Raw genomic sequence first — 92,790 nt, 5'->3', positions numbered from 1 at the left:
AAGTGGTGCATTTGGGCGGTATGTTATTTCCCCCGATATATTTGTATCGTTTAGATTGCCGGACACAGTTATACCAAATAGGCGTATATTTTCCGGATAGATAAGGTCGTAACGGGTTTGGTCGAGAAGCTCAAGTCCATCGACTATGCTGACGTACTCTGGCGCGATATTTCCCGCTAACATACACAAGCTTGAGAACCGTCCTCCCCCGCGCTGGCTGCAACCAAAAGGTGCTCCTGGATTCAATGACATAAAAGGTACCTTACTATGATAATTTATATAGTAGAGACCGAATTCTGTATTATTCATCGTTTCAGAAATATAGCGCAGGGCGAGCCCAAATTGACCGCTATCACGAGCATTAGATTCTTTGCCGTAACGGGCTGCAGCTACAATGCCGTCTTCGCCATTTACACCTGGCACTAAATTGATCGGAATTCCAAGAGATTCAAGTTCACCTCTCAAGTCGACAATTGCGCCCCGGGTTCCCTTACCCAAAACATCAGTATCGTTAAGAAATCCTCCAGTAGGAATCAACTGATTGGCTTTCCACTCTAATCCATAGAATCCTTCTACGCTAACGCTGTCAGTTACCCCCACCTGGAAAGCCACCATATTCGTTGGTAAAAGCGATTCCTTCAGGCTGGCAGATGGCAGGACGATACGCCCCACATCGGCAGGATTTATGACATTCAGACCATCACTGTAATAAATACCTTCCCCCCAATTTAAGACTTGTCGCCCCAACCTCACATTAACAGGCATATCGTAGATTACGCGATTACTGTAAATGTAGGAATCCAACAATCTGGTACCGTGCCCAAGCCTGTTGCGCAAATCAGACGGGTATTTATTAGCAGTCTCTGTATTATGTGTGGCGAACTCTCCTCCACTCGGAGGCCTGTCCATCAACTGAGTGTCATACCAAGCGCTACCGCGTAAAAAGAGGCCATCGTCACCATACTTAACACTTAATTCAGACGTCAGTTTGAATTCACTGGCAACCAGTCCTCGAGCGTAGTATTCACTGCCATCATTGCTATTATCAAAAACATTTCTACCGTCACGTACGATACGTTGAGTTTTAGCTGTTCGAAACATAGCTGAATAGTCGAGAGTACTATCTAGTGACGCCTCCACCCCATCTGCCGGTATATCAATAGGAAACGCAGACCCCGCTAAGGGAACCCCGAGAGCACCAAGTGAGAAAAAGCATGTAAGAATTTTATTCATTATTATTCACTCAATTCAAGAAAAACTCCTGCGAACAAATAACAACATTGAAAGCTCTACAGTACTAGTAGAGTACCGGACAAATTACAGATAGTTTCGGACATCAGTGATTTCAGCAGACCTGATCATCCTGGCTGTCCGCCATACTGGTTTCACGAGTACGGAGCACTGCGTCATGGTCAAGGAAACACAACAATTAAATGATAGCCTCAATAATAGCCCCATCCCCAAAAAGCGAGCTATTTGCAATCCAGAAAAAAGAGCATCAAAAACAATCCATGACAGGATCTTGGGGCTACTCTGCAGTACGTCGATACAGTGTTATCACCGCAGCCTCAACATCACATCAAATAACACACTTATATGCATCAACAAGCGACTCCATCCTTATCAGGAACCGTTCGACCATATCATTACACGCCTGAATACCCTTACTACTCACTTCGCGGCTTAACGCATCGCAACCATCGACCAGACTATACTCCTGCAATGCCAATAACGCTCCTTTAAGTCGATGGATACGAGCTAGAAACCACTTGGTGTCGTTCATACGGAAAGCCATTAGCAGATCACTCTGTTCTTTCTTCCATCCAGCGACAAACAGTTCTTGCATTTCTTTATCAATGCAACCTTCTTCAGACGTGCCTTCAGAGACATGCTCATTCAAAAGGGTAGTTTTTAGTACATCATCAATTGCTGCTTTCAATTGATCCAACGTAATCGGTTTATACAGGATCTCATAAAAACCCAAGAACTTGGCCTGCGACATTGCCACAGTCTCAGCGGTAGTCACGACAACCGGGACATCAATATTACGTTGACGCAACTCTGCCAAGAGTGTTTGCCCATCCATGATCGGCATTCCCAGATCCGTAATTACAACGTCATAAACACCGGCTATACAAAGATCTAGCGCGGCTTTTCCATCAGGGACGATATCAACCTGCCAATAACCAAGCACCGCTAATTGATGCTTAATTAATGTTCGGTTTACAGGATCATCTTCAGCAACTAATAATTTCACATCCCCCCTATCGCGTCGTCTTCTCACAACAGTCGGTAAAGAAAAACCGATTTGCGTATCGACTTGGCCACATAATTCGAGCGCACGTTTTATGCTTGAAGCTGATAGCGACGTCAGATATAAAGAGTTACTCCGACGCTCCGGGGCAAGGGGACCATCACTCAGCAGTACCAGGCGATCCAAATAGGTGTGTTGGGCTTCAGCCCATGCGCCTGGTACGTCGTGGAGAGAAGTGGAGAAGACAATGACTGTTTTATTGTCACTCGCACTTACAGGATTCTCCGCCTCACCACTTATTAGATCTACTTCCGGCAGCCAGCAACGGATTAACTCCATAAGATTCGACCGCCAAGGCTGCGAGTCGCAAATGACGACAACTTTACTAAACGCAGGTCTAACAATCGAAGGGTCGGTTTGAGTGCCCTGCGCATAACGAGTGAGCGGTACAACAATATTAAATACCGATCCTTTACCCTCCTCGCTTTCCACCCATATATCTCCCCCCATCAGCGAAACTACTTTTTTACACAGTGCCAACCCTAATCCGGTGCCCCCATATTTACTGGCGATAGTATTATTAGCCTGGACAAATGGGTCAAATATTCTATTAAGCTGCAACGCCGGAATACCAATACCCGTATCACTCACTGAAAAAAGCACGCGAGGGTCAAGATCTGAAGATTTAAAAAGAGAGGCTTGTAAAGTGATGGACCCTTTATCCGTGAATTTACGAGCATTATTCAGCAAATTCATCAATAGCTGATTGATCCGATGTCCGTCGCCTAACCAAACGCCTCCAAGTCGAGGATCCACCAAGCAAAAGAAACGCAAATTACGTTCTAGCAGAAGAGGCATGAATGTTTGTGCACAGTGTTCAACCAATTCATCAACGCGGAAAGGTGTTTCATTCAAACATAATTCACCTGCCTCGATTTTTGATAAATCGAGTATGTCATTTATTAACAGCAGCAGCGTGTCAAACGCTCTCCGAATAGTTGAGACCCGCTCTTGTTGCCGACCTGTCAGGTGATCAATGGCTAGCAGTTCCAGATTTCCCAAAGCACCATGCAGAGGGGTGCGAATCTCATGGCTCATTGTTGCAAGAAACATTGACTTCGATTGGTTAGCCTGGTCTGCCATCTCACGAGCGTGTTCCAACAGTCGTAGTGTTGCCTTTTGATCGCTTATATCTATTAGACCAAGTACAACGACCTCACGCTGTTGATACCTGGCGCGAGCATATGCAATCGACACCTCACGCTTAACCCCGCTGGTTGTTGTCAATAATGTCTCGGCCCGCTTAACAACACCTATTTCATTCGGAGAGTCAAGAAAGCTTTCCTCAGCAATCAGGAATATATTCTTATCCAGATAACCGAATTCTCTGCTTGTTTCATCCATCGAACCAAGAAGTTCTCGAGCGACGTCATTCTGCATGACTATCACATTTGAACCAGACTCATAAACTATGAGCCCGACGGGGGCAGTCGCTAAAATAACACGATTGAAAGCTTCACCCTCATAGACTTGTTTGGATCGTATTTGCAAAGGAACAAGGATTTTATAATCAAATAAAAAAATCAATACCCACAACACACCGATTGAAATAATGCTCAACACCAATATATATATCAACGACTCTCTGACGTCCCAAATCAAAGTACACCAATCAACCACATAAACGGCCAGCCACTCGGGCCCTGCTACTCGTTGATAAACATATAACTCGCCGCCAGCAAAGTGAACATTTACGTGTGGATTTTGAGGAATATCACCGCTCTCCAGGCGTGGCAGCTCATATACAGGCTGAGCCTCCCCATAAGTCCTGATTATTTCAGGCATCATTCTGGCGTAATACCTTTCTTGTTTATCAAGAAGCGGCAAATCGAAAATCTGTCTCAAATCACGCGATAAAACAAAAAAACGGTATATAGGACGTCCATTTTGAAATAGTGCACCAAATCGATCGAAAGGAATTTCAACCACCATGACAGCTATTCGTTTATCCCTTTCATAAATTGGAACAGCAAACTGCGACACCCACTGTCCAGTGATAGGCGAACGAAGCGGATCCAGCCACACCACTCGGCGTTCATATAACTCACTTGACGAAATCTTATCAATTTGACGTTCAATATCAGCAACTGATTGCTCAATATATTTTAGCGCTCCTTCACCGCGAACCAACTGACTTTTTTCCTCTGACAAGGACGGCCAACTGGCTAGAAAACGATGGTCCGTTGAATAGATAAACGCCCCCATTCCATAGTAGTTATTACGCAATTGAAAGCGCAGCGGAGTATTCATAAGAGCAATTGTCATTTGCAATCGATCTGCAAACTTTATATCGTCATCTGCTGAAACTAAAGACGACACTAAAGTCATCAACATCTGCGTAGATCCAGCAAGTGTTGTAAATACTTCACCATTCTCCGAAAGCAGATTTCGATAGCGTGTAGCGCTCATCACATCGTATCTGGGATGTTCTTTGTGCAGTTCATAACTCTTAACGCTAACGATTAGACTTTTATAATATGCATCTCGAAAAACCTTGATTGGCTCTTGCTCGTCATTAAACTCATGCTCTACTTCGCGAGCAGCATCGACTATCTTGATAGTAGCTATTGCCAGCGTCACGCCAAGAATAGCAAGTGTTATTGCAACACCCACCCCCACCAACAAATGACGATGATAAAAGCTCGGAAAGTCTCGATTAGTATCTTTCTTTCGGGATAACCAGCGCCAAGATTTTATTCTCTTCTCGCTCATCGCTCAGTCCTTTTTTCCAGGAACTGCTAAAATATTTCTTTAGATGCGTTTATTAGCCCAACATCGTTAATCACGCCAAGTTTTATCATAGCTTTCTTTTTTTGGGTACTAATGGTCTTGATGCTTCGATTAGTGTGGCGAGCGATCTCAGTTACAGACATACCCCGAGAAAACAAACGTACGACTTCGAGTTCGCGCACCGTCAGCTGCATGCTAGATACAGTAGATGCCGAAAGCTTACTACTCATTACGTGCTTCAGTAGCATTTGAGAAGTGTTTGGGTCTAGATATCTTTCGCCATCCAATACCCGATATACTACTGAGACCAAATTATGCAGTTCACAACTGGCTTTACTTAAAAAGCCGATCACTCCCAATTGCAAGGCTTTCTGCACAATCACCAAATCGTCATGGGCCGTCAAGACAATGATACTCAGATCCGGGTACAATCTTCGGATGCGTTCGAGTAAAAGTATACCGTCCGGCTGATCAGGTGCGTCAAATGAATAATCACAAATCAGGATATTACAGGTTATTTTATCAAGTGTACTGAAAAGCTCACTTACGGACGTTGCACTACCGACAACTTTAAGACCAGAATCTTCTTCTAATATTTTCTTTATACCCAATACTACGACTGGGTGATCATCGGCTACTACGATATTTATCAGAGATGTTTTTTGATTCATAATCGATCACCTGACGGCCCGAAAACCAGTGCTAGTATAGCATTCGATTAGCTTGCAGGATTTCCTCCCGCAAGCCCTTTGAGTTTCAATCGACCAAGTTAGCGAACTCGCTGTGCAACAACCTGCTCTTGTGACCCCATGGGAATACACGGAGCACTAATTCGCTCGAACCGACTTGCATGTACCTTTGTTTGGTCAGGAGCTAACGCATATGTCACCCGACATTGCTGTGCCTGGCTCTCTCCCCATTTGACTAGAAGCACGCCAGTATCTTTGAGCCCCCTGACCATCAAGCGTCCTCCCTGCCCAACAACACCGACCACGGCACCTTCTGAAGATAGTACCTCGGTACCAAACGGTACACTCGCGCCTGTCGAAAATTGCAGATCGATGACCAATGCCCGACCTTTCACTGTTTCAAATTTGGCAGTGACAACAGCTCCGGCTGTAGGTACTACGCTTCGAGTAGTTGAGGTGAATTCGACATCGTCCGGGATTTTACTAGGATCGATGTCCAAGGTATTTCGACGGTAAGGAGTCAGATAAGGGACAACGGCGTACCCCCGTTCATCTACCTTGACCCCCGGCTGCGAAGTGATCGATGCACCCACTGCAGCTGGAGCCTCGATTACTCCAAACGTTTCGCTAACCTGTTGCCCGAAAGTGACCCCTCCGGGGTGAAGCACCACGGAGCCGGAAACGCCCAATGATGCCTGATTGTACCCAGTACCTGAGCCTATGGACGCATTGAGAGTCCCCATGCCGCCTCTATAATTACCATAGGTACTGATAGATTTTTGCTCTTGTTCATTTTTGCTCGAACTGACTCCCCAGTCGTACTCGTTATTATTGCCACCAGAACCGTTAATTCCTCCCTGCAATCCAGTACCCCTTTTATTAAGCGTGACACTAGAGGACGCGCTTGTCCGACCACCTAGGGGAATGTTGAACGTAACAGCCATTTGGTCATCGTGCTCACCGAATTGATCGGTCGAACGCATGGCGGAGATGGAGTAGTTAAAGTATCGCGTACTACCACTATACCCAATCTGATACTGTACAGATTGCCCCTTCTGGTTCCAGTAATCACTTAGTATTCCGTTAAAGTATATTGATCCATTATCGCCAAGCGCTTGACTAAGCGTTGTTTGAAAGGTGCTACGCTGACGAGAAGGTTTATACTCTGAGTAGCGTTCTGGCTGCTCAAAAAAACGCGTTGATAGATCACTGTCAATAATATCAAACTCATTGTATCTGTATTTGTATTTCTCATTCTTGTTATCCAGCACCTGCATTGCATCGGCTAGATTATAAAATCCGCTCGTGGAATAACGATAGGCAGCAATCGACACTGAACTGCCGGTTTCCGGCAAGGTTTTACTAAAGGAAATGCGCGCGCTTTCGCCGTTCGATCGACCCTTTTTCCCTTCCGGGTCGACTTGAGTTTGAGCGTGAGTTACGTCAAGTCCAAAAGCACCCAGGCCGGTATTCATCGCAATACCAACCAACGGAGCGGTATATCCCTCCGCCGCCAATATCCCTGTATATCCTGTAAAAGTGTTGTTTAGTCCACGCTCGTAAGTCAATTGTCCGACCAAACGTTTGCTGCTCGAATCGAAACCATTTCGATATTGTCCCAATGCAGCACTATATCGTTGCGCACCTGGACGTAGCATTCTTACAACTGAGGCATAAGGAACACGAAATTTACGTTCTTGACCATCAGCTTCGGTCACGCTTACTTCTAAATCGCCGCCGTATCCCGATGGATACAAATCATTTATTTCAAAAGGTCCTGGCGCTACCGTAGTTTCATAAACCACATAGCCGTTCTGAGTAATTTTTACTTTGGCGTTGCTGTTTGCTTGCCCTCGAACGACAGGTGCATAACCACTCAATGAATCAGGCAACATACGTTCGTCGCTAGCAATCTGTACGCCACGCATGGAAAACGAATCGAACAAACTACCATTTGTAGAAAAGTCGCCCAACGTCAGTTGCGATTCAAGTTTCTGAACTTCCCGTTGAATATAAGAGTTTCTATTCTGCCAACGACGAGTACTACCATTCCAGTCCAAATTTGATTCCGACCTTAGTCGCCATCCGGCAATATTCAAACCCGCCGTCAATCCCAAGTAATTCTGCAGACCCGCTTTTTGGGTACTGCTGTAGAAACTACCGTAGTTATAGCTAAGCATCCCGGCGTCAACACCACTATTCCATTGCGAGGGATCGACATAACCTTGAACACTCCTTCGAAGAAAAGTCTGAGGAACACTGAGCAGTAATCGTTGGTCGCCGTCTTCATAACGTACAGAAGACGACTCTACTTTACCAACGAGATCAATACATGCTTTCCGATCCTTGATATCTAGCCCTGGAATCTTGAGCAAGTCCAACCCGGCACGATCCAGCAATTCAGCACGCAGACAAGGCTTAGCACTCGATCGCTCTTGGTCTGCGTAAAACTCGACCTCCTCGCGACCGACTGCAGTCTGGTTGACTACAACATCCACCTGATACTTGCCAGGCTCAATATAGTTACCTGAAGAAAATCTATGTAACTCAAGGGCTGAGCCACCACCTTTGAGAAAGCTTGAATCAAACTCGTACTCTTCCGCCGCCCATACAAGGCGCATAGAAGCCGAGCATAACATTAACAACAAAGAGAGAAAAAGCACCCTCACCCTGTTGTGGGCGATGAATAAATACATAAAGCTTTCCATAAAATATCGATGAATATACGAAGGGCGCGTACACTTAAAACGCCGATAAAATGAATACCAGTTAGAACTAAAACTTTAACGTTGAGCGACCGACACGTAACGCACCGTAATCATCAACATTTGTGTATTCAATTTGAGTATTTTCTGAAGGGCGAGTACCGAGAACAACGTCTAGCTGTTGCCCAGGGGCAATCATTCCTTCGCCGACCTTGGTAGCAATACCTTTTTCCACAATGGAAATATCACTCATGGATACGTGATAAGCGCTTGGATTACTACAGTTTAGTATCCAGCCTCGTTTATCTTGCTTAAGAGACCAGATCAACTTTGAAGGCGCTTCGTCTGCGCTTCCGCTTAACCCTTTAGGCCGGAAAAAAACTTTAATTCGAGTGCGGAACGCCAGTTGAATAGAGTTACTATCTTGAGCGGTAGTATTTTTTGGCGGAATTTCTAAAACATTAAGATAGAAAACCGACTCATGCTTATCCGGAAGAGGCTCCCCCGTGTACACCAATCGCAGGGTATGCCCCTGCCCGGACTCGACACGCGTCAATGCTGGCATCAATAAAAATGGAGTCTTGACTAAACTTGGATCCTGATTCACTTCTCCATTATCAATCCAGGATTGAAGGATCACAGGCAAACTGCCGACATTGCTGACTTTTATATTAGCCTCGCGCTCATCAGCGCTATAGACAACACGACTGCTATTTAAAATTACTGAAGCAAACGAAAACTGCGTGAGCAAAAAACAAGAAAAAACCGCTAAAATAATATTGCGAAACACATAAAACACAGCAGCACACTCCTCTGCAAAGCAAGAAGGGAGGCATCGCCTCCCTTTTGAGAGCGATCAAGGATAAGCAAGAGTATAAGTAACGTTACTATTCGCAGCGCCTGCAGTAGCAGTACCGGTAGCGTAGTAACCGACAAGGTAACTTAGAGTGGCCTTACCATCTTTGACATTTGCGCCTTTCACAGTAGAGTTGTCGCCAATTTTGATAACCGTATTGTCAGCGTTTCGCAACTGCAACTGTACATTACCCGCCGAGTTGCCGCCGGATGCCGCAATAAGATTCAATCGACCAGATTCAACGTCCGTTGTGCTACCAACTTCAAATCCAGCCTTGATACCGTTGGCATATTTACTATCGCAACCGGTCACATTAATAGTAAACGATTTGAAGCCACCGCTGCTTCCAGCTGCTGCGAGAGAACTCGTGCTGATTTTGTCCAGGGCAACAGTTGCATTAGAACCCGCACTACTTACAGAGCAAGTATTACTTACAACCTCACCAGTGATATCGACCTTTCCATCATAAGCAAAGGCGGAAAAAGAAAACCCTCCAGCAATAGTAGCGAGCATCAGTGGATACAAACCAAACTTCTTCTTCATATTCATGAATCCAGTCCCGTACACCTGCAACGCAGGTAATTATGTTAACAATCTGCCGACTAGCAGATCTTGCCCCCCTAACTTGGGGACGGGACAATGATGAGATTATCGCTGCGACATTTCTAGAACTGAAATTCTTATTATCAGCAAGCCTGGCATCCTATTTCTTTATAGGATTTATCCTACTTCAGTGCTTTCTGGTGGATTTTGAAGCAGGTGACTACCTTGCCTATTAAGGTCTGATATCAGCCGAAACACAGTAATAACTACAAAATACTCCGGCGCCCCACGAAAATTTTGATCCCGTTCTGGACGCGCCCCTGCCTGCCAGCCCGGATTTTTTCTCAACCCGACGGCCGTACCCTTCCCAGGTGCGAGCAGTTTTTTGTTCAGATACCGCCACGCAGTAGCCGCCGGCATGCATCTCCATCACCCGCCTCAGCTTACCGCTCAGACACCAAAGAGCGCCCTGATCGGTTTCCTGGACTCACTTCTCCCGGGATGGCGGGTGCTCCATCCCATATTTAGATGGCCGAGCCGGACGCCAAAGCGCCAAGCCGGCCGAAACGGGGAGCTGTTTTCTGTTGCATGGTCGACTAGCTGAATCCGGGCCTTTTGGGGATTGCTGATGATTACTGCCAATAGCCTCCCAAGAATCGGAGCCACTGATGAAATACGTGAAAAGATTCAAACAGCCAACATCTACAAAGATCAGAATAACTAAGCTTTTACCTTATCGCAAAGTAAGAAAATTCCTAATGAAAAATAAGACAACAAGCAATAGACCTCACTGTCTAATCTTACGAGACTGGTGCTAATTATTTCATACACGCCTGCAGCCGGCTGCTTACTTTAGATCATGATCACACTATCGATAAAAATACGCACTATAACAATGTCTATTTTGGCGTTGTTGATAGTCGCCCCTCAAATGGCTAATGCGGATGCGTGTAAATGGGCCAACTCTAACCAGGCTGCTCAGACAATAAATTTTTCTCTTCCAGGTCCGAATATCACCATCCCTAGGGATACAGCAGTTGGAACCGTTGTAGCGAGTTCTGGCCCTATGCCCATGCCTGCAAGTGCATCCATTACCTGCATTAATGGAAATTATGGGTTGAGTTATATTTCATCTCAACCAAGCACCTCTGCGCAACCAAGTCCCGTAGGTAATACAGGCCTGGGATTGTTGGTGAAATATAACGACGGAGGAATTCTACTCTACCCATCACCTCTCAACGCCACGGTTGGATTCAATAATAAAACCTTCACATTGCAAGTCATAAAAACAGCTGAAACCATTGCCACCAATGCCGAAATTCCTGCAGGGGTGTTTGCATCAATTAAAGCGGATGGCGTCACCCCTATAACTTTCAGCATACTGAACTCGATAAAAATTATAAATCCAACTTGCACGATCGATGAACTGCAGACGATTTCGATGGGAAAACAAAAAATTGTAGATTTCAAAGGAATAAACAGCCACTCATTAAAAATTCCATTTAATATTTCTCTTCGCAACTGCCCTGCTTCAGCGCATGGAATGTCAATCCAATTTGACCCAACGACTGACACTCAAGATGGCTTCACTGGTTCCTTAAGCAATAGTTCTACTGCCAAGGGTATCGGAGTTCAACTCTTTGCAGGAAACAACGATACACCGTTGAAGTTGAGAACCTCATATCCGATCGCTAGCAAGGTCGAGGCAAACTCCAATCTTACCGTACCGTTTAAAGTTGCATATACCCAAACGCTTCCGGAAATTTCGGCAGGCAATGCCAATACATCGTTCACATTCACAATTAATTATCAGTAGCCCATCAACAACAAACACTAAACTTTTTAAAGCTAAATTCAACGCAGTTCCTCTAACCGACCTTTATGCTGCCTACACCCTAAATAGGAAATACTCGGGGAGTAAAGCAACATCAGTAGCTAATTTTACCTAGAGACGGGATGCTCGACGGTACTCCACTTATCGAGCACCACTGTATATGCACTCATTAAACGTTCTCGTGATATCCGAAAACAGTTACAGCGATGATAAAATCTCCAGCCTATTATCTCATGCACTCCCGAACTGCACTTATCGGGAAGTAGATTCTCAATCTGCCTTGGACTTTATCAATCAAAAGCAGTGGGATTTCATAATCGCACCACTCAAAGCGAATGGTATAACCGGACTACAGGTAATCGATGCTTTGGCCTCTCAGGTCATGACCTGTCTGACTCGAATTCTGCTCACTCATAGCAATGACGCGCATGTGGAAGCAGCAGTCAGGGACTACGCGTGGTTTAAAGGCATCGGCATCCGGCTTACTCCTGGTCCACCTCAGATACTTGATGTCATAGAGCTCTCAAACCTCAAGCACCCACCAACGGCCAAGCACAGAAACAGTTTTATATTTCCAACGCTCAACGAGGAATTGGTCAAATCGTGTTTAGAGCAAATAGCTCCATATTTCCAGCCCCAGCACCGCGTTTCTGATAAGGCACTTTATGGGGCTGAAGTTCTCGCTCGATGGTTGCACCCCGTCCACGGGGTTCTATCCCCCTCTCATTTCCTTGAGAGTTTCAATTCTTCGGAAGCACGTTCCAATCTCTGGAAACGCATGCTTGAGCAAACCTTAGCAGCACTACGCGCACTAAATACATCATCTCTGACGTTTGCATTGAACGTTACGCCAGATGTTGCAAATACTCTTGCCTGGGCAGAGAACCTGGTCCAGAGCGTAGTCAATGCAAACCTCAAACCAAATCAATTGAGCATTGAGGTCACCGAGCAAATCTGTGAACTGGAAGAGCCTGCTCTGGCAGGAGTTATTGGACACCTGCGACTGACCGGTTTCAACTGCGCAATTGATGATTTTGGAACGGGTACGTCCTCACTACAACGCTTGGCGAGAACCCCATTTAGTACTTTAAAAATTGATAAATGCTGTATTCGTTCGGCGCGTACAAGTTTTTTGGCCCAGAAAATATTGCTATACACTATCAATTTGGCTCATGATTTAGGGTTGTCTGTTGTCGCCGAAGGTATAGAGACAGAAGAGGATTTTGATCGAATAGCAAACCTAGGCTGTGATATAGGACAAGGGTATTACTTTGCCCCGCCTATGCCATTCGACCAGTTTTTCACTTACGCGTCTTAAGCTCGATGCATTGGTCTTCCACTCTCTGCTCGTAATTTGGATACGACTGCGGTGCGTATCGCATCTGAGCGTGGAGACGGCGCGGCGGTGGAGAAGCTAATAAAGCGACGGCGGAACCTCGACGCGACGTTGAAGTATGCTTAATCGAAATTCAGATACTTAGCTGATCACGGTACCTTTCGGGCCACTGGCAATCAGCGCCGCCCCACAGGCGGTTTTCATACCGTCCAGCGCGATGGATGTGCCGTCCACGGTGTAAGTGCTGCTGCCCTCGGCAATCGGGAAAATCCCTTTGCACAGGGGGCAGGGTCTTTACTTATAAACCGACCAACGCTTGGGTCGTAATACCGATGCCTGTTGTAATGCAGCCCCGTCTCATGATCGTGATACTGCCCCTGGAACCGTATCGGATTCGTCACACCATGCTGCCGCCCCCATTCTGAACGCTGTTCCGTCACCAGCCCCCACGCCTTGCACTGCGCGGTCCACGCCATGTTGCCGTGCGAGTCCGTCAGTTCCTGCGGCGTTCCCAAGTGATCGCACTGGTACCAGGCCAACGCATCAAACGGTAATACCGTTGCCTTGCGATTCCAAACCGGGTCTTCATCGAGGCTGTATACACCGCTGTAATCCGGTAGCCCAATCAGATTGATCGGCGCATGCCGTACAACCTGCGCAACTGGGACAAAAGTGCCCGGCTCGAAAACATAGTGCACCGTTCGTCCCGGCTCGCCATCGCTTTGCGCCGGGCTGCTTTCCCAAGCGAGGTTGTCGCCATCCCAGCCGCACAAGGTAAAGCCGCAGCCGAATTCGCGCTGCTTGCGGGCGTGTTCGTTTCTGTTCCAGAGGGAACCTGCTTCAGGCCGCTGTTTGTAGTGGGCGCGGGAGTTTTTGTGTAGGCGGCGTCCCAGTGCGTCGTAGGCGAAATCCACGCTCATGCGCGGGTCCTCAAAATGCACCAGTCGATCAAACAGGTCCCTGCGCATATCGGAGCGCTAGTCCTGAGTCCTGCTGATAGGCCACGGGCGCCAGTTTCGGGAGCACCGTCTGGTCATCGCCGAAGGTCAGTTTGTGGCCGCTGGCGGTGTGCTGGAAGTGGTAGTGAATCCCCTCCTCTTCGCACAGGCGCTGGATGAAATCCAGGTCCGATTCGTCGTACTGCACGCAGTAGATGCGCTCGGGGTAAATCGCACTGAGTTGGAAGTGATAATCGCTGGCGAGGATGCCGTGTTCTTCCAGGACCTTGCTGATGATCTGCTGCACGGTCATCTGCTGGAAGATGCGCTGGTTGACCCGATGCGCAAGGTACGCCAGTTGCGGGCGCAGGGAGATCTTGTAGCGGGTCAGGCGCTTGCCCGCCTCGCCCTGGGCGATGCTGTAGACCAGCCCGTGAATGCCAGTGCCGCTCGGCGACAGCTGAAGAAACGCCAGTTTGTGCAGCACGCTTTCGAGGTTGATCGAGGCCTTTTCACTGACCAGTTCCAGCTCGAATTCGAACGGCGTGTTGAAGGCCTCACGACCGGTGAACGACAGCACCTGGAAATCGCTGTCCGCGCCGTCGATGGTCAGTTTGAAATGGGGCTGGATGGCCGGTGAGAACATTCCCTTGTTCCTCGCGCAGTGCTGCGACGCGCGACAGCCCTCAAGAGGCTATTGGCAAAAAATTCTTTGAAAGTGAGTGCGCCCCGACTAGCGAAACCGGCCGGGGCGGTACAACCATCAGCCGTAATTAAACGACTGGAGCACGCCAGTCATCGGAACCCGAAGTACCGGATACTTCATGGGTCTAGGTGATTTTGCGGTAGGTGAACTGCACTTCTTCCAGGTGAGTGAAGTGCGCGTTGCCTGGATCCTGGCAGTTATGCATTTTGTTGTTGATGGCGGCGATGATCGCGTCTTCCAGTTTGGTAGTGTAGTAGTGCTCTTGAGTACCTTGAGCAGAAGTGCGGTACCACTGGATAACGATTTCGCCACAACACATCAACGGTTAAAACTCTGATATAGCCAGACCAAGTCAGCACTTCAGCACGGCCGAAAATCAGAGGCGCTCCCTTTCCGAAATCATGAAAAATCGCAACCCAAGCTTGGCCCGAAGGAGCCATATTTTTTATCTTCCAAGACAGTACGGGACTGCCTGCTTTCCCCTCGCTTATGAGATCTTCAAGATGCGATCTATCCGCTATGCCAAAGGCTTAACGGCGACTCATACTGTAGGTCTTTGACATATCGACCTCACCAACGACTTTTGAAGGAGGCAATCCACATGGGGCTGACGAAAACTAATCAGGATTTGCGCCGTGATCTAAAAAGCGCTGCACTAGCACTCGAAGACGCAGCCCAAGACATGTTCAGAAAGGCCAAACAGTACGGTGAGGCCGAGTTGCTTGCAGCCATGCGGAAAATTGAGGCGCTGCATATCGAGGCGGATCGGTTGACTCAATACGCAGACGAAGTGAAGGCCGGCAAGATTTTGCGTACACCGTCAGAGTAATGCCCAGCAGACAACTGCAGAGATACTCCTCTTTCTCAGAGAGCAGGTATCGATCACTCTCTTCAAATATCCCTCAACAAAAAAGGCCCTCTCGAGCCCTTTTGCGCTTACACCAAAATCACTTCGTCAGCCAGGACTCAACAGTCGCGGAGCCGTGTTCTGCTTTCCAATCCTTCAGCGTTTTATGATTGCCGCCTTTAGTTTCGACGACTTCACCAGTGTGAGGATTCTTGTAAACCTTAACGGCGCGAGGCTTTCGGGTACCTTTTGTCTCTGCGGCTACTGGAGCCCGGCGGCTAGAGGACTGTGGGTCGAGAATCGCAACGATGTTGCGCAAGCTGTAGCCGTATTCACCCAGAAGACCACGGAGCTTTTGCTCAAACTCAATCTCGCGTTTCAGACCATCGTCGTTTTTGAGTGACTCAAGCTCAGCCAACTGAGCTGCAAGCTGTTGTTCAAGGGCGCGAAATTCAGCAAGACGGGACATGTAATACCTCCAGTAAGTAGTGGCGGCATTATAGCGCTGACAAAGGTAAACAGGTAATTGTACTACCTCTCAGTAAAGCGGTTTTACTAAGTCGTCCTAAGCGATGCAGCGATGATACGGCTCGTTGATTTCTAGTCAATAAATCGCCTCAGACGCCATAGATCCTCCCGACCGCTTTGGGCCTAGAGTGTGTAAAAACGCCTCCGCGAACCCTTGCTATGATTTCTGAGGATTTCATCGCAGAGATCGCCCATGAAGCGCTTTATCCAAGGCGAACATCGAGGCCAAGGCACCTTACTTCCCGAGCGCCTCGACGACTACGTCAGCGATACCAATCCGGTGCGCGTAGTCGACGTCTTTGTCGACGAACTCGACCTGGTCAATCTGGGTTTTGAAGGTGCCATTCCAGCTGATACTGGCCGGCCGGCTTACCACCCCGCGATCCTGCTGAAGATCTACATCTACGGCTATCTCAACCGCATCCAGTCGAGCCGACGTTTGGAGCGAGAAGCCCAGCGCAACGTCGAACTGATGTGGTTGACCGGCGTTTGATGCCGGACTTCAAGACCATCGCCAACTTCCGAAAAGACAACAGCAAAGCCATCCGAGGCGTCTGCCGCCAGTTCGTCGTGTTGTGTCAGCAGTTGGGACTGTTCGGAGAACATCTGGTTGCGATCGATGGCAGCAAGTTCAAAGCCGTCAACAACCGCGACCGCAATTTCACCAGCGCCAAACTGAAGCGGCGCATGGAAGAAATTGAATCGAGTATCAACCGTTACCTAGCGGCACTCGATGCTGCCGATCGGCAAGAACCCATAGCTTCCGAGCCCAGTGCCGGGCGGCTGGAAGAGAAAATCGCCAAGCTCAAATGAAGGAGCTTCAAGCGATCGAAATCCAGCTCAATGAATCGCCGGATAAACAGGTCTCACTGATCGATCCAGACGCCCGTTCCATGATGACGCGCGGCACAGGAATCGTCGGCTACAACGTGCAGACAGCGGTCGATACTCAGCACCATTTGATCGTTGCACATGAGGTGACCAACGTCGGTTCCGACCGGGATCAACTCAGCTCAATGGCCAAGCAGGCCCGCGAGGCGATGGCGTCAGATACGTTGTCGGTAGTGGCTGACCGAGGTTACTTCAAAAGCGAACAAATCCTTGGCTTGTCACGATGCCGGTATCACCGCCTATGTGCCCAAACCGATGACCTCTGGAGCCAAGGCTGACGGGCGTTTCAGTAACGATGCCTTCATCTATGACGCGGCAAAAAACGAATACATTTGCCCGGCTGGCGAGGCGCTGGTCTGGCACTACTCCTACGTTGAAAAGGCCTGACGTTGCACCGTTACTGGAGTTCGAAATGCCAGAGCTGCACGTTGAAGTCGCAATGCACCCCGAGCACGGAACGACGAGTTCGACGCTGGGAGCATGAAGCTGTATTGGAGGAAATGCAGCTTAGGCTGAGCAAGGCACCGGAGATGATGCGCGTCCGAAAACGGACTGTTGAGCATCCCTTCGGGACGCTCAAACAATGGATGGGTGCAACGCACTTCCTGACACGAAAGCTGGCTGGGGTGAGCGCGGAGATGAGCTTGAATGTGCTCGCCTACAATTTGAAACGGGTCATGAAAATCATTGGTGCTAACGGTTTAATGAAGGCGCTGTCGGCATGAAAAAGGCTGGTTTTGGCCCATTCCAGAGGCTGTAAAAACAACGTTACGTGTTCCAGGTCGCGACCGGTGCGACTCGAAGCATTGACCGTGTGATCGCTCAGCCAACGAACGTCAATGGCTCAAGACGATCAGGTTATGAGCGTTTTTACACACTCTGGGCCGATTGCAGCCGGTCAAAACGACCGTTCTCGGCACGTCAGCAGGTGCGGATTTTACGTAGAAGCGCGATTCTCAGTCCGGGCTTGAGTACCTGTCGCGCTGAAAAACGTTTTTTTCACAGCCTCGGCCAGAAGCGGACATCGGCAAGCGACCGCTGCCGGCCAAAAAGATATGGTCAGTTCAGTAACCACTGTTGACTAAAAAACGCCAATCCAACGTGTCACGATTCGGTCATGCTGCCATTGTGCTATCCATCAGGCGGCCAGGTTCGCTAGGATTGGCCGTACCAGTACGGATTCCGGCGAGGAATCTGCAGGCCCAATGAGGAGCATCCACTGTCCTCCGGCACTCAGAGCTATTCCAAGGACTATGCGGAATTGATCAACTTTCATACCGAACTCCCCGCAGATAGGGATCTATTCCCCGGCGGCAGCCACGACAAGGTCGCTACAGCGATGCACAGCTACATCATGGCGCCTAGTTCCTCTCAGGTGATAGGCCTGGACGGAGAGTTTGGTTCGGGAAAAAGCTCAATATTGACGATGCTTGGGTCGAAGCTGAAGGCTTCCGATGATAGCTACCGTGTTTGGTTGTTTGACTGCGAGCAAAACTATCAAGGCTCCACCAAAAGCAATTTCATCGAACTGTTTACCGAGCAGTTGCTGAAGGATGTAAAAGCCGGCAGCGTTGAGGCCGAGTCTTTGGCTAACAGCCGAGATGTTGCCCTCGGGCGTGAATTCGAATACACCAAAATCACCACCAGCCATGCAAGTGCTTGGGCTCTTGCACTGCTCGCAAGCTTGTTCTTTTCCACCAGCGCATTCAAGGAAATATTCAAGCTTACAAAGCCTGCTGCCGAGACACTTGCACAACCCGCGGTTGAGGTTTCAAGCACACTGCTGCTGGTTAACTGGGCCGCCTTGTTAAGTCCTGTTTTAGTCCTGTTATTTGCGTGGCTATTCAATCGAAAGAAGAAGGTAGGTAAAACCAACAAAAAATGGAGCCTGCTTAGTCTATTCAAAGGTTCAAGCGAGGATACGATCAATGAAAAGATTGAAACCGCTAAGGAAGTGACGCCGCTTGATTTGAAGCGAACCTTGTCTTATCAGCTCACCCAAGTAACTGCACAGCACTATGTAGTCATCCTGGATAACCTTGACAGGTTGCCTAAAGATAACCTTCGTAGCGTTTGGAGTGACTTGGAAATCTTCACCTCGGTGGCGTCGGCTGAAAACCTGACCGTGGTCGTGCCATTTTGCTCGAATAAAGTTGCGGCCTATCTTGGTGCCGATGCGGATCGCAAATACGATTCGCGAGACTTCATCGCCAAGAAATTCCCAGTTGTTTTCCGCGCACCGCCTGTTATCACTTCCGGATGGAAGGACGGCTTCAAGAAGCTTTGGGGTCACACCTTCCCGGCCGCGGACGCTCAGTTGGCAGAGCAGTGCGCGCAGCTGCTCCATCGGCACAGCCCAATGGCCAATGGCCTGGTCACCCCCAGGCTGCAGAAGAAGTACATAAACGATATTGCTACCACCGCTTTGGTGGTAGGCGAGCAGATAAACTTAGTATGTATTGCGGCACATATTCTACTTTGCAGATACAACGAAGTGCCTATGGAGGAAATTCTCAGGCGAGACGGGATTTCTCCGGCATTCAAAGCTGAAAACAAAGTCGATGATACGACCGCGGCTAAGTATGCTCACACGCAGGCATTGTTAGGAGTCTTGTGCGGTGAGGGGATGGAAGAGGGCTGGCAGATACAGCTGCTTCAGATCCACTTCCTGACAACCAGCAAAATTGCGATTGCCGAACTGATCGATGAACCTATGCTGAATGCCATAGCCTCGGGCGACGAAAACAAGTTGTTCTCACTGACCTCGCTTTTTGGCTTTGCCGACGCTTTTAAGCGTTATTTGGCTACCAACCCGACATTGTCGGTTCTGCTGCCAATCATCAGTGCAGCGCATGCCAAGCATGGCGGAGAATGGGTGGGAAGTCTCATGATGCAGCTCAATGCCGAGCGTTTAGAGGTGCTTCCCAAGCAGAGCAGGGGTAATGCCGTTTTCTATCAGTCCGTTGAGAAGTGTATCGAATTGGGTCTTGATCGCGGATTGATCACCGCGCATGGTAAGAGTCTTTTAGACTCGATCAATGTACGCATCGGCAAGCCATATGAAGAGGCGGAATTTGCTGTGCTTAAGGCAGACCTTGTCGAATACGATTCGTATCTGAACGGGGTTGGTGAGACATTCGACGGAATGGTCTTGGACCGAGTCGAATACGTTATGCACCTACTGCCGGCCATCAATGAGATGAAAATCATTCGGGCCATCGACTTCGCGCCGAGCGAGAAGGCCTATCCGAACGCCAATCTGCAATTGGTGAGTACAGACGAACATGCACTCACTGCTTCGCCGTTGGACAGTGATCAGGTAGGCCCCGCACTCGTTTGGGTTTACAGGCATCGAAAAGTGTCCGAAGGGGTCGTTGGGGGGATCAGCGCGGCGGATGTAGCGGTGATCGCCACGCTTTGTGATGGCGGATCAGAAGACGCAGCGGTGGTGTGCCTCGCACTTGTAGAGACGATCGACTCTACCGTGTTGACTACCTTGGCATCGCTGCTATCCAGCGATCCTACAGAGACTGTCCGCGCAGTAGCAGCTATCGTGTACATGCGCGAGACGGACCCCGCAACACTCGCAACGATTCCGAATCTGGATCAAGTCTTTGGTTCCGAGCTGTTCTGGGCGCTTGGGAATGCGACATTGAAATGCACAGATATCTTGCCGCTGGTAACCAGCGAGGTGGCCGATATCATTGCGCCGTACATTGCCAAACTTATCAAGGAGAGAAGCTTTTCGCGGCTACCCGTACCGTGGATTATGAAAAACTTCACTACATTGACCGACGTGGTCGAACCTGCTGGAGTAAGCGCGGATGAGGTTCTGTCGTGGTTCGAAAGCTGGGATCTGCGTACAGATCAGGGCTTGAAACAGCTCCACGAAGTGGATCTGAACTTCCTCGATTTGGCTTTAGCGACCGGCGACGAAAGCTTCAAGAATTTCAAAACCTTCGCCTTCAGACTGGTTGATTCTCCGAGTCAAACCGAGGAACAGTGGTGTACGGTGATCGGTCAGGCATTGCCTCAAATGACTAAGATCCTTCAGGCGACGGCGGCCCGAGGGATGAAACTTTCCGGAGCCTCCACAATCGCCGACAGCATCGTGGCTTCGCTTAATCACTATGTCGGTGGTGAAGTTGAGTTTGAGTTGGACAGTGCTACGATAGCTCTTCTCCAGGCGATGATCGAGGTCTTGGATACACCGTTGAAACACGTCGTCGGCGCACGCCTTCGTTCGCTCTTCTATTCCGACCCAAAGCAAATCGATCGACTAATTTCTGTGCTTCAAAGCTTTGCTTCGCTTATTCAGGACATTCAACCTACCAATGTCGACGAAGCATCCCGGTTGATCAGGATTTTAGAAAAAGTGGGAAGTACTCCGGCTTCAGCGGATAAAGTGGCGCTGTTCCTGGACAGCAAAGCCGATCAAATTGGAGCGTATCGATACTCCAAGGAACTTCGCGAGGCTATGGTATCGGTGGTAGCCGAGCTGAAAACTCAGTCCCCTCGGCTGTACAAGAAATTTGCATCCAAGAAGTGGTTCGCGTCCTTATTCAAGACCAAGGATAGCGAGGAGACCACAAACGAGAAATGAGGAATAAGGACAGCGGCGACAAAAATTCGTAACAGGGCGGGGGAGCGCGATATGGTTCAGAGCGGCGCCCAGAACCCCAGGACCCTGGATCTTCCCTAGCTTGGCAGACATGTGAAATGACCGCTTTGGCCGGCAGCGGTCGCTTGCCGATGTCCGCTTTTGGCCGAGGCTGTGTAAAAACGTTTTTCAGCGCGACAGGTACTCAAGCCCGGACTGAGAATCGCGCTTCTACGTAAAATCCGCACCTGCTGACGTGCCGAGAAATTTCAGATTCGACGTAACCGCGCACACTCCAATTTTGGCGAATCGTTTTTACACACGCTGGGCCGTTAGCTGCCTCTCCTGGCCGTTTACGACCGTTCAAGCTACCTGTAGTGGTCTAATGAAACCGGACACCCATTTAGGCGAGAATGCTCGCCAGATCGAGGTGTCAGATGACCAAACAACGCCGTTCCTTCTCTGCTGAATTCAAACGCGAGGCTGCCGACCTCGTGCTCAAGCAAAACTACAGCTACATCGAAGCCAGCCGTTCACTCGGCGTCGGCGAGTCGGCCCTGCACCGGTGGGTCGATCAGGTTCAGCAGGAGCGCCAAGGCGTCACTCCGCAGAGCAAAGCGCTGACCCCGGAACAGCAAAAAACCCAGGAGCTTGAAGCCCGGATTGCCCGGCTTGAGCGAGAGAAATCCATACTAAAAAGGCTACCGCGCTCTTCATGTCGGAAGATCACAAGCGTTCGCGCTGATTGACCAGTTGAGCGCCCATGAGCCGGTTGATTGGCTGTGCAATGTGTTTGACGTCACCCGCTCGTGTTACTACGCCCAGCGCCTGCGGCGCCGCACGCCCGATGTAGAACGGCTTCGATTGCGTAGTCGCGTCAGTGAACTGTTCTCGCAAAGCCGCAGCGCTGCTGGCAGTCGCAGAATCTTGTCGTTGATGCGTGAAGACGGTGAGCTACTTGGTCGATTCAAAGTGCGCAGCTTGATGCGCGAGCTTGATTTAGTTAGCAAACAACCTGGCTCTCACGCTTACAAACGGGCAACAGTGGAAAGACTCGATATCCCGAATACGTTGAACCGTGAATTCGATGTACCAGCCCCCAATCAAGTCTGGTGCGGCGATATCACCTACATTTGGGCGCAAGGAAAATGGCATTACCCGGCTGTCATACTGGATTTTTGTGCACGTCGAATTGTGAGTTGGGCACTGTCGGAAAAGCCAGACGCTGAACTGGTGATCAAGGCGCTGGATATGGCCTACGAAAAACGTGGCCGGCCTTCGGGTCTGCTGTTCCACTCGGATCAAGGATCGGAATATGCAAGTCGGTTATTTCGCCAACGTTTGTGGCGATACCGCATACGTCAGAGCATGAGCCGGCGAGGAAACTGCTGGGATAACGCACCGATGGAGCGCGTATTCCGCAGCTTGAAAACAGAATGGATACCGACCGTGGGCTACATGACATCTCAAGAAGCGCACCGCGACATCAGTCATTACCTGATGCATCGGTGCAACTGGATTAGACCGCACCAATTCAACAACTGATTGGCCCCAGCTCAGGCCGAGAAAAAACTCAACGTCGTGTCCGGCATTAGTTGACCACTACACCCCGCCTTTGATGCGCGAACTTTGTCGATTGCAATCGTTGCTATACCAGTTTCGTCGTCACTCATGATTGGCTTGATGCATCCCGTCTATCGTCCTGATTTCATACGCCCGGCTAGTCGTCTTAGCATCATCGACCGATCTGATGGGACTGGTTCCAAGTCCCGTTGGCTTGGTATCGACAATACCACGCAGTGTGGTGGTAGATCACAAGCAGGAGCTTACCTGTCCCGCATCATCCAGCAGGTGCAGGAAAATCACATCCAGCAGCAACGCCCAAGCTATCGTCTCAAGCTATTCACCCAGCATCCTAGCTAGGGTCGATCCTTCAAGTGTCCAGCACTTTCGCCTCAGGATGCTTTTGAGCAATTCGAAGCTGGCTTCGATGTGCGGCGGATAGCGCCGGCGTGGGAGTTCGTTTTCCTTGAGGATTGAGGATCACTACCTCCAAACATTCGCAGCCGTCATGGCCTAAACTCCACATCAGACGAACGCTCAAAGGAGGGGGGTGCCATGGAATGGCGATCGCAGATTGGCACTCACTCACTCGTTCCACGCGTAATACTTGAAAAAAGTTAGATTAGGTAAGTGACTGATTTATGGAAGATAAAATACATTTAACAGTTAGCAAGGCTCCGGAAGGATCGAGTACAGCCATTTGCCCTTGCGGCAGCGGCAATCTGCTGGATGCCTGCTGCGGCCATTATCACGCCGGCCATCCGGCACCGTGCGCCGAAGCCCTGATGCGTTCGCGCTACAGCGCCTATGTGCTGGGCCTGATCGATTATCTGGTGGCCACCACCCTGCCCGCCCAACAGACCGGGCTCGATCGGCAGTCGATCAGCGCCTGGAGTGCTTCGAGCACCTGGCTGGGCCTCGACGTCGAAAGTTCGGAAGTCTTCGGCGGTCAGCCGGAACACGCCTTCGTCACCTTCACCGCACGCTGGCACGACAGTCAGGGCGAGCACAGCCATCGCGAGCGTTCCGCGTTCGTTCAGAACGGCGGGCGCTGGTATTTCATCGACCCGACCGTACAGCTCAAGCTCGGTCGTAACGATGCCTGCCCCTGCGCCAGCGGGCAGAAGTTCAAGAAGTGTTGCGCGGGCTATTTCGGCGCGTGAGGTGAGTGGCGACTAGACTGGGCGCAAAAGGGAGTTCTGCGATGGTCCGTTGGCACACATTCAAGACCCTCACGCTGCTGCTGTTTCTGGGGCTCGGCGGCTGCGCCTCATGGTTCGCCGACGACACCCTCGACCCCGCCGTGCACCTGGTGAAGGTCGAAGTGGTGCGGGCCAAACTGCTGGAGCAGAAATTCATCCTGCACTTTCGCATCGACAACCCTAACGACAGCGAGCTGACCGTGCGCGGCCTGGAATACCGCGTGCACCTGGCCGACATGCTGCTGGCCGAGGGCGAGCATGAGCACTGGATCACCGTCGGCGCCAGGAGCAGTGCCTTCTACAAAGTGCCGATCCGCACCAACCTGTGGCCGAGGGTCAAGGACGTGGTGAAAATGCTGAAGAATCCGCACCAGCAGGTTCCCTACCGCCTGCAGGGCGAGATGGAAACCGGTTTATTCATCGCTCACTACGTGCACCTGGAACGCAATGGCGTGATAATCCCCGCCGATTTGATTACGGAGTGACCCCGATGACCCAGCAACCTCATGTCCATGGCCCTGACTGCAACCACGATCATGACCATCACCATCATGATCACGACCATGGCCATGTCCACGGCCCGCACTGCGGCCACGCCCACCAGGAGCCGGTGCGCAACGCCCTGAAGGACGTCGGCCGCAACGACCCTTGCCCGTGCGGCAACGGCAAGAAATTCAAGAAGTGCCACGGCGCTTGATGGTTCAGGCGAAGAATCTCTTCGCCTGAACCATCGCCTTCGCGAGCAGGCTCGCTCCCACATTGGGATCCGGCTCCTTCAGATGGAATGCCCCCCACCGTGGGAGCCGGCCTGCCAGCGATGGCGATAGCACATTCGGCAAATCCCTATCGGACGCCCCCGAGAACCTCGGCACTGCTGACCACCGTCGCATACTCCCCGTGCAGATTCCCCAGCGACATCCCGTGCACCTCTTCAGCCGAGCGCGGCGTGCCAAAATAATCAGCCTTGTCGAAGGTAAAGCACGCATCCTCCGCCACCCACGCATCAAACCCCAGATTGCCCGCCGTGCGTGCCGTGGACTCCACGGAATTGTTCGTGGCCACGCCGACAATGACCAATTGCCCGATCCCGGCTTCACGCAACTTCACTTCAAGCTTTGTTGCACAAAACGCATCCGGCACCTGTTTCCGGATCAGCCATTCGCCGTCCCGAGGCAAGAACCTTTCCTGAAATTCCACCCCGGACTGCTCGGGCCAGAACACTGAATCCGGCGAGCGCGACAAGTGCTGAACATGGATCACCGGCCGCCCGCTGCGCCGCCAGAAGTTCAGCAAATCGAGGATCCGTTCTTCGGCCAACGGATTATTCCGTCGACCCAGACGCGGCTCCAGAATGCCCTTTTGCTGGTCGATGATGATCAGTGCAGCGTTGGCCTTAAGCTCCATGGCGATTTTTCTCACGCGGGGTCATTGAATTTCCCGTACTTGAACATCACCTCCTGTAACCAAGCAAGCTATCGAACGCACACGGGACAACCTGAAGCCGGCGTTTGCTGTCCGTACCTTTCCTGATTTGGAGCTTTCCATGATCGACCTGTATTACTGGACCACGCCCAACGGCCACAAGATTTCCCTGTTCCTCGAAGAGGCCGGCCTGCGCTACAACGTGCACCCGATCAACATCAGCCAGGGCGAGCAGTTCCAGCCGCACTTCCTGAAGATCGCACCGAACAATCGCATTCCGGCGATCGTCGATCATGAGCCGGCCGATGGCGGCGAGCCGTTGTCGCTGTTCGAGTCCGGGGCGATCCTGTTGTACCTCGCCGAAAAGACCGGGAAGTTCCTGCCCAAGGATCTGCGTGGCCGCCAGGTGGCGCTGCAATGGCTGTTCTGGCAGATGGGCGGGCTGGGGCCGATGGCCGGGCAGAACCATCACTTCAGCCAGTTCGCCCCGGAAAAGATTCCCTATGCGATCAAGCGCTACATCGATGAAACCGCTCGCCTGTACGGTGTGCTGGACAAACAACTGGCCAAAAACGAGTTCGTCGCCGGCAGCGAATACAGCATCGCCGACATGGCGATCTACCCCTGGATCGTCTCCCACAAGTGGCAGAGCCAGAACCTGGAAGACTTCCCGAACGTGCTGCGCTGGTTCAACCACATCAAGGACCGTCCGGCGACCGTGAAAGCCTACGCGTTGGTGCAGAAGATCAATCCGCCGAAGGCTTGAGTGACCTGGCCTGATCGTTCCCGTGCGCGGGAACGATCAACGGGAAGAAATAACCGCTCGTCCCGCTTGCGCGGCCCCCTCCTGCTCACTAACGTAGCGGCTTTATTGCGCCCCCAGCCTCTACCCCCCGCAGGAGCTTTGCCATGGCCTCGCCAGCCCTTTCACATTTTCTTCCCCGGTTCGGCGTTGCCGCAGCAGTGACCGGTGTCCTGAGCCTCTCCGGTTGCCAGACCTGGAACGCTCAGGACACCCTCCCGCCGACCTCCGGTGTACAGCCACTCAAGGGCCTGGCGCAGAACGTTTCGGTACGGCGCAATGCCATGGGCATGCCGCTGATCGAAAGCAACAGCTTCCACGACGCCTTGTTCGCCCTCGGTTATGTGCACGCCAGCGACCGCATCAATCAAATGGTCACCCTGCGCCTGCTGGCCCAGGGTCGACTGGCGGAAATGTCCGGATCGTCAATGCTCGACGCCGACCGCTACATGCGCGCCGTCAACCTGAAAAAAAGCGCCGGCGAGCTGTACAAGGCCTCGTCGCCAAGGCTCAAGCGCTTTTTCGAAGTCTATGCCCGGGGCGTCAACGCCTACCTGTTCCGCTACGCCGACAAGTTGCCGGGGGACCTGGCCTCCAGCGGCTACAAGCCTGAATACTGGAAACCGGAAGATTCGGCGCTGATTTTCTGCCTGCTGAACTTCAGCCAGTCGGCCAACCTGCCGGAGGAAATCGCTTCGCTGGTGCTGGCGCAGACCGTCACCACCGACAAACTGGCGTGGCTGACCCCGTCCGCCCCTGACGAAAACCTGCCGCTGGCTGAAGCCGACAAGCTGCAAGGCATCAAGCTCAACGGGCAGATTCCGGGCCTGAGCGAGCTGAGCAACGCCAGTGAACAACTGGCGGCGATGAACCTGCTCGGCGCCAGCACGTCGAACAACTGGGCGATTGCCCCGCAACGCAGCCGCAGCGGCAAGAGCCTGCTGGCCAGCGACAGCCACGGGCCGCTGGCCGCGCCGTCGCTGTGGAGTTTCGTGCAGATTCACGCACCGAAATACCAGGCCGCCGGCGTGACCGTGGCCGGTCTGCCGATGGTGCTCGGTGGGTTCAACGGCAAAGTGGCGTGGAGCGCGACCAGTGTCTTCGGTGACAACCAGGACCTGTTCCTGGAAAAAATCCGCCGCCAGGGCAGCAGCCTGACCTACGAGGTCAACGGCAAATGGCAACCGCTGGGCGTGCGCAACGAAACCTATTTCGTCAAAGGCCAGCGGCCGATTCGCGAAGCGGTGTACGAAACCCGCCATGGCGCGCTGCTCAACAGTGCTCAGGCTGGCACCCAGGGCGCTGGTTTCGGCCTGGCCTTGCAGACCCCGAGCTTCACCGATGACAAATCCCTCGATGCGTTTTTCGATCTGAGCCGCGCGCAAACCGCTGAACGCGCGTCCGACGCCAGCCGGGAAATCCGCGCCATCGCGCTGAACCTGGTGTTTGCCGACGCCAGCAACATCGGCTGGCAGGTCACCGGGCGTTTCCCGAACCGCCGCGAAGGCGAAGGCCTGCTGCCGTCGCCGGGCTGGGACGGTCGCTACGACTGGGACGGTTACGCCGACCCGATGCTGCACCCGTACGATCAGGATCCGCCGCAGGGCTGGCTCGGCACCGCCAACCAGCGGGTCATTCCTCACGGCTACGGCATGCAGTTGTCCAATTCCTGGGCCGCACCGGAGCGTGGCGAGCGCCTCGCGGAAATGGCCGGCAGCGGCAAACTGGACGGCCGCAGCATGATCGCCATGCAGTACGACCAGACCACCACGTTCGCCGCCAAACTGAAGAAGATGTTCGAAGCTCCAGGCATGGCGCAGCCGCTGAAACAGGCGATCGACGCCCTGCCGGAAGCCGACCGCAGCAAGGCCCGCGAGGCCTACAGCCGCCTGATGGCGTTTGACGGCAAGCTCAGCCCGAGCTCTGCCGATGCGGCGATCTACGAGCTGTTTCTGCAGGAAAGCATGAAGCAGATCTTCCTCGATGAGCTCGGCCCGCAAAACAGCCCCGCCTGGAAAGCGTTTATCGCCAATGGCGATCTGTCCTACTCGGCCCAGGCCGATCATTTGCTGGGCCGTGAGGACAGCCCGTTCTGGGACGACGCCCGCACACCGCAGAAAGAAGACAAACCGGCGATCCTCGCCCGCAGCCTGGCAGCGGCAATCAGCGCCGGCGACAGCCAACTGGGCGGCGATCACAAAGCCTGGCAATGGGGCAAACTGCACCGCTACGAATGGAAGAACGCCAACGGCCAGACCGTTCGCGGTCCTGTCGCGGCTGGCGGCGATCACACGACGCTCAATAGCGCGGCGTTTGCCTGGGGCCAGGACTTCAACACCACCCGGGCGCCGTCGATGCGTTTCATCGTCGATTTCAGCCAGAACGAACCGCTGACGGGCCAGAACGGTACGGGGCAATCGGGTAACCCGGCCAGCCCGAACTACCTCAACGGGGTCGATCCCTGGCTCAAGGGCCAGTACATCGGCTTGCCGATGCAGCCGCAGAACTTTGAGCGGGTGTATGGCAAGACGCGGCTGACGCTGACTCCCGGCAAGTAATCTCCGTTGATCGTTCCCACGTTCTGCGTGGGAACGATCATGCGACCGCTCAAAAAATCAATCGAACTTCTGACTTCGCGCCAACCTCATAGCTGACAAGTCCCTCCATTCCGGTAACGCCATGGACCTTGTTATCGCCCGCCCCGAAGGCCTGTACTGCCCCGCCGGGGACTTCTATATCGATCCGTGGCGCCCGGTCGAGCGCGCGGTGATCACGCATGCCCACGGCGATCACGCCCGCACCGGCAACACGCACTATCTGGCGGCCAGCGCCGGCGAAGGGATTCTGCGGGCGCGCCTGGGCCAGGACATCAATCTGCAAACCGTGGAGTACGGGCAGCGTCTGTCCCACCACGGTGTCACCCTGAGCTTTCACCCCGCCGGGCATGTGCTGGGGTCGGCGCAGATACGCCTGGAATACGGCGGTGAAGTCTGGGTTGCGTCCGGCGACTACAAGATCGAGCCCGACGGCACCTGCGCGCCCTTCGAGCCGGTGCGCTGCCACACCTTCATCACCGAATCGACCTTCGGCCTGCCGATCTACCGCTGGCAGCCGCAGGCGCAGGTGTTCGGCGAGATCAATCAGTGGTGGCAGGCCAATATCGAGGCGGGCAAAACCAGCGTGCTGTTCTGCTATGCATTCGGCAAGGCCCAGCGGATCCTTCACGGAATCGATGAAACCCTTGGCCCGATCCTCAGCCACGGCGCGGTGGAACCGCTGAACCGGGTCTACCGAGAGGCCGGCGTGTATCTGCCGCCGACGATCTACGCCGGCGACGTGAAAAAAAATGATCCGCTGATGCGTCAGGCACTGGTCATCGCTCCGCCATCGGCGGGCGGCAGCAGCTGGATGCGGCGTTTCGGCGACTACAGCGACAGTTTCGCCAGCGGCTGGATGCGCCTGCGCGGCACCCGTCGGCGGCGCGGTGTGGATCGCGGTTTCGTGCTCTCCGATCATGCCGACTGGCCGGGCCTTTTGTGGGCCATCGAACAGACCGGCGCCGAACGGGTGATGGTCACTCACGGCTCCATCGGCGTGCTGGTTCGCCATTTGCGTGAGCAAGGGCTGGATGCCCAAGGCTTCAACACGGAATACGGCGATGACGAACAAGACAATGTCGCCGTCGAACCCACCGTTGCCGAGGTGCAACCATGAAAGACTTCGCCGGTTTGTACGCCGAACTCGACGCCACCACCTCCAGCAACGCCAAGCTCGCGGCCATGCAGGGCTACTTCGCCCAGGCACAACCGCAAGATGCTGCGTGGGCGGTGTACTTCCTGTCCGGCGGACGTCCCCGGCAACTGGTTCCGGTGCGGATCCTGCGCGATCTGGCGGTAGAAGTATCCGGCCTGGCGCCGTGGCTGTTCGAGGAGAGCTATCAAGCGGTCGGCGATCTGGCGGAAACCATCTCGCTGGTGCTCCCGGAAAACCCGCACACGTCCGAGGCGGGCCTTGCCGAATGGATCGAGCACAAACTGCTGCCGCTACGCGGTGAAACCCCGGAATACCTCGCCCGACAGCTCCCGGCACTTTGGGCGCAACTCGACCGGCCAAGCCTGATGCTGTGCATCAAACTGATCACCGGCAGCTTCCGGGTGGGCGTCTCCAAACTGCTGGTGACCCGGGCGCTGGCCTCGATGGCCGGGCTGGACAGCAAACGCGTGGCACAACGGCTGGTGGGCTACACCGACCTGTCCAACCGTCCGGATGCCGCCAGCTACCTGAAGCTGATTGCCCCGGAGTCCAGCGACGAACATGCTCAGCGCGGCGGCCAGCCGTATCCGTTCTTTCTCGCCCACGGTCTGTCGCAACCGGTGGAACAGTTCGACGCCTTGCTCGGCCCGGCCAGCAACTGGCAGGTGGAATGGAAGTGGGACGGCATTCGCGCGCAAGTGGTCAAGCGTGACGGTCGCTTGTGGATCTGGTCCCGGGGCGAGGAACTGGTGACCGAACGCTTTCCCGAACTCGACTCGCTGATTGAGGACTTGCCTGATGGCACGGTGATCGACGGCGAAATCGTGGTCTGGAAAAACACCCGGCCTGAGGCTGAAGCGTTTGATCCAGATTCGACAGCGCCACCGGCGGTGCAACCCTTTGCCCTGCTTCAGCAACGGATCGGTCGCAAGACGCTGGACAAAAAGATCCTCGAAGACGTGCCCGTGGTGGTCCTCGCCTATGACCTTCTGGAGTGGCAGGGCGAAGACTGGCGCAATCGGCCGCAGGTCCAACGGCGTGAACAACTGGAGCGCGTCATCACGCAATGCGACAACCCGGTGCTGCTGTCCTCACCGGTGCTGACCGGCAGCGACTGGCTCGACTTCGCCCGCCAACGGGAAGCCTCCCGGCGGTTGGGGGTCGAGGGCATGATGCTCAAGGCCCGCGACGCGATGTACGGCGTCGGGCGCACCAAGGACATGGGCGTATGGTGGAAATGGAAAGTCGACCCGTTCAGCGTCGATGCGGTGTTGATCTATGCCCAGCGTGGCCATGGCCGGCGCGCCAGTCTGTACAGCGATTACACGTTTGCCGTCTGGGACGGTCCGCCCGAGTCCAGCACCCGCGCCCTGGTGCCATTCGCCAAGGCCTATTCCGGGCTGACGGATGAGGAAATGCGTGAAGTCGACAGCATCGTTCGCAAGACCACCGTGGAAAAATTCGGTCCGGTCAGCAGCGTGACGCCAAGCCTGGTGTTCGAACTGGGCTTTGAAGGCATCGCCCTGTCGCGTCGGCACAAGAGCGGCATCGCCGTGCGTTTTCCGCGCATGCTGCGCTGGCGCCAGGACAAGACCGTGGAAGAAGCCGACAACCTGGCGACGTTGCAGAATCTGCTGGTCTGATCCCTGCCCCGGACAATCCCTTCCTGCGCTGAAAGGGTGCAGCCGATTTTCCGTGCCCGTTTTCGGGCATTCCTCCGTTGCGCCCTCCCTTTCTACACCTTTTAAAACACTTGTTCGGGACTCTGGTTCGGAAATTGCTACTTTCTATAAGTCGTAAGCGTTCCAGTAACAATCATTCTGCGCCACAAGCGCTCATATTGGTTCTTAGGGATTGAATAATGAAAAAAGCATTGCTGACCCTTTCTGCACTGGCGTTGTGCATGGCCGCCGGCTCCGCGCTGGCCAAGGAATACAAAGAGCTGCGTTTTGGCGTCGATCCTTCCTACGCACCGTTCGAGTCGAAAGCGGCCGACGGCAGCCTGGTGGGCTTCGACATCGATCTGGGCAACGCGATCTGCGCTGAGCTGAAGGTCAAGTGCAAATGGGTCGAAAGCGACTTCGATGGCATGATTCCGGGCCTCAACGCCAATAAATTCGACGGTGTGATCTCGTCGATGACGGTAACACCGGCCCGTGAAAAGGCCATCGACTTCTCCAGCGAGCTGTTCTCCGGCCCGACTGCCTATGTATTCAAGAAGGGTTCCGGCCTGACCGATGACGTTGCTTCGCTCAAGGGCAAATCCGTCGGTTACGAGCAAGGCACCATCCAGGAAGCCTACGCCAAGGCCGTGCTGGACAAGGCCGGGGTGAAAATCCAGGCCTACGCCAACCAGGACCAGGTCTACGCCGACCTGAAAAACGGCCGCCTCGACGCTTCGATCCAGGACATGCTGCAAGCCGAACTGGGTTTTTTGAAGTCGCCTGACGGTGCCGCGTACGAAGTCAGCAAGCCGGTTGACAGCGAATTGCTGCCAGCCAAAACCGCTGTCGGTATTAAGAAAGGTAACAAAGAGCTGAAGGCGCTTTTAGATAAAGGTATCAAAGCGTTACACGACGACGGCAAATACGCCGAGATTCAAAAGAAACACTTTGGTGACCTGAATCTGTACAGCGGCAAATAATGCACCGGCGCCCATCCTTCGATGGGCGCCTTTTTCATCCGCTCAGGTTGCTGATTTATGTTCGAAAACCTCTTACAAAATCTGGGGCTCTCCGCCTTCAGCCTCAAGGGCTTCGGCCCGTTGCTGTTGGAAGGCACCTGGATGACCATCAAATTGTCGGCGTTGTCGCTGCTGGTGGCCGTGTTGCTCGGCCTGCTGGGCGCCAGTGCCAAACTGTCGAAATCAAAACTGCTGCGCCTGCCTGCCCAACTCTACACCACGCTGATTCGCGGGGTGCCGGACCTGGTACTGATGCTGCTGATCTTCTACAGCCTGCAAACCTGGCTGACCGCGCTGACCGATGTCATGGAGTGGGATTACATTGAAATCGACTCCTTTACCGCCGGCGTGATCACCCTGGGCTTCATTTATGGCGCGTATTTCACCGAAACCTTCCGCGGCGCAATCCTCGCGGTGCCACGGGGTCAGGTCGAAGCCGCCACGGCTTATGGCCTCAAACGCGGCCAGCGCTTTCGCTTCGTGGTGTTCCCGCAAATGATGCGCTTCGCCCTGCCGGGCATCGGCAACAACTGGATGGTGATGCTCAAGGCCACCGCGCTGGTGTCGATCATTGGCCTGGCCGATCTGGTCAAGGCCGCCCAGGACGCCGGCAAAAGCTCCTATCAACTGTTCTATTTCCTGGTACTCGCCGCCTTGATCTATCTGCTGATCACCAGTGCTTCGAACGTCATCCTGCGCTGGCTCGAACGCCGTTACGCCGCCGGAGCCCGGGAGGCCGTACGATGATCGAACTCCTGCAGGAATACTGGAAACCCTTCCTTTATACCGACGGCAACAACATCACCGGGCTGGCCATGACCCTGTGGTTGCTCAGCGCCTCGATCTTCATCGGTTTCATCGCGTCGATCCCGCTGTCGATTGCCCGGGTTTCCCCGCACTTCTACATTCGCTGGCCGGTGCAGTTCTACACCTACCTGTTCCGGGGCACGCCGCTCTATATCCAGCTGCTGATCTGCTACACCGGGATCTACAGCCTGGCCGCCGTGCGCGCCCAGCCGATGCTCGATGCCTTCTTTCGCGATGCGATGAACTGCACGATCCTCGCCTTCGCGCTGAACACCTGCGCCTACACCACGGAGATCTTCGCCGGGGCGATCCGCAGCATGAACCACGGTGAGGTCGAAGCGGCCAAGGCTTATGGCCTGACCGGCTGGAAGCTCTATGCCTATGTGATCATGCCGTCGGCGCTGCGTCGTTCGCTGCCGTATTACAGCAACGAAGTGATCCTGATGCTGCACTCGACCACCGTGGCCTTCACCGCGACCATCCCCGACATCCTGAAAGTCGCACGGGACGCCAACTCGGCGACTTACCTGACTTTCCAGTCGTTCGGCATCGCCGCGCTGATCTACCTGACCATCACCTTTGCGCTGGTCGGCCTGTTCCGCCTCGCCGAACGTCGATGGCTGGCCTTCCTCGGCCCGACCCACTAGGACCCTTTTGAGATGCGCCACCAGATACATGATCTGCTGGCCCCGCTGCCGGGGACCGCACGACAGATCCACAGTTTTCACTTCGGCCCGGACAAGGCCAAAGGCAAAATCTACATCCAGTCCTCGCTGCATGCCGACGAACTGCCCGGCATGCTGGTGGCCTGGCACCTCAAGCAGCGCCTGACGGAGCTGGAAGCCGCCGGGCGGCTGATCAGCGAAATCGTGCTGGTGCCGGTGGCCAATCCGGTCGGCCTCGAACAAGTGCTGATGGATGTGCCGCTGGGCCGCTACGAACTGGAGAGCGGGCAGAACTTCAACCGCTGGTTCGTCGACCTAAGTGAAGAGATCGGCAACGAAGTCGAGTCGCAACTCGGCGACGACCCGCAGCGCAACCTGGAATTGATCCGCACCAGCCTGCGCAACGCTCTCGACCGCCATACCGCCACCACGCAACTGCAATCCCAGCGCCTGACCCTGCAACGGCTGGCCTGTGATGCGGACATGGTGCTGGACCTGCACTGCGACTTCGAATCCGTCGTCCACCTCTACACCACGCCCGAGGCCTGGCCGCAGGTCGAGCCGCTGGCGCGCTACATCGAATCCCGGGCGAGTCTGCTGGCCACCGACTCCGGCGGCCAGTCATTCGACGAGTGTTTCACCCTGCTGTGGTGGCAATTGAAGGAGCGCTTTGGCGAGCACTTCGAGATTCCCCTCGGCAGTTTTTCGGTCACGGTCGAGCTGCGTGGCCAGGGCGATGTCAGCCATCCGGTGGCCAGCCGTGACTGCCAGGCACTGCTCGACTACCTGACTCACTTCGGCGCCATCGCCGGCGCCTCGAAACCATTGCCGGAGCTACCCTTCCCGGCCACTCCGCTGGCCGGTGTCGAGCCGGTGACCACCCCGGTCGGCGGCCTGCTGGTGTACACCGCCACACCCGGCCAGCACCTGGAAGCCGGGCAGCAGATCGCCGAAATCATCGACCCGATCCACGACCGGGTCACCCCCGTCCATTGCACCGCCTCCGGTCTGCTGTACGCCCGCTCGCTGCGGCGCATGGCAACGGCCGGCATGGTGATCGCCCACGTCGCGGGCGCCGAAGCCTATCGCAGCGGCTACTTACTTTCGCCTTGAGGATGCCTGTCCCATGTACAAACTGACCGTAGAAGGCCTGCACAAAAGCTATGGCGACCATCAGGTGCTCAAAGGCGTTTCGCTCAAAGCCAGAACCGGTGACGTGATCAGTCTGATCGGCGCCAGCGGCTCGGGCAAAAGCACCTTTTTGCGCTGCATCAACTTTCTCGAACAACCCAACGACGGCGCGATGAGCCTCGACGGCCAGGCGATCCGCATGGTCACCGACCGTCACGGCATGCACGTCGCCGATCCCGAGGAACTGCAACGTCTGCGCACGCGCCTGGCCATGGTGTTCCAGCATTTCAACCTGTGGAGCCACATGACCGTACTGGAAAACATCACCATGGCTCCGCGCCGGGTGCTGGGCTGCAGCAAGGCTGAGGCGGACGACCGCGCCCGGCGTTATCTGGACAAGGTCGGCCTGCCGGCGCGGGTGGCCGATCAGTATCCGGCGTTCCTCTCAGGCGGCCAGCAACAGCGCGTAGCCATTGCCCGGGCCCTGGCGATGGAGCCGGAAGTCATGCTGTTCGACGAACCGACGTCCGCGCTGGACCCGGAACTGGTGGGCGAGGTACTCAAGGTGATTCAAGGCCTGGCCGACGAAGGCCGGACCATGATCATGGTGACGCACGAGATGAGTTTTGCGCGCAAGGTGTCGAGCCAGGTGCTGTTCCTGCATCAGGGGCTGGTGGAAGAAGAAGGTGCACCGGAAGACGTGTTGGGCAATCCGAAGAGTGAACGCCTGAAACAGTTCCTCAGCGGCAATCTCAAGTAAAACTAATGCCCGGCCGGCGCGGTCATTGAAGGAACACCTTCAGAGCACACGTCGCCGGCATGGGCACTTCCACCGACTTCGCCAAACTTTGGTTCAGCGCCCGCGACTGGAAGCCGTTCGCCTTTCAGAAAGAAGTGTGGGCGGCGGTCAAACGCGGTGAGTCGGGATTGCTCCACGCCAATACCGGGGCCGGTAAAACTTACGCCGTTTGGTTTGCGGCGCTGGATCGGTTTGCCCGCTCCGGACCTGCCGCAAACACCACCCGCAAACGCCCGCCACCTGCCGAACCGCTGACCGTCCTGTGGATCACCCCCATGCGCGCGCTGGCCGCCGACACCGCGCGCGCCTTGCAAACGCCGCTGGACGATCTGCAAATTCCCTGGAGCGTCGGCCTGCGCACCGGCGACACCGGCAGCAGCGAACGCGCCCGGCAGAACAGACGCCTTCCCACAACGCTGATCACTACGCCGGAAAGTCTCACCCTGATGCTCGCTCGCGCCGACGCACAAACCGCGCTGTCGACACTGCGCATGATCGTGGTCGATGAATGGCACGAACTGCTCGGCAACAAGCGCGGCGTGCAACTGCAGTTGGCCCTCGCCCGCCTGCGCCGCTGGCATCCGGAGCTGATCGTGTGGGGCATATCGGCGACGCTCGGCAATCAGTCCCACGCCGAACAGGTATTGATCCCACAGGGCGGGGGTGTGAGTGTCCAGGGGCAGAATGAAAAAAACCTGCAAGTCGATACGCTGATTCCGCCGCAGATCGAACGTTTTCCCTGGGCCGGCCACATTGGTCTGAAGATGCTGCCGCAGGTGGTCGCCGAACTGGAGCTCTGCGCCAGCACCCTGGTGTTCACCAACACCCGCGCACAGTCGGAAATCTGGTATCAGGCCTTGCTGGAAGCACGGCCTGACTGGGCCGGTCTGATTGCCTTGCATCACAGTTCGCTGTCCCGCGAAACCCGCGACTGGGTCGAGCAGGCCCTGAAGAACGGCCAACTCAAAGCGGTGGTCTGCACTTCAAGTCTTGATCTGGGGGTGGATTTCCTGCCGGTGGAACGGGTGCTGCAAATCGGTTCGGCCAAAGGCGTGGCGCGCCTGATGCAGCGTGCGGGACGCTCGGGCCATGCGCCCGGCAGAACGTCGCGGCTGACCCTGGTGCCGACTCACAGCCTGGAGCTGATCGAAGCCGCCGCCGCCCGCGATGCCGTGGCCCAGCGGCGGATCGAGCCGCGCCAGTCTCCCCGCAAACCGCTGGATGTGTTGGTGCAACACCTGGTGAGCATTGCATTGGGCGGCGGCTTTCTTCCCGATGAGCTGTACGAAGAAGTCCGTGGAGCCTGGGCCTATCGCGACCTGACGCCCGCCGACTGGGCCTGGGCGCTCGCCTTCGTACGTCACGGTGGAATGTCGCTGACGGCATACCCGGATTACCGCCGGGTTGAGCCGGATGAGCACGGGATCTGGCGAGTGCCGGACGCGCGCCTGGCCCGGCGTCATCGCATGAGCATCGGCACCATCGTCAGCGACGCCAGCATTCATCTGAAATTCTGGAGCAAGGGCGGAGGCGGCAAACAACTGGGCAGCGTCGAGGAAGGCTTCATCGCCCGCCTCAGACCCGGCGACGGTTTCCTGTTCGCCGGCCGCTTGCTGGAACTGGTACGCGTGGAAAACATGACCGCCTACGTCAAACGCAGCACGGCGAAAAAAGCTGCCGTGCCACGCTGGAATGGCGGGCGCATGCCGCTGTCCAGCGAGCTCGCCGAAGCAGTGGTCACCCGGTTCAGCGCCGCGGCACACGGTGAATTCGCTGGCCCGGAAATGCAGGCCCTGCGGCCGCTGCTGGAAACGCAGATGCGCTGGTCGGGTCTGCCGACGGCCGACAGCCTGCTGGCCGAGGTGCTGAAATCCCGCGAAGGCTGGCACCTGTTTCTTTATCCGTTCGCCGGGCGCCAGGTGCATCTGGGGTTGGCCAGCCTGCTGGCGTGGCGAGTCAGTCAGCGCCTGCCGGTAACCTTCTCGATTGCGGTCAACGACTACGGACTGGAGTTGCTCAGCGCCACGCCCGTTGATTGGACTTTGCACCTGGATGGCCTTCTGCTCGGCCCCGAGAATTTATTGCACGATGTACTCGCCAGCCTGAACGCGGGCGAACTGGCGCTGCGCCGCTTTCGGGAAATCGCGCGGATTGCCGGACTGGTGTTCGCCGGCTACCCCGGTGCGCCCAAAAGCACCCGTCAGGTGCAGGCCTCCAGCGGATTGTTTTTCGAGGTGTTCAAACAATACGACGCTGACAACCTGCTTCTGGCACAGGCTGGGGAAGAAGTCTTGCGAGAAGAACTGGATATTCGTCGACTGGAACAGACACTGGAGCGAATCAACCGGATGAAACTGGACATGCATCTGATCAAACGTCCTACACCGCTTGGCTTCCCGCTGCTGGTGGAGCGCATGCGTGAAAGCATGAGTTCGGAAAAACTCGCCGACCGCATCCGGCGCATGGTCGGCGATCTGGAAAAAACCGCCGACAAGGGGCTGTCCTGATGAGTGCGGCCTATCCCGTGCGCCTGGCAGGCGAAGACCTCTGGTTGCTGCCGGAAAAGGCGTTGTACTGGCCGGCGCAGCAGGCGCTGCTGATTGCCGATGTGCATTTCGGCAAGGCGGCTGCCTACCGTCGCTTGGGGCAACCGGTTCCGCAGGGCACCACCACAGCGAACATTGCCGTGATCGAGCAATTGCTGGGGCGACTGCCCTGCCGGCAATTGATCTTTCTCGGGGATTTTCTGCACGGCCCCGGCTCGCATGCCTCGGGCACCTTGAGCGCCTTGGCCGAGTGGCGTTCACGCCACGCTGACCTGCCGATCACACTTGTTCGCGGCAATCACGACAAACGTGCCGGTGATCCGCCGCAGACGCTGGATATTCGAGTGGTGCCGGAGCCGTTGCTGCTCGGGCCCTTTGCATTGCAGCACGAACCTGATCCGCACCCTGAACGGCACGTTCTTGCAGGACACGTACACCCGGTCTATCGATTGAACGGCAAGGGACGTCAGCGTTTGCGGCTGGCATGCTTCAGGCTGGGGGCACGCGTCAGCCTGCTGCCGGCCTTCGGAGCGTTCACCGGCGGTTTTCCGGTGGACAAGGAAGACGACTGCCGGATCTTTGTCATAGGTGACAATGAAATATGGCCCGTCGGCTGAGGTCCTTTACAGGATTCAGCCGACGGGCCATCCATTCAGTCACGCGACGGGCGCCGGTGGCGGTTTGTCCGGCAGCGTAGGCTCGCCGGGCTCGGTCGGTTCTTCGTTGGGGGTATCGGGATCAGGCTGGTGAGGAATTCCGCCAGCGAGGGTGACGGGTGGGTGTGCCAGCAACGACCAGGCCAATACGCCAACCTGATTGGGCTCGAGCCTTGCCAGTTCGGCAGTGATTTGCGGATCGATCTTCATGGAGCACTCCTCGGCGAAGGCCCGCTACGCTGTTCGCGAAACGGGCAGTACACCCCATAGAGTGTCTACCCGCCAAAGAATTCCCGCCGACCGCCGGATGGACGGCTCAGGTGCGTGGCAGGGTCACGCCACGTTGGCCCTGGTACTTGCCGGCACGGTCCTTGTAGGAGACTTCGCATTCCTCGTCGGACTCCAGGAACAGCATCTGCGCCACGCCTTCGTTGGCATAGATCTTCGCCGGCAGGTTGGTGGTGTTGGAGAACTCCAGAGTCACCTGACCTTCCCACTCGGGTTCGAGCGGGGTGACGTTGACGATGATGCCGCAACGGGCGTAGGTGCTTTTACCCAGGCAGATGGTCAGCACATTGCGTGGAATACGGAAGTATTCAACGGTCGTGGCCAGGGCGAAGGAGTTCGGAGGAATGATGCACACGTCGCTGTGGACGTCGACGAAGCTGCCGGCGTCGAAATTCTTGGGGTCGACGATGGCCGAATTGATGTTGGTGAACACCTTGAAATGGTTGGTGCAACGCACATCGTAGCCGTAGCTCGACACGCCGTAGGAGATCACACGGCTATCGTCGCTGCCGCGTATCTGGCGCTCGACGAACGGCTCGATCATGCCGTGTTCCTGCGCCATGCGGCGAATCCACTTGTCCGATTTGATGCTCATGGCGGGGTGTCCTGAATAGCGAGGTGGAAAAAACTGTCCGGCATCTTACCGGGCGCGCCGCCGGGTTCAAAGTCCGTGGTGCAAATCTCGCCGAACATGCAGGAATTTCGCGGCCTGGCGACGAACCGTCACACCGCCGATCCTTAAAACGGAGAAACCTTCGCAAGAAGCATTGGCACGTTCCGGAAAAAGGGTTAAGGTGGCGCCACTGTGCTGCTTGTGTCACTGAGAATCTCTCCACGATATGTTGAATTTCGATCCAACCATCTACAAGAATTTTTCCTGCTCTTTGCACTCAGTCTCGGCCAGGGTTCTTCCTGAGTCGCAGTTATCTTTGTTCAAGGAGTTACACCATGTCTAATCGCCAAACCGGTACCGTCAAGTGGTTCAACGATGAAAAAGGCTTCGGCTTCATCACTCCACAATCCGGTGACGACCTGTTCGTTCACTTCAAAGCCATCCAGTCCGACGGCTTCAAAAGCCTGAAAGAAGGCCAGCAGGTTTCTTTCATCGCTACCCGCGGTCAGAAAGGCATGCAAGCTGAAGAAGTACAAGTTATCTAACTTGCAGCTTCTTTGCTGAAAAGCCCCGCCCTCAAAAGCGGGGCTTTTTTATGGACGTCTGTTTTGTACAGGCAAAAAAAATCGCAGCCTGTCGAAAGCTGCGATTTTTTCTGAACGGCGTTACCAGGCCACGCCGAACCCGGCGGTGTAGCGGGTCTTGTTCAGGTCCGCATCCTTGGTGCCGCTGATGATGTCCCGCTCGGCCTTGAGATTGAGCGAGGCCCAGTCCGTCACTTTGTAGCGCAGGCCCACTTCCGAATCCAGGGCATAGTTGGCGACGTCCGACAGTGGCTTGCCGAGCTCGCCGGTGGTGAAGAACTGCACTTTCTTGCCGATCAGGTAGCGGTTGTAGTCCCACTTCATGGCGACGGAATAGAAGTTGTCCTTGCCGCCGTCGCTGTACTCGTAATCCGTCCGGTTGAGCAGCGAGCCGAGCGAGAACGCGCCCAGTTCGTCGTCCCAGAACTGGTAGCCCGGACCGGTACCGACCACCCGCTGACGCGACAGCTCTTCGACGTAATCACGCTTGTAGTTCAACCGCCCCTGCCAGAACCACTTGTCGGTCAGGAAGCGGTCCAGCGCGTACTCTGCACGCCAGTTGTTGGTGGTTACCACCTCATCCTGGACTTCACGGTTGTACTCGCCCTCGGCGGTATGACGCCAGCGTCCATGGCGCGCCGAGGTCTTGAAGCCGACATCGTAGTCATTGGTGTCTTTTTCGGCACGCTGATAATCCAGGGCCAGGTCGACGTTGCCCTTCCACACCAGATCCTCGACCACAGGCTTGGGTTTGAGAATCTGCTGGATACTCGCCAGCTCGACGGTTTTCGGCGCTTCACCGTTGGCCAGGGTGACCTTGCCGTCTTCGGCGGCGGTCAGCGACTTGGCCTTCTCGCCACTGTAGGCGTCCTGCTTGACCAGCAGCTCCTGATCACTCTCAAGTGTCTTGACCTGTTTCCAGTCGATGGTGACCGCGCCGGCATACTGGGTCTGGACCAACAGTTTGCCGCCGTCGAACAGGGTGATTTTGCCGCTCAGCCTGTCACCGTTCTTCAACCAGACGGTATCGGCAAGCAAGGGCGTGGACGCACTGAAGACAGCAAGGCACAGCAGGGTTCTGGACAACATAAGCGAATCGGGGGCTCGGGTTTGCGAAAAAAGGTCGGCATTATCCGTAGGAATAATCCTCTGACAAGGAGTGACCCGGCTATTTCTATTGAGTTCATTTCTCAATTGCCCGATCACCGATTACCCTTTAATCGATGCATCGATCTTGTTCAGGAAAGGCGCCCGTGACAGACCCGATACCCGACTGCGAAAACGACCCGCAAATCCGACGCACGGCACTCTATTCGACCCTTGCCCAAGTGCCCGAAGGGAAGGTCGTCAGCTATGGTCAGTTGGCCGAACTGGCCGGGTTGGGGCGCGCCGCCCGCTGGGTCGGCCGTACGCTCAGTCAGTTGCCCGGCGACACGAAGCTGCCCTGGCACCGTGTACTCGGTGCCGGCGGTCGGATCAGCCTGCCGGCGGGCAGCCCTTCGGGCGATGAGCAACGGGCACGATTGCGTATGGAAGGCGTTACGATCCTGAACAATCGTGTGGATATTCGGCGCCATGGCTGGCGTCCGGTAGAGCACAGCGGTTAGAGTGCGCGCTTTGTTTTCGCAATCTTGAGGCAGACTTCAGCCCATGCCCCGTAAAACCTGGCGCGCCGCGCTCGCCGCCTATGCCAGTCCTTCGACGCTCGTGCTGTTGTTGCTGGGTTTCGCCGCCGGCCTGCCGTACATGCTGGTGTTCTCGACACTTTCGGTCTGGCTGCGTGAAGCCGGTGTAGCCCGCGAGACGATCGGCTATGCCAGCCTGATCGGCCTGGCCTACGCCTTCAAATGGGTCTGGTCGCCCCTGCTCGATCAATGGCGCCTGCCGTTGCTGGGCAAGCTGGGGCGACGCCGTTCGTGGCTGGTGCTCGCGCAGTCGCTGGTGATCCTCGGCCTGGTCGGCATGGGCTTCTGCGACCCACAGAAACATCTGTCCTGGCTGATCGCCATTGCCGTGATCGTCGCCTTCGCCTCCGCCACCCAGGACATCGCCGTCGACGCCTATCGCCTGGAAATCGCCGATGACAGCCGTCAGGCCGCGCTGGCCGCCAGCTATATGTCCGGTTACCGGGTCGCCGCCCTGTTGGCGACGGCCGGTGCATTGTTTTTTGCAGAAGGATTCGGTTCCACCGGGTTCAACTATCAGCATTCCGCGTGGACCGGCACGTACGTGCTGTTCGGCGTATTGATGGTTCCCGCCCTGATCACCACCCTGCTGATGCGCGAGCCACCGGTACCGCTGCGCACCCAGTTGCAGGCCGGACGCTACAGCTTCATGCATCAATTGATGTCGGTGTTCGTGCTGATCATCCTGCTGGTCTCCGTACCGGCCATGTTTACCCAGCTCTACAACACTGACTTTGCCAGTGTGCTGTTCGGCACCATGACCCCGCTTGACCTGCTGCTGGAAGACCGGGCCTTCCTGCGCGCCATCCTCTACACCCTGCTGACCGGCCTGTGCCTGTCGACCATGGGGCGCCGCGGCCTGGCGCCGGTGCTGACGCCGGTCAACGACTTCATCCTGCGCTACCGCTGGCAGGCTCTTCTGCTGCTCGGCCTGATCGCCACCTACCGCATGTCGGACACGGTAATGGGCGTGATGGCTAACGTGTTCTATATCGATCAGGGCTTCACCAAGGATCAGATCGCCAGTGTCAGCAAGCTTTTCGGCCTGATCATGACGCTGGTCGGCGCCGGCATGGGCGGCCTGCTGATCGTGCGTTTCGGCATCCTGCCGATCCTGTTCATCGGCGGCGCCGCTTCGGCAGCCACCAACCTGCTGTTCGTGATGCTGACTGACATGGGCCCGAACCTGCAGATGCTGGTGGTGACCATCTCCCTCGACAACTTCAGTTCGGGCATGGCCACTTCGGCGTTCGTCGCCTACTTGTCGAGCCTGACCAACCTGAAGTTCTCCGCCACCCAGTACGCCCTGCTCAGCTCGATCATGCTGCTGCTGCCACGCCTGATCGGCGGCTACTCCGGCGTCATGGTGGAGAAGTTCGGCTATCACAACTTCTTCATGATCACGGCGGCTCTCGGCGTGCCGACCCTGGTGCTGATCGCCCTGCACTGGTTCCAGGAAAGCCGCCGCGAAGGCCCGACCCCGACCCCGGAACCCGTATCGACGCCGGTTGCCGAAGAATCGTAAGACATCTCGCACCCGGCGGAAGGGTTTGCGCCGGGACCGCACTTCTGTACGTCGGCAGCTCTCGCCGGTACACTGCTCCGTCATTTCCAGTCATAGCAACCGACAACGGCCAACCATGCGCACCAGTCAATTTTTGCTCGCCACACAAAAAGAAACGCCTTCCGACGCGGTCGTCATCAGCCATCAGCTGATGCTGCGCGCCGGCATGATCCGCAAACTCGCCTCGGGCCTGTACACGTGGCTGCCGATGGGCCTGCGGGTAATGCGCAAGGTGGAAGCCATCGTTCGCGAAGAGATGAACGCCGCCGGCTCTCTGGAAGTGTTGATGCCGGGCACCCAGCCGGCCGAGCTGTGGCAGGAGTCGGGGCGCTGGGAAGAATACGGCCCTGAACTGCTGCGCATCAAAGACCGTCACGGTCGCGACTTCTGCGCGGGCCCGACCCACGAAGAAGTGATCACCGATCTGATGCGCAACGAGTTGAGCAGCTACAAGCAGCTGCCGATCAACCTGTACCAGATCCAGACCAAGTTCCGTGACGAAATCCGCCCGCGCTTCGGCCTGATGCGCGGCCGTGAATTCATCATGAAGGACGCCTACTCGTTCCACGCCGACCTCGCGTCGCTGCAGGTCACCTACGACCGCATGCACGAGGCGTACTGCAACGTATTCACCCGCCTGGGCCTGAAGTTCCGCCCGGTCGAAGCCGACAACGGCTCCATCGGCGGTGCCGGCTCCCACGAATTCCACGTGCTGGCCGAATCCGGTGAGGACGATATCGTCTTCAGCAACGGCTCCGACTACGCCGCGAACATCGAAAAGGCCGAAGCCGTACCGCGTGAAACATCCCGCGCCGCGCCGACCGAAGAACTGCGCCTGGTTGACACTCCGGATACCAAGACCATCGCCGCGCTCGTGGAAAAATTCGGTCTGCCGATCGAAAAGACCGTCAAGACCCTGATCGTGCACGCCGAGGAAGAAGGCAAGCTGATCGCCCTGATCATCCGCGGCGACCACGAGCTGAACGAAATCAAGGCAGCCAATCAGCCTGGCGTCGCCAGCCCGCTGGTGATGGCTTCCGATGCCGAACTGCGTGACGCCATCGGCGCCGGCGCCGGTTCCCTCGGTCCGCTGAACCTGCCGCTGCCGATCATCATCGACCGCTCCGTGGCACTGATGAGCGATTTCGGCGTTGGCGCCAACATCGACGACAAGCACTATTTCGGTGTGAACTGGGAGCGTGACCTGCCGGTTCCGACCGTGGCCGACCTGCGCAACGTCGTGGCCGGTGACCCGAGCCCGGACGGCAAGGGCACCCTGGAAATCAAGCGCGGCATCGAAGTCGGGCACATCTTCCAGCTGGGCAACAAGTACAGCAAGGCGATGAAGTGCGAAGTGCTGGGCGAGAACGGCAAGCCGGTTACCCTGGAAATGGGTTGCTACGGCATTGGTGTATCCCGCGTGGTGGCGGCAGCCATCGAGCAGAACAACGACGAGAACGGCATCATCTGGAGCGACGCCCTGGCACCGTTCCAGATCGCGCTCGTACCGCTGCGCTATGAAACCGAGCAGGTACGCGAAGCCACCGACAAGCTGTACGCGGAACTGACCGCGGCCGGCTTCGAAGTGCTGCTGGACGATCGCGACAAGAAAACCAGCCCGGGCATCAAGTTCGCGGACATGGAGCTGATCGGCATTCCACACCGGATCGTGGTCAGCGACCGCGGCCTTGCCGAAGGCAACCTGGAATACAAGAGCCGTACCGAAGGCCAGGCGCAATCGCTGCCGGTTGCCGACGTACTGTCCTTCCTGCAGGCCCGTATCCGCCGCTGAAACCAGATAGAGACCTCATGTTCAAGCGAAACACCCTGGGCCTCGGTGGTGCCGCCTTGTGCGGCACCCTGCTGGTCAGCGGCTGTGCCAATCACATGTCACAGCGCAGCGAGCACGAAGAGCGGGTCGAGCGAAAACTGCTCGACCACAGCCTGCAGATCGATGTCGGTGAGCCCAAGGTGCTTGAGCTGCCGCAGCGCCGCGTGAAGATCAACGAGCAGAAAACCTTCGAAGTCACTGAATACGAAGTGACCCGTCGCTATGACCGTTACACGCCCTACCAGCCCTGGCGGGAAATCTACGAGATCCCGCTCGGCGCGGTGGCCATTGTGGCCGGCGTCGGTGCCAACGTGGTCAACGTGTTCGCCCTCGGCAATCTGCCGGACAGCGTGACCAAGGACTGGCTGAGCTACGGATTCGCCGGAATCAACCCGTTCATGAACGTGCCGTCTCACGGCCGTGCGCAGCAGAACCTGGCCGGCATCGATGAAGTCCAGCGCGACAAGCGCATGGAGTATTCGAGCCTGCCGTGGAGCGAGCGCCCGGTGCAGGTCAAGGCCGGCAAGCAGACCTTCGACATGACCACCGATCGTAATGGCGTGTTGCGCCTGAACCTGCTGGACAGCCCGTTCGCCGACAACGATCTGAATCATGTGGGCAAACTGACGATCAGTGTCGAGGACGCCAAGGATGACGTGCATTCCGACTCGTCCCTGACGATCAGCAGCCATCTGCGCGGCAAACTGCTGGAAGCCCACCGCCTGATCTACGACGATCTGGAAGACGACGAAGTGAGCGAGTGGGTGCATCGGGTCAAGCGTCTGTCGGAACTGGGTCTGGAAGAAGAAGCCAGTGAGCTGGAGCAAAGCCTGATCGAACTGACCCGTAACGATCCGGAGTTGCAGGCCGAGTTTCTGAAGTCATTGACCAAGGATGCCGGCCGGCTGGTGGCGGATCCCGGTCCGAACTGACAACGCTGACTGAAAAAGCCCGAACCTGTTTCGGGCTTTTTTACATGAGTTACCGCTCGAACAACTCCATCTGCTCGAAGCCGCCGCGCAAGTCCTCCAGCCGCACGCCCACCCCGAGCAGCCGCACCGGTTTGCCGCCACGATTGAACGCCTGCGTCAGCATCAATTCATAACTGCCCAGATCCCGCCCGGCGGCGGCCTGTTCCAGCGTGGTCTGAGTGAAATCATGAAATTTCACTTTGACGAACGGTTTACCCGGCCGATAGCTGCTGTCGATCCGCGCCATGCGGGTTTTCAGGGTCTCCAGAAGCTCAGGAAGCTTGTCCAGGCAACTGCGCAGATCCGGCAAATCAACGTCGTAGGTGTTTTCGACACTGATCGACTGACGTCGACTGTCGTTATGCACCTGGCGCTCATCGATCCCACGGGCCAGGCTCCACAGTCGCTCGCCAAAACTGCCGAACTCGCGAACCAGCGCCAGCTTGTCCCACTCGCGCAGTTGCAGACAGTCGCTGATACCGAGCTTGCCCAATTTGTCCGCAGTGACCTTGCCGACACCGTGCAACTTGCTCACCGGCAGTCCACTGACGAAGTCCTCCACCTGATCCGGGGTAATGACAAACAGGCCGTTGGGCTTTTTCCAGTCGCTGGCGATCTTGGCCAGAAACTTGTTCGGCGCTACGCCGGCCGAGACGGTGATATGCAATTGGTTGGAAACCCGGCGCCGGATGTCCTGGGCGATTCGCGTGGCGCTGCCTGCGAAATGCGCGCTGTCCGAGACGTCCAGATAGGCTTCGTCCAGTGAAAGCGGCTCGATCAGATCGGTGTAATCGCGAAAGATCGTATGGATTTCTTTCGAAGCCTCGCGGTAGGCATCCATTCGCGGCTTGACGATGGTCAGGTCCGGGCACAGTTTCAAGGCATGTCCGGAAGACATCGCCGAGCGTACCCCGTAAGCCCTCGCCTCATAGTTGCAGGTGGCGATCACCCCGCGCCGCTCCGCCGAACCACCCACCGCCAGTGGTTTGCCGGCCAGGCGCGGGTCGTCACGCATCTCGATGGCGGCGTAGAAACAGTCACAGTCGATGTGGATGATTTTTCGCTGAGTCATGGCAGAAAGAAAAACATGGCAAACCGGAGGGGCAGTATCTCACTGACACCTGTATATAGCACCAGTGGTATGAAGGTTCTTTTCCAGCTGTAGGAATCGTCTCTGAATTTATTTTCTCAATCGAGGATAACCATCCGATAGAGCTGAAAGCCGCGCCCCACCTGAGCTGCGGCCCCGACGACATACTGGCAAAAGAGCTAACCAATTGAACCAGAACAGATTTTATCCGGATTCAAGGTTGACACACTGGCGATTCTCTGTAGAATGCCGCCTCATCAGACGCGGGATGGAGCAGCCTGGTAGCTCGTCGGGCTCATAACCCGAAGGTCGTCGGTTCAAATCCGGCTCCCGCAACCAGACATCAAAAAAGGCCAATCGAAAGATTGGCCTTTTTTGTGCGCGCTCTTTTTTTTCGGATCCACTTGCGCCCTCCGTAAATCGTTCCGATTCCGAAACTTAGCGCTGCCCCTGCGACCGTTTGCCGCGAATTCAAACTTATTTGACCACTCCCGGGATTATCGGTTGACACCCCGCCGTTCGCCTGTAGAATGCCGCCACACAGACGCGGGATGGAGCAGTCTGGTAGCTCGTCGGGCTCATAACCCGAAGGTCGTCGGTTCAAATCCGGCTCCCGCAACCAAACATCAAAAAAGGCTGCTCGAAAGAGTGGCCTTTTTTGTATCTGTGGAAAAAGTCCTTTCGCAACAATGATCTGTCATCGTGCAGTGAACCGTTCAGGATCGTCAGAGCCGCCGAGTTGCGACTATGCTTGAGTCGCAGGCAAGAGGTCTGCAATCCGAGACCTGCCCTCGCCGATACCCGACGAGAGGCGTAGTATTTTGTGATTATTTTTTTCTACAGGGATTGGTAACTTGGCTGGATACCCCCATCCTGTCGCGCACAATCCAAGAGGTGATTGATGCGCGCCAACTCGTCTGATCCACAAGACACCCTCACCGTGAATCCATCGATCAAGCCCGAGCGTATGCGCCTGCTCGATCGAATCAGCAAGTACCGTCAACCGATCGGCCTGGCGGTCACTTTGCTGCTGTTCGCCATCGCCCTGGTGGCCTGTCGCCACCTGCTCAGCGAACTCGATCTCTACGCCCTGCACGACTCGATCCTCGATGTGCCGAAACCCGCCCTGCTTGGCGCTTTCGCCGCAACCGTGGCTGGTTTCATCATTCTGCTGGGATACGAATGGTCAGCCAGCCGCTATGCGGGCGTGACCATCCCTCCGCGTACGCTGGCGCTCGGCGGTTTCACAGCGTTCGCGATCGGTAATGCCATCGGCCTGTCGATGCTGTCCGGCGGGTCGGTGCGTTACCGCTTATATGCACGTCTTGGTCTGGGCGCGTCGGAAGTCGCCCACATGACCCTGTTCGCCAGCCTGTCGCTGGGCTGTGCACTGCCACCGCTGGCCGCACTGGCCACCCTGAGCAACCTGCCGGCCGCCTCTCAGGCTCTGGGGCTGTCCGAAGGGCTGCTTGCCGCGATTGCCTCTGCCGTCCTGGTGCTGGGCGCGATTCTGGCCGTGGGCATTTACCGTCGGCGCCTGCCGGAACAACCTTACCGCGACAACCTGCTGGTCAAGGTCGGCCGCCGCACCCTGCGCCTGCCAGGTCGCCGCCTGACATTCCTGCAACTGGTGATTACCGCCCTCGACGTCGCCGCTGCCGCCACCGTGCTGTATATGCTGTTGCCGGAAGCGCCACCCTTCGGCGCGTTCCTGTTGGTGTACCTGCTGGCCCTGGCTGCTGGCGTGCTCAGCCACGTACCGGGCGGTGTCGGGGTCTTCGAAGCCATCCTGCTGGCCGCCTTCGCCGACAAGCTCGGTGCGGCGCCACTGGCCGCCGCGCTTCTGCTCTATCGCATGATCTACGTGGTACTGCCCTTGCTGGTGGCCTGCGTACTGCTGCTGATCAACGAAGGGCAGCGTCTGTTCCAGACCCAGACCATGCGTGCCGCTTCCGGCCTCGCGGCACCGATCCTCGCGGTCCTGGTGTTCCTGTCCGGCGTGGTGCTGCTGTTCTCCGGGGCGACACCTGAAATCGACACGCGCCTGGAACACATCGCCTATCTGATTCCCCATCGTCTGGTCGATGCCTCGCACTTCGGCGCGAGCCTGATCGGCGTACTTTGCCTGATGCTTGCCCAAGGCCTGCGCCGGCGGTTGTCGGCCGCGTGGATGCTGACCACCATTCTGTTGCTGGTGGGCGCCCTGCTCTCGTTGCTCAAGGGGTTCGACTGGGAAGAAGCCACGTTGATGACCCTCACCGCCGCGCTGCTGGGGGTATTCCGTCGTTCGTTCTATCGCCCCAGCCGTCTGACCGAAGTGCCGTTCTCGCCACTGTATCTGGTCGCCAGCCTGTGCGTGCTCGGCGCGTCGACCTGGCTGTTGCTCTTCGCCTACCAGGACGTGCCGTACAGCCATCAACTGTGGTGGCAGTTCACGCTCGACGCCGACGCCCCGCGCGGTCTGCGCTCACTGCTCGGCGCTGCGGTGCTGTTGCTGGTGATCGCCCTGACCTGGCTGCTGCGCACCGCCCGCCCGGTGATTCATCTGCCGACCCCGGAAGAGCTGGAGCGCGCCTCGAGAATCCTGATGGCTTCCTCGCAACCCGACGGCGGCCTGGCCCTGACCGGTGACAAGGCGCTGTTGTTCCACCCCAACGATCAAGCCTTCCTGATGTACGCCCGTCGCGGACGCAGCCTGGTGGCACTGTACGACCCGATCGGTCCAGGCCAGCAGCGGGCGGAAATGATCTGGCAGTTCCGCGACCTTTGTGACATCCACCACGCCCGCCCGGTGTTCTACCAGGTACGCGCGGAGAACCTGCCGTACTACATGGACATCGGCCTGACCGCGATCAAGCTCGGCGAAGAAGCCCGGGTCGATCTGCATCGCTTTGACCTGGAGGCCAAGGGCAAGGAGATGAAGGACCTGCGCTACACCTGGAACCGTGGAACCCGCGACGGTCTGTCGCTGGAGATCTTCGAGCCGGGCCAGGCGCCGATGGATGAGCTCAAGGTGATTTCCGATGCCTGGCTGACCGGCAAGAACGTACGCGAAAAAGGCTTCTCCCTCGGCCGTTTCAGCGACGACTACCTGAAGCATTTCCGCATCGCGGTGATTCGCTTCGAAGGCCGCCCGGTGGCGTTCGCCAACCTGCTCGAGACTTACAGCCATGACCTGGCCAGCCTCGACCTGATGCGCTCGCACCCGGACGCCCCCAAGCTGACCATGGAGTTTTTGATGGTCGGTCTGATTCAACACTATAAGAGTCACGGATACGCGCGCTTCAGCCTGGGCATGGTGCCGTTGTCGGGGTTGCAACCCCGTCGCGGTGCACCGCTGACCCAGCGCCTGGGTTCGATGGTTTTCCGCCGTGGTGAGCAGTTGTACAACTTCCAAGGCTTGCGCCGCTTCAAAGACAAGTTCCAGCCTGACTGGGAACCCCGTTACATGGCGGTGCCCGCCGGACTCGATCCGCTGGTGGCACTGGCCGATACTGCTGCCCTGATCGCGGGCGGCTTGACTGGATTGGTGAAACGCTGATGATTCAACGCTCCCTGAAGTACATCCTGGCTGCACTGATCGTGCTGGCCGTGATTGCCGGCGGCGGTTACTGGTACCTCAAACGCCCGGCTCCGGAACCGACTCTTGAACAGCTGAAACCGGCTGACGGCACCGTCATGACCCGGGTCATTCCCGGCACCAAACCCAAGGCCCAGGTGCTGGTGGCGGTCGAGGACGACAAGAAACTCTCCGACAACCAATTGACCACCCTGAGCCGCAGCGCCTCGGCGCAGATCGTTCAAGTGATTCTGCCCAAGGACTGCCTGCTGCAGAGCCGCGCACTGCAAACCGGCCTGCGCGAGCTGAACGGTCCGGCGACCCTGGTCAGCGGCATCGGCCCTGGTGCGGTGCTGGCATGGCGCTGGCTGTCGGAACAGAAGGACGACAAGGCCCAGGCCGTATCGGTCGATCTGGCCCTGGAAAAAGGCGGCTGCACTCACCTGCTGCCGAAATCCGCCGCCCACGGCCACTGGCTGGTGGCCTGGAACGACAACCCGGACGACACCAGCGCCGGTTTCGTGCGCGACCAGCCGAACGCCGAAACCAGCATCAGCGACTACGACATCAACCTGCCGCAAGTGCTGAACAACGAACTGCGCAAGCTCCTCGTCGGCGGCGACAAGGCCGCTGGCGGCCTGCAGATCCCGGTGGTGGAAGTCCCGGCCGGCCAGGCCAAGGACACCGTGACCCTGTTCCTATCCGGTGACGGCGGCTGGCGAGATCTCGACCGCGACGTGGCCGGGGAAATGGCCAAGATCGGCTACCCGGTGGTCGGCATCGACACCCTGCGCTACTACTGGCAGCACAAGAGCCCGGAACAGAGCGCGCTGGACCTGACCGAACTGATGCAGCACTACCGTCAGAAATGGGGCACCAAACGCTTCATCCTGACCGGTTACTCGTTCGGCGCCGACGTCCTGCCGGCAATCTACAACCGCCTGCCAGAGACCGAACAACAACGCGTCGACGCAATCATCCTGCTGGCCTTCGCCCGCACCGGCAGCTTCGAAATCGAAGTCGAAGGCTGGCTCGGCAACGCCGGCAAGGAAGCCGCCACCGGCCCGGAAATGGCCAAACTGCCGCCGGCCAAGGTCGTGTGCATCTACGGCGAAGAAGAGAAGGATGAAAGCGGCTGCACCGACAAAACAGCGGTGGGCGAAGCAGTGAAGCTGCCTGGCGGCCACCACTTCGACGAGAACTACCCGGCATTGGCCAAGCGTTTGGTGGATCTGATCGAGAAGCGGCAGAGCAAGGATCAGCCGGCAGGGTGATCTGAAGCTCTACGACGAAAAGCCCCCGCAACCTTAGGGTTGCGGGGGCTTTTTCGTTCTGGCAGATGCCAGAGATCCTTGTGGGAGCCGGGCTTGCCCGCGATAGCGGTGGGGCAGGCAACTGATTTGTAAACTGATACACCGCATTCGCGGGCAAGCCCGCTCCCACAGGGACCTTCACTGAACTCTGACAAGTGCAGAGAAACGAAAAAGCCCCCGTCAGCCACAAGACTGACGGGGGCTTTTCAATTAAGGCGCAGCTTACATCTCCACCTGCGTCCCCAACTCGATCACCCGGTTCAGCGGCAGATTGAAGAACCGCAGATTGCCGTTGGCATTCTTCAACATGAACGCGAACAGCGCTTCACGCCAGCGGGCCATGCCTTCGAGTTTCGAGGCGATCACCGTTTCGCGGCTGAGGAAGTAGGTGGTGCGCATCGGGCTGAAGTCGAGGTCTTCCAGATGACACAGTTTCAATGCCTGCGGCACGTCCGGCTCGTCGGTGAAGCCGAAGTGCAGGATCACCCGGAAGAAGCCTTCGCCGTGGGCCTCGACTTCAAAACGCCGGGATGGCGGCACACGCGGGATGTCCTCGTAAACCACGGTCAACAGCACAACCTGCTCGTGCAATACCTGGTTGTGCAGCAAGTTGTGCAATAGCGCATGCGGGACGGCGTCGGAACGGGCAGTGAGGAACACCGCGGTGCCCTGTACCCGGTGCGGCGGCTGGACGCGGATACTGCTGATGAAGATCGGCAGCGGCAGCGCGCCTTCGTCCAGGCGCTCGACCAGCAGTTGCTTGCCGCGTTTCCAGGTGGTCATCAGGATGAACAGGGCGATACCGGCGATCACCGGGAACGCACCACCCTGAACGATCTTCGGCACGTTGGCGGCGAAGTACAGACCATCCACCAGCAGGAAGCCGATCAGCACGGGCACGGCCAGCACCGGCGGCCACTTCCACAGCAGCAACATGACCGCCGACACCAGAATCGTGGTCATCAGCATGGTGCCGGTCACGGCCACGCCATAAGCCGCCGCCAGCGCACTGGACGACTCGAAACCCAGCACCAGCAACACGACGCCGACCATCAGCGTCCAGTTCACCGCGCCGATGTAAATCTGCCCCTGCTCATCGCTGGAGGTATGCTGAATGTACATCCGCGGAATGTAACCGAGCTGGATGGCCTGACGGGTCAGGGAGAACGCGCCGGAAATCACCGCCTGCGAGGCGATCACCGTGGCCAGGGTCGACAGACCGACCAAGGGGATCAGCGCCCAGCCCGGTGCCAGCAGATAGAACGGGTTGCGCGCCGCATCCGGGTTGTCCAGCAGCAACGCGCCCTGACCGAAATAGTTGAGCACCAGTGCCGGCAGCACCAGGAGAAACCATGCCCGGGCAATCGGCTTGCGACCGAAATGGCCCATGTCGGCGTACAGCGCTTCGGCACCGGTCAGCGCCAGCACCACGGCGCCCAGGATCGCCAGGCCCATGCCGGCGTGCACCATGAAAAAGCGCACGGCCCAGACCGGGTTCAGCGCCTTGAGCACTTCCGGGGAGTGGCTGATGCCATACACACCAAGGGCACCGAGCACCAGAAACCAGATGACCATGATCGGCCCGAAGAGGATGCCGATCCGTGCCGTGCCGTGTTTCTGGACCAGAAACAGCCCGACCAGCACCACCAGCGACAGCGGTACGACCCAATGGTCGATGCCTTCGAATGCCAGCCCCAGACCTTCGATCGCAGACAACACGGACACCGCCGGAGTGATCATGCTGTCGCCGTAGAACAGCGCCGCACCGATCAGGCCGCAAACCACCAGCAACGACCGCAGTTTCCTGCGCTCCCCCGCCGCCCGTCGCGCCAGCGCGGTGAGCGCCATGATCCCGCCTTCCCCCTGGTTGTCGGCGCGCAACACGAACATCATGTACTTGATCGACACGACCCAGATCAGCGACCAGAAAATCAGCGACAGGATGCCCAGCACTCCGTCGTGATTGACCGGCACGCCGTAACCGCCGGTGAATACTTCTTTGAGGGTGTACAACGGGCTCGTGCCGATGTCGCCGTAAACTACCCCGACTGCCGCGACCAGCATGCTCAGCGGTTTTGCAGCCGAATGCTCGGCGCCCGCCGCCTGACTACTTGCCTGACCCATCCAACACTCCTGATTCTCGAACCGGCTTCTTTGAACGAAGCACTATGCTTTGTGATGCAGCATGCGCTGTTTTACCTGTTGTTACAGACGTTTTGTTGACTGTAAAAAATTGGTAAAGCCCAACGGCGCGAAGCATAGCGCAGCACTCGTCGTATTTCCCTGCATAAAGCTGGTCAAGTGCGTTGCTCATCGCTAGAATTGCGCACTTTTTGATCAGAGGCGCGTTTCAAGCGCCCGTCCGTCGACTTCCAAACAGGCGAGCGACGTCACAAGACACCGAGGTTAGACATGTCCACCACTCCTGCGCCGGCCAATCCAAAGGTTGGCTTCGTATCTCTGGGTTGCCCGAAAGCACTGGTCGACTCCGAGCGCATCCTGACCCAGCTGCGCATGGAAGGCTATGACGTGGTGTCCACCTATCAGGACGCCGACGTGGTCGTGGTCAACACCTGCGGCTTCATCGACTCGGCCAAGGCCGAATCCCTGGAAGTCATCGGCGAAGCGATCAAGGAAAACGGCAAGGTCATCGTCACCGGCTGCATGGGCGTGGAAGAAGGCAATATCCGCGAGGTGCACCCGAGCGTGCTCGCCGTGACCGGTCCACAGCAGTACGAGCAAGTGGTCAGCGCCGTCCATGAAGTCGTGCCGCCGAAACAGGATCACAACCCGCTGATCGACCTGGTGCCACCACAAGGCATCAAGTTGACCCCGCGTCACTACGCGTACCTGAAGATTTCCGAAGGCTGCAACCACAGCTGCAGCTTCTGCATCATCCCGTCGATGCGCGGCAAACTGGTCAGCCGCCCGGTCGGCGATGTGCTCGACGAAGCCCAGCGTCTGGTCAAATCCGGCGTCAAGGAACTGCTGGTGATCTCCCAGGACACCAGCGCCTACGGCGTGGACGTCAAATACCGCACCGGTTTCTGGAACGGCGCGCCGGTGAAGACCCGCATGACCGAACTCTGCGAGGCGCTGAGCACCCTCGGCGTCTGGGTCCGCCTGCACTACGTTTACCCGTACCCGCACGTTGACGAGCTGATTCCGCTGATGGCCGCCGGCAAGATCCTGCCGTACCTGGACATCCCGTTCCAGCACGCCAGCCCGAAGGTCCTGAAGGCGATGAAACGCCCGGCGTTCGAAGACAAGACCTTGGCGCGGATCAAGAACTGGCGCGAAATCTGCCCGGACCTGATCATCCGTTCGACCTTCATCGTCGGCTTCCCCGGCGAAACCGAAGAAGACTTCCAGTACCTGCTGGACTGGCTGACCGAAGCTCAGCTCGACCGCGTCGGCTGCTTCCAGTACTCGCCGGTCGAAGGCGCACCGGCCAATGACCTGAACCTCGAGGTCGTGCCGGACGACGTGAAGCAGGATCGCTGGGAACGCTTCATGGCGCACCAGCAGGAAATCAGTTCGGCACGCCTGCAAATGCGCATCGGCCGCGAGATCGAAGTGCTGGTGGACGAAGTCGACGAGCAAGGCGCGGTCGGCCGCTGCTTCTTCGATGCCCCGGAAATCGACGGCAACGTGTTCATCGACAACGGCAGCAATCTCAAGCCGGGCGACAAGGTCTGGTGCAAGGTGACCGACGCCGACGAATACGACCTCTGGGCCGAACAGATCTAAACGCAAAAAATACGAAAAGCCCCGCTCTCTTTTACGAGATGCGGGGCTTTTTTACGGCTATCGTTTGTGGTGGGAAGGACTCCCTCATCCATGACAGAGAGGCTAACGGGCATGCGTCACCATCCAGTCATCCAGACGCCGAAACTCAGCGATTACCAGGAACTGACTCGGGTCTGGGAAGCCTCGGTCCGCGCGACCCATGATTTTCTGCCCGACAGCTACATCGAGCTGCTGCGCAATCTGGTGCTGACCCGCTACCTCGATGCGGTGATGCTGATCTGCACGAAGGACAGCCACCAGCGCATTACCGGATTTGCCGGGGTGGCGGCGGGCAAGATCGAGATGCTGTTCATCGACCCTGAGCATCGCGGCCAGGGCCTGGGCAAGAAACTGCTGAGATACGCCATGGAGCACCTCAACGCTGACGAGCTGGACGTCAACGAACAGAACCCGCAGGCCCTGGGGTTTTACTTCAAGCAGGGATTCGAGGTGATCGGCCGCTCGGAAGTCGATGGCATGGGCCAGCCTTATCCGTTGCTGCATATGCGTTTGCGCCAGAACCAGCAGCGCTCGATTCATGCCTGATTGAAAATGGAACCGGGCCTAACCGGCGCCAGGCAGGTACAATGCCCACCCTTTTTTTGTTACGGCCCTGTCATGACTGATCCGATTCGCCTCTCCAAACGCCTCATCGAACTGGTCGGTTGCTCCCGCCGGGAGGCCGAACTGTTCATCGAGGGCGGCTGGGTCACCGTGGACGGCGAAGTCATTGACGAGCCGCAGTTCAAGGTCACCGACCAACAGGTCGAACTCGACAAGGACGCCAGGGCCACAGCGCCGGAGCCGGTGACCCTGCTGCTCAACGTCCCGGCCGGCCAGGACATCGACGCCGCCATGCAGTCACTGTCCGCCGACAGCCTCAGCGAAGAGCACCGCTACGGTAAACGTCCGCTGCGCGGGCACTTCCTGCGCCTGACCGCCAGCACCGACCTGCAACCCGGTGCGAGCGGCCTGCTGGTGTTCACTCAGGACTGGAAGGTATTGCGCAAGCTCACCGCCGACGCGGCGAAAATCGAGCAGGAATACGTGGTGGAAGTCGAAGGCGAGATGACCGAACACGGCCTCAACCGCATGCAGCACGGCCTGCGCATCAAGGGCACCGAACTGCCGCCGGTCAAGGCCAGCTGGCAGAGTGAAAACCGTCTGCGCTTCGCCATGAAGAACCCGCAGCCAGGCCTGCTCGCCCGGTTGTGCGAAGCGGTCGGGCTGAAAGTGATCGGCATCCGCCGCATCCGCATCGGCGGTGTTTCCATTGGCAAGGTGCCGGTCGGCCAATGGCGCTACCTGACCGCAAAAGAGAAATTTTAAGGCCCAGGTTGCCACCCTACACTCCGGCATCGCGCCTGCGCGTTGCCCAAAGCGAAAGATCAGGATTACACACATGGTTCACAATGACGTTTTGCGCAGCGTGCGCTACATGCTCGACATCAGCGACAAGAAGGTCGTGGAAGTCATCAAACTCGGTGGCATGGAGGTGACCCTCGCCGATGTGGTGACCTGGCTCGACAAGAAGGAAGAAGACGAAGAAGGTTTCGTGCGCTGTCCGGACGAGGTCCTCGCGCATTTCCTCGACGGCCTGGTCATCCTCAAGCGCGGCAAGGACGACAGCCGTCCGCCACTGCCCATCGAAGTGCCGGTGACCAACAACATCATTCTGAAGAAGCTGCGCGTGGCGTTCGAACTGAAAGAAGACGACATGCACGCGATCCTCTCTGCCGCCGGTTTCCCGGTGTCCAAGCCTGAGCTGAGCGCACTGTTTCGCAAGGTCGGCCACACCAACTACCGTCCGTGCGGCGACCAGTTGCTGCGCAATTTCCTCAAAGGGCTCACGCTGCGTGTGAGAGCGTAAAGCGGTGTCTTTCAGCGTCTCCCCTATCGGTTTTGTCCGCTCCTGCTTCAAGGAGAAGTTCGCCATCCCGCGCCAGCCACAACTGGCTCCCGCCGCCCGTGGCGTGCTGGAACTGGTGGCTCCATTCGATCAGGGCGATGCGGTACAGGGGCTGGAGCAGGTGAGTCACGTCTGGCTGCTGTTTCTGTTCCATCAGGCGCTGGAAGACAAGCCGCGCCTCAAAGTCCGCCCTCCGCGCCTGGGTGGCAACAAGGCCATGGGGGTGTTCGCCACCCGTGCCACCCACAGGCCGAACGGCATCGGTCAGTCCGTGGTGAAGCTGGACAAGGTCGAGGCCGATCGTCTGTTCATTTCAGGCATCGACCTGCTGGACGGCACGCCGATTCTCGATATCAAACCCTACGTGCCTTACGCCGACATCATCGCTGGCGCTTCGAACAGTATCGCCAGTGCCGCGCCACACCTGATCGAGGTGCAATGGACGGACGCGGCGTTGCATCAGGCGCATACCCATGCCCGGCGCCTCAGCGAGCCTTTGGTCGAACTGATCGAGCAATGCCTGGCCCAGGATCCGCGTCCGGCGTACCAGACGCCCGCGCCGGAGCGTGAATACGGCGCGCAGTTCTGGGATCTGGACGTGCGCTGGCATTATCCGGTGCCTGATCGGATCCGGGTCCTGGAAGTCATTCCTGCCGCTGACTGATTCCCGAAAACGAAAAAGCCCGCGCTGCCTTCTCAGGCAGCGCGGGCTTTTCTGTTGGCATCGTCCGGATTACTTCTCGACGAACGCACGCTCGATTAGGTAGTCACCCGGCTCGCGCATACGCGCCGAGATCTTCAGGCCGAAGCTGTCGAGCACTTCGCTGGTCTCGTCGAGCATGCTCGGGCTGCCGCAGATCATCGCGCGGTCGTCCTGCGGGTTGATCGGTGGCAGGCCGATGTCGCTGAACAGCTTGCCGCTGCGCATCAGGTCGGTCAGACGGCCCTGATTCTCGAACGGCTCGCGGGTCACGGTCGGGTAGTAGATGAGCTTTTCACGCAGCGCCTCGCCGAAGAACTCGTTCTGCGGCAGGTGCTCGGTGATGAACTCGCGGTAGGCGACTTCGTTGACGTAACGAACACCGTGAACCAGGATCACTTTCTCGAAGCGCTCGTAGGTTTCAGGGTCCTGAATCACGCTCATGAACGGCGCCAGACCGGTGCCGGTGCTCAGCAGGTACAGATGCTTGCCCGGGTTCAGGTCGTCCAGAACCAGCGTACCGGTAGGCTTCTTCGAGATGATGATCTCGTCGCCTTCCTTCAGGTGCTGCAACTGCGAGGTCAGCGGACCATCAGGCACCTTGATGCTGAAGAACTCAAGATGCTCTTCCCAGTTCGGGCTGGCGATCGAGTAAGCGCGCATAAGCGGGCGGCCGTTGGGCTGTTGCAGGCCGATCATCACGAACTGACCGTTCTCGAAGCGCAGGCCCGGATCGCGGGTGCACTTGAAGCTGAACAGAGTGTCGTTCCAGTGATGAACACTGAGGACACGCTCGTGGTTCATGTTGCTCATGTACGGGGGACTCCTGGAGATTGATCTGCGCTTGCCCGGCTGCTGTTGCAGGATGCCGACGGTGCGCAATTGCATCGCATTCTAATAGCGCCGACAATATCTGTTAACTGGATTATCAAGATAACGGTTATCGGTTATATCGATATGCGATTTACTCTTCGTCAACTGCAAGTCTTCGTCGCCGTCGCCCAGCAGGAAAGCGTTTCCCGTGCTGCGGGTCTGCTGAACCTGTCGCAATCGGCCGCCAGTACTTCGATCACCGAACTGGAGCGTCAGTCCAGTTGCCAGCTGTTCGACCGTGCCGGCAAACGTCTGAGCCTCAACGCCCTCGGCAAGCAATTGCTGCCGCAAGCGGTGGCCATGCTCGACCAGGCCAAGGAAATCGAAGACCTGCTCAACGGCAAATCCGGTTTCGGCTCGCTGTCGGTGGGCGCGACGCTGACCATCGGCAACTACCTGGCCACACTGCTGATCGGCGGCTTCATGCAGCGTCACCCGGAAAGCCAGGTGAAGCTGCACGTGCAGAACACTGCCAATATCGTGCAACAGGTCGCTCATTACGAAATTGATCTGGGTCTAATCGAAGGCGATTGCAGTCACCCGGACATCGAAGTGCAGAGCTGGGTCGAGGATGAACTGGTGGTGTTCTGTGCCCCGCAGCATCCGTTGGCCCAACGCGGCAGCGCGACCATGGAAGAGTTGACCCACGAAGCCTGGATTCTGCGCGAGCAAGGCTCCGGCACTCGCCTGACCTTCGATCAGGCCATGCGTCACCATCGCAGCGCGCTGAACATTCGTCTGGAGCTGGAACACACCGAAGCGATCAAGCGCGCCGTGGAATCAGGTCTGGGGATTGGCTGCATTTCACGTCTGGCGCTGCGTGACGCCTTCCGGCGCGGCAGCCTGGTACCGGTGGAGACGCCGGACCTGGATCTGGCGCGACAGTTTTACTTCATCTGGCACAAACAGAAGTACCAGACCTCTGCCATGCGCGAGTTTCTCGAGCTGTGCCGCGCCTTTACCGCCGGTGTCCAGCGCAGCGACGAAATCGTCCTGCCGGCAATCGCTTAAAGCAGAATCACCGCCCACACCAGGGCAATCATGCTCAGCGCCACGAATTGCGCGGCACTGCCCATGTCCTTGGCATTCTTGGACAACGGATGCAGTTCCAGGGAAATGCGGTCGATGGCCGCTTCCACGGCAGAGTTCAACAGTTCGACGATCAGTGCCAGCAAACACACGGCAATCAGCAACGCCTGCTCGACCCGACTGACGTTCAGGAAAAACGTCAGCGGAATCAGTACCACATTGAGCAGCACCAACTGCCGGAATGCCGCTTCGCCGTTGAAGGCTGCGCGCAGGCCGTCCAGCGAGTAACCGGAAGCGTTGAGGATGCGTTTCAGGCCCGTCTGGCCCTTGAAAGGTGACATAAAGTAAACAACCGACCAAAAAGAAGTGGGGAAGCTAGTTCAACGAAAGTCAAAAAAGCGTGAAGACTCCAGCCTTTACTGGCCTGGAATTGACTCAAGTTGTTGCAAGAGTAAAGCTGCCTGGGTGCGAGTCCGCACATTCAGCTTGCGAAAGATCGCCGTAACGTGGGCCTTGATGGTCGCTTCCGACACGTTCAACTCATAAGCAATCTGCTTGTTGAGCAGGCCTTCACAGACCATGGTCAACACCCGGAACTGCTGCGGCGTGAGGCTTGCCAGACCATCGCTGGCAGCCTTGGCCTCATCGGACACACTGACAGCCTCGAACGCCTGTGGCGGCCAGAACACGTCGCCGTCCAGCACTTTGCGCACCGCTTCCTGAATGGTGCTCAGGTCGCTCGACTTGGGAATGAAACCACTGGCTCCGAACTCCCGCGACTTGACCATCACCGAAGCCTCTTCCTGCGCCGAGACCATCACTACCGGTATCTGCGGATACTGCCCACGCAACATCACCAGTCCGGAAAACCCGAAAGCGCCGGGCATGTTCAGATCCAGCAGCACCAGATCCCAGTCGGCCTTCTCGGTCAGACGGGTTTCCAGCTCGGCGATGCTCGCCACTTCCACCATTCGTACATCCGGACCGAGGCCCATCGTCACCGCTTGATGCAGTGCGCTACGAAAAAGAGGGTGATCATCGGCAATCAGGATGTCGTATGTGGCCATTTTTCAAATGATCCTGTTTTTGATGGCAGACCCGATCATTCGGGGCTCGCCAAGGCAACTCAAGACGCCGGCGCTTGTACGGCAGCATCCACAGGGGCACGTTCAACGCCAATCACAGACAAAAAAAAGCGTTTCAAACCTTGGCCGCACCCCAATCGGCGCCAAGGATGCCCAGCGAAGCCGGGGTGGTCAAGCAACATGGCCACTGCTTTAGCAGTATGGGCCAGGATCAGGCAGGCACCGCTTGCGCACTGGCTATAAAAGGCAGCAATTCTGCATGGGCCGGCGTCGATACATTCACCTCGCGCTGCTGCTTGGCGCCCAGGTAATGCTGGCTGAACACGTCGAAATAGGCGTCCAGCGCCGATGCGGCATCGGTATCGCCCGCCAGTTCCAGGCATAGCGCCGCCACTTCGGCGGTGCACAAATGCTCATTGCGGGTCGAGCGACGCAGGCGGTATCTCGACAGTTTGTCGGGCAACAGACTGAGGATCGGCAGGCGATCAAAGTACGGGCTCTTGCGAAAGATCTTGCGTGCCTCGGTCCAGGTCGCGTCCAGCAGAATGAACAGCGGACGCCTGCTGCTATCGAGATCCACGGTGTTGGTGACCCGCGAAGGCTCGACATACTCGCCGGGAAACACCAGATACGGCTGCCATTGCGGGTCGTTCAGCAATGCCAGCAGTTGCTCGTCGGGTTCGGTCCGCGACCAGATGAACGCATGATTGTCCCGAACGATATCGGCAATCAGCCAACCGGTGTTGCTCGGTTTGAATACTTCCTTGCCGGTCATGATCAGGCAGACACCGGAGCGGGTATCGACCGTCGGACGCCAGGCGCACAGGCAATGACTGATGATTACCCGGCAGTCGCGGCAACGCTCGGAGCGGAAGCCACGGGCCTGAATCGGCTTGATGCCCTCGTCCTCGCGCTGATCGCGCAGGCGGGCCACGGCGTTGGGGGCATGTTTCATTGCGGGCGACGCCGACTGACAGGAAAACTCGACACGAACAGCTCTCGGCAAGACGATAAAGGCCGGCAGTTTATCAGAGCAACGGGCACAAGCCTGTACCCTCCCGACCGGCTCCCCTATAATTCGCCGCCACTGAACGCACAGCCCCGGGGCTGGTCGAACCACCAGTCACTGAATCAGGAGAGTTTCATGCTGCGCCTTATCGTTCCTTCCGCGGCCATCGCTCTGGCGTTGTCCTTCAGCGCACAGGCTGCGTCCCTGAAAGAGCAGAACCTGAACAAAGAGCTGCAAAACGTCGCTGCACAAAGTAGCGTCGGTACACCAAGGGCGATCAACGAAGACATCCTCGATCAGGGTTATACCGTCGAAGGCACTACGCTGATCAACCACCTGAGCGTCCAGGCAAGCCATGCCGAAAAGATGCGTGCCGATCCCAAAGCCGTGTACTTCCAGCTCGGAGCTTCGGTCTGCAACAACCCTTCTTACCGCAAGCTGATGGCCAAAGGTGCCGTCATGCGTTATGACTTCAGCGAAGTGAAGACCAACCGGGCAATCGGTTCGGCCAGCTATCAGGAATCGGACTGCCCGAAAGCAGCCCCGGTGAAGAAGAAGTAATCATCGCGAATTGGCGCGCCGCTGTTCATCCTCGGCGCGCAGTTCGGCCAGCAAGGCCTGCAAATAGCGCGAGCGGCGCTCCCCTCCTGAAAGGCGTCGGCAGCACTCTTCTTCGAGACTCACATGATTGGCCTCGGCCGATGCCTTCAACATTCGATACAGCTGCGTATCGATCTCCAGAATGACTCTGGCCATGTGTCTTGCCTCCTTGCCACCCGCAAATCCTTGAATCCCGCGCACCTTGCGTACGCTCGCTGACGCAAAGTTGTCGTACGGCGCCTTTAACTTAGTAAATCAGAGCATTTTTCCCTTGGTGCGACATCGGACGAGCGGTGAAAGCACTTCGCAAATCGACAATAAGCAATTGCCGCCCAAGACTTTGTGGCGCAATGCTGATGCAGCGAAAAATGCTTCATGGGTCTAGATTCAATGTATTCCCGTTGAACACTTCACGGCAGGAAAGGAGCTGCCGGGCGTTTGTTTTTTCTTGCAGCGCGGCCCTGACGCCGCACGTCAGGGCCGAAGGTTCTGTGCAGAAGGAGAAGTTGCATGCCTTACCAACCGAATGACTTGCTCAGCCGTCATTTTCAGGAAAGCGGCCACGACCTCACCGGCAAGGTCGAAGAATTACTCAACCTGGTTTCGCCCGACAGTCCGAATTCGCCCATCTACCGTGACATGATCCTGACCGTGCTGCGCATGGCTCAGGAAGATCACAACCGCTGGAACGCCAAGATCACCATGCAGACCCTGCGAGAACTGGAACAGGCCTTTCGCACGCTTGAGCAATACAAGGGAAGGCGCAAGGTCACGGTGTTCGGCTCGGCGCGTACACCGGTCGAGCATCCACTGTATGCCCTCGCCCGGGAACTGGGAGCCTCACTGGCCCACTCAAACATGATGGTGATCACCGGTGCCGGTGGCGGGATCATGGCCGCGGCCCATGAAGGCGCCGGTCGCGACAACAGCCTGGGGTTCAATATCACCCTGCCCTTCGAACAGCATGCCAATCCCACCGTCAACGGCACGGGGAATCTGTTGTCCTTCCACTTTTTCTTTACGCGCAAACTGTTCTTCGTGAAGGAGGCCGATGCCCTGGTGCTCTGCCCCGGTGGCTTCGGCACGCTGGATGAAGCGCTGGAAGTGCTGACCCTGATACAGACCGGAAAAAGCCCGCTGGTTCCGGTGGTCTTGCTGGATGTTCCAGGTGGCACATTCTGGCAAGGAGCGCTGGATTTCATCCGCCAGCAACTGGAGGACAACCGCTACATCCTGCCAACCGATCTGAAATTGATGCGACTGGTTCATAGCGTTGAAGAGGCGGTAGAACAGATCAACCAGTTCTATGGCAACTTCCACTCCAGCCGCTGGCTCAAACGGCAATTCGTGATTCGCATGAATCACAGGCTCAGCGACCAAGCACTTGATGACATGCAGGAAACCTTCGCCGATCTGTGCCTGAGCGACCGTTTTCATCAACACGCCTATGCCGGCGAAGAACACGACGAAGCCCGGTTCAGTCATCTGACACGACTGGCTTTCGCCTTCAATGCCAGGGACCATGGACGTCTGCGGGAACTGGTGGACTTCATCAATCTGCCGGAAAACTGGGCCCAATCCAGGCCACAAACAGCGCAACCCTCCCGGGAACCGTCGAAGGTAATCTGAAGACAAAAAAAAGCGGCCCGCTATCGCAATAGCGGGCCGCTTTTTTATTTTTTGTTTGAGGCTGGAACCGATTTAATCGTCCATCCCTCTGCCGCTGAACAAGCGGTTGATCATCTCCATCGAAAATCCCCGATAAGCAAGGAACCGGCCTTGTCTGGCTCGCTCCCTGGCATCGACGGGAAGCTGTCCGGAGAACTTCCTTTGCCACGTTTCCTTCAGCTGTTCCTGCCAGTTGATATCACTCTCGCGCAAAGCGAGTTCGATATCGGCTCTCTGCAGGCCACGCTGGCTCAGTTCTTCGCGGATTCGCATCGGGCCATAACCTGAGCGTGCGCGGTACGAAACAAAGCTTTCCAGGTAACGGGCTTCGGAAAGCAACCCCTCCTCCGTCAAACGGTCAAGGGCTGCTTCGATCAATTCGGGTGGAGCGCCGCGCTGACGCAGTTTACGTGTCAGCTCGACTCGACCATGCTCGCGGCGTGCAAGCAGGTCCATTGCGGTTCGCCGCACAGCGACGGGGGTATCGAGTACGGCGGTAGTCATCGGTGCAATCAGAGATCAGCGTCAGCCAGGTCGTCTTCGGTCTCTTTGACCGCCGAGGCCTTGGATTCAGCAATCACCGATGGCGACAGCAGCTTGTCCCGCAGTTGTTTCTCGAGCTTCGCCGCGACTTCCGGGTTATCTGCCAGGAACTTGGCCGAGTTGGCCTTGCCCTGACCGATCTTGGTGCCTTCATAGGCATACCAGGCACCGGACTTCTCGACGAAACCGTGCAGCACGCCCAGGTCGATCATCTCGCCGTTCAGGTAGATGCCCTTGCCATAGAGAATCTGGAACTCCGCCTGACGGAACGGCGAAGCCACCTTGTTCTTCACGACCTTGACGCGGGTTTCGCTGCCGACCACTTCGTCGCCTTCCTTCACCGCGCCAGTACGGCGGATGTCGAGACGAACCGAAGCGTAGAATTTCAGCGCGTTACCACCGGTGGTGGTTTCCGGACTGCCGAACATCACGCCGATCTTCATGCGGATCTGGTTGATGAAGATCACCAGGCAGTTGGCGTTCTTGATGTTACCGGTGATTTTACGCAGTGCCTGAGACATCAGACGGGCTTGCAGGCCCACATGCATGTCACCCATTTCACCTTCGATTTCCGCCTTCGGCACCAGAGCAGCCACGGAGTCGACGATGATCACGTCAACGGCATTGGAGCGCACCAGCATGTCGGTGATTTCCAGAGCCTGTTCGCCGGTGTCCGGCTGGGAAACCAGCAGGTCATCGACGTTGACGCCCAGCTTGCCGGCGTACTCAGGGTCAAGGGCGTGTTCGGCGTCGACGAATGCGCAGGTCGCGCCGGCCTTCTGGGCCTGGGCGATCACGGACAGCGTCAGAGTGGTTTTACCGGAAGATTCAGGGCCGTAGATCTCGATGATACGGCCTTTTGGCAGGCCGCCGATGCCGAGTGCAATGTCCAGACCCAGAGAGCCGGTGGAAATGGCTGGAATCGCCTGACGATCCTGATCGCCCATACGCATTACGGCACCCTTGCCGAATTGACGTTCGATCTGACCCAGGGCCGCAGCCAAGGCTTTCTTCTTGTTGTCGTCCATTAAAGTCCTCACGTAATCAATAAGGCCTGACGGCCAACACCTGTATAAGTAGCCAGTATTATTCCACAGCCTTTCCGGATCGCCTACCCCTGATTTTCGATTTCTCGTGCCGCCAGTCGCAGCAGCCCCTCTAGCGCGGCCTTCACCGTTTGTCGGCGGACGTCGTCGCGGTTGCCGGGGAAGTGCTGAACCTCGCTGGAAACCATATCGCCGACACCCCAGGCCAGCCATACCGTGCCCACCGGTTTGTTCGGCGAGCCGCCGTCCGGTCCCGCCACGCCGCTGACCGCCACGGCGAATCGCGCCCTGCTTTTATCCTGGGCGCCATGCACCATGGCCTCGACCACCTCGCGACTGACCGCGCCGACGGTGGAAAAAAGATCCGCCGGCACGTTCAATTGCTGGGTTTTCTGTCGATTGGAATACGTCACATAGCCCGCTTCGAACCATGCCGAGCTCCCCGGGATCCGGGTGATCGCTTCGGCGATGCCGCCACCGGTGCAGGACTCCGCCGTGGTGACATGGGCATTGAGCAATTGCAGGCGTCGGCCAAGTTCGGCCGCCAGTTGAGTGATTTCTTTCACGGCGCGCTCCGGATCGGATGGAATGAGTACCACCGTACACGAGCCGGTTGTGCTTTCAATACACAAGCTTATTCAAAATGTGCGGGTGTCAGCGCTCTGATGTAGGCCTGACAGGCCTGCAAGGCAATCAATCCACGGTCACCTTCTCCGGTGATGGCGACAATTCGTTGAGCATGCGCCGGGTCAAGTCGGGCGCGTATGGCTGCATGATCCACGCTGCCGGTGCCGGAGGCGGCCGGCACACCGCAGCCGCGGGCAGCGTCGCCTGCGTCGATGAGGACTGACAGGCGCAGATCAGCAGTGGCAAGGCGATCGCGCAGGCGATCCTGATCACGTTGGGCATCATTCAGTGCTCGATAATGGGTTTGTTCACTGACCGCGAGCCGTTGCTCCAGGGCCAGACGCTTGTCCTGTTCGGCCTGCTGCGCCGAGGCAGCAGCCTGAGTCAGTTGATTGAGGGTTTCGGCATGCTGTCGCGCCTGCTCGGCCAGTTGGCGGCCATAACGCCAGTCCTGGAATTGCCATGCCAGTGCAGCAGCCCCCAGAACCAGCAATACAACACCGGTTACACGCCAGGAGATGGACATAGCACCGCCCTCGCCCGCGCCCAGATATCCAGGCGATCCTGCAAGCCGTTCAACCCGCCGTTGATTCGACGGGTGATGGTGTTGAACTGATCACGGTCCGCCAGTTCGTTCAGACCGTTCAGCTCCCAGAACCACGCGGCGGACTCCGCCGCCCATTGCGGTTGCTCGAGCAATTCAGGCAACGACAACAGACGCTCATCGCCAAACAGCCCGAGACTGCACTGGCGATAGTTGGTGCGGCCGGTGATCTGGATCAGCCCGCGACCGCGATACTTCTGTCCGTCACCATCGGCTTCCGGCGTGTTGCCCAGACGCAGGGCCAGAGTGCCGGTGTCGTATTTGCTCAGATACTGGTTGTTGCCCAGTTCGCGTACGTAGCGCAGTTGCCCGGACTCATGGCCGACCTGGGCGAGAAATGCAGCGACACGCTTGGGCGTATCGATGCGATGACGCGCCATGGCGTCGTTGAGCGGTGAAACAAAAACGCCCGCTTGGGAGCGGGCGTCGGGCATGATGTCGATCAGATTGTTTTCAGTGATTTGCATAATGCTTGATCCTCCCTGGATGTGCCGCGATTGAAGCATGACTGGAGACCAAGGCCTGCCAGCCATTTCTTTCCGGAATTTTCCGCGCCACCATCCTTGTGAAATACAGCAGACTCAAAGTGTCGAGGCCAACCAGCGCGGCGCCACCGGACGATGCTCGCTGAACGGGAAAAACGAAGCCTGTGGCCAGTCCCGCAACGCCCGCCGAAACGCTTGCAGTTCGGCATATTGCTCGGTGGTCAGCGTGGTGCCGCCGCCGTCCTCCAGTTCATCGCGGTCGCGGGCCACCAGGCCGTCGGTGGCTGCCAATTGTGCGGTTCGCCAGCGGCGTTCGATGTCAGCGGCTTCGTCTGCCGTCGGCGGTGGTGGATCAACCAGGATCGGAAAACCGTTATCGGCCCGCACGCCAATCACTTTTGCAGAGACCGACAGTTGCTTCAGGAGCGAGGCCCAGTAGGCTTGGGGAATCTCGATGACGTCGTCAGGAATATCCGACGAGTTTATACCCGGTACATAAACACCCCGAGTGCTGGCGCTGAACAAGACATTGAAAGCGTTCATTCAATACCCCTTCGCAAAATAGTTCACGCTCCAGCCAGCAGAAGACTGGCCCAAGTAATTCCGTACTCTCAAGCGACAACCTTGTTTGGTGGCACTCCCCCCGTACAGGAGCACCATCGCTCCGTCACCACCGACATGTGTCGCCACCAGTGACGAAAATGCCACCGGAAACGAAATCGGAAACGTCACATAGACATCCCCATTGGCATCCGTTGATCCATAACCCCACTGCTCGATATTGCCGCTCGCGAACCGCTGATAGCCGGCATCGCCGAAGGCACCGGAGTGAGCCGACGCATATCGGTCACTGACGGATCCACCATAAAGTCGCCAGTCAGTGCCAACCCGGATCAGTTGCGCCGAGTCGCCAATACCGAGCAGCAGCGACCCCACCGTGTTGTTGCTGCTGATGATGCGCTCGTTCGCTGCCGGGTTGATCGTCAGCGCGCCGGTGCCTAGATTGATGACGTGCAGCGTACTTGCATTACCGGCGACGCCGAGAACGGGCATGGTGGCGGTGACCGGTGCCGCGCTGTAGAAACTGACCATTCCGCCCACATGGGCCGCAGTCAGAACCGTACTGGTCGCAAAGGACGTGAGCCCCGAAAACTGCACGCCGCTACGGGCGACAAAACCTGTAGTGGCGACGGTCTGGCTGTTGTCGAACTGCGACGCCGTGGCGAACAACCGGCTACCGCGTAATGCTGTCAGCAATTGATCAACCTTGGCCTCCGACGCCGTGAGGCCGGCGGCCTGAATGACATTGATCAATTCCTGCGTGACACCGTTGCCCCAACTGGCCGGGATCAACGATCCCGGCTTGCCCGTTATCAGGTCTTCATCGACAAACCGACCGTTGACCAGGCCGGCACTGGGAACACTATTGGGATAGTCCAAGGCTTATCTCCTTATCTGAAAATATGGGTAGCGTGACGGCTTCAGCCAATCGGGCCGGCCAGCCACTGCGGCGCTGATGGCCGAGAAACGGATGACGGGAATGCGCCGGAATCGGGCCAGTCGCGCAATGCTTGGCGGTACTCGAGCAGCTCCAGGTATTGCTGGGCCTTGAGCGTTGTCCCACGCCCCAGTTCCTGCTCGTCGCGATGGCGGGTGACCCGCCATTCGGTGGCCGAAAGAGCCGACTGACGCCACGTGCGCTCTGCTGCCGGAGGCTCGTTGTCCTCGACCATGGGGGGCTTGTCGACAACGGGACTTTGCGGTTCGTACGCAGGCTCGATAGCGGGAGCTATCTCATCCATCGACGTGCCGATTTCGACGTTCACGCCATCGGGCACCTGCACCATCGCCGCAACGAACGCCGGCGCAAACAGTTGCTCGATCGCGTAGTCACCGGTGTCGATCACTTCGGCCACGACACCGTTTTCAATACGTGCATAACGGGCCATTACTCGTACTCCCAGATTTCACAGAAGGCATTGCCACCCACTCCACCCGGATACGCGACGGATGCGCTATTGGAGCAAGCTCCGCCGCCACCCGAACCGCGAAAGCCGGAATTCGCATTAATGTTCGCGCCCGTGAATGGAGCACCTCCGTCGAACTGACTCGCACCACCGGTGCCCGCCAGCAGTCCCCAGTTGGCGTTGCTCATGGCATAACCACCCGGCTGACCACGCGCAGCAGTGAGATTCCCGCCAGAAACCGATTGCCCACCCGCACCACCCTGGACGCAACCGGACGAAGTTCCCGTCAGCACGATCGACAGGGTTTGCCCGCCGGCACCTCCTGCAACGCTCATGTAACTGCCGAAGGAAGCGCCGCCTCCCGAAGCCCCCATCGTGGTGCGTGCGGCACCGCCGGCGCCCAGTGAAACAGGAACACCAGCTTGCATTTCCGCCGTCACATCAAACAGGCTTTCGCCATAGGCTCCTGCTCCACCACCGCCTCCGAAGCTTTGATAGGTGGCGGGTACAGGCGCACATCCGCCCCCCGAACCACCCGCCCCGACCAGACGCACACGAATCCGCTTCGCCCTCGGGTTCGGCTTGTAAACCGTGATCCCGACAGTTTCGATCTGCCTGACTGCCAGCAGTCGCCCGACCGCATCGGTGATGCCGTAACCGGCCAGCGTGGTCGGGGTGTTCTTCAGTTTGGTGAAGTCGACCAGCGCACCGATGGCCGTCGCCAACTGGTTGGTTTTGCTCTCGTCCGGCGTCAGTCCGGCAGCCTTGATGGCGTTGAGAATTTCTTGCGTGACACTGTTGCCCCAGGCGGCGGGGATCAACGAACCGGGCGTGCCGGCAACGGGGTTTTCATCGATAAAACCACCGTCGACCAGGCCGACGCCGGGGATGCTTTTCGGATAGTCCATTGCACTGCTCCCTCTGCGGCAATCAGCTGGTTACGGTTGCGCCGGGCACTGCCGGCCAGGTGATCTGTTCCGGGAAACCGGTCTGCTTTTCGATGCGGTTCAGCTCCACGCTATAGAGCTTCCATTCGAGCAGTTGCAGTTGCTCTTCGTGGCTGGCATCGCCGATGTCTTCGACGTATTGCAGGGGGGCGATGCGCAGGACGGCGTCGCGAAGCAGCGTGTCGCGCTTCTCCAGAACCTGCTGGCTGATGCTGGCCAACCTGACTTGTTCATCCAGTTGCCAGGCGTTGTCGCGCCATACGTGGAACTCTCCGGGCCAGGGTTGCGCCGTCAGGGTGTCGGGCAACTCGCCCAACTCATTCCAGATCTGTTGCGCGCCGCCGTCCTTGCGATAGACCAGACCACGTCGGTCAATCACCTCTCGCGGTACTCCATTGATCAGCGCCCAGGCGTGACCGCTTTCCAGTTCAGGTAATTCGAACGACAACTGGACTGCGTTACTGGGCAGTTGAATACCGATACCTGGCGTCACGAAAAACTCGACAGGCCCGGACAAGGCGCCCGAGCCGTCAAACAGATAATTGAACATGGGCACCTCAGATGAGCTTGATACGGCCGGGATAGGCGATGTTTCGAGGACGGGACTTGAACGCCAGCAGCAAGGCGTTGGCGGCATCCCGCTGATAACTCGTACCGGCCGGGAAGATCGGGCCACCGTTGTATAGCCCGGACACGTACTGCGGCTCTTCACGGGTATCGGCGCCAAAACTCGTCAGGCTGTCCGACCACCACGCGCCGACCGCGCCGGCACCGTTGGCGCCCATGGCATACGAATGCGTCGAGCCCACCTGAAAGGAACCCATGGCACGTGCCGCATCCACGCCCCGGCCCTCGTCCAGCACCCGCAGAAACTCACCTCGCCCTTCCGGGCCACGGAAGGTCGCCGCGCCGTCGCCCGAAGTCCATTTACCTTCGTTGCCCGCGCGCGCCGCTTCAGTGCCCAGCATTCCGGAGAGCTGGGCGTGATCCCACAGCCACGGCCACTCGGTACGCTTCATGACCGTGCCGTTGAGCGCGCCGTAGCCACCGGGGCTGAGCAACGTGGTCGTCTCGAAAAACGGCCGTCCAAGGGGGGTGTTGTCGAAGCGACCGACGGGCCACCAACTGCCAGCGCCGTCGCTGCGTAAATGCCACCAGTCACCGCCGCCCATCAGCACCAGAAACGGGTAACCGCTCGCAGACAAATGCGTGTGAAAACGGATCCGGTCGGTTCCGGAAGCCTGCACCACCATTCGATTGCCGCTGTTGTCGACACGACGAACAATCACGTCGCGCACACCCAGTCCGACAGTGGCGCCGGGCAAGGTGATCGTCGTGGCACCGGGGCTGCCATCGATCAACACCAGTCCGAGCTCCTGATCAGTCAGTGCCTTCGAAGCGGCAAGCCGTGTCACCACAGAACGCATTGGGCTGGCGGCACCGATGATCGATTGAATGGCTTTGAACAACTGGCCGGTATCCGCCTCGTTGACCGTCATTCCAGCGCCCGTGATCACGTTGAGAATTTCTTGTGTAACGCTGTTGCCCCACACCGCCGGAATCAAAGAACCCGGCGTTCCCGCCACCGGGTTTTCATCGACGAAACGGCCATCGACCAGGCCGACGCTGGGGACGCTTTTTGGATAATCCATGGGTTATTCGTTCCTCTGTCATGACAAATGAAACGTGGCGGCCCGAAAGTTTTCGCAGCAGCGCAAACGCTTCTGTTCCTGAAAATAAAAAAGCCCACAACGAAGTGGGCCTGGATTAAGCGCGTTGCGATTACAGGTTAGAGTTGGCCGTCAATTCACGAATGGCCTGCAGTGCCTCATCGGCGGTAGCGCGAGCCTGATCCATCTGGCTTTTGCTCGCATACGCACGGATCTGGGTCTTGGCCTTCAAGCGCAAGGTTCGCAGGGTCAGCAGGTTCTCGCTGAGCTGGGCAGCCTTGTCGAGGATCTGCTCGGCGGACTGTTTTGCCGACCTCCCCTTGGCGACCCAGGCAGCAACGGATAACGGCACCTCTTTTTTCGGGTAACCGGCGTCTTGATAGGCCTGAGCGTCGACCGCCGCCTGGGCGTACTCGAGGGCCTTGAGCGGGTCACCGGCCAGTGCGGTACGGGCGCCGTCGGCGACTGCATCGACCCGGGCGCACAGGCTTTCGGTTTCCTGCTGCTCCAGCAGCGCGACCTTCTCGGGGTTGACGAGCCACTGTTCACCGTTCCAGTCATGTGCAGAGGACGGCGGCGCAGGACGCAACTCTCCATCGATCTGATGCAGTTCCTGAATTACGATCATCGAATGAGCTCCCACGACAGCTGCACGTTCACAGCATCAGAAAAGTTGATCGGAATACCGACGCTGTAGTCGGTTTGCGGATGGTTTTTGATGCCCATGCTTAACAACAACTCATCGCTGTCGGCGATGGTTTGCCCCAGCGTGTGTTCCGCCTGGAAGCTCTGCCAGAGCGAGCGCAGTTGCATATGGTCAAAACTGGCGGCCAGGGTCGACACCGTGACGTCATTGAGAACGTTGTTGGTAAACAGCACGCACGGATACAACGTCGCCGGATTCCAGCCGGTGGCGTTGTTGGCACTGGTCGTCGCAGTAGGTGACAGAAAGCAGTAGTTGCCACCGGACCATCCGGTGCCAGGAAAAGCCATAGAGGTGACAGCGGTCGAGGAAGGCGTCGGGTTACCCACGATCAACCGTGCAGCACGAGCATGAGGGTCGAGCGGCAAAAAAACCGCGCCGGTGCCGTTGACGGTCTGCGTCCAGGTCAAACGCGCCCGGTTGTAAATCGAGCGCACTACCGGCACAGAGCCTGGAGCACCGGTGACCACCCAGGCCAGGCACATGTCCAGCACCGAACTCTGGAAACCACCGCCGGCAGCACCGTTGACCGTGCCCTTCAGGGAATCGGGCGTCACGTCGTAAATCGTCCCGCGCTGCATGTAGAACGTCAGTGCACCATTCACCACCTGAGCCCGCAGAAAGTACCCCGAACTCGGCAACAGATCGGCGCTACTCCAGGCCTGAGTGGTGAACGTCCGCGAACGTCCCAACTGCCCTGCCAGCACTTCCTGGCCAATGCTGACGTAGATACCCGCCGGCACCGACACCCGCCCGCCACTGGTCGAGGCTGCGGCCGGTGTAATCGGCATCCGGGCATCCGCCGTGGCCACGGTCGGCAATGGCAACGCTGCCAGCGGCAATGCCAGATCCTGATTCCAGCCCTTGGCCGTCACCGTCTGAATCGCCTGCAACAACTGATCATATTTCTTCTCGTCCGGGGTCAGATCCCCAGCCTTGATCACGTTGAGAATTTCCTGCGTAACGCCGTTGCCCCAGTCAGCCGGGATCAACGATCCCGGCGTCCCGGTCAGCGGGTTTTCATCGATAAATTTCCCATTCACCAGACCGGCGCTGGGCACACTCTTCGGATAATCCATTGCGTTATTCCCTAGTCATAGTTGATGTGCACCTTGGTATGCGCCGGCGCCGCCCGATGAATCAGGCACTCAAGTGCCGAGCCCGGATTCACGCCAAAGCGCTCGCCCCAGTAACTCGCGCCGAAACGCCGGCCGAGCAGCAAGCGGCCGCCGGTGTTGAGCGTCCACATGAACTGCGCTTCCCAGGTGCCCCAATGCGCCGCGCCGAAGCGCGAGCGGCCCATGCGCGGGGCTTCGAGTTCGGTGATGGTGGCGTTGGGGTAACCCTGGCTTCTGGCGATTTCCAGGTAGTAGCCGACGGCCTGGCTGCCGACCGCGAGCAAGCGGCGGCGCACGGCGAGACGACGGTCATCGAACAGCGGTGTGGCGCCCAGGCACGGGTCGGGCAGGTTCATCACCTGTTCCCAGTCCGGCACCAGCTCGCTGACGCCGGCCGGGTCCATTTCGTTGAGCAGGTCGGCGGCGCGGGCATCGAGACGTGCCAGTTCGGCTGCGACGCCTTGCAGTACCTCATCCAGCTCCGGCACCCGCTCCGGGTCCCATGCCGGGCCACTGGGCAGCAGTGCGCGAAGCTGCGCCTGATATTGCGCAGCGGTTCTTATGCCCCCCATACGCAACCTCCGAAGGTGAGCAGTTCGCTTTGACCGGCAGGCACGTCAGCGGCCGGCGCGGTCAAGGTGTGATCGTACTCACCGCCGGCGCTGCTGATGGCTTCGCGGATATGACTGATCAGCAACGGCACGCCGAGATCGGCTTCACGGTTGTGCAGGTCGCGCAGCTGCGCTTCGACAGCGGCGCGCACGGCGGTGGTGTCCGGGTTGACGCTCTTGAAGCGGTACACCACCGGCACTTGAATCGGTCGCTGCACATGCACTTCCGCCGTCACCGGTCGCAGCGGTTCGATGTAGTCCTGGACTTGCGCCAGTTGCTCGTCGTTGGGCACCGGTTGCGGATCTTCATCACGCATGATGAACACCGTCACCGTGCCCGGCCCGAGCAGGCCACCACGGCACCAGGCCCGAGTTACGCCCGGCACTTCCAGCGCCCAGGTTTCATAGTCGCTGGCCGAACCGCCGTGGGGGATCACGCGATAGGAGCGGATCACCCGCGAACGCAGCGATTCCAGGCTTTCCCGCGCCACACCGCCGCTGAGACCCGGCGCCAGCACGACAAAGCTGTTGCCGACTACGCCGCTCACCGGCTGCACCGGAGTCAGCGCCAGCCCGGCATCGGCATTGCCGAGACTGCCCGCCTCCAGCGCCGCGATGGTGGTGGTGTTGCTGCCATTGACCGTAGTGCGTGCGGCGGTGACTTTGTAGGTGCGGCCATCGCTCGATTGCAGCAGCGTATCGACGTCCAGCACCGCGCCTGCGGTGGCGGTAAAACTGACGCTGCCGGTGGCGACCTGCGCCGGTTTGCGCGGCTGGTTCAGGCGCAGCGCGGCGATGCGTTCCAGGGTCGACTCGTCGGCGGTGTCGGGCAGAATCTGCTCGGCGATCCAGTCAAGGTAGCCATACAGACCGTAAGCGGCCCCACCAACGGTACGGGCCAGGACTTGCGCATCGGACTGGCGCAGCGAATCGCCGGCCAGGTCGCTTTGGGTGCGCTTGATCAGCACCGGCAGCGAAGGGGTTTCAAACGGCATAGATCACCTGCCAACTGTTATCGGGGTTGATGTCCAGGCGTTCGCCGTCGGCCAGGGTCAGGACCGTACGCAGGTTCAGGCGCTGGGCGTCGAGGCGTTCGCTGATGATGTCGATGGCGCTGCAATGGCCGTCGTCGATCAGCCATTGCAGGGCTTCGCGGGCATAGAACTCGGCGTCCATCTGGGTCTGCCGGGTCAACTTGACCCGACGCAGCAGCCACAGCCGCGAGCCGATGCGGTCGTCGGCTACGGTGGGAAAGGTGTCGCCCCACCAGCCGTAACGTTCCTCGTCATCAAGAGCATCGTCGTCGGCAGCACGGCGCCAGGTGAACAGGCTGATCAACACCGAGCGTGTCAGCGCGGCATGGAGGTTCTGGCTGAAAAGCATCACTGACCTCCCGCCGGCACGCCGGTCTGGCCGCTGCCGCCCTGCACGCCGCCATGCACGTGCTTGATCTGGCTGATGCCGCCGGCCACTTGGTCGCCCTGGGAAACGATCTTGCCGGTCTGGTTGATCACCGGCGTCTCGAAGTTCACGGCGGTGATGGCGCGGATGTTGAGCGTGGCGGTTTCGATGTCGATGATCCGCCCGCGCCTGAAGTGGATCTTGTCACCTTCGTCGGTGTAGATCGCCACTTCGCCGGCCGCCAGCGATTGCAGGCGATAACGGCGGTCAGCGACCACCAGCGCGATGGCGTGGGAACGGTCGCCGCCAAGAAAGGTGACGACGCCTTCGGCACCGGCCAGCGGGTGGCTGGTGAAGCCGTAGGGTTCGAAGTGCTCCATGTCGTCGTTCACTTCACCGGCGGTGAGGCGCATTTGCAGCGATTGCAGCTTGGAGGCCGAACTGGCGAGCACGACAGTGCCGCGCGCCAGCAGGCGTGTCAGTAGGCTCATAGGGTTTTCCTTGGAGGGCGGTGTCGGGCTCAGGTCTTTTTCGGGGGAGTCGGGTTCGCGTCGAAGGTATGCGGTGGCGCCACTTGCAGGGTGGTCACCGAACCTTGCGCCGACAGCGAATACGTCACCTTGGAAATCAGCATGTCTTCATCGAACCCGAACACCGGATCCTTGACCCGCACCAGGGTGTTGTGACGCCACAGGTCACCGTTGGACTGACGCCAGCCCTGTACCTGATAAGTCGTGGTCAGCGCCCGGCCCATACGCGTCGCGCTCTCCCATTGGGCCCGTTGCTGGGCCAGTTCGAACGTCAGTTGCGAGCCTTCGTTGATGATCGTGGTGCGCCGACGCTTGAAGCTCAGGTCGGTCGCCGTCGATTCCACTTCGCTGACCGCCGCCCCGCTCTTCTTGTCGTTGCCCTTCTGCTGGCCGATCACCCGGTATTCGGAAAACACCTGGCTGAAATCCATCGGCGCATTGGCCGAGAGAATGTTCTTGCCCAGCTCCAGTGCATCGCTGGCGCGGCCGGCGCTGCCGGGTCTGGCGAGCACCAGCCGGCCTTCGGCATCATCGGTGGAAAACACCCGGTACAGCGAAAGCAGACGGTCGATCGACTGAAACACCGTTTCACCCGGCACGATCGTGTGTTTGCTCAGGCGTGCGGTCTCGGGAATTTCGTTGACCACCATCAACGCATACTCCATGGCCAGGGCCTGGACGATGCTCAGCAGCGACTGATCCTGCCATTGGCCAGGGATGTTTCGCGCCGCACAGTCCACCAGATCCTGGGTCTTGGAACTGCCTTCGATGCTCAGGCTGATCTGTCGCCCGTCATAACTGATCGGGGCCTTGAACACATAACCGGTGAGCACCAGATCCTGGCCGATCCGCACTTCGCACGGGTCACCGGCCTTGATCCGCTGATCCACGGTCTGCCCCGGCCATTGCCAGGTGATGTCAAGTTTGAAGGTGCGGAACTGGCGCTCCAGGTCCGCCGTGATTTCCACGCTTTTCCAGCCACCGTATTCCATGTCGCCGACAGTCAGCGTGACGCGGTTGTCAGTCTCGTTCATGACTCACTCCCTGGAAACCTTGACTTCGTTGGGTGAGAAGCTCGGATGAGACAGACCATTGCGCTGAATGACCTCGGTCACCCGAGTGGCGTCGCCAAACTGCTTGTAGGCCACGACCAGCGCCGGAAAGGTTTCCTGGAAGGTTTTGCTGACCAGTCGCACACCGGACGAAGCCACGGCCTTGAGGTGCGCGATCAGCGCTTCCTTCACATCCGCGATGGCCTGGTAGTGCGCGGGATCGGCCTTATCCTGGGCCTTTTGCAGCGCTTCGATCAGCTCTTTTTGCAGCGCTTGCAGATCGTCGGTGACCGGCACTTCCTGACGGCTGACCGGCTGTTTCGACTGTTGGTCCAGCGAAGGCGTCGACGACAGTTTCACCGGCGTCGACGCCACTGGCATCGAGGCTACCCATTGCGCCGCTTTGACGATCAGGGTGTCCTGCACCAGATTGGCCAGGGCCTGCGCCGCAGCGGTGGTGTCCTTGCCGGTGGTGATCTTCGGTGCGTCGGCCTTGCGGATGGCTTCGATCTGTTGGGACACGTCGGCAATCACGCCACGGTAGCCCTCCTTCGCGAATGCCTTCAGCTCTTTGATATCGCCGAGCAAGCCCTTGAACTCCGCAGCCACTTCCTTGGGCAGTTCCTTGACGGCCCTGACCAGTTCGGTGATCTGCTTGTACTGCGCGATCAGCGGCTTGAGCTGCTCCTTGATCACGTCATACACGCCGGTGAGGCTGTTGCGCAGGTTGGCGATGCCGATCCGCGCCGCCTTGATCAGGGTCATCGCCTGTTCGAAGCGCGCCACCGCCGACCCGAGCAAACCGTCAGCCTTGATCAGCAGGACTTTTTGCGTGCTGACCGTCGCCGTCGGAAACGGCAGCGGCCGGTCCGGGTAGAATTTCAAGGAGAAAGTCACCATCCCGCCGTCCTGGCGGGTGTGGGTCATGTCGCACTCGCCGACCTTGACCTGCAAGCGGCCCAGCCACGGATGCACCAGCTCGCCGCTGCCCTGTTCCAAAGCCTGGAGCAGCTTGTCGCGCTGCTCCAGGCAATCGGCACCGATGATGAACGCCGTCAGGTCGTGGGTCTTGGCCTGCTGGCCGAGATCCTCGAAAAACGGCAGATCCCGTTGCGGATACTCATGCAACTGCCCCTTGCGGCCGACCGGGGTTTTCGCCTGGTCGATCCAGAAGCCGACACCCCGGAAGGATGCCGGCAACAAACGGTCACGCCAGTTCATTGGAACCTCCTGCCGACAGCGAGCGATAGCCGATGCGCGAACTGAGCGCCAGCCCCGGTTGATTGGTTTGCGGTTGATCGGTGCGCAGCCCCGCCGGCGCGTTTTCGAAGCGCACCGTCAGGCCGCCTTCGAGTTGCGTGCGGTTGTTGGCGGCGCTTTGCTGGATCAGGGCGCCAGAGGTCTGCGGCAAAGAACCGCCCTTCAGCGTGCTGCCACCCTCGGCTTTCGGGCTGGCACCGAAGAATGCCGGCGCCAGTTCGCCCTTGCCTTCGGCATTGGTCTGACGCTGCGCTTCAGTCAGGGTTTCGACCTTGCCGGTCACCTTGGCGATCAGCCCGGCGAAGCCGCCATCGAACAGTTCCTTGATCGGTGCGATGACGGTTTGCAGCTTTTGCCACAGCTCGCCGAACCATTCGGTGATCGGGCCCCAGTTCTTGATGATCTGCCCCAACGGTGTCCATTCGAACATGTTGTGCAGGAACTCCAGCACCGGCGCTGCCAACGCTTGCACCACGCCCCATAGCGCCGAAAACACTTCGCTGATCGGCTGCCAGTACTGCGCGATCTGCTCCAGCGGCGACCATTCGAACAGGCTCTGGAAGAAGCTTTTGATCTGTTGCGCCGACGCTTGCAGCGCGGCCCAGACTGGCTCGAAAAAGGTCACGACGCTGCCCCAGTTGTTGACGAGCATCCCCAACGGGGAATAGTCGAACAGCGTGCCGAAGAAGTCCTTGATAGCTTGCGCCGCCGGTTGCAACGCCGCCCAGATCGAGGCGAAAAAACCGGTGATCGCGCCCCAGTTGTTGACGATCATCCCCAGCGGCGTCCAGTCGAACAGCCCCTTGAGGAACGACATCACCGGCACACTCAAAGCCTTGAGCAACTCCCAGATCGCCGAAAAAAGACCGGTCAACGGCCCCCAGTTTTCCAGGATCAGGCCCGCAGGCGACCATGAGAAAACCGACGTGAAGAAGTCGATCACCGGAGCGGTAACCGCTTTGACCTTTTCCCAGATCCCGGAAAAGAAACCCGTGACCGGTTCCCAAAGCGCTGCCAGTGTTTCCAGCGGTCGCCAGTCGAGTACCGAGCGCAACGTCACCATTGCACTGGCTCCGGCGTTTTTGACACCGTCCCACAATCCGGTGAAGAACGCGGAAATCGGTGTCCAGTTGGCCACGATCAGTCCGGCCGCCACGGCAATGCCCATGGCGATCAACATGATCGGATTGGTCTTGAGCACCATGCTCATGACGTCCATCACCTGGGTCATACCGGTGACGGCGGTTTGCATGGCGGAAAACGCAATCGCCCCCGCCGCCAGTCCTTCGACCAGTTTCGGGTTGTCGGCGAGCAGGCTGCCGACCTGGGTCAGCACCGGCTCCAGCCCGACCACCAATGCGCCCACTGCCGGCACCAGTGCGGCGTCCACTGCAGCGGAGACCTTTTCCATGGACGCACTGAACACGTTCATGTTTTGTTCCGCAGCCTTTGGCGTGGCAGGCAGGTCGACGGTTTTCGCCGTCTCGCTGACCTCGGTCAACTTGCCCTGGAAGGCGGCGGCGGATTTGATGCCGTCCACGAACGGCGTGATCACGCTGCCGCCCTTGAACAGACCGCTGATGTCCAGTTTGCCGAGGCCGATCTGTTCGAGGTTTTTCTTGAAACTCTCGACCTTTACTCGCAGGGCACCGAGTTTGGGCGACAGTTCATCGATGCCCGTCAGCAGCACCGAGGTTTTCTCTTTCTTTTCTTCGTCTGCCATCACTGCACCTGCTGCATCGCATTGATCCGTTGCGCGTGCTCCAGCGATTCGCGAAGCACATCCAGTGGCCTGGCCATCATCTGTTCGGGGTCAACCTTCCAGAACCAGGCCAGGTCATAGGCGACCGCGATCAGGTCGGTGATGGCTCCGACGCCGCACTCATGAAAAAACTCGCAACGGCCCAGCTCAGCGCGTTGAGGTCAGCCAGGTCCAGCTGGTTGACCGACGACGGCGGAATGCCGGCGCACACGGCGATATATTTGGCCGCCACGTCCATGTCGAGGCTGACTTCTTCGCTCTTGTCGATCTTGTACGGCAGCGCCTTGATCGCTCGTACCTCCTGCACCGTCGGACGGCGCAGGACGAGTTCGGTCAGGGGCTCGCCGTGAGCTTCGATCGCAACCTGAAGCTTCACGGCGCCGCTCATTGCCAGGTCCCCTTGATGCCTTCGAATTTCAGCTCGATGGTGGCGTCATCGCCCTTGGAGACTGGCTCTTCGACCAGGTAGGCACCGGCCAGTACGTAGACTTTACCGTTGCTGAATTCGCAGGTGACGGTGATGTCGGTGCCTTCGATCAGCTTCTTCAGCGGGAAGTCGGCGGTGTGCAGCGCAGTCACCTTGAACGACGGCGCGATGTCGGTCTCCTTGTAGAAACCCGGCACGACGGTTTCGCGTTTGACGGCCATCAGCGGGGCTTCGCAGCCGCCATTGATGGTCAGTTGTGCACCGTCGACCTTGACGTAGCAGGTGCCTGCAATCAGTTGACCCATGGTGTTACTCCCTTCAAATAAAAAGCCCACGCAAGGTGGGCCGAATCACAGTGTCAAACGGGCCGATCAGGCGACGTCGTCGTACTGCAGACGGAACTGGTTGAGCAGTGCGAACACGCGCAGACCGTTGATGTAATCCGGCGGGAACAGCACGTTCACGCGGCTCGGGTCCTGCACGTCGCGCTCGACGATCAGGTGCTCGGCGAACAGCTCGGCGTTTTCCACGTGGCCTTCCAGTTCGAGCTTGGCGTACTGGGCGATCAGCTCACCGCGAATGGTCGCCGGGGTGACGATCGGCTGACCGGCACCGAAGCGCGTGCCGTCGGAAGCCAGTTTGTGGCGACCGTACTTGCTGGTGATCACGCTTTGCAGACGACGCACGATGTACGCCGACTGGTGCATGGTTTCGCTGTCCAGGTACGAGTTGTCGGCCTGGCCGTAGGCGTTCTTCTGGTAGGTGGTGATCGAGCGCTGGATACGCACGTAGCCGCCTTCGTAATACGCGGTGGCGATGCCGTAGTTGAGCAGCGACTGACGCTCGGTCAGGGTGAAGCGCTCGCTGGCCGGTGCCGGATCGACGCCCGGCAGGCTGCCGCTCTGGGTCGGACGGCTGGCGTCGGCAGAGATGAACACGGCGGTGCGTGCAGCCAGTGCAGCGGCTTGTACCCACACCGGTTGCGGAACGCCCGGCTCCAGCGCCTGAATGGTCATGTGCTGGTCGTTGCGCGCCTGACCGGCGGCCACCAGAGTGCCGACGGTGCCGCGCTTGGCACTGTAGACATGACCGAACAGTTGCTTGGCCCACGACCAGCGACCGGTGCTGTCGTCCATCACCGCCTGCCAGGTGTTGAGGGTGGCCAGGTCGGACCATGGCAGCGCGATGAATTCGAACGGCTCATCGCCCAGTGCCGCAACGGCAGCCACTTGATCCGGTACACCGACGCCGCCGGTCATGGCGGTGATGGCGGTGGTCAGGCCTGCCGGGGTTTCTTCGCCGTTGCTCTTGCCCAGGCGGTTGAATTGCAGGCTGATGTCGTTGCCGCTTTCGCCGGTCCATTTGGCGTTCAGGGTGACAACACCTTCAGCGGCGGCTGCGCTCACCGGCAGATCGGCGGTGGCATTGATTTTCTGTGCCAGAGCGGTGGCCGCCTGGGCTGCAGTGGCACCGTTGACCACGTTGGCCTGCACTCGCACACCGCCGACATACAGGTTGAGCACACCGGCCTGAGTCGCGGTGCCGGTCAGGGTCAGCACGCCTTTGGCGATGGCGCCGGTGGCGTTGTGCAGCGGCAGGCACCAGATCTCACCGATCGGGTCGGCCTTGCGGAAAGTCTCGTACATCGACGCCAGCATCGAGCCCTGGCCGCCAATGCTCTTGGCCAGTGCCACGCTGGAAACCAGCACCAGTTTGCCGGTTTCGCTCGGGGCGATGTTGTCGTTGACCTGCGCCACGATCAGACGGCGCATGGACGAGGACGCGCTATTGGCGGCCGAGTTGTCCATTTCGGCATAGAACAGCGGTACACGTATGTCCGCGGGGATGTTGCTGAATCCGATCGCCATTATTTGGCTCCCTTTTGTTTGGCTGTTGCGGTTTTGAGGGTGATATCGCCGTCGGCCAGACGCCGGCGCCACCAGGCGCTGTCCAGCACTTCACGGCCCTCCAGGGGCAGCAGGTCGCCGGCTTCCGGGTCCGGCACGGCACGGCCGGCGGCCGGCACTACGGTGATGCGGTTGCTCATGGGGTTACGTCTCCAGAGAAAGTCATTTCCACGCGCCCGTCAGGGCCCGGGTGTTTCAGGTTGGGGTCGGCCGGATCGATCGCATCGACCCGCACGGTGACCCCGGTAAAGGACGACAAACCGTCCAGTTCGCGTTCGTGCCAACTCTCCGCAGGCTGACTTGGCAGATTGCGGCCCAGCTGGAACTCGGCAAAAAAGCGCAGCCGGTAGAACGCACGGCTGCTGTTGATCGAGAGTGTTTCGCCGCCGTCGTAAACGATGGCGCTGTAGTCGGAACCGGGCTTGAAACCCACCAGCGCACGCCAGACTTCGGCGCGCAGGTCATGCAACAGATCCAGCGCTTTTGTGGCGTCCGTGGCGTCGAGCACCAGGATGATTTCGAAGCGGTCACGGATCGGCTGGCTGGCGGAGTTCTGTGCGGTGCTGGCGCCGGCCAGGTCGGCCAGCGGTAAAACATGGGCCGACGGTGTCGGCAGATTCGGGTTGCCTTGCAGCAGCACCAGGTCGACACCTGTCGCGATATGGCCGGCAAGGCTTGGGCATTGCGCACGCAGCTGCGTGAGGATCGGGGAGATCTTCATGGGGAGCGTTCCAGTGTTAGAGAGTGACGCAGGAGTGGGAGCGTATGGCGGGGCGAATCAGTCTTTGGCGTCTGCTTTCGGGTCGAGGCTGGTGGCCTCGATGACGCAGCGATAACTTTCTTCGCGCTTGCCGCTGGCGGTGACCTTTTCGATCGACCAGCGACCACGCAGGAAGTCCGGCCAGGTCTCGTCGAGCAACAGCAGGCCTTCGGCAGACAACAGCGGATTGCCCGGGCAGGTGATCTTCACCTTGTATTTTTCCCGCAGCATCTTGCGCACTTCGCCCTCACCGATGGCCCTCGCCTCCTCCTCGCTCTGGCAAGTCTGACGTACGGTCTTGTAGGGCGCCTCGCCAGTCAGCACCTCACGCATTACACCTTTGGCGTTATCCCAGAAGCTGGTTTTGCAGCCTTTGGCCTGTGCGCGGGCGGTCTCTTCAAGGGTAGCGCCGATGAACGCATGATCGCCGGGGCGATTGTTCTCGGTTACCGTCAGACGCACGTCCGCCAGTACCTTGCCCGACAGTGATTTCACCTGACCGGGCCGTGCCAGCACATACAACTCGCCCACCGGTTTGGCGATCACCTTGTACTTCTTCGCCAGACGCGTCAGGAAACCCATGTCGGTTTCGTTGGACTGGTCGATGTGATCGATCCTGATCAGCGCCAGATCCGGCGCCACCCGAGGTGAAAACCCATGGCGCGAAACCAGTTCACGAAACAGTGCACCCAGCGTGGTCGGACCATGACTGGCGGAGCGCCTCTGCTTGAAACCGGTCTCGTCGGTGGCGCTGAACGGTGCCGCAGTGGCGACCAGGGTCAGGCGAAACGGGAACAGGGTCGGTGTCAGGCGCGTCACTTTGAACTGGCCCTTATCGACCATTCCCGACTCAAGATAGCCAACCCGAAGACCGATTTTTCCACCCAGTTTTGGCAGGCCTTCAAGCCCTTCCAGATCGATCGTCAACGTCAGTTGATCAGACTCGATACCGGCGGCATCGACGTGCTCCCAACTGATCAGGCGCTGGTTGAGCAGCGCCGCGTTGGCCCCATAGATTTCCACGACCGGCGTGAATCCCTGTGCCATGCAGCCTCCTTAATCCCAGGCCGAAACCGGTTTGATTGCGGCGGGTTTCGAATCGAGTTCCGGCAGCACCACCGAGACGCCCGCAGGCAGCACCGGGCCGTGTTCGGCCAGCGTCGGGTTGAGCTGCCACAAGGCTTCTTCGGCGGCGTCATCGCTGCGACCGGTTTCGCGGTAGAGCAACAGATTCACCGAATCGCCGGCCATGCTTCGTACCTTACGCATTGTTGAACTCCGCCAGTTCGATGACCCACTTGATGACCATCGCGGTGCCGTCGTCGATGACCTCGCTCTGGTTCTCCTGGATGCTGGTGATCCGCCACAGGCCCCAATTGCGACCGATGCCGTCAATCAACGGCAGTGGTGATCTCAGTGCCTGCAGCGCACGCAGCTCATCGAGCCGGTTCATCGCCACGGCGTACATCGAGGTGCCGGAGATGGTCAGGGTTTCGGGCTTCTGCCCGGTCTGGTGGGATTTGGGTTTGCTCGTCAGGATCGGCAGTTCCGTCCAGCCGCCATCAGACTTTCGCGCCAGCGTGCTGTACGCAAAATCCCGCGACAGGCCGAAGATGAAACTGCCCAGTGCCATTTGTTGTTTCATGTACCGGCTCCGTCGGTCAGGGCTGCGTCACGGCGCGTCCCGAGTGAGTTAGCCGTCAGCAGCGGCATGAATTGGCCGTGGAACTGGCCGGACAGCTGTTGCTCGATCATCGATTGAATCTGTTGGGCAGTGTCAGGGGCAGGACAGGTGACCTGGATCAGCGGCGAGAACGAAACGCTCTGGTTCTGTGTCTGCACACTGGACAGACTTTTGGCGACGTCTGCAGGTGGAGCGAGCTTGTCTTTTTCTGATTCGGGGGCAAGTTTTTCGCCCAGCCACGAACCACCTGCGCTGCCCGCTGTGCTGCCGATGATGCCCCCCACCAAGCCACCGATCGCGGTGCCGATAACGGGAACGAAGCTACCGATCATCGCGCCCGCCACGGCGCCGGCATAACCGCCCGCCAAGCTTCCGCCCGCCGAGCCTATTGCTCCGCCGACCGCTTTGTTGTCGCCGTCCTGTATGCCTTTGAACACGTCGGGAACCGCGGTGACCAGTGTCAAAAGCGCGTTGGACTTGGTGAATCCTTTGGCTGCACTGTTCGCGTCTTTAAAGCGACTGCCCCATGTCTGGGGCGATGCATCCACATTTGCAGCCAACTTCATTTCCGCCTTCGCTCCGGCCTTTGCCTTCTCTCCCTTCTTCGGCTTTTTCGGCTTTTGCTCAGGCGAATTGGCGGAGGCGCTATTCGTAGATCCGGCAGCAACAGGTTTGCCGTCGGGTCCAACGCCGGCTGCGCGATCCACGATTTCGATGAGGGGCCCCGCTCCTGCCGTCACCAACAGCTTCGTTGCTGCATTACGCAAGGCCGAAGCCATCGCAACCTTGATTTGCGCCCCCCGGGAAACAGCAATCACCCCTACCAGTGCGAGCAGGGCTGCTGTGGCCTTTGGTTGCTCCTCGGCAAAGCTGCTTATCCCGCTGGCCACACTGTCCAGCGTTACGACCAGACCATCAACCAGATTGGTCAGCGAACTACCCAGGGCCGTGGACAATCGGGTCGCACTGGCATCAAGCGCATTCCATCGTCCTTGCGAGGTTTCACCCAGCTCCGTGGCCGTTTTGGCCACCGAACCGACGTACGCGGGTTTCGATTCCGACTTCGGGTCTTGGCCAGGAACCAGAGAAAACGCCTTCTGCACATCCTCGGGCTTCTTCAGCAATTTAACGATCGCATCATCGTTACCGAAGAGAGCCTTCGTCAGCGACTCCCGCTCTTTCTCGTCTGATTTGCCCTTGAGCGCTTCCAATAGCTGATTGATAGTCGCCGCGGCGTCCGTGCGCATCCCGCTGGCCACGGTCTCTGGTGTCAGGCCTTCAACGCCCAACTTTGCCCAGGCAACGCGCTGCTCTTGTGTTGCTGCCTCGCCCTTGGCCAATACCGCGGTGAACGCATTCAGCCCGGCGCCGGCACTGGTCTTGTCTGCGCCACTGTTGAGAAAAGCAGCGGCTAATGCCGCAATCTGTTCAGGCTTGAGCCCCGTGACCATCGCTTTTTCGCCGGAGCTCTGAACAACGGAGCCGATGTCGACGGCTTTGGCATCCAGCCCGCTGTGGCCCAGGTAGTTGCTGGCATCAGCCAGTCGCTGGCTTTGCGTGCGATCAAGCTTCATCGCCGACTGCCACGCCAGCATCATTTCGCCAGCCGTTTTTACATCAACACCGAATGCCGAGGCATTGATGGCGGCGTCACGAGCAAAACCCGTCAGTGCATCCGCTTTCTGCTTGCCCTCAAGACCATCGCCAACGCCGGACCTGGCCGCTGCCAGTTGAACCTTCAGCAGATCCACAGCGGTTGCCCCGCTCGGAGCGACCTGTTTGTCGCTGGTCATCTTCTGGGTGTCTTGCGAAAGTGTCCGAAGTTGATCCTTGTCCAGCTTCACAATCTGATTGAGTTCAAGCAGGGCCATTTGGTTGGCCATTGAGGCTTGCATGAATTTCAGCGGTGAACGCTGTTCTACCTCGGCCTTGAGTTTCGACTTCGGTTCGTTCGCCGCAGGTGCTGCAGCGCCAGTCTTGAACAAAGACTGTTGGGCGGCAAATACCTCCCGCAGCTTGACCTGTTCCTGGGTCAGTAAACGAATATCCGCACTGGCCATGGCCAGTGCCAGACTCAAATCCACCAGCGGTGTGCCGAGACTGTCGGGCGCTATCGATCCACCCGTCAGGCTGGCGCTGCCCAACGCCATGCTTCCACTCTCGCTGGCGAGCATCAGCGCATACTTCGTATCTGCCATGCCGCTCTACTCCTGTTTCACGCCAAGGCGAGTGATCGCTATGTCGTAGCGGCGCAACGCCTTTTCGGCGTCCCACTCCAGAATTTCCGCCTCACTTACCGGGTAAATGAGCGGCACGATATCGAGGATTACTTCGATGTCGCGCTCTGAAAGAAGGCCGCCGGCTGGTTTAAAAAATCGTCGATGCGCACCTGCAATTGCGTCCAGTCAGGGACGCTCATCTGGGCCAGATCGGGGATCATCAGGCCGGTGCAATGGGCAGTGATGAACTCGGCGCGTTCCTTGGCCGTTTTCAGTTTCTTCATCACTTTGGTGGCCCGCAGCGCCGGCATTTCCAGGCTCAGCGAAGTCACGGTGCGGCCGGTGACGGCAAGCGGTTGGAGCAGTTGCACCTGGTCGGGATCGTCGGATTTTTCCGCGTCTTCGACCTGGTCGAGAAAGTACGACGCCGGACGGGTCGACATCTCGTGTACGTACTGCGCAATGGTCACGTAGTCCGGGCGCTTGAGCTGGTCGAGTTCCTTGACCGACAACCCGGTGGCCAGCAGCGCCAGTTCGAAAAACTGATCGTCTTCATCGTCGCCGGCGCGTTCCAGCGCTTCTTTCTGGGCTGCGTAGAACAGCGGCTTGAGCTGGATCGATTCGATCTGCGAGCCGTCGTCGCCGGTGATCGGCGACAACAGGTCATGCTTGGGTGGCATCCACGACATGAAAGGAATTCCTTGGGTGTTCTTGAAGATCCCTGCGGGCAGGAACGCCCGCAGGGTTTGTGCACGGTCTGCCGAAAAGGCTTACGGCATCAGCACCGCACGACGGGCATCACCGAGGATGTCGACGCCGTTAAGTACGAACTTCTGGGTGCGCACGTCGATGTCGATCACCGGAATGCCGTTTTCCAGGCGGTTGTAGGTGCGGCAGGAGAAATCCAGCGTCGTCAGGGCCTTACCGCCCATTTTGATGGCGTCCTCACCCATGGTTTTGAGCTTGCCGCCGATGGTGTGATAGGTGAACCAGGTGTTGCCGTCCTGATCCTGACCGGCTTCACGCACGTTCAGCAGAATGTCGTCGCCCAGTTTCACGCCCATGGCGAGCAACACTTCGGCGCCGGTGCCCTGCAGTTTGATCTGCGCATTCAGCGGCTTGGCGCTCTTGGCCATTTCCTCGACGATGAAGCGCCCGCCCGTCATGTTCTCCATGTCGAAATCGATCTTCGGCGGGGTGAATTCCTCCACGGTCGCCGACAGCGGCAGGCCTTGCAGGGTGGCCGCGATGGCCTGTCTTACGCGGTTGGTAAACATTAGAGAACGTCCTCCAGGAACTGCTCGATGATTTCATCGCGGGCGTTGAGTTGATAAACCATGTGTTCGTTCGGCGCGTAGCGGCCGTAGTCGATGACCACGTACCAGGTGCCGTTCTTGTACTTCTCGACGCTGTTGAGTTCCGGGTGCAGGTACACGCTGCCGCCGGGAATGGTTTCGTCGGCGACCAGGGTCTGCAGCCAGTCGTTGATGCGTTTGACTTCCTGATCCATGAAGGACTTGGTCAGGTTCTTGGCCATGGCTTTCTGGCCGGCCTTCACCAGCTTGCGGCTGATGGCGTCTTCCAGACCGACATAGCTGATGAACTTGCCGGTGATCGAGCGGTTGCCCAGCAGCGAGAAGCCGCCCAGCACGGTGCGGGCGTAGTAACTGACGCCGTAGCGGTTGAGCAGATCGCCTTCGGTGGAGGTGTCGAGGATGTTGTACTCAACGACCCGGGACACGTCTTCGGCGTAGGTCACCTGGTTGCCCGGGCTTTCCCATTGCTTGACCTTGGCCAGTGCGGCAATCGCCAGGCTCGACGGCGCGAGGAACACGTTTTTCTTCGCGGCTTTCGAGTACACGGCGGGCATGTTGTGCACCACCAGGCAACGGTCGAAACCGAGGTCGGCGCCGCCCAGTTCCTGGCTGTAGGTCACCTGGTCAGCGACCGAGGCGTCCTTGCCGTCCAACACCACGCGGGCCTTGATGCGCTTGCCGAACGAGGCGAACTCGCTGGCCACTGCCTTGGTGCCGGTGAAGCCCGGCGCGCCGATGATGGTCAGGTCTTCCGGGACGCTGCCCAGTGCCGCCAGACCGAGTTTGCGGCCGGTGGCAGGCTCGATGCCGCCGATCACCGCGTTGACGGTGTCGGCCGGGGTCGCGCCCGCCTCGACGATCACCACGTACACCGGCACCTTGACCACTTTCAGGATCTGGTAAACCGCGTGGTACAGGGTGCCCTCTTCGGAACCTGTCGGATCGAGCAGCGCGTGGGTGGTGAAGCTGTTGATGCGAAACGGTGCGTTGCGCGGAATCAGCGGATCGGCTTTCGGCGCGGTGCCGACCAGACCGATGACGTTGTCACCCAGGCCACCCATGGCCTCGGGGGATTCGGTGGCATTGACGGTAATGCCGTTGTGCTCGAAGTTCAGAACCTCAGCCATATTCAGTCAGCCTTCTTGGCAGCGGCCTTCACGGCCTTGGTGGTAGGTGTTTTCAGCTCCAGTCGACCGGCGCTGTGCAGGGCACTGGCCTCGACATCAAGCAGATCGAGTTCCTGGCCGACACTCGACCAGTGCCCACCGCCGGTGGGGAATGGAACGAGCACGGTGTAGGTTTGGCGGGTTGCCATTTTTCGTTTCTCCATAAACGGGAAAGCCCCTCGTGGGGAGGGGCTTGATGGGTGTTGAATGTTTGTTTGGGGACAAGAAAACGCCCCGATGTACGGGGCGTTTATTTGAGATCAGCAGTAGGGATCGACGATGAGTCTGGCCAACCCTCGGCAAGCATTTCGTCGTGGTACTCGCCTGCCTCGATTGAGCGTAACAACGTCAATTCGCGGTCAAAACAGGCCTGTACATGCGCCCGTACTGCCTTCGCGATATCGATGATCTGCGCAGCGCCGATCTCGACAAAACCGGTCACCGTCTTGAAATTGCAGCGGTATTCCGGATCGAGGACAGCCGACAGGCCGGTACTGGCGATCAGTGCCTGGCTGTCGCGGGTTGTCTCGATTACCAATCCGTCGACAAATACTCCCGTTGCTTCACGCTTGAAACGCTCGGCGGCGACCATGGCCGACAGTTGCTCAGGCGTCATCAGGGGCGCATCCGGCGGCGAGAAATGCCATACGCCTCCTGATTCGACGGCATGCCACCCGATCAACGGGACAGGCTCTACATCATCGACGCATACAAAGACCAGCGACAGTGGGTACATCTGTGTGATGTCCCCATCCGTTACGATCTGCTCGAACACCTCACCGGCATTCACTCGAACGTAAACACTCATGTCCATTCCTCGATTTCAATCCAACCGTCGCCGCCGTCGCCGCCCTTCAAGTTGGACGGATAAGAAGGCTGCGCTACTGCGCCGCCGCCCCCCGCGCCCGGAGTGAGTGCAGCGATTCCATTTCCGCTTTGCGAAATAGAGTTGCCGCCAGCTCCCCAACGACTCGCGCCGCCCTCGCCAGATACGACAAACGTAGTCAAGGGGCCAAACAAAGCACCACCACCCGCCCCCCAGGTATTTACGAGGGTTCCCCCGGTTGCAAGCTCGGAGTTTGGCGTGCGCCCCTGATATGTCGGCGGCGCGGCGTTGGCTCCAACTCCCCCACCATAACCACCTGGCGCTGCCGCAAAATAGCCAAAGGCCGTGGTTCCACCACTGCCGCCCCTGGCCGCAAGCACCCCCAAGCCCCCTTTGCCGATTGTCACCAGAACACCGTCAAATCCGCTGGTAATCCAGGTGTCGAAGTACGCA

At 58.0% G+C, this 92,790-nt stretch carries 86 protein-coding genes, 2 tRNA genes and 6 pseudogenes; 37 read left to right on the top strand and 57 right to left on the bottom strand.

The window, feature by feature from the left end:
- The 6 genes from ACK6BI_RS22165 to ACK6BI_RS22140 form a co-directional block, all read right to left on the bottom strand.
- Positions 1-1,233, bottom strand: a 1,233-nt coding sequence (locus ACK6BI_RS22165; protein WP_409318725.1) for a DUF1302 domain-containing protein, incomplete at its 3' end; no start/stop codon positions are given.
- A 346-nt stretch (positions 1,234-1,579) separates the two neighbouring features.
- Positions 1,580-5,026: an ATP-binding protein gene (locus ACK6BI_RS22160; protein WP_409318724.1), complete on the bottom strand. Its 3,447-nt coding sequence runs from the start codon at positions 5,024-5,026 to the stop codon at positions 1,580-1,582.
- 26 nt (positions 5,027-5,052) lie between these two features.
- Positions 5,053-5,715 carry a response regulator gene (locus ACK6BI_RS22155; protein ID WP_409318723.1) on the bottom strand — a complete coding sequence of 221 codons (663 nt, stop codon included), beginning with the start codon at positions 5,713-5,715 and terminating at the stop codon, positions 5,053-5,055.
- Positions 5,716-5,813: 98 nt separating this feature from the next.
- The gene (locus tag ACK6BI_RS22150; protein WP_409318722.1) at positions 5,814-8,429 is read right to left on the bottom strand and encodes a fimbria/pilus outer membrane usher protein; all 2,616 of its coding nucleotides are present in this window, start codon (positions 8,427-8,429) and stop codon (positions 5,814-5,816) included.
- A 79-nt stretch (positions 8,430-8,508) separates the two neighbouring features.
- Positions 8,509-9,237, bottom strand: a complete 729-nt coding sequence (locus tag ACK6BI_RS22145; protein WP_409318721.1) for a molecular chaperone — start codon at positions 9,235-9,237, stop codon at positions 8,509-8,511.
- A 57-nt stretch (positions 9,238-9,294) separates the two neighbouring features.
- On the bottom strand, positions 9,295-9,843 hold the full coding sequence (locus ACK6BI_RS22140; RefSeq protein ID WP_409318720.1) for a fimbrial protein: 549 nt from the start codon (positions 9,841-9,843) through the stop codon (positions 9,295-9,297).
- Positions 9,844-10,732: 889 nt separating this feature from the next.
- On the opposite strand from ACK6BI_RS22140, the gene ACK6BI_RS22135 reads away from it, so the two are divergent.
- On the top strand, positions 10,733-11,653 hold the full coding sequence (locus tag ACK6BI_RS22135) for a fimbrial protein (protein WP_409318719.1): 921 nt from the start codon (positions 10,733-10,735) through the stop codon (positions 11,651-11,653).
- A 178-nt stretch (positions 11,654-11,831) separates the two neighbouring features.
- Positions 11,832-12,989 (top strand): EAL domain-containing protein, encoded by a 1,158-nt coding sequence (locus tag ACK6BI_RS22130; protein WP_409318718.1) that lies wholly within the window; start codon positions 11,832-11,834, stop codon positions 12,987-12,989.
- Between the two features lie 159 nt (positions 12,990-13,148).
- Here the strand turns inward: ACK6BI_RS22130 and ACK6BI_RS22125 are convergent.
- The 4 pseudogenes from ACK6BI_RS22125 to tssD form a co-directional block, all read right to left on the bottom strand.
- Positions 13,149-13,295: pseudogene (locus tag ACK6BI_RS22125) on the bottom strand (PAAR domain-containing protein); the annotation flags it as partial.
- Between the two features lie 38 nt (positions 13,296-13,333).
- A pseudogene (locus ACK6BI_RS22120) lies at positions 13,334-13,927 on the bottom strand (RHS repeat domain-containing protein); the annotation flags it as partial.
- Between the two features lie 31 nt (positions 13,928-13,958).
- Positions 13,959-14,591, bottom strand: a pseudogene (gene tssI, locus ACK6BI_RS22115) (type VI secretion system tip protein TssI/VgrG); the annotation flags it as partial.
- A 184-nt stretch (positions 14,592-14,775) separates the two neighbouring features.
- Positions 14,776-14,958: pseudogene (gene tssD / locus ACK6BI_RS22110) on the bottom strand (type VI secretion system tube protein TssD); the annotation flags it as partial.
- Between the two features lie 294 nt (positions 14,959-15,252).
- Here tssD and ACK6BI_RS22105 point away from each other — a divergent pair.
- Positions 15,253-15,480 carry a hypothetical protein gene (locus tag ACK6BI_RS22105; protein WP_409318717.1) on the top strand — a complete coding sequence of 76 codons (228 nt, stop codon included), beginning with the start codon at positions 15,253-15,255 and terminating at the stop codon, positions 15,478-15,480.
- A 118-nt stretch (positions 15,481-15,598) separates the two neighbouring features.
- On the opposite strand, the gene ACK6BI_RS22100 is transcribed toward ACK6BI_RS22105, so the two are convergent.
- Positions 15,599-15,967: a histone-like nucleoid-structuring protein, MvaT/MvaU family gene (locus ACK6BI_RS22100; RefSeq protein WP_346610536.1), complete on the bottom strand. Its 369-nt coding sequence runs from the start codon at positions 15,965-15,967 to the stop codon at positions 15,599-15,601.
- A gap of 252 nt (positions 15,968-16,219) precedes the next feature.
- Here ACK6BI_RS22100 and ACK6BI_RS22095 point away from each other — a divergent pair.
- The 6 genes and pseudogenes from ACK6BI_RS22095 to ACK6BI_RS22070 all read left to right on the top strand — a co-directional run bounded on the left by ACK6BI_RS22095 (position 16,220) and on the right by ACK6BI_RS22070 (position 24,979).
- Positions 16,220-17,642 (top strand): annotated as a pseudogene (locus ACK6BI_RS22095) (IS1182 family transposase).
- A gap of 536 nt (positions 17,643-18,178) precedes the next feature.
- Positions 18,179-21,520 carry a P-loop NTPase fold protein gene (locus ACK6BI_RS22090; protein WP_409318716.1) on the top strand — a complete coding sequence of 1,114 codons (3,342 nt, stop codon included), beginning with the start codon at positions 18,179-18,181 and terminating at the stop codon, positions 21,518-21,520.
- A 434-nt stretch (positions 21,521-21,954) separates the two neighbouring features.
- Positions 21,955-23,062, top strand: a protein-coding gene (locus tag ACK6BI_RS22085) for an IS3 family transposase (protein WP_409318715.1) whose coding sequence is annotated in 2 segments (ribosomal slippage) — positions 21,955-22,214 and positions 22,213-23,062 — 1,110 coding nt in all. Because the reading frame shifts where the segments join, the coding sequence is not laid out codon by codon here.
- A gap of 659 nt (positions 23,063-23,721) precedes the next feature.
- The gene (locus ACK6BI_RS22080; RefSeq protein WP_409318714.1) at positions 23,722-24,243 is read left to right on the top strand and encodes a YchJ family protein; all 522 of its coding nucleotides are present in this window, start codon (positions 23,722-23,724) and stop codon (positions 24,241-24,243) included.
- 41 nt (positions 24,244-24,284) lie between these two features.
- A complete protein-coding gene (locus ACK6BI_RS22075; RefSeq protein ID WP_409318713.1) occupies positions 24,285-24,767 on the top strand; it encodes an LEA type 2 family protein in 483 nt (160 codons plus the stop codon).
- 5 nt (positions 24,768-24,772) lie between these two features.
- Complete coding sequence (locus tag ACK6BI_RS22070; RefSeq protein WP_065261929.1) at positions 24,773-24,979, top strand: SEC-C metal-binding domain-containing protein; 207 nt, start codon at positions 24,773-24,775, stop codon at positions 24,977-24,979.
- A gap of 146 nt (positions 24,980-25,125) precedes the next feature.
- Here ACK6BI_RS22070 and ACK6BI_RS22065 read toward each other — a convergent pair whose 3' ends face one another.
- On the bottom strand, positions 25,126-25,686 hold the full coding sequence (locus ACK6BI_RS22065; protein ID WP_409318727.1) for a cysteine hydrolase family protein: 561 nt from the start codon (positions 25,684-25,686) through the stop codon (positions 25,126-25,128).
- Positions 25,687-25,825: 139 nt separating this feature from the next.
- Here ACK6BI_RS22065 and ACK6BI_RS22060 point away from each other — a divergent pair, with 139 nt between their 5' ends.
- From ACK6BI_RS22060 to pdeM, 11 genes are all read left to right on the top strand, one after another.
- Complete coding sequence (locus tag ACK6BI_RS22060) at positions 25,826-26,470, top strand: glutathione binding-like protein (protein WP_409318712.1); 645 nt, start codon at positions 25,826-25,828, stop codon at positions 26,468-26,470.
- A gap of 143 nt (positions 26,471-26,613) precedes the next feature.
- The gene (locus ACK6BI_RS22055; RefSeq protein ID WP_409318711.1) at positions 26,614-29,064 is read left to right on the top strand and encodes a penicillin acylase family protein; all 2,451 of its coding nucleotides are present in this window, start codon (positions 26,614-26,616) and stop codon (positions 29,062-29,064) included.
- Between the two features lie 121 nt (positions 29,065-29,185).
- Complete coding sequence (locus tag ACK6BI_RS22050; RefSeq protein ID WP_409318710.1) at positions 29,186-30,220, top strand: ligase-associated DNA damage response exonuclease; 1,035 nt, start codon at positions 29,186-29,188, stop codon at positions 30,218-30,220.
- Entirely contained in the window at positions 30,217-31,902 is a 1,686-nt protein-coding gene (locus tag ACK6BI_RS22045; RefSeq protein ID WP_409318709.1) for an ATP-dependent DNA ligase, read from the top strand. Before ACK6BI_RS22050 ends, ACK6BI_RS22045 begins: the two co-directional genes overlap by 4 nt.
- A gap of 218 nt (positions 31,903-32,120) precedes the next feature.
- Positions 32,121-32,903: a transporter substrate-binding domain-containing protein gene (locus tag ACK6BI_RS22040; RefSeq protein ID WP_409318708.1), complete on the top strand. Its 783-nt coding sequence runs from the start codon at positions 32,121-32,123 to the stop codon at positions 32,901-32,903.
- Between the two features lie 57 nt (positions 32,904-32,960).
- Positions 32,961-33,689, top strand: a complete 729-nt coding sequence (locus ACK6BI_RS22035; RefSeq protein ID WP_065259276.1) for an ABC transporter permease — start codon at positions 32,961-32,963, stop codon at positions 33,687-33,689.
- On the top strand, positions 33,686-34,396 hold the full coding sequence (locus ACK6BI_RS22030; RefSeq protein ID WP_065259275.1) for an ABC transporter permease: 711 nt from the start codon (positions 33,686-33,688) through the stop codon (positions 34,394-34,396). The genes ACK6BI_RS22035 and ACK6BI_RS22030 overlap by 4 nt, the downstream gene beginning before the upstream one ends.
- A gap of 12 nt (positions 34,397-34,408) precedes the next feature.
- Positions 34,409-35,527: a succinylglutamate desuccinylase/aspartoacylase family protein gene (locus ACK6BI_RS22025; protein ID WP_409318707.1), complete on the top strand. Its 1,119-nt coding sequence runs from the start codon at positions 34,409-34,411 to the stop codon at positions 35,525-35,527.
- A 13-nt stretch (positions 35,528-35,540) separates the two neighbouring features.
- A complete protein-coding gene (locus ACK6BI_RS22020) occupies positions 35,541-36,305 on the top strand; it encodes an ABC transporter ATP-binding protein (protein ID WP_260522458.1) in 765 nt (254 codons plus the stop codon).
- 59 nt (positions 36,306-36,364) lie between these two features.
- Positions 36,365-38,851 carry a ligase-associated DNA damage response DEXH box helicase gene (locus ACK6BI_RS22015; RefSeq protein WP_409318706.1) on the top strand — a complete coding sequence of 829 codons (2,487 nt, stop codon included), beginning with the start codon at positions 36,365-36,367 and terminating at the stop codon, positions 38,849-38,851.
- Positions 38,851-39,507, top strand: a complete 657-nt coding sequence (gene pdeM / locus ACK6BI_RS22010) for a ligase-associated DNA damage response endonuclease PdeM (protein ID WP_409318705.1) — start codon at positions 38,851-38,853, stop codon at positions 39,505-39,507. Before ACK6BI_RS22015 ends, pdeM begins: the two co-directional genes overlap by 1 nt.
- A 39-nt stretch (positions 39,508-39,546) precedes the next feature.
- On the opposite strand, the gene ACK6BI_RS22005 is transcribed toward pdeM, so the two are convergent.
- Together ACK6BI_RS22005 and dcd are read right to left on the bottom strand one after the other, a co-directional pair.
- The gene (locus ACK6BI_RS22005) at positions 39,547-39,756 is read right to left on the bottom strand and encodes a hypothetical protein (RefSeq protein WP_065259270.1); all 210 of its coding nucleotides are present in this window, start codon (positions 39,754-39,756) and stop codon (positions 39,547-39,549) included.
- A 106-nt stretch (positions 39,757-39,862) separates the two neighbouring features.
- Positions 39,863-40,429, bottom strand: a complete 567-nt coding sequence (dcd, locus tag ACK6BI_RS22000; protein WP_065259269.1) for a dCTP deaminase — start codon at positions 40,427-40,429, stop codon at positions 39,863-39,865.
- Between the two features lie 353 nt (positions 40,430-40,782).
- On the opposite strand from dcd, the gene ACK6BI_RS21995 reads away from it, so the two are divergent.
- Positions 40,783-40,992, top strand: coding sequence for a cold-shock protein (locus tag ACK6BI_RS21995; protein WP_002554837.1), 210 nt, complete (start codon positions 40,783-40,785; stop codon positions 40,990-40,992).
- A gap of 120 nt (positions 40,993-41,112) precedes the next feature.
- On the opposite strand, the gene ACK6BI_RS21990 is transcribed toward ACK6BI_RS21995, so the two are convergent.
- Positions 41,113-42,120 carry a DUF481 domain-containing protein gene (locus ACK6BI_RS21990; protein ID WP_065259268.1) on the bottom strand — a complete coding sequence of 336 codons (1,008 nt, stop codon included), beginning with the start codon at positions 42,118-42,120 and terminating at the stop codon, positions 41,113-41,115.
- Positions 42,121-42,254: 134 nt separating this feature from the next.
- Between ACK6BI_RS21990 and ACK6BI_RS21985 the strand changes: the two genes are divergently transcribed.
- From ACK6BI_RS21985 to ACK6BI_RS21970, 4 genes are all read left to right on the top strand, one after another.
- Positions 42,255-42,638: an MGMT family protein gene (locus ACK6BI_RS21985; protein ID WP_409318704.1), complete on the top strand. Its 384-nt coding sequence runs from the start codon at positions 42,255-42,257 to the stop codon at positions 42,636-42,638.
- Between the two features lie 43 nt (positions 42,639-42,681).
- A complete protein-coding gene (locus ACK6BI_RS21980) occupies positions 42,682-44,241 on the top strand; it encodes an AmpG family muropeptide MFS transporter (RefSeq protein ID WP_409318703.1) in 1,560 nt (519 codons plus the stop codon).
- A 115-nt stretch (positions 44,242-44,356) separates the two neighbouring features.
- On the top strand, positions 44,357-46,072 hold the full coding sequence (locus ACK6BI_RS21975; RefSeq protein WP_260522453.1) for a proline--tRNA ligase: 1,716 nt from the start codon (positions 44,357-44,359) through the stop codon (positions 46,070-46,072).
- 17 nt (positions 46,073-46,089) lie between these two features.
- Positions 46,090-47,043 (top strand): hypothetical protein, encoded by a 954-nt coding sequence (locus tag ACK6BI_RS21970; RefSeq protein WP_409318702.1) that lies wholly within the window; start codon positions 46,090-46,092, stop codon positions 47,041-47,043.
- A 49-nt stretch (positions 47,044-47,092) separates the two neighbouring features.
- On the opposite strand, the gene dinB is transcribed toward ACK6BI_RS21970, so the two are convergent.
- Positions 47,093-48,154 (bottom strand): DNA polymerase IV, encoded by a 1,062-nt coding sequence (gene dinB / locus ACK6BI_RS21965; protein WP_409318701.1) that lies wholly within the window; start codon positions 48,152-48,154, stop codon positions 47,093-47,095.
- Between the two features lie 280 nt (positions 48,155-48,434).
- Here dinB and ACK6BI_RS21960 point away from each other — a divergent pair.
- The 4 genes from ACK6BI_RS21960 to ACK6BI_RS21945 all read left to right on the top strand — a co-directional run bounded on the left by ACK6BI_RS21960 (position 48,435) and on the right by ACK6BI_RS21945 (position 53,005).
- Positions 48,435-48,511, top strand: a tRNA-Met gene (locus ACK6BI_RS21960).
- Positions 48,512-48,717: 206 nt separating this feature from the next.
- Positions 48,718-48,794: transfer RNA gene (locus ACK6BI_RS21955), tRNA-Met, on the top strand.
- Positions 48,795-49,073: 279 nt separating this feature from the next.
- Positions 49,074-51,713: a bifunctional lysylphosphatidylglycerol flippase/synthetase MprF gene (gene mprF / locus ACK6BI_RS21950; RefSeq protein WP_409318700.1), complete on the top strand. Its 2,640-nt coding sequence runs from the start codon at positions 49,074-49,076 to the stop codon at positions 51,711-51,713.
- Positions 51,713-53,005, top strand: a complete 1,293-nt coding sequence (locus tag ACK6BI_RS21945; RefSeq protein WP_409318699.1) for a virulence factor family protein — start codon at positions 51,713-51,715, stop codon at positions 53,003-53,005. Before mprF ends, ACK6BI_RS21945 begins: the two co-directional genes overlap by 1 nt.
- A 261-nt stretch (positions 53,006-53,266) precedes the next feature.
- On the opposite strand, the gene ACK6BI_RS21940 is transcribed toward ACK6BI_RS21945, so the two are convergent.
- Positions 53,267-55,108 (bottom strand): potassium transporter Kup, encoded by a 1,842-nt coding sequence (locus ACK6BI_RS21940; RefSeq protein ID WP_409318726.1) that lies wholly within the window; start codon positions 55,106-55,108, stop codon positions 53,267-53,269.
- A gap of 348 nt (positions 55,109-55,456) precedes the next feature.
- Here ACK6BI_RS21940 and rimO point away from each other — a divergent pair, with 348 nt between their 5' ends.
- From rimO to tsaA, 5 genes are all read left to right on the top strand, one after another.
- A complete protein-coding gene (rimO, locus tag ACK6BI_RS21935) occupies positions 55,457-56,794 on the top strand; it encodes a 30S ribosomal protein S12 methylthiotransferase RimO (RefSeq protein WP_065259259.1) in 1,338 nt (445 codons plus the stop codon).
- A gap of 111 nt (positions 56,795-56,905) precedes the next feature.
- Entirely contained in the window at positions 56,906-57,379 is a 474-nt protein-coding gene (locus tag ACK6BI_RS21930; protein WP_409318698.1) for a GNAT family N-acetyltransferase, read from the top strand.
- A gap of 72 nt (positions 57,380-57,451) precedes the next feature.
- The gene (locus ACK6BI_RS21925; protein ID WP_409318697.1) at positions 57,452-58,162 is read left to right on the top strand and encodes an rRNA pseudouridine synthase; all 711 of its coding nucleotides are present in this window, start codon (positions 57,452-57,454) and stop codon (positions 58,160-58,162) included.
- Between the two features lie 73 nt (positions 58,163-58,235).
- Positions 58,236-58,703 (top strand): DUF1456 family protein, encoded by a 468-nt coding sequence (locus ACK6BI_RS21920; protein ID WP_409318696.1) that lies wholly within the window; start codon positions 58,236-58,238, stop codon positions 58,701-58,703.
- A gap of 4 nt (positions 58,704-58,707) precedes the next feature.
- A complete protein-coding gene (tsaA, locus tag ACK6BI_RS21915; protein WP_409318695.1) occupies positions 58,708-59,406 on the top strand; it encodes a tRNA (N6-threonylcarbamoyladenosine(37)-N6)-methyltransferase TrmO in 699 nt (232 codons plus the stop codon).
- Between the two features lie 69 nt (positions 59,407-59,475).
- Here tsaA and fpr read toward each other — a convergent pair whose 3' ends face one another.
- Positions 59,476-60,255 (bottom strand): ferredoxin-NADP reductase, encoded by a 780-nt coding sequence (fpr, locus tag ACK6BI_RS21910; protein WP_217893394.1) that lies wholly within the window; start codon positions 60,253-60,255, stop codon positions 59,476-59,478.
- 144 nt (positions 60,256-60,399) lie between these two features.
- Here fpr and ACK6BI_RS21905 point away from each other — a divergent pair, with 144 nt between their 5' ends.
- Positions 60,400-61,326: a LysR family transcriptional regulator gene (locus ACK6BI_RS21905; protein ID WP_409318694.1), complete on the top strand. Its 927-nt coding sequence runs from the start codon at positions 60,400-60,402 to the stop codon at positions 61,324-61,326.
- Here the strand turns inward: ACK6BI_RS21905 and ACK6BI_RS21900 are convergent.
- The 3 genes from ACK6BI_RS21900 to ACK6BI_RS21890 all read right to left on the bottom strand — a co-directional run bounded on the left by ACK6BI_RS21900 (position 61,323) and on the right by ACK6BI_RS21890 (position 63,384).
- Positions 61,323-61,685 (bottom strand): diacylglycerol kinase, encoded by a 363-nt coding sequence (locus tag ACK6BI_RS21900; RefSeq protein ID WP_409318693.1) that lies wholly within the window; start codon positions 61,683-61,685, stop codon positions 61,323-61,325. The genes ACK6BI_RS21905 and ACK6BI_RS21900 overlap by 4 nt on opposite strands.
- A gap of 75 nt (positions 61,686-61,760) precedes the next feature.
- Entirely contained in the window at positions 61,761-62,411 is a 651-nt protein-coding gene (gene erdR / locus ACK6BI_RS21895; protein WP_409318692.1) for a response regulator transcription factor ErdR, read from the bottom strand.
- 229 nt (positions 62,412-62,640) lie between these two features.
- Positions 62,641-63,384: a tRNA-uridine aminocarboxypropyltransferase gene (locus ACK6BI_RS21890; RefSeq protein ID WP_409318691.1), complete on the bottom strand. Its 744-nt coding sequence runs from the start codon at positions 63,382-63,384 to the stop codon at positions 62,641-62,643.
- A 189-nt stretch (positions 63,385-63,573) separates the two neighbouring features.
- Between ACK6BI_RS21890 and ACK6BI_RS21885 the strand changes: the two genes are divergently transcribed.
- Entirely contained in the window at positions 63,574-63,999 is a 426-nt protein-coding gene (locus tag ACK6BI_RS21885; protein WP_409318690.1) for a PA3611 family quorum-sensing-regulated virulence factor, read from the top strand.
- On the opposite strand, the gene ACK6BI_RS21880 is transcribed toward ACK6BI_RS21885, so the two are convergent.
- Positions 64,000-64,194: a hypothetical protein gene (locus ACK6BI_RS21880; RefSeq protein ID WP_065259250.1), complete on the bottom strand. Its 195-nt coding sequence runs from the start codon at positions 64,192-64,194 to the stop codon at positions 64,000-64,002. It abuts the gene before it with no gap.
- A 354-nt stretch (positions 64,195-64,548) separates the two neighbouring features.
- On the opposite strand from ACK6BI_RS21880, the gene ACK6BI_RS21875 reads away from it, so the two are divergent.
- Positions 64,549-65,667 carry a TIGR00730 family Rossman fold protein gene (locus tag ACK6BI_RS21875; protein ID WP_409318689.1) on the top strand — a complete coding sequence of 373 codons (1,119 nt, stop codon included), beginning with the start codon at positions 64,549-64,551 and terminating at the stop codon, positions 65,665-65,667.
- Positions 65,668-65,739: 72 nt separating this feature from the next.
- Here the strand turns inward: ACK6BI_RS21875 and recX are convergent, their stop codons facing one another.
- From recX to ACK6BI_RS21700, 35 genes and pseudogenes are all read right to left on the bottom strand, one after another.
- Entirely contained in the window at positions 65,740-66,210 is a 471-nt protein-coding gene (gene recX / locus ACK6BI_RS21870) for a recombination regulator RecX (protein ID WP_409318688.1), read from the bottom strand.
- Between the two features lie 8 nt (positions 66,211-66,218).
- On the bottom strand, positions 66,219-67,277 hold the full coding sequence (gene recA / locus ACK6BI_RS21865) for a recombinase RecA (protein ID WP_260522440.1): 1,059 nt from the start codon (positions 67,275-67,277) through the stop codon (positions 66,219-66,221).
- 83 nt (positions 67,278-67,360) lie between these two features.
- Complete coding sequence (locus tag ACK6BI_RS21860) at positions 67,361-67,861, bottom strand: CinA family protein (protein WP_409318687.1); 501 nt, start codon at positions 67,859-67,861, stop codon at positions 67,361-67,363.
- A 68-nt stretch (positions 67,862-67,929) separates the two neighbouring features.
- Positions 67,930-68,448, bottom strand: a complete 519-nt coding sequence (locus tag ACK6BI_RS21855) for a lysis system i-spanin subunit Rz (RefSeq protein WP_409318686.1) — start codon at positions 68,446-68,448, stop codon at positions 67,930-67,932.
- Positions 68,427-68,993: a glycoside hydrolase family 19 protein gene (locus ACK6BI_RS21850; RefSeq protein WP_409318685.1), complete on the bottom strand. Its 567-nt coding sequence runs from the start codon at positions 68,991-68,993 to the stop codon at positions 68,427-68,429. The genes ACK6BI_RS21855 and ACK6BI_RS21850 overlap by 22 nt, the downstream gene beginning before the upstream one ends.
- 114 nt (positions 68,994-69,107) lie before the next feature.
- The gene (locus ACK6BI_RS21845; RefSeq protein WP_409318684.1) at positions 69,108-69,554 is read right to left on the bottom strand and encodes a hypothetical protein; all 447 of its coding nucleotides are present in this window, start codon (positions 69,552-69,554) and stop codon (positions 69,108-69,110) included.
- Complete coding sequence (locus ACK6BI_RS21840) at positions 69,555-70,451, bottom strand: phage tail protein (RefSeq protein WP_409318683.1); 897 nt, start codon at positions 70,449-70,451, stop codon at positions 69,555-69,557.
- Positions 70,452-70,492: 41 nt separating this feature from the next.
- A complete protein-coding gene (locus ACK6BI_RS21835) occupies positions 70,493-70,960 on the bottom strand; it encodes a phage tail assembly chaperone (protein WP_409318682.1) in 468 nt (155 codons plus the stop codon).
- Positions 70,960-71,886 carry a hypothetical protein gene (locus tag ACK6BI_RS21830; protein WP_409318681.1) on the bottom strand — a complete coding sequence of 309 codons (927 nt, stop codon included), beginning with the start codon at positions 71,884-71,886 and terminating at the stop codon, positions 70,960-70,962. The genes ACK6BI_RS21835 and ACK6BI_RS21830 overlap by 1 nt, the downstream gene beginning before the upstream one ends.
- A gap of 22 nt (positions 71,887-71,908) precedes the next feature.
- Positions 71,909-72,475: a tail fiber assembly protein gene (locus tag ACK6BI_RS21825; RefSeq protein ID WP_409318680.1), complete on the bottom strand. Its 567-nt coding sequence runs from the start codon at positions 72,473-72,475 to the stop codon at positions 71,909-71,911.
- 7 nt (positions 72,476-72,482) lie between these two features.
- Positions 72,483-73,577, bottom strand: coding sequence for a phage tail protein (locus tag ACK6BI_RS21820; RefSeq protein WP_409318679.1), 1,095 nt, complete (start codon positions 73,575-73,577; stop codon positions 72,483-72,485).
- 130 nt (positions 73,578-73,707) lie between these two features.
- Positions 73,708-74,223, bottom strand: coding sequence for a phage tail protein (locus tag ACK6BI_RS21815; RefSeq protein ID WP_409318678.1), 516 nt, complete (start codon positions 74,221-74,223; stop codon positions 73,708-73,710).
- Positions 74,220-75,377: a phage tail protein gene (locus ACK6BI_RS21810; protein WP_409318677.1), complete on the bottom strand. Its 1,158-nt coding sequence runs from the start codon at positions 75,375-75,377 to the stop codon at positions 74,220-74,222. The genes ACK6BI_RS21815 and ACK6BI_RS21810 overlap by 4 nt, the downstream gene beginning before the upstream one ends.
- Positions 75,378-75,388: 11 nt before the next feature.
- On the bottom strand, positions 75,389-75,988 hold the full coding sequence (locus ACK6BI_RS21805; RefSeq protein WP_409318676.1) for a YmfQ family protein: 600 nt from the start codon (positions 75,986-75,988) through the stop codon (positions 75,389-75,391).
- Positions 75,976-77,022, bottom strand: a complete 1,047-nt coding sequence (locus ACK6BI_RS21800) for a baseplate J/gp47 family protein (RefSeq protein ID WP_409318675.1) — start codon at positions 77,020-77,022, stop codon at positions 75,976-75,978. Before ACK6BI_RS21800 ends, ACK6BI_RS21805 begins: the two co-directional genes overlap by 13 nt.
- The gene (locus tag ACK6BI_RS21795) at positions 77,012-77,410 is read right to left on the bottom strand and encodes a phage GP46 family protein (RefSeq protein WP_085712882.1); all 399 of its coding nucleotides are present in this window, start codon (positions 77,408-77,410) and stop codon (positions 77,012-77,014) included. The genes ACK6BI_RS21800 and ACK6BI_RS21795 overlap by 11 nt, the downstream gene beginning before the upstream one ends.
- Positions 77,410-77,919, bottom strand: a complete 510-nt coding sequence (locus ACK6BI_RS21790; protein WP_409318674.1) for a phage baseplate assembly protein V — start codon at positions 77,917-77,919, stop codon at positions 77,410-77,412. Before ACK6BI_RS21790 ends, ACK6BI_RS21795 begins: the two co-directional genes overlap by 1 nt.
- 29 nt (positions 77,920-77,948) lie before the next feature.
- Positions 77,949-78,992 (bottom strand): phage baseplate assembly protein, encoded by a 1,044-nt coding sequence (locus ACK6BI_RS21785; protein WP_409318673.1) that lies wholly within the window; start codon positions 78,990-78,992, stop codon positions 77,949-77,951.
- A 3-nt stretch (positions 78,993-78,995) separates the two neighbouring features.
- Complete coding sequence (locus ACK6BI_RS21780; RefSeq protein WP_409318672.1) at positions 78,996-80,231, bottom strand: DNA circularization protein; 1,236 nt, start codon at positions 80,229-80,231, stop codon at positions 78,996-78,998.
- Positions 80,218-81,993, bottom strand: coding sequence for a phage tail protein (locus ACK6BI_RS21775; protein WP_409318671.1), 1,776 nt, complete (start codon positions 81,991-81,993; stop codon positions 80,218-80,220). Before ACK6BI_RS21775 ends, ACK6BI_RS21780 begins: the two co-directional genes overlap by 14 nt.
- Before the next feature lie 130 nt (positions 81,994-82,123).
- Positions 82,124-82,420 carry a phage tail assembly protein gene (locus tag ACK6BI_RS21770; protein WP_003222226.1) on the bottom strand — a complete coding sequence of 99 codons (297 nt, stop codon included), beginning with the start codon at positions 82,418-82,420 and terminating at the stop codon, positions 82,124-82,126.
- Positions 82,417-82,764 carry a phage tail tube protein gene (locus tag ACK6BI_RS21765; protein ID WP_007908779.1) on the bottom strand — a complete coding sequence of 116 codons (348 nt, stop codon included), beginning with the start codon at positions 82,762-82,764 and terminating at the stop codon, positions 82,417-82,419. Before ACK6BI_RS21765 ends, ACK6BI_RS21770 begins: the two co-directional genes overlap by 4 nt.
- Before the next feature lie 66 nt (positions 82,765-82,830).
- On the bottom strand, positions 82,831-84,327 hold the full coding sequence (locus tag ACK6BI_RS21760) for a phage tail sheath subtilisin-like domain-containing protein (protein WP_409318670.1): 1,497 nt from the start codon (positions 84,325-84,327) through the stop codon (positions 82,831-82,833).
- On the bottom strand, positions 84,327-84,506 hold the full coding sequence (locus ACK6BI_RS21755) for a DUF2635 domain-containing protein (protein WP_007954893.1): 180 nt from the start codon (positions 84,504-84,506) through the stop codon (positions 84,327-84,329). Before ACK6BI_RS21755 ends, ACK6BI_RS21760 begins: the two co-directional genes overlap by 1 nt.
- Positions 84,503-85,087, bottom strand: a complete 585-nt coding sequence (locus ACK6BI_RS21750; RefSeq protein WP_409318669.1) for a hypothetical protein — start codon at positions 85,085-85,087, stop codon at positions 84,503-84,505. The genes ACK6BI_RS21755 and ACK6BI_RS21750 overlap by 4 nt, the downstream gene beginning before the upstream one ends.
- Positions 85,088-85,144: 57 nt before the next feature.
- A complete protein-coding gene (locus ACK6BI_RS21745) occupies positions 85,145-86,173 on the bottom strand; it encodes a phage late control D family protein (protein WP_409318668.1) in 1,029 nt (342 codons plus the stop codon).
- A gap of 9 nt (positions 86,174-86,182) precedes the next feature.
- Complete coding sequence (locus tag ACK6BI_RS21740) at positions 86,183-86,395, bottom strand: tail protein X (RefSeq protein WP_409318667.1); 213 nt, start codon at positions 86,393-86,395, stop codon at positions 86,183-86,185.
- Entirely contained in the window at positions 86,388-86,771 is a 384-nt protein-coding gene (locus ACK6BI_RS21735) for a phage tail protein (protein ID WP_409318666.1), read from the bottom strand. Before ACK6BI_RS21735 ends, ACK6BI_RS21740 begins: the two co-directional genes overlap by 8 nt.
- Positions 86,768-89,008: a phage tail tape measure protein gene (locus tag ACK6BI_RS21730; RefSeq protein WP_409318665.1), complete on the bottom strand. Its 2,241-nt coding sequence runs from the start codon at positions 89,006-89,008 to the stop codon at positions 86,768-86,770. The genes ACK6BI_RS21735 and ACK6BI_RS21730 overlap by 4 nt, the downstream gene beginning before the upstream one ends.
- Before the next feature lie 128 nt (positions 89,009-89,136).
- Positions 89,137-89,718 carry a phage tail assembly protein gene (locus ACK6BI_RS21725; protein WP_409318664.1) on the bottom strand — a complete coding sequence of 194 codons (582 nt, stop codon included), beginning with the start codon at positions 89,716-89,718 and terminating at the stop codon, positions 89,137-89,139.
- Positions 89,719-89,799: 81 nt separating this feature from the next.
- On the bottom strand, positions 89,800-90,306 hold the full coding sequence (locus ACK6BI_RS21720) for a phage major tail tube protein (protein ID WP_007908799.1): 507 nt from the start codon (positions 90,304-90,306) through the stop codon (positions 89,800-89,802).
- Positions 90,306-91,472 (bottom strand): phage tail protein, encoded by a 1,167-nt coding sequence (locus tag ACK6BI_RS21715; protein WP_065259222.1) that lies wholly within the window; start codon positions 91,470-91,472, stop codon positions 90,306-90,308. Before ACK6BI_RS21715 ends, ACK6BI_RS21720 begins: the two co-directional genes overlap by 1 nt.
- Positions 91,473-91,474: 2 nt before the next feature.
- Complete coding sequence (locus ACK6BI_RS21710) at positions 91,475-91,660, bottom strand: hypothetical protein (RefSeq protein WP_039771239.1); 186 nt, start codon at positions 91,658-91,660, stop codon at positions 91,475-91,477.
- Between the two features lie 101 nt (positions 91,661-91,761).
- Positions 91,762-92,319 (bottom strand): DUF4376 domain-containing protein, encoded by a 558-nt coding sequence (locus ACK6BI_RS21705; protein WP_409318663.1) that lies wholly within the window; start codon positions 92,317-92,319, stop codon positions 91,762-91,764.
- Positions 92,316-92,790: pseudogene (locus ACK6BI_RS21700) on the bottom strand (hypothetical protein); the annotation flags it as partial. The gene ACK6BI_RS21705 and the pseudogene ACK6BI_RS21700, both read right to left, overlap by 4 nt.

The organism is Pseudomonas sp. KCJK9016, from assembly GCF_046231795.1.
GTDB lineage: Bacteria > Pseudomonadota > Gammaproteobacteria > Pseudomonadales > Pseudomonadaceae > Aquipseudomonas > Aquipseudomonas bananamidigenes.
Note: the sequence above shows the minus strand (reverse complement) of the source record. Positions and strands in the feature narration are given on the sequence as shown.

Excerpts from the sequence above, each read along its gene's own strand:
- ACK6BI_RS21710 (WP_039771239.1), bottom strand. The coding sequence starts at position 91,660 with ATGGCAACCCGCCAAACCTACACCGTGCTCGTTCCATTCCCCACCGGC.
- ACK6BI_RS21945 (WP_409318699.1), top strand. The coding sequence starts at position 51,713 with ATGATTCAACGCTCCCTGAAGTACATCCTGGCTGCACTGATCGTGCTG.
- ACK6BI_RS21770 (WP_003222226.1), bottom strand. The coding sequence starts at position 82,420 with ATGAGCGGCGCCGTGAAGCTTCAGGTTGCGATCGAAGCTCACGGCGAG.
- mprF (WP_409318700.1), top strand. The coding sequence starts at position 49,074 with ATGCGCGCCAACTCGTCTGATCCACAAGACACCCTCACCGTGAATCCA.
- ACK6BI_RS21890 (WP_409318691.1), bottom strand. The coding sequence starts at position 63,384 with ATGAAACATGCCCCCAACGCCGTGGCCCGCCTGCGCGATCAGCGCGAG.
- ACK6BI_RS21815 (WP_409318678.1), bottom strand. The coding sequence starts at position 74,223 with ATGATCGTAATTCAGGAACTGCATCAGATCGATGGAGAGTTGCGTCCT.
- ACK6BI_RS21995 (WP_002554837.1), top strand. The coding sequence starts at position 40,783 with ATGTCTAATCGCCAAACCGGTACCGTCAAGTGGTTCAACGATGAAAAA.
- ACK6BI_RS22025 (WP_409318707.1), top strand. The coding sequence starts at position 34,409 with ATGCGCCACCAGATACATGATCTGCTGGCCCCGCTGCCGGGGACCGCA.
- ACK6BI_RS21980 (WP_409318703.1), top strand. The coding sequence starts at position 42,682 with ATGCCCCGTAAAACCTGGCGCGCCGCGCTCGCCGCCTATGCCAGTCCT.
- ACK6BI_RS21970 (WP_409318702.1), top strand. The coding sequence starts at position 46,090 with ATGTTCAAGCGAAACACCCTGGGCCTCGGTGGTGCCGCCTTGTGCGGC.
- ACK6BI_RS21785 (WP_409318673.1), bottom strand. The coding sequence starts at position 78,992 with ATGAACGAGACTGACAACCGCGTCACGCTGACTGTCGGCGACATGGAA.
- recX (WP_409318688.1), bottom strand. The coding sequence starts at position 66,210 with ATGACTACCGCCGTACTCGATACCCCCGTCGCTGTGCGGCGAACCGCA.
- recA (WP_260522440.1), bottom strand. The coding sequence starts at position 67,277 with ATGGACGACAACAAGAAGAAAGCCTTGGCTGCGGCCCTGGGTCAGATC.
- ACK6BI_RS22155 (WP_409318723.1), bottom strand. The coding sequence starts at position 5,715 with ATGAATCAAAAAACATCTCTGATAAATATCGTAGTAGCCGATGATCAC.
- ACK6BI_RS21730 (WP_409318665.1), bottom strand. The coding sequence starts at position 89,008 with ATGGCAGATACGAAGTATGCGCTGATGCTCGCCAGCGAGAGTGGAAGC.
- ACK6BI_RS22005 (WP_065259270.1), bottom strand. The coding sequence starts at position 39,756 with ATGAAGATCGATCCGCAAATCACTGCCGAACTGGCAAGGCTCGAGCCC.
- ACK6BI_RS22045 (WP_409318709.1), top strand. The coding sequence starts at position 30,217 with ATGAAAGACTTCGCCGGTTTGTACGCCGAACTCGACGCCACCACCTCC.
- ACK6BI_RS22065 (WP_409318727.1), bottom strand. The coding sequence starts at position 25,686 with ATGGAGCTTAAGGCCAACGCTGCACTGATCATCATCGACCAGCAAAAG.
- ACK6BI_RS21735 (WP_409318666.1), bottom strand. The coding sequence starts at position 86,771 with ATGAAACAACAAATGGCACTGGGCAGTTTCATCTTCGGCCTGTCGCGG.
- ACK6BI_RS21745 (WP_409318668.1), bottom strand. The coding sequence starts at position 86,173 with ATGGCACAGGGATTCACGCCGGTCGTGGAAATCTATGGGGCCAACGCG.
- erdR (WP_409318692.1), bottom strand. The coding sequence starts at position 62,411 with ATGGCCACATACGACATCCTGATTGCCGATGATCACCCTCTTTTTCGT.
- ACK6BI_RS22035 (WP_065259276.1), top strand. The coding sequence starts at position 32,961 with ATGTTCGAAAACCTCTTACAAAATCTGGGGCTCTCCGCCTTCAGCCTC.
- ACK6BI_RS22160 (WP_409318724.1), bottom strand. The coding sequence starts at position 5,026 with ATGAGCGAGAAGAGAATAAAATCTTGGCGCTGGTTATCCCGAAAGAAA.
- ACK6BI_RS21800 (WP_409318675.1), bottom strand. The coding sequence starts at position 77,022 with ATGCCGTTTGAAACCCCTTCGCTGCCGGTGCTGATCAAGCGCACCCAA.
- ACK6BI_RS21900 (WP_409318693.1), bottom strand. The coding sequence starts at position 61,685 with ATGTCACCTTTCAAGGGCCAGACGGGCCTGAAACGCATCCTCAACGCT.
- ACK6BI_RS21725 (WP_409318664.1), bottom strand. The coding sequence starts at position 89,718 with ATGTCGTGGATGCCACCCAAGCATGACCTGTTGTCGCCGATCACCGGC.
- ACK6BI_RS21740 (WP_409318667.1), bottom strand. The coding sequence starts at position 86,395 with ATGCGTAAGGTACGAAGCATGGCCGGCGATTCGGTGAATCTGTTGCTC.
- ACK6BI_RS21810 (WP_409318677.1), bottom strand. The coding sequence starts at position 75,377 with ATGGATTATCCGAAGAGTGTGCCCAGCGCCGGTCTGGTGAATGGGAAA.
- ACK6BI_RS21765 (WP_007908779.1), bottom strand. The coding sequence starts at position 82,764 with ATGGGTCAACTGATTGCAGGCACCTGCTACGTCAAGGTCGACGGTGCA.
- dcd (WP_065259269.1), bottom strand. The coding sequence starts at position 40,429 with ATGAGCATCAAATCGGACAAGTGGATTCGCCGCATGGCGCAGGAACAC.
- ACK6BI_RS21930 (WP_409318698.1), top strand. The coding sequence starts at position 56,906 with ATGCGTCACCATCCAGTCATCCAGACGCCGAAACTCAGCGATTACCAG.
- ACK6BI_RS21760 (WP_409318670.1), bottom strand. The coding sequence starts at position 84,327 with ATGGCGATCGGATTCAGCAACATCCCCGCGGACATACGTGTACCGCTG.
- ACK6BI_RS21750 (WP_409318669.1), bottom strand. The coding sequence starts at position 85,087 with ATGAAGATCTCCCCGATCCTCACGCAGCTGCGTGCGCAATGCCCAAGC.
- ACK6BI_RS22040 (WP_409318708.1), top strand. The coding sequence starts at position 32,121 with ATGAAAAAAGCATTGCTGACCCTTTCTGCACTGGCGTTGTGCATGGCC.
- ACK6BI_RS21705 (WP_409318663.1), bottom strand. The coding sequence starts at position 92,319 with ATGAGTGTTTACGTTCGAGTGAATGCCGGTGAGGTGTTCGAGCAGATC.
- ACK6BI_RS21905 (WP_409318694.1), top strand. The coding sequence starts at position 60,400 with ATGCGATTTACTCTTCGTCAACTGCAAGTCTTCGTCGCCGTCGCCCAG.
- ACK6BI_RS21790 (WP_409318674.1), bottom strand. The coding sequence starts at position 77,919 with ATGAGCCTACTGACACGCCTGCTGGCGCGCGGCACTGTCGTGCTCGCC.
- ACK6BI_RS21825 (WP_409318680.1), bottom strand. The coding sequence starts at position 72,475 with ATGTTCAATTATCTGTTTGACGGCTCGGGCGCCTTGTCCGGGCCTGTC.
- ACK6BI_RS21835 (WP_409318682.1), bottom strand. The coding sequence starts at position 70,960 with ATGGCCCGTTATGCACGTATTGAAAACGGTGTCGTGGCCGAAGTGATC.
- ACK6BI_RS22135 (WP_409318719.1), top strand. The coding sequence starts at position 10,733 with ATGTCTATTTTGGCGTTGTTGATAGTCGCCCCTCAAATGGCTAATGCG.
- ACK6BI_RS22075 (WP_409318713.1), top strand. The coding sequence starts at position 24,285 with ATGGTCCGTTGGCACACATTCAAGACCCTCACGCTGCTGCTGTTTCTG.
- ACK6BI_RS22080 (WP_409318714.1), top strand. The coding sequence starts at position 23,722 with ATGGAAGATAAAATACATTTAACAGTTAGCAAGGCTCCGGAAGGATCG.
- ACK6BI_RS21830 (WP_409318681.1), bottom strand. The coding sequence starts at position 71,886 with ATGGACTATCCGAAAAGCATCCCCGGCGTCGGCCTGGTCGACGGTGGT.
- ACK6BI_RS21805 (WP_409318676.1), bottom strand. The coding sequence starts at position 75,988 with ATGGGGGGCATAAGAACCGCTGCGCAATATCAGGCGCAGCTTCGCGCA.
- ACK6BI_RS22140 (WP_409318720.1), bottom strand. The coding sequence starts at position 9,843 with ATGAATATGAAGAAGAAGTTTGGTTTGTATCCACTGATGCTCGCTACT.
- dinB (WP_409318701.1), bottom strand. The coding sequence starts at position 48,154 with ATGACTCAGCGAAAAATCATCCACATCGACTGTGACTGTTTCTACGCC.
- ACK6BI_RS21975 (WP_260522453.1), top strand. The coding sequence starts at position 44,357 with ATGCGCACCAGTCAATTTTTGCTCGCCACACAAAAAGAAACGCCTTCC.
- fpr (WP_217893394.1), bottom strand. The coding sequence starts at position 60,255 with ATGAGCAACATGAACCACGAGCGTGTCCTCAGTGTTCATCACTGGAAC.
- ACK6BI_RS22150 (WP_409318722.1), bottom strand. The coding sequence starts at position 8,429 with ATGTATTTATTCATCGCCCACAACAGGGTGAGGGTGCTTTTTCTCTCT.
- ACK6BI_RS21720 (WP_007908799.1), bottom strand. The coding sequence starts at position 90,306 with ATGTTTACCAACCGCGTAAGACAGGCCATCGCGGCCACCCTGCAAGGC.
- ACK6BI_RS22130 (WP_409318718.1), top strand. The coding sequence starts at position 11,832 with ATGCACTCATTAAACGTTCTCGTGATATCCGAAAACAGTTACAGCGAT.
- ACK6BI_RS22015 (WP_409318706.1), top strand. The coding sequence starts at position 36,365 with ATGGGCACTTCCACCGACTTCGCCAAACTTTGGTTCAGCGCCCGCGAC.
- ACK6BI_RS21985 (WP_409318704.1), top strand. The coding sequence starts at position 42,255 with ATGCATCGATCTTGTTCAGGAAAGGCGCCCGTGACAGACCCGATACCC.
- ACK6BI_RS22070 (WP_065261929.1), top strand. The coding sequence starts at position 24,773 with ATGACCCAGCAACCTCATGTCCATGGCCCTGACTGCAACCACGATCAT.
- ACK6BI_RS22105 (WP_409318717.1), top strand. The coding sequence starts at position 15,253 with ATGGGGCTGACGAAAACTAATCAGGATTTGCGCCGTGATCTAAAAAGC.
- ACK6BI_RS22055 (WP_409318711.1), top strand. The coding sequence starts at position 26,614 with ATGGCCTCGCCAGCCCTTTCACATTTTCTTCCCCGGTTCGGCGTTGCC.
- ACK6BI_RS21880 (WP_065259250.1), bottom strand. The coding sequence starts at position 64,194 with ATGGCCAGAGTCATTCTGGAGATCGATACGCAGCTGTATCGAATGTTG.
- ACK6BI_RS21940 (WP_409318726.1), bottom strand. The coding sequence starts at position 55,108 with ATGCTGGTCGCGGCAGTCGGGGTAGTTTACGGCGACATCGGCACGAGC.
- rimO (WP_065259259.1), top strand. The coding sequence starts at position 55,457 with ATGTCCACCACTCCTGCGCCGGCCAATCCAAAGGTTGGCTTCGTATCT.
- ACK6BI_RS22020 (WP_260522458.1), top strand. The coding sequence starts at position 35,541 with ATGTACAAACTGACCGTAGAAGGCCTGCACAAAAGCTATGGCGACCAT.
- ACK6BI_RS21780 (WP_409318672.1), bottom strand. The coding sequence starts at position 80,231 with ATGAACTGGCGTGACCGTTTGTTGCCGGCATCCTTCCGGGGTGTCGGC.
- ACK6BI_RS21925 (WP_409318697.1), top strand. The coding sequence starts at position 57,452 with ATGACTGATCCGATTCGCCTCTCCAAACGCCTCATCGAACTGGTCGGT.
- pdeM (WP_409318705.1), top strand. The coding sequence starts at position 38,851 with ATGAGTGCGGCCTATCCCGTGCGCCTGGCAGGCGAAGACCTCTGGTTG.
- ACK6BI_RS21885 (WP_409318690.1), top strand. The coding sequence starts at position 63,574 with ATGCTGCGCCTTATCGTTCCTTCCGCGGCCATCGCTCTGGCGTTGTCC.
- ACK6BI_RS21850 (WP_409318685.1), bottom strand. The coding sequence starts at position 68,993 with ATGCAAATCACTGAAAACAATCTGATCGACATCATGCCCGACGCCCGC.
- ACK6BI_RS21875 (WP_409318689.1), top strand. The coding sequence starts at position 64,549 with ATGCCTTACCAACCGAATGACTTGCTCAGCCGTCATTTTCAGGAAAGC.
- ACK6BI_RS21820 (WP_409318679.1), bottom strand. The coding sequence starts at position 73,577 with ATGGATTATCCAAAAAGCGTCCCCAGCGTCGGCCTGGTCGATGGCCGT.
- ACK6BI_RS22050 (WP_409318710.1), top strand. The coding sequence starts at position 29,186 with ATGGACCTTGTTATCGCCCGCCCCGAAGGCCTGTACTGCCCCGCCGGG.
- ACK6BI_RS21715 (WP_065259222.1), bottom strand. The coding sequence starts at position 91,472 with ATGGCTGAGGTTCTGAACTTCGAGCACAACGGCATTACCGTCAATGCC.
- ACK6BI_RS21920 (WP_409318696.1), top strand. The coding sequence starts at position 58,236 with ATGGTTCACAATGACGTTTTGCGCAGCGTGCGCTACATGCTCGACATC.
- ACK6BI_RS22100 (WP_346610536.1), bottom strand. The coding sequence starts at position 15,967 with ATGTCCCGTCTTGCTGAATTTCGCGCCCTTGAACAACAGCTTGCAGCT.
- ACK6BI_RS21845 (WP_409318684.1), bottom strand. The coding sequence starts at position 69,554 with ATGAACGCTTTCAATGTCTTGTTCAGCGCCAGCACTCGGGGTGTTTAT.
- ACK6BI_RS21755 (WP_007954893.1), bottom strand. The coding sequence starts at position 84,506 with ATGAGCAACCGCATCACCGTAGTGCCGGCCGCCGGCCGTGCCGTGCCG.
- ACK6BI_RS21775 (WP_409318671.1), bottom strand. The coding sequence starts at position 81,993 with ATGGCAGACGAAGAAAAGAAAGAGAAAACCTCGGTGCTGCTGACGGGC.
- ACK6BI_RS22060 (WP_409318712.1), top strand. The coding sequence starts at position 25,826 with ATGATCGACCTGTATTACTGGACCACGCCCAACGGCCACAAGATTTCC.
- ACK6BI_RS21855 (WP_409318686.1), bottom strand. The coding sequence starts at position 68,448 with ATGTCCATCTCCTGGCGTGTAACCGGTGTTGTATTGCTGGTTCTGGGG.
- ACK6BI_RS22030 (WP_065259275.1), top strand. The coding sequence starts at position 33,686 with ATGATCGAACTCCTGCAGGAATACTGGAAACCCTTCCTTTATACCGAC.
- ACK6BI_RS21795 (WP_085712882.1), bottom strand. The coding sequence starts at position 77,410 with ATGCTTTTCAGCCAGAACCTCCATGCCGCGCTGACACGCTCGGTGTTG.
- ACK6BI_RS21990 (WP_065259268.1), bottom strand. The coding sequence starts at position 42,120 with ATGTTGTCCAGAACCCTGCTGTGCCTTGCTGTCTTCAGTGCGTCCACG.